This window comes from Allobosea sp. WAO, from assembly GCF_001509835.1.
Taxonomy (GTDB): Bacteria; Pseudomonadota; Alphaproteobacteria; order Rhizobiales; family Beijerinckiaceae; genus Allobosea.
Genome location: NZ_JXTJ01000002.1, coordinates 1 through 112,599, shown reverse-complemented (window position 1 = coordinate 112,599; position 112,599 = coordinate 1). Strand labels below are relative to the sequence as shown.

Genomic DNA, 112,599 nt, shown 5'->3' with positions numbered 1-112,599 from the left:
GAGGTCGGTCCGGAAGCGTAGGTCGGCAGCACGATGCCGCCGCCGATATCGACGTCTCCCGCCGATGGCGGATCGCTGTTCCACATCCAGACCAGGATCGATGCCACGGCGAGAACGCCGCAAGTCGCCGCGAGCATCACCGCCTTCACGGTCAGCAACAGGAAGAATGCGGCGGTGAACAATGCGGCGCAGAGATGCGCGTAGCCGGGGCGGCTGAGGCGCATGATGTACTGCGGCTCGGCCTCGATCGGCGAGGTCACGATCGTCTCGCGCGCGCCCGTCGCCGTGCCCGGCAGATAGTATCCGCCGGCCTCGACATCCCGGGCCAGGTTGGGCTGCTGCCAGAGCGGCTCTCGACCGCGGACGCGCGGTATGCTGCGCGTCGCGTAGGCGTGGTTCGGCAGCCATTCGAGCGTGCCCGCACGCCAGACGTCGCCAACCCCGCGCTCGCCCGTCAGGCGCATGTTGCGGATGACGTCGATCAGGAAGACGAGGATGCCGGCGGCGAGGATGAAGGCGCCGATAGTCGAGACCAGGTTCAGCCCGTCCCAACCCATTCCGGCTGGATAGGTGTAGACGCGCCGCGGCATGCCGATCAGCCCGGTCAGGTGCATCGGCAGGAAAGCGATGTTGAATCCCGCGAAGATCAGGCCGAAAGCCCAGCGGCCGAGCCGTTCGGACAGCGGCCGCGTACTGAAGGCCGGCGTCCAGTAGTAGATCGCGGCAAAGAGCGGGAAGACCATGCCGCCGAACAGGACATAGTGGAGATGGGCGACGACGAAATAGGTGTCGTGCGCCTGGCGATCGAACGGGACCATCGCGACCATGACCCCGGTCAGCCCTCCCAGGGTGAAGATCAGAAGGAAGCCGATCACGAAGAGCGACGCCACGGTCAGCCTGAGACGTCCGGCCGCGATTGTCGCTATCCAGGCGAAGACCTGGATGCCGCTCGGGATCGCGACTGCCATGCTCGCCGCCGAGAAGAAACCGAGCGAGCGGGCCGGGATGCCCGTGGTGAACATGTGGTGGACCCAGAGGCCGAAGGAGAAGAAGCCGACGGCGATCAGCGCCACCACGATCAGCCGGTAGCCGACCAGTGGCGTGCCGGCCATGGTCGGGACGATCATCGAGACCATGCCGGCCGCCGGCAGGAAAATGATGTAGACCTCCGGATGGCCGAAGAACCAGAACAGGTGTTGCCAGAGCAGGGGATCGCCGCCGCGCTCGGCGATGAAGAAGGGCCAGTCGAAGGCCCGCTCTAGTTCGAGCAGAATCGTCGCCAGGATCACCGCCGGGAAGGCGAAGACGATCATCCCGGCGAAAATCAGCATGGTCCAGGCAAAGATCGGCATGCGCGCCAGCGTCATGCCGGGGGCACGGGTACGCAGCACGCCGACGATGATCTCGATCGCGCCCGCTATGGCCGAGATTTCGATGAAGCCGATTCCAAGCAGCCACCAGTCGGCGCCTATACCGGGTGAGAAGCGGGCGCCGGTCAGCGGCGGGTACATGAACCAACCGCCCGAAGGAGCGACCCCGAAGAACAGCGTGCAGAAGAACACCGACCCGCCGACGAAATAGGCCCAGAAGGCGAAGGCGCCGAGCCGCGGAAACGGCAGATCGCGGGCGCCGAGCATTTGTGGAAGCAGCAGGATGCCGACTGCCTCGACGGCAGGCACGGCGAACAGGAACATCATCACCGTGCCGTGCATGGTGAAGATCTGGTTGTAGGTCTCCTGGGAGAGGAAGTCGTTCCCGGGCGCCGCGAGCTGGAGGCGGATGAGCAGACCGAGCACGCCGGCGAGCAGGAAGAACAGGAACGCGACGGCGATGTAGAAGTAGCCGATGATGGTGTTGTTGACTTCGCTGACGATGCGCAAGCCGCGCGGACCCTTCCAGACCGCTTCCAATCTTTCGAGCTCGCCCTCCGGCCGCGGCAAGGACGAGGGCAGCTCGGCCGCGGTTACCGGGCCCATTTGCGCGCCGGCACTCATCGCAGGCTTCCGAGATAGGCGGTCAATGCGTCCATCTCCTCGCTCGTGAAGATCGCGAACGGCGGCATCAGCGCACCCGGCTTCGCGACCTGCGGATCGGTGATGAAGCCCGCGAGGTTCTCGGCGGTGTTGCGCAGGGTCGCGGCGGCGAGGAAGCGCCGGCCGCCGACCCGGCTGAGATCGGGCCCGACCATACCTGTGGCCTGGGTGCCGCGAACCGCATGGCAGGCTCCGCAGCCGGCCGAGAGGAATAGCTTTTCTCCCGCAGCGACCTTGGGTTCGGCCGGTTCGTTTCGAGCATCCGCAGCAGCCAGCCATGCCTTGAATTCGGCCTCTGGCACGGCGACGATCTCCAGGGCCATCAGCGCATGCGGTCCGCCGCAGTATTCGGCGCATTGGCCGCGGTAGATGCCGGGCCGCTCGGCTTTCAGGCGAAGCGTGTTGATCCGGCCGGGGATCATGTCGAGCTTGCCGCCCAGGCTCGGCACCCAGAAGGAATGGATCACATCGTTGGAGCGCAGCGCGAAATCGATCTCGCGGCCGACCGGGATCCTGATCTCGTTCGCCTCGCGAACGGGCGCGGCGCCGTCGCGCTGATAGTCGACGCGCCACCACCATTGTTCGCCGGTCACCGCGATACGAAGCGCCGGCGGCGTCTGCGCCGCTATGGCCTCGCGCATCAGCCAGAGGCCGTAGCCGAGCAACAGGGTGAGCACGACCGATGGAAAGACGATGCCGCCCCATCTGATCGCGCCTTCGCTGCCGATGACACGCCGCACCGGCTCGGCACCACGGATCGCTAGCGCCAGGGCGGCGATCACGGTCAGCAGGATCGCGGTTGCCCCCCCGAACAGGATCCAGCTCAGCAAAGCGATGCGCTCGGCCTCAGCACCGGCAGGAGCCAGGGCTGACTGCGGCGCCCAGCCGGGGAGGGCGGCCAGGATGAAGATCGCGGCCAGTCTGCGTCCGGTCGCCGTCATTGGGGGGCCTCACGGGTGGGCGCGAGGCTTGCGAAATAGGCTGCCAGATCGCGCGACTGCGCCTCGCTGAGCCGGCGCGCGATCGGCGCCATGATCCGGCCCGTTGCACTGCGATCGTTGAGGCCCTTCCGCCAGACCGCAAGCTGCCCTTCGAGGTAACGCGCCGGTTGGCCGGCGAGGCGGGGGTAGTCGGGAGCAGTGCCTTGCCCATGGCAGCCGAGGCAGGACGGCACGCCATGCGAGGAGACGCCGTCGCGCGCAATCGCCTCACCGCGTGCCGCCGCGGCTTGATCGATTGTCTCGATGCTGGCTGGCGGGCGGGGCAATGAGGCGTAATAGGCCGCGAGGTGCCTGACCGTGCTGTCCGGTAGTCCGACGACTGCCGTCTGCATCACGCCGCTGTCGCGCTCGCCGTTGGCATAGGCGCGCAGAGCGCTTTCGAGCATGGCGGCGGGTTGGCCGTGCAGGATCGGCACAAGCCGGCTCGGCGGTCCCGCCTGAGCGCCGTGGCAACGGGCACAGGCGCCGGTCGCATCCGGCTCGGTCTGCCCCGTGGCGATCTCCATGCCGCGCTGCGGCTCGGGTTCCACCTCGCCGAGCGCGAGGGCGCGATAGCCAGGGCGGTCCAGGCTCGGCAAGCGGCGCAGGAAGGCGATGACGGCCCATATCTCGTCGTCGCGGTGCAGCGAAGGAAAGCCCGGCATGCCGGCATATTTCAGCCCGTGCTTGACGATCCAGAAAAGCTCTCCGTCGCTCCAGCGACCGACCCTCTCGGTGAGGACCGGCGGTGGCGGCAGCATACTCGCGGCGACCGGACTGATCGGCGTCCCCGGTGAGCCATGGCAGTAGGCGCAGCCGGCATGGAAATGACCGGCGCCCAGGCGCACAAGGCTCTCGTCGATACCGGGCGGAAGGTTTGTCGAAGGAGCGCGCGCCCGAACCGAATTCTCCATGCCGAAGCGCAGGAAGTGGTCGACGACGCGGAAATGGCCGGTGCTCGCAGCGACATTGTAGACGCCGCTCCAGGCGAACAACACGGCGCCGGCCAGTACGAGCATCAGGACTATCACGGTCGCCGCGAAAACGCGGGATGGCGCTGCAAGAAGCCACGCCGCTGTACGTCTAGCGTGCGCGAGCAGTTGCATTGTCGGATCTGGGACTGTCGTCGAGGCGACCAAGTAGCCTGGCAGCGAGCGCCACGCCCGTGACGAGATAACTCAGCGGACAGGCGGTGATCATCAGCAGGCCGGCGAGGTGTTGGTCGCCGATCGTCGAGGGGCCGGTCGCGCAGAGCGAGAGGGCAAGCCCCGGCAGTCCGTAGAGATCGCGGGGCGCGAAAACCATGAGTGCCCCCAGCAGGCAGGCAAGCTTGCCGGTCAGCAGCAAGGCGGCGAGGGCTCGCCAGTCGGCAGCCGCGATCACGGCCGACCAGAACCAGATGGCTGTGACGCCGAGCACTGCGACGAGAACAAGCTGCGCGAGCCCCGAACTCGCCGCGAGCTGCTGCATCATCGGGGCGTGCCACGCCCAAAGGGCAACCATCTGCGCAAGGCCTGCGGGAAGGATCGAGGTGCTGGCGTCGAAGCGATGGCGAAGCAGGACTGCGATGACGGGGGCGGCGATGTTCATCAACCCGAGATGCAGCATCATCTGCACGGACAGCGGACCGGGGTCGACCAGTGGCACCGTCACCCCTCCGGCGACCAGCAATGCAAACGCCCCGGCCAGGACCGGAACGGTGCTCGAGCTTGGCCGATGGATGTGATGCAAGCGCTCTCCCCCCGGTATGACAACCGGTGGAAGCGGTCTGGGTTCCCGCCAATCGCTCAAAGAGGGCGCCGGCGAACTCGACTCCCACGCGACGTTCGCGATGTCGCGAAGCCTCGGCGCGGCGATAGCCTTGGCTACCCGACCGCGTAGTGAACGATCAGCCAGGCTAGCCCGGCCAATAGCAGTCCCCCGATCAGAACCGCCAAAACGGGTCTGCCGAGGAAGCCTTGCCGGCCCTCAACTGGCGTCGCAACAGCAGGGTCCTCGCTGGAATGGTCGTCGGCGCGCATGGGTGGCACCGCTGCGCCGCCCGGCAACTCGCTCTGCCTCTCGGCGCGGGCGGCAGCCTGCTTGATGTCGCTGTCGTTTGCATTGCTCATTGCACCACACCTCGATCAGGCCGCGCGTTTAGCCGTCGCAACCGATAGGGAGACCGTTGGGCTGCACGATTGTTCCACACGATGCTCTAGGCAGCACGCAACGGGCTCGTCGATTATCGGCGTTGCTTCTGGCGGCCGTTCTGACGGCATCAAGGGGCAGGGAACATCAGACACAGCGACGCGTTCTCCGCGTGCCGACGCGTAGGAGTCACTGCCATGGACGAATCCCGCGTCCGAGCGATCGCTAGGGCTCTTTGCCGATCCGCACGGGTCGATCCAGACTCCCTACTTTCAACCGATGAGGCGTGTCAAAAGTACTGCGAAACGGGCACTGTCCAGAACGAGGTTTTGCCGGCACGATCCGCTTCCAGGTGCACGATGGCGGGATAGCAGCTGAGGTACGATCCGTTTCAGGCTGTGGCGCGCTAAGAGGCCGAGGTTGCGGTTTTCTTTTCCTCACAGTCACGCCTTCCCTGGCGCCCGTGTCATCGTTGCCGACGACGGTCTGGCCGAAGGAGAATGCCTGGTCGAGTTTGGGGATGGAGGTGTGGTCCTTGCCTCGTTTCGAAGATGCGGTGGCGCGCTCCTTCTGACGGTGCCGACCTATCGAACCGTCAGAGGCTCCGAAGTCGGAACGCGGCGATGGCTGATCGAACTCCAGAACGGCGAGAGCTGGCGGGCGAGAGAGGCATAGCCGCGCTCTAAGCGGAACAATGCCTCCCGCCTGAACGGGCTCAGACGAGTGGGAGAGCAATCAGGGTCCCCAACCCCACCACGATAGCCGCCCTAATCCAGGCGCCACGAACGTCGGATGAAATAACGCGCCGCAACATGCCACATATCTCCACCCTCCCAGGCTGGGGAGGCCGAGGCATCGAGTCAAGTTGGATCGATCTTGTCGGCAACCGCGTCCTTTTTCTCCTGTGGTAGAAGCGTCATGGCCAGGATGAACAAGGCGAGCAGGAAGCAGACACTGTTTGTGAGGATCAGGGGCCACTCTCCGAGCCCAAGTCCATACAACGTCCAGAGCAGGAAGCCTGATACGGTGAAGCCGTACATTGTTGGAGAAATCGAGCTGGTATCTCTGCTCCTGACAATGCGCCAGGCTTGTGGAACGAAGCTGATCATTGAGCACAAGGCGGCTAGCGCGCCAGCAACAGTGATCCAATTCACAGCAAGCTCCCGACGGATCGAAGGGCGTTCTGGCCTCCCGCGGAGAACGAACGACCCAATGTACGGTTCCGTCGTTAGGCAGTTCATTGCACCAAACGAGTCTCGCAAGGACATTAGGCACTCACCATTGCCGCCCATAGGCCGAGTTCGTAGCGCGGAGTGGGCCCTCATTGAGGGGGGCTGTGCGCCTCAATCTACGAACCGAACCAGCGTCCCGGGCTTGACCAGCTGCGCCAATTCCTCGGCATCCCAATTCGTCAGCCGGATGCATCCATGTGACGACGCCTTGCTGATCCGCGACGGCTCCGGGGTACCATGTATGCCGAAGGTTGGCTTTGAAAGCTCGATCCAGATCGTTCCGACCGGGTTGTTCGGTCCCTTCGGCAAAACCAGACGGCGCTTGTTCTTGCCCTGCTGGAAGTTCTTGACCGGATCGTAGTGGTAGGTGGGATTCTTCACTACGCGAACGACCTGGTGCTCGCCTTCCGGCGAGGGAGTGTCTTCGCTGCCTATGGTCGCCGGGTAGCTGGCGACGACCTTTCCAGTTGCATCGAGAGCATTCAGCATGCCGCGGGTCTTGTCAGCCTCGATCAGCGTGACCTCGTCGGTCGGTCGTGTACGGTCGGACGCGACAACATGAAGGGTTTCGCCGCGGCGCCGAAGGCGTGCGTTCGGATTCAGCGCGTCGAACAGCTTCTCGCTCATGTGAAATCGTTCGGCGAACATTTCGCCCGGATTCTTGTAAGCAAGACGCTTCATACGGGCCTGGCGGGCGTAATCATGCGGTACTCGCCTGACGTATCGGTACCGCGCATCCTCCTTGGTGATGCTGTATTCGGAAATGATGTCGGGGCTGCTTCCTCCGAGCAGGGCCTGCCACGTTGCCGCGTCGATAATGTCGCCATTGCCGAGATTCGCACGGCTGCGGAACTTTGCGACCGCTTTCCGATAGTTCTCGCCATCAATGCCGTCGATCTCGCCGGGCGAAATGCCTTGGCGCGCCAACAGCACCTGCGCCTTCACGATCGATGGTGTTGGGCGGGTCAGCTTGCTCGGTGCTGGAGCGGGAGGGCCCGCGTTGTTGATCTCATCCAAGGTAAGCGCTTCGGCGCTTCCGATCGCAATCGCCAGCAAGCACCATATCAAGGTTGCTTGGCGTTTTAGAGGAGTGAGCACGCGCATAAAAAGGTACCGTCGCTACGAAAATGTGCATCGCTAACGCAGCGTCTCAGCCCCCAGTTCCCTCCCAGCCCTCTCGAGCTATCTAGATCGCAAAAACTAACCGACAGCTGCTCCGCATAGCGGAGAGCGGATAGATGGGTTCACAAATCCACGGGAAATAGGGGCGAGGGGCGAATGACCGCTATGGGAAGGCTCCTGAAGACATAGCGGTCATCCGCAGGAACTCGTCAGGCTGCCCGACGACTGTGCTTGCCTTCCTGAATCTCCTCGATGATCTTGGCGATGAAGGCCGGCAGATCATCAGGCATGCGCGAGGTTATCACGCCCTTGTCGGTTACCACCGCTGCATTTTCCCATTGGGCACCGGCATTGATGAGATCCTGCTTGATCGTCTTATAGGACGTCACCTTTCGACCTTTTGCGATTCCCGTCTCGATCAATAGCCACGGCGCATGGCAAACGGCCGCCACGACCTTGCCCTGATCAAAAAAGGCTTTGATCAGGGCGAGAGCGCTTTCTTCGCCACGCAAAGTGTCGGGATTCATCTGGCCGCCAGGAAGGACGAGAGCATCGTATGAGGCAACATCGACCTTATCGAGGGTCTTGTCGACTTTCACGGCGCGGCCCCAGTTCTTGTTGTCCCAGCCCTTGATCTCTCCGGGCTCCAGGGAGGCAACATGCACTTCCGCGCCCGCCTCCTTCAATCTCGTCTGCGGCAGCTCAAGCTCCGACTGCTCGAAGCCGTTCGTTGCGAGAATCAGAATGGTCTTGCCGTTCAGGGCGCTCATGGTGTGCTCCTCACTGATTGGGTTCGAAGACCAACCAAGGAAGCGAAGAAGCGTTCCCACAAAGCTCGCCAACCATCAAAGTCCGTCCCACAGCTCGAGCATCGGACCATCCCGCCCATAGACCGGATCCATCAAAGGTCTCGCGAGCTTGCCGATAGCAGCTCGGATTTCTCCAGTTGGCGCATCACGCAGAATGTCGCCGCTTTGGCCTGGCGGGTAGGCGCCAACAACCAGCAAATCTGCGGTGGCCGTCAGCCGTCGATGACCTGTGCCAGCAGGGAGCAGGATCACGTCACCAACCGACACTTGGAGTTCTCGTCCCCTTTCGCCGCCAATCATCAACTCGGCCGAGCCATGGGCAATGCCGAGGACCTCATGGCCTTTGGAGTGATAATGGTGGAAATCGTAGATCCCGTTACGCCAAGCCGGCGGCCAGCCGTTTTGATCGAAGCGCTCTTCCATCAAGCTCGCGAGATCAGAGATATTGCGCCCGAATGCCTCCCGATAGACGAGTGCTGGGAAGCGCTGATTGTTGGGGATGCTGCCCCGCTCTTCGAAATGCAGCGCCAGAATGGTTGGCGTCGACATCGCTTCGCCTTTCATTCGCGCCCTGCCGGGCCGAAGCCGGGCAGGGCTTTCAATTCGCTATTCGCGGTCAGATGCCGAGCCGGACATAGGGCGTCGCGTTGGCATCGAACTGAGTCCAACCTTCGCGCTCATAGTCGGCTCGGCGCGTCGCCACGTCGATCGGTGTCGCGCGATCCATGATCGCCTCAGCTTCGGGCGCGCGCGCCTCGGAAGTGCGAAGCGAAACTACGGATCCGCCACGCCGCACGCTCTTGGCGTAGACGTGAGCCTCCCGCTCGTTGACGCCGGCACTGGTCATGGCACCGATGATTCCTCCAGCGGCCGCCCCGGCGGCTGTTGCCGCGAGCCATCCTGCCGCCACTACGGGTCCGATGCCGGGAATGGCAATCATGCCCAGGCCCGCGAGAAGCCCGGCGGCTCCGCCCACACCGGCGCCGATGCCTGCACCTTCCCCGGCATTGCTGTCCCTGTGATCTTCGCGGCGTCCGATCACGCAAAATGTCACTGTCCGAGAAGCCAGCATTTCCCAGTTGCTCGACGACGGCGGCCGCAGTGGCGTAATCCTCATACGATCGGGTGATTGTGAGGGGGCAGTTCAAATCTCCTCTCGCGAACCTTGCTCAGTGACGGGTGATGTTGCTGCGATAATCCACGCTCACGGTGACGGGCTGACCGCCATGCGTGGCCGTGCCCTTCCAGACGCCGTTGTCGTCCTTCTTGATCTCGCTAATAGCGCCATAACCATTGGCCTCCAGGCGGCTCTTGGCCTGGCCCTCGGGAAGCTATTCGCGCCCCGACCGCGGACCGTACGGTGGGGCGGTGCCGACGCACTTGATCCGCAAGTCGAGGAACAATTGGGCTCGGACTGGATTGATCACCGCCAGATCAATTGGCCCGCCCAGCGCTCCTGGGTGTAAATCGAACTTTCGAGGTTTCCCATGCGCATGACTGTCGCAACCCTTGGCCTGTCCCTGCTGACGAGCGCCGCTTTTGCGCAGTCGGCGCCGACATTGGCTCAACCGCCCATGTTCACCGAGGTCAATCAGGCCTCAGCGCTTGGGAGCAGTCTCAAGGGCCTGAACGTCAAGAATGCAGGCGACGAAACCGTAGGCGAGATCGAGGATCTCGTTGTCGTCGGCAACACGCTCGCGTCCTACATTCTTTCCGTCGGCGGTTTCCTCGGAATGGGAACCCACTATGTCGCGGTCAGCCCGAATTCCATCGCCATCACGTGGAACGAGGCGGACAAAAAGTGGAACGCCCGGATTAACGCGACGAAGGATCAGCTGAAGGCTGCGCCCCAGTTCAAATACGAAGGCCGCTTCGCCAAATAGTGCTCGGCTCATCGCCAGGTATGGCCCCGCTGACTCCGGTTGGCGGGGCTTCGTTAAGTCCATAGTTGTTGCCCCCCACCGCGGAACCTTTGACGCTCCCGCTTCGGCCTCCGTTATCGGGAGGATGGAATGGATGATGCACTGTTCGTCACGGTGGGCATGCTGGCCGTTGCAGCCATCTCGTGGTTCGCATCGAAGCGCTGGCCCATTTGATCGCAAGCCAACTGGCATGCCGGGCTACTTCTTCGACATCTTAACATTCACGGGCGATCGAAAATGCCCTACGTCAAAAGACATAGAGCGAGCGCGCGAGGTCGCCTAGGTATGAGGCTTTGGGAGCGCCTTCTAGTATGAGCGCCGAGTCCGAGCACGACCGTATCGACGCTGAAATTTCTATGGTCGACAAGTCGTCCGACCCGTTCGCATCCGCGGTCCGCGCGACCCGGATGCCGATGCTGATTACCGACCCCAACCTACCCGACAATCCGATCGTCTTCGCCAATGACGCCTTCTTGCGGCTGACGGGCTATAGCCGCCAAGAGGTGATCGGGCGCAACTGCCGTTTCCTCCAGGGGCCTGAGACCGATCTTGCCGACGTGGCCAGACTACGGGATGCTATCGCCCGGCGAGCTCAGATCGAATTGGATCTGATCAATCACCGCAAGGACGGGTCGCGATTTTACAACCGCGTGCTGATCTCTCCAGTGTTCGACGAAGACGGCCATCTTACCTATTTCTTCGCCTCTCAGTTCGACGTGACCTTGGAGAAGGATCGGCTTGTCCGTCTGCAGCAAGAGCATGCCAAGCTGGAGATGGAGGTCGAGCGCCGCACGCGCGAGCTGCGGCAATCGGAGGAGCGCCTGCGCTTCACAATGCAGGCCGCCAAAGTGGGCGCCTGGACGCTCGACTTGACGGACATGCGACTGACAACCTCTGAAAGCTGTCGACGCAATTTCGGCAGGGACGCTGGAGCCCCCTTCACCTACGACGACCTGATGGAGCAGATCGTTCCCGACGAACGCGCCAGGATGCGCCTATCCGTAACGGAAGCAATCGAGGGCCGCACCGACTACGAGCACGAGTACCGGATTACGACGCCCGCCGGCGAGTCACGCTGGATCATGGCCCGAGGCCGGCCGTACTACGATGCCAACGGGCGCCCCATCAGCATGTCCGGCGTAACCCTCGACATGACGGAGAACAAGCGCAACGAGGAGCAGCGCATTCTGCTCACCGCAGAACTGAAGCACCGGGTCAAGAACTCGATGGCAACAATCCAGGCCATCGCCACCCAGACCATGCGCAACTCGTCTTCACTTGAGGAGGCGTCCGAGGTTCTGACCGCCCGCATGCAGTCGCTGGCGAAGGCGCACGACCTACTTACCCGCGAGGACTGGCAGAGCGCCACAATCGCCGAGATTGTTGCAAGCGCGATTGGGTCGTTCGACATCCCTGGCTCAGACCGTTTCCGCGTCGGCGGGCCGAATGTCAGCTTTGGACCACGCGCAGCCATGTCGATGGTACTTGCCCTGCACGAGCTATGCACCAACGCGGTCAAGTACGGAGCGCTGTCGGTGCCGGGCGGTCACGTGGTGGTCGATTGGCACGTGACGCGACATGGCTCTGACGAGATGATCGAGTTCCATTGGAAGGAGGTCGGGGGGCCACCAGTTGCTGGCACGCCCAATCGACGAGGGTTTGGCACACGCCTGATCGAGAAGGTGCTGGCCGCCGAACTCGGCGGTCTCGGCGAGATCCAGTACCTGCCCTCAGGTGTTGTTTTCACAATCACCGCACCACTGCCCGATCAGGACAAGATCAGCGGGAAGCCGGACGACGAGGAGATGTTTCGGCGTAACATCAGCGCTTCGATCGACTAGCCCGCGACGGCCTTCAGCATGGCAGCCGGCGAGTAGGGCTTTGGAAGGAAAGGCACATTGTCCGGGAGCTCACCGGCGCCAGGCACGACTCTTCCACTCGCCACCACAATCATTACGGGTGGCCAGCGGTCGCGCACGGCCCTAGCCAACTTCATCCCGTCCATTGAGCCCGGCATCTCGATATCGGTGAAGACGACATCGATATCCATCCGGCTCTCCAACAGCGTAATGGCCTCGTCCGCGTTCGCAGCCTCCAGCACCAGATGACCTGCTTCCATCAGGGTGTCGACAGCATCGAGTCTGATAAGAGCCTCATCCTCGACGACCAGGATAACCAATTGGGACATGAGACGCTTTCAAGGGGTTCATGACACCAATTCGCGAACGGGTCCGATGTTGCGTCCGAGCGCCGTGAATTCGACACGAGATTTCATTGCCTAGAGGCCGTGTCGCCGCGCTCCGGCTGTACGGCGGTCGCACGCTCTGGAACCACGACACGCAACCAGCGTTTCGCCAGGGCTCGCCGCTGGAGAACACAATGCGCTTTCTTCCTCGCCTTCTTTTCGCAGGTGCGGTGCTCGCCTTGGCCGGCTGCAACCCTGCGGAGGTGTACCCCGTTGGTAATGCAAACGTCCCACAGCCCAAAAAATCGGTCGAACTCAACCGCTATCTCGGTAAGTGGTTTGAGCAGGCCCGGTATGAGGCGAGTTTCCAGAAGGATTGCGAGGGCGTCACCGCCGAGTACACGCTGAAGCGCGACGGTAACGTGCGGGTCGTCAACACCTGTCGGCAGGGCGCTGTGAACAGCGTGAGCCGATCAGCCGAGGCTACGGCGAAAATGGTCGAGGGCTCCAATGGCTCGAAGCTCAAAGTGACGTTCGTCTGGCCCTTTGAGGGGGACTATTGGGTTCTGGATCGTGCGGACGATTACTCGTGGTCGATTGTCGGCGAGCCGTCCGGGCGCAATCTTTGGCTACTCACCCGCTCTTCGAGGGTTAGCGACCGCCAATACGCGACGTTAGTGAAGCAAGCTGCTTCGCTCGGTTACGACGTCAGCCTACTGAGACGAACGCAGCAGTAGGGCCGCTGCGACTCGGTTGTTGCTGCCAATTAGCGAAGCTGATCTCAGCTGCCACGCTGCTCCGCTACGTAGGGAGGTTTGTGGTGGTCGTCGTCAGTACCGGTATCGGCGCGAATTGAACGGCGAGTGAAGCAGTTGGTGGCGTGCCTTGTCGTTGGCGATCCACCGCCAGCTCGCCGGGGAGCGATGAGCCGGTCACGTCATGTCGTAAGTGGCAGGCTGATTGACTCGATGCGTCGCCATTTCCGAGCTCTTGCCTATCCGAATTTTGGGGCGCATCGCCTAACTGTCTTCAGATCGCTTCAGCCAGGATGTTCTGGCGTATCAGTTGGCAGGGCTTGTCGGTCGTCAGGAATGCAAGGTCCGCGGCATCGCGCCCGTGTACGATACGGGCCAGCCCCTCGATCGGAGCGAGCCTGGTCGGATCGACGAGCCACCATCGATTATTCAGAAAGACCTCCATGACCGCGTGAAAGTCAGGTGGCTGCAGGTCGACTGCGTAGGCACTGACCGCTCGTGATGGAATGGACAGCGCCCGGCAAAGCGTAATGCCTAGGTGGGTGAAATCTCTGCATACGCCGGCGCGGACCGTGAATGTGTGCGCGGCGTCGGTCTCGGCGGTACTGACGCCGGACACATAATCTACGTGCCGATTAATCCATTCCATGATGGACATGACTCGAGCGACCCCGTCCTCCGCCTGACCGAACTCTCGCAATGCGAAGCGCTGGAACTGGTCGCTGGGGCAAAAGCGGCTTGGAAGCAGATAGGGCAGAACGTCGGCTGGAAGTTCGCTCCAGAGGTGCTGCCGGGCGGCCGAGGGTAGGAGGGCGCGCGTGCCGTTGTCGACCACGGCCTCGTACGAAATTGTCACTTCCCCGGACAGACAGGCCCGGAAGCTCCGCTCGCCGTCGGGGCCGGTATCGCGTGCGAGTTCTGTCGAGGGGATCGCCGAGAGTGCTTCGGAGAGCACTGTCTGATCAGAGGACAGGGCTGCCTCGATCTTGCCGATCACCTGGGTTGGAAAGGCAAAGCCGTAAACTAGGGTCGTAGTCGTTCGAATTTGCATTCTGTTGCCTCGGATCGTGTTGCGCCATCAACGGCGACCGACGACCAGCGTTCCATCAGTACCGGATCGAGGAAGTTGTTATGGCTGTGCGAATATCATCGTCGCCGCCAATCACAGGCTCCGACCGCTGCTTCTCTCGAAAGAAACGTTGGTCCGATCATGTCGGACGCTTCTTCCTACGGGCATGCGAGGATGTCGGCGTCGCGGCCGACTTCGACGGCCGACTGGGTGTGACGTCCTTCGCTCGTCTGGCTCGCGTCTCGATATTCAAGCGATAAAGCCCATAGGCGATCGTACCGGCAACGAGAACGGGTGTCGGCAGACGAGATGCGAGCAACGTCAAGGGCACGGCCACGCTTTCGGGGATCTCACCTTGAGCAACATCGTGCGCGATCCACGCGCCCGCTAGGCTAGAGAATGAAGCTTTGATCATCGCTTATCCTCTGCGCCGCCTGGAGTGACGGGTACCTGTTCGGCAACCGGGTCACTCGCCGGAAAGGTGTCCTTCAAAGCCTTTTCCAGCTTTTGGTCGGCCGTCATTTCGCGCTCTTCCTTGCGCTGGGCCTTCTGTTCCTGCTCGAGGCTTTTCACCGCGGGACTGTTCTTTTCGGTCACGTCGTCCTCCCTGGTTCTTCGATCCTAGAGGTGGCAACGCGAGGCACTCTTCTGCGTTCCCGCGCCGGCCGATCCATCGACTTGCTCCAGGGTGGCAGCTAGCGATTTAGACCGGGTCCCGGCTGCCGGAGCGACGAGCTTCTCGCCGTCCCGAAGCGGCCGAACAAAACGGTTCGTCACGGCAATCATTGGTCGGTAGCGTGCTCTTGTGGGTTGCGTAGCGATGAGGTGTGTCATGCCTAACGTCGACGCCGTCACGATCACGACTTATCAAGAGCGCAAGACGGCTGTGCTTCGGGCCGCGGAGCTTCTTTCGTCAGCCAAAGCCTCCGATGATGAGCGCGAGTTCGATCTGCTAACCGAAGCGATCGCGGATTTCGATATCCGGCAGGATGCTGAGGCCTTTGTTGAGATCCCAGCCGAGTTCATGCGTTTTCTTGGTCGAGCGCATTAGCTTTGGAAGTTACCAAATCGCCGGTTTGCGCTTCTCCGAGGCGTGTCGGATCCGCGCGAGCCCCGCGGATGGCCGCTCTCTTGGTTGGCAGACTATCCGGAACCTCGCCCCAGGGGCGGTCGTTATCGCTCGAAGGAGTTCGAACGATGGCCGACAAACCTGATCGAAACACAGACGCCCCAGCCGCTTATGCGACTCCGCAACGCGGTAGTCAGCCGGGCACGCAGAGTGAAAACCGCGCCGGCCCTAATCCACGGTCGCTCCACGAGACTGGCCCTCACGCGCCATACGACCCCAACGATCGCGAGGGGGTCGCTGCAGAAAAACATCATTCGGACCGAGCCGATTTGAGTGCTGACGTCCCGTCGCACGCGTCGAGCGCAACCATCAAAATAGTCGACTTGAGTAAGTTCCCCCCGAGATTGCCAAAAGTCTAGTTAGGCGCCAGGAGCGACGCTTCCAATTTAACGGCGCCACGCTCCCGGCCGGCGCGCTGGTCGTTGTTCTCGACACCTGGCCGGTCGAGCTGGCGCGCAGCTGGGCGGAGCCACTGACGCGCGCTGAGTTCGTTTCGTTGCGTGCGGGGTCACGCGGCATGCGGCCAGCGCGGGCTTCTGCCCCGACCTGGTTGATCGACCTCAGCGGTCCTCCCATACGTTCCACATGGGCTTTCCCGAGGCTCTTGTCCGCCCTACGCTTCGCCCGTTGGTTCTTCGTCCAGGCGATAAAAGCCACGCCGGTCACGAGCCCAACCTAATTCGTTGTCGATTGCCAGCACTTGCAGAGTTGCGATTTGCTGGCCCTCAGCAAATGCGGTGCCAATGGCTGATGCTCCGACGATATCTCCGACGATTCTCGGGAGCACTTCTCCAGCATCCAGAATACCCCATTCCTTGAGCATAGGTGCGTCGACCAAATCCTCGGCACTAGGTGCCCATCCGCGTTCCAGCCGGGAGAGGTCAGCTTTGAGACGGTCCATTTCCTCGGCAAGAGTCAGGCCGTTTTCAAACTCGGACAAGGCGGCTGAGCCTGGAAATTTGGAATTTACTTCATGAGAAAGCATATAAAGTTTCGCGCCGGAGCTCGTCGTTGCAAGAGGCTCACCGAACAGGTCCCAGAAGTTCATTGTCTTCTCCTTGATGTCTAGTCAGGACAAGAATCGTAAGATGAACTCATGCAAGCGACACGCGCCGATTGCGCGGATCCAAGGGGAAGGTTGAGAGAGCCGTGCGGCTCCACCTCATCGACAATACATCGCTGCCATGGGCGCCTTGGACGGCGCCTATCTCCGGCGATGGTAGCGCCCGCCTTTTGGGTCCGCGCCTTTTCCGCGCCTGAGCCCTGGTCGAGGCGTTCAACTGCGGCCCGGAGTGCTTGGCCTGATTGACGTGCGACGCCGAGCAACGGTGCGCCGGACCTCAAGCCTGAAGGAAAAAGCGAACCATCTCACGCGAGGCATCGGGCCCGGTCGCATCGACATAGCTTCCACGATGATCGCCTCCCGACCAGGCATGGCCTCCGCCATGGATCAACCAGTGTTCTGCGAGCGCGTGATCCTGCCCCCGTCCGATCAGTGAGCGGGTCACGCGCTTCCCGTTGATCACCGCATCGATCTGATACTCCGGTAGCGGGCCATGCGTAGACCGCGCCAGATCGAACATTCGCTCACCATTCGAAGGATGAACTGTGGCATCGGCCTCCCCGTGAAAGATGATCTTTCTGACGGTGGAAGCCCGCCTTGCCGACGCCTTCCCATTCCCCTTCATGGCGGAAAAAGCCGACATCACGTCTTTGGCTGCGCCGTAAGGCAATCCGGAATGGATACCGACGGCCGTAAAGACTTCCGGATAAGCCGATGACAGGACGTCCGCCATCGCGCCACCCGCCGACAGCCCGGCAGCGAAGATCCGGCTGCGACCGATCGCGAATTCTGAAGCCAGTTCCTGCGCAAGCCCGGCCAAGAGGGCCGGTTCACCTGCGCCTCGCTGCTGGTGACGTCTGTCAAACCAGTTCCAGCATCCCTGTGCGTTGGCCGATTTAGGTTGCAGCGGATACGCGACGATCAAGCCAAACTCGTCTGCCAAGGCGTTCATTCGGGTCCCGCGTGCAAAATCGTCCGGGTTTTGGGTGCATCCGTGCAGCATGATGATCAATGTGAGCTGTCGACCGGCGTAATCGTCGGGCACGTAAAGCTTATAGGCCAAGGAGCCGATCACCGATCGGAACATGCGAGAGCGAAAATTCTCGCTGTCATCGGGCTGTTCGACGACAGAGGCCTCGGCCCGGCGGTCCTTGAAGAAACTCGCCCGCTGGCGCCGAAGCTGATCCAGCACAGTCTCGAGACCGCGCGTCGACGATGGCTCGATGCCGGGTCTGTCTTGAGCACGACTCTGCGAATCCATCCCCTCTTGAACGGGTCGACCTGAGAGTGCGCGTTGGAGCGCGTTGGTTGCTCCCGCTACATCGGACGTTCTAAGGCGCGTCATGGCTTCGCCGATGGCGGCGTGAAAACGAGGGTTCATGGCTGTCCTTGGGTTCATGAGAGCCGGTCGGCCAAAGCGGCCTTGATCTCTGCGGAGGCATGAAGGGCGCCGAGAACCGTGATCGATGCGATGGCTTTGCGCGCTAGCTCCGGCGGCACGTCGGCCTCGATGACGGCGAGGCCAAGAACCCTGATTTCGAGCTGTTCCCCGGCGGCGACCACTGCCTCTAGGTCCCGGCGTGTGAAGGTCCGAAGTCCAAGCTCCAGCGCAAGCCGCGTTGTTGCTTTCGCAGCGACGTCTGCATGGGTCGAAAGCTGGTTGCGGATCGCTGTCCGAATGAAGTCCGACCGGTTGGAATAGAAGCCATCTCGCACCAGCAGGTCGATGCGGCCAAGATCGACGAACCCCAGGTTCAGTGTCAGCTTCTCGCTATCGGGAACTTTCATGGCCCATCCTCATGCCATCCAATGGGATGGTATGTGGATGCTCTCCCTCGATTATCAAGAGGCTTGCCTGTGCGGGAACCGATGTTCTGGTTTTAGGGCGCGGCGTCGTTGACCGCAGAGACCGCCGAAAGCGGCAATGTGATCGAGACAACCACGCCTTCGCGCTGCCAGTCGTACGAGAGCGTCCCACCGAACTGGCGGACGATCGTCGTATCCAGCAACCGGCTGCCGAAGCCGATGCGTTCCGGAACAGCGTCAATCGCTGCGCCTCCCCGTTCTTCCCAGCGCACCGACAAATGGTCGTCCGCGGCGCTCCAGGAGACCGCGACGGTTCCTTCGTCGGCGGCGAGCGCGCCATATTTGATCGCGTTGGTGGCTAGTTCATTTACCACCAATGCGAGGCCGCTGATCGATTCAGGCCTGATCGATACTGTTGAGCCCGTCAGACCAAAGCGCTGACCGTTCTCTGATTGATGAGCTTCGATTACCGATCGGACAATATGCTCAAGCTGGAGCGGTGTTGCCGTCGCCTCTCCAGCCAGCACAAGATGGTGTGCCTCGGCGAGCGCCTGAATTCGGCCCGACAGGCTCTTTGAGAAATCGTCCTTGTTCTTGGCGCTTTTCGCGCCGAACCGGATCATCGTGCTGACGAGGGCGAACAGGTTCTTCACCCGGTGGCTCATCTCGCCAGCCAGAGTTTTTTGCAGCTGCTCACTTTCACGCAACGCCGCGCATGCGCGTTCCAGCTCCTGCTCTCGCGCGCGCAGACCTTCTTCGGTAATAGTTCGCTCAAGCAGATCGGCTGCTTGCCGGGCTAAAATATCGAGCAAACGCAGATCTCTGTCCGACGGGGAGTGCGGTGTCCTCCAGTGGGTCGAAATCATGCCGAGCAGGTTGCCGCTGCGAGAAAGCAGCGGCGTTGTCTGGGCAGAACGGATACCCGCCTGTCGGAATGCAGTGAGGTCCGGCGTGCCGACAATGTCATCCCATTCCTCGAAATCGGGAATGATTGCCCGTTGTCCGACTTTAAGCGCCAAGGTGCAGCTGCTGTGCGCCGTGGGTTTGACCCATTGCCAGAACTCAACCGCCTCAGGAGGCAATCCACGATAGCAAAGCAGTTGCAAATGGCCTTCGCGGCCGGAGGGATCGCCTTTCGGACAGAGCAGCTGCATCGTTCCGAACTGAGAACGGGAGATCGAGACGGCTGCGTCGACAATCTTCCCATAAAGCTCCGCCCGATCGGATTCGCCGATCAACTCAATGCTGATCTTGTGAAGAAGCTCGAGGTCTGCGTTTTCGCTTTCAGGAACGGGCGAAGGATTTGGGGAAATCGCCTGGGGCCGGGTTTGGAGCAGGCTTGTCATAACCTCTCTCATTGGCCCTAGAGTCTCACGAACAGAACGCATTGCAGGAGCTTAGCAAGATTGCCCCCGGATAGCGACGCGATTTCTAGATGTCGCTCGGCACGACCCATCAGGCCGTCGCCCCATGCAGCGCCACGCCGGCGATCACGAGGCAAAAGATAGCTCTCCTAAGTTGCCTTTCTTCGCGCGCAACTCGTGCAGGCAAATGTCTTTTGATATTGAGCTGTCGCAGATCGAATGAGAAAATGCCTTCCCGCTTTGGGAGTGTGCAGAAATGGAGCAGGGTTCCGACGCCGCAGATCGCGCTGTGTACATTATCTCCACCGCGGCCCAGTACCGCGAAGCGATCGCCCGTTTACGCGTCTTAGAGGGTAAGCCTAAGAGCCCGCCGGTGGCTCGAGAGCGCGATGCCCTGGAACTGGCGGTGTCTCGTTATCTGACGCTGGGTGATCGCCCCGGTTCTCAAGACCGAAACGACCAGTAAACCTAATCGAATTTACGCGCGCTCGGCGCCAGTCTCAATTCAAGGTCGCGACGTTAAGCGTTGGACGATCCAAGGGCCGCTGCGGCGTAGGAGGGCTGGACACCTACCGGCTTTGGATCGAACCTTCAGGGCTCGGTGCGGCGCCCCGCGAGGACAAGCGCTACTCCCATCACGGGGTGATGAGGTCACCATTATTCTGTTGAGCCATAAGGGTTCCCGCTCCGGGCTTTTGCGTGAATCGGGCAAATGCTCGCCCCTTCAGGTCGTGCTCGTCGAGTGCCATCGGGACGAGGCTGGCCACGATGAACTTCAACCGCTCTCGTTCCTGCTCTTCTGTTCCTAGAAGCTCAAATGATGATGAGCGAATCTGGGCCCAGACATCATCGACAACTGCGATTGCTCGAGCCACATCAACCGGGTCGGTCAATGATCGAAACGGCATGTCCCCCTCCTCTTCGGCAGGGAAGATAGTGGAGCGGCGCTTCATTTAAAGAGGCAAGGTGAGCGATGGCTGCCGAGGAACCCAAGATGGCAGTGGGCGTTGACGACGGGATGTCGTTTCGAGCCTCAACTCATGTCTTTCGCCGCGTCACTCTGGTTGTTCCTGATCGCCCTCGTCCTTTCTACCCTGACATTTTTCTCGTTTGGCACGCGATGAGCGTTGGCCCGCTGTAGAAGGCGCACTTCAGCGCGCGTAAGTCATTCCAATCTGGAACAAATTTCTGCGTTCCCGGTTCTGATGAGCATCGGCCGCAACGGCCTGCTTCTCGGGAGGAATGTAATGAGAAAGCTCATCATCACATCTTTTGTTGCCTCGGTGATGTCGATGGGCGCGTTCGCCCAAACTTCGACGACGTCGCCCGCACCGACCCCAGCTCCGGCCGATGCCAATGCCCCGCTGCCGGGTGCCAACAGCTTCACTGAGGGGCAGGCCAAGAGCCGCCTCGAGGCCAATGGCTATAGCGCCATCAGCGAGCTCAAGAAGGACGACAATGGCGTCTGGAAGGGCACGGCCACGCATGGCGGCCAGCCGGTCACCGTGAGCGTCGATTATCGCGGCAACATCACCCGTCACTGACAGCGTTTGAAAGGAGAACTGCGATGACCCGCACAATCACCCGATCCTACGATGACTATGCTGCCGCGACCGCGGTCGTAGAGGACCTCGGAGCGGCCGGCTTTTCGGACTCCGAAATTAGCGTGATCGGCCGCCGCGGCGATGACGTCGACGACAGCAATGCCGGCGAGGGCGCTGGCATTGGTGCAGGTGTCGGCGGAGCCGCCGGGCTGCTGGCTGGCCTCGGCATGATCGCCATTCCTGGCATCGGACCCGTTGTGGCGGCCGGATGGCTTGCCGCGACTGCGGCCGGAGCCGCGGCTGGCGCGGCAGCAGGTGGGATCATCGGCGCCATGACCAGCGCCGGCGTCGATGAGAAGGACGCTCACCTTTACGCTGAAAGCGTCCGGCGCGGCGGCTCCGTAGTCTCAGTTCGCACTTCAGAGGCGCGCGCCGTCGAAGCCGAAGCGATCATGGATCGTGCCACGCCAGTCGATATTTCGATGCGCCGCGCTGACTACGAACGCGAGGGTTGGACCCAGTTCGATGCCAACGCGACGCCGTACGTGAGGCCGTCGATCTAAGCTGCGACGGGAAGACGCTGGGGCTCGACGTTACGTCGGGCCCCAGCTCTGGAGGTTTTCGATTGATAGGGACTCGTCATTCGGAGGGCAGGGCGCTAGCCTATCCGCGGTGCATCCTGCGGGGAGGTGGCTATGCCTATCGCCGACACCGTGATGATTGCCTCTCCCAACGAGCGCAGAGCCGCTGTTCTCAGAGCTGCCGAGCTGATCAACTGCGCAAAAGGCTCCGATGAGGAGCGCGAATTCGACGCGCTGACCGAAGCGATCGCCGAGTTTGACTTAAGGCGGCACGCAACTCCTGTCATCGAGATACCCGCTGCCATCATCCAAGTGTTGGGTGGTGAGCATCAGCTTCGCTGAGCGACTTAGGCCGTTGGTGATCGGCGACGCTTTGGGCGGGCAACCATGGGCTTGATGATGAAGCGACGCAGAAGGGCATTGTCGACCATCAGCAGATGCTGAAAGTCAAACGTGAGTTGGGGCGGACACCCTGGCCAGCCGACCGAGGGCCCGGGTAGATGAGCGCGAGGGCGCTTTTGATCTCGAGTCGCCGTCACCGAGACGGCCGAGCAGCGGATCTTCAGGCTCTCATATGATCTTGCTGCGGCACGGACAATTCTTGCGACAGCGGGGCTGGCAGAAGCGACCAGATCCGCCCGATTGACAAGGTCGAACTGCCCGCGACAGGCTTTGCAAACCAGATCTCTCAGCTGGCGAGTAGCCGAAGTAATCGCGCTTTTGCCGTGCCCGATGCCGTGCAAATAAGCGGGCAAATCGAGATGGTTGTCGAGGAGGCGCAGGCGCTCATTAATGCCCTGGTGGAAGATGCGCGGGCGCCGGGTTTGAGCGTGTTCGGTTCACCCGTGAGCTTCACGATGCTGGAAATTCAGATGGCAGACAGTGAGTGCCGTGACTTACCTGGGTTTCGCTAGGACCAAGGCCGTCGAGCGGCGCGCCTTGCGGGGGCTAGCCTATCTGCCAATGCATCGCGCGTGTTGCAGTGCATTTGCGCGGCAGGCAAGAACCGCCGCCATGCAGGCATCTGATCGGTGGCTGGACCCATCGATGTGCATTTCGACCGATGGACTTCGGGTCTAATCACTTCGTCAGGGTCAAACCCTGATGAACGCGCCAGTGCTCTTGCAATGTACTCTTCGCGACTACGTTCCATGTTCCAACCTAGACAGGCGCGAGAGGGCATTTCGTTCACGGCGGCGCCATTCCGCAAACGCTGTCGTCGCTCCGAACCTCGGTATCTTGTAGGGCTGCAATCTCGCGCAGGATGGCGATTGCCTGGCTCTGCGCTTCGGTGAAGGTTTGCCTATCGACGGGCGCCGCGGTCAACGCCTCGAGCGCGGTGTCGACGGTTTCCCTGAGTGCGCCGAAGCGATCGACGAGTTTCGGTATCAGCCTTGCGTCAACCTGGTTCATTCAGGCAGCTTAGCTCTCGGTACCCGAGATGCACTGTCAAATGACAAGTGTTCTCGGAGTATCCTGTCTTGCAACCTCGAGCAGGGACATTTCCATTTCGCCGAGGGCGCGCAGGGCCACAAAGTCGATTTCTCGGACCTTCCATTGGTTTTGTTCAAGGAAACACGGAGGCGCGCGTCGAAACGTGCCTATATTGGGAAGGGGCGAGCAGGCGGTGAAGCGAGCGTGATGAGATTGCCATTCGGATCGCGGACCTCGAATAATCGCCCTTGATCTCGTTGCCGAGTTCGATGCCCAGGCCTTTCAGACGAATCCGCTCGGCGGCAAGTTCATCCAAAATCGACGCTAGGGGAGGCGGTTTCAGTCCGCCTTGGTCGAGCAACTCCTAGTGCATGAGCGTAGCCGTCATCGTTCGAACCAACCGCGCAGCACCATTGCCCCTTACGACTGGTTGGACTCTCAGCGCCCTTTCGGCGTGGGAAGCAGCGTACCGAGCAACGCACGGGCAGTGCTTTTCACGATGTTGCCGCCCTCGGGATCGCCGCTTGCAACTGCACCTGCAAACCCGCGCGCTTGCTCAAAGGTTATGTGCGGGGGGAGGGGGGGCACGTTGGGGTCGGTCACCATGTCCAGGATGTAGGGGCGATCGGCCGCGAGCGCTTCGTCCCAAGCGGCGCCCACTTCCTCCGGCTCGCTGACGCGTCGGCCGCCCAATCCCATCAACTTCGCGATCTCGGCATAGGGTAGGTCAGGAAGGTCCTGGCTCGCCGGCCATTTGGGGTCGCCTGCCTGGATGCGCTCTTCCCAGGTGACATAGGCCAGTTCGCGATTGTTCAGCACCATAACGATCAATCGCGGATCGGCCCAGCGCTTCCAGTATTTTGCGATCGTGACCAACTCGGTGATGCCGTTCATCTGCATCGCGCCATCGCCGACCAAGGCAATTGCCGGGCGATCTGGATGCGCGAACTTTGCTGCGATCGCATAGGGAATGGCGCAGCCCATCGTCGCAAGCGTGCCAGAGACGGAGCCCATCATTCCCCGGCGGAATCTTAGATGCCGTGCGTACCAGACTGTTGTGGTGCCGCTGTCGGCGGTGACGATGCAGTTTTCCGGCAGTCGCTCAGACAGCTCGGAGGCAACGCGCTGGGGGTTGATCGGAGATGCCTCGATAAGGGCGCTGTCGCGGGCTTCCTGCCAGCTCTCGCTCACATTTGCCTCGATCGCTGCTCGCCACTCATCGGCAAACTTCGGCTCCAAGAGCGGCAGCAGTGCTTCAAGCGTCGCGGCAGCATCGCCAACGAGGTTTACGTCCATCGGATATCTAAGCCCGAGCATGCCGGGGTCGATGTCGATCTGAACGCCGCGCGCTTGGCCGGGCTTCGGGAGGAATTCGGTATAGGGAAAGCCCGATCCGACCATGAGCAGTGTGTCGCAATCCTGCATCAGGTCCCAACTTGCCTTTGTGCCCAGCAGGCCGATGGACCCAGTGCAGAAGGACACGTCGTCGGGCACCGCAGCCTTCCCGAGCAAGGCCTTGGCAATCCCGGCCTTCAGCTTTTCGGCGGTCGCCAACACTGCGTCAGTGGCACCAAGCGCGCCGGCGCCGACCAAAATGGCAACTTTCTCGCCGGCATTGAGCACGCCCGCAGCGCGTTGAAGGGCATCCAATGACGGCACGACCGGAGATAGTTCAATCCCCACCCCAGAATGCGTCATGCCATGCTCTCGGGATGGCTCGACCATCGGCTCGAGCTGCAGATCGTTGGGCAAGATTACGCAGGTGACGCGACGCTCCGCCTGCGCGATCCGAAAAGCACGATCAATCAGATGAGGGACCTGAGCTGGGACCGACGCGGTCTCGATATACGCGCCAGCAACGTCCTTGAAGAGTGATTGGAGGTCCAGATCCTGCTGGTAGTGCGATCCAATCGCCGATCGCGCTTGCTGGCCGACAATGGCGACCACCGGGCGGTGATCGAGCCTTGCATCATAAAGCCCGTTGAGAAGATGCACGGCGCCCGGACCCGAGGTCGCGATACAGACGCCGACCTTGCCAGTAAAGCGAGACTCGCCGGAAGCCATCAGACTCGCGGTTTCCTCATGACGAACCTGAATGAACTCAATGTCGTTCTCGCGGCGCTGCAGGGCAGCGATGAGCCGCCAATTCCGTCCCCGGGGTAGCCGTAGACGCGCGTAACGCCCCATTCGAGAAGACGGGTCCAGATGAAATCCGAGACGGTTCGGGTCATTCTGTTCTCCGGGTCAAGGTCGGGGACAAGTGCTAGGCGCTTTCGTTGGACCAGCGTTCCATGGCTTCGGCTGCGGGGATGATCAGTGAGATCGTGTCGCCCTCGATGCCCACCACGAGCCCAATGTCGAGGTAGTGGTGCATCCCACCTGAGGCAGGATCGATCTTCTTCAGCTTCAGCAGCTGACCAGAAAGGCTATCGACGGTCCCGACGTGCGCGCCGTCCGAACCCACGACTTTGAGTCCTTCTCGTATTTGATCCACGAACATCATGGCTGACTCTCCCGACAGTGATGGGCGCACACTGAGGGGAACGGCCTATCGGCGCTGTATGTTCCGTGCGGACGGCAGCAAGTTCAGTGGCTCGCGCCCCAGGGGCTGGGGATTCCGCAGCTGATGAAGCAGACCGTGATGGCAACGCGGACCACAGTGAGCAACCAGATCGCCGTCGAGGAGGACATCAGCAGCAGGCTTTATCAATTGACCACGCGAGCTAACGGCGTAGGCGGCTTTGGGTTCCACGCTCAAGCAGTTTTTAGCAGGCGTCGGTCACGCAATCACACGGGGCGTCCGATCTCGCGAGCTATGGCGACCTCTCAAGGAAAAGCGGCTCTGCGCGGCAGCTCTACCCTTCCAGCTAGTCTCCAGTGTCTCGATGGGCGGCGCCCATCGGCTTGGATTCTGGCGAACCTCGATGCCGAAGAAATATCGAAAGCAAGACCAATACGGCGGTCGACAGGAACTCTGATTGCCAGTTCTGAAATGATTCAAACCAGAGTTGAGAATCGCCGAGATAGCTCAGAATGGACTGTGCCTCCCTTCCATGCAGCGAGGCTTCGCGGTTGGCGTTAATGAGGCTGAACCAGCAATGGAGGGCAAAGGACGCAACAAACAGAAACGCAAGGGCAAGTCCGAGGGAGTGTTCATAGAGCCATCCTAGCGAGGGATAGCGCACCCGCCAGGCGACTGCGTCGTTCTCTCTCTCCGGAGCGTCAGGATCGCGAGATTCTGCCGAGCCTCGTTGGAACAGGATTGCCGTAAGCACGACGAAGACCGCCATCTGAAGAAATTCGCTCTCCCAGTTCTCAAAAAGCGCCGAAAGAAATGCGCCTCCAAGCAAATAGCTTCCGAGACTAACTGTGCTTTGAGCATGTGCGGCCAGCTGCTGGTTGTGCGCTGCGTGTCCGGTTAGTGCCATGCCGCCGAGAGACGCTATGAACATTGCCAGGAGAGCCAGGCTAAGACCGTTGTCCCGGAAGAAACGCTCCACCGCTCGAATTCCAACTGTGGACAGGCGAGCATAGCCGGGCGTCTGAGCTCGGCGCCGACCGCTATTTGCCATTGTGCGTAACCGCTTCGATCTTGTTGCCGTCGGGATCGAGCACAAACGCGCCATAGTAGTTGGGATTGTAGGTCGGCCGGAGTCCTGGAGGCCCTGCGTCGGTGCCCCCGTGCTGCAAGGCGATTCTGTAAAATTCATCGACTACAGACCGGTCGCCCGCATCGAAGGCGATGTGTACGCCGTTTCCGGCCGAGGCAGGAGCGCCATTAACGGGCGTCTCCAAGCTAAACATTACTCCTGACACACCGTAGTCCACCGACTCTTCAGAGGATTTGATTAGCCGCAGGCCGAGCACTACGAGCACAGCATCATAAAAGGCACGGCTTCGACCAACATTGTTAGTGCCCAGAGAGACGTGGTGGATCATGACCGTTCTCCTGCGCTCTCTGGTTGGGGGTTTATGCTCGCCAGAGAACTCGCGACCAGCCCCTGGATAGCGTCGATGGCTGATCTCCTTGACCGAACTTAGAACGCTACTGGGCAGGATTGGTTCGCGGCTTTGGTGACGCCCCGGCGAGCTTCGGAGCATGCCCCCGTCTGCGGGCCCTAATCTCTTTGCCAGTGATCCAGAATTTCACCTGTTGTCGCCGCCGCGACCTGTTGGCTGAAGCGTTCCCGAAACAGCGCCAGCAGAGCATCATGGCCTGCATCGGAATAACTGCAGACCGCGTCGGTCGCGATAACCACCTTGTATCCGTGATCGACGGCTCCCAACGCCGAGGAGAGCACGCAAATGTCAGTCTCCGCGCCCGACAGAATAACCGTATCGATTGACCTCTCGCGGAGATGGGCGAGCAATCTGCGGCTTGCAAAGGCCGAATAGACTGGCTTGTCGAAAACTCGCGCCGGCGGCGTGAACCGAGCAAGCTCCGGGAGCAGTTCCAGCAAGCTGGCATGAAGGCGGTCGCGTGTCGTTTCGGGCCAGCGATGATAGAAATCTCGCCAAGCTCCGACGGTCTCTTCCGCCGTCGCCGGAGTTATGAACCGTGTGAAAATGGTGGCTTGCGGTTGGCGCTCCGCCAAGGCGACACACTGCGGCAGAGCGCGAGCCATCCATGGGGTGGACCAAGGACCTTCCTGGCCAAATAGCCGCTGCATATCGATACACAGATGAAGGGCGTTGGTCCTTAGATCAGGAAGTTGTTCGCCCACGCGCTCGTTCCCCGACAATCGCTACCGGTCCGCCAGCGACCTTTCGACCCCAAGTCCCTCAATCGATGTCGACATCCTGCTCATCCACGACGGTTCGACGGCGAGCACTGACCAGGTAAATCACCAGGCCCGCGCAAGCGGCCCCTGCGCCAGCCGAGGCAATTGCTCCCAGGCGTCGGATCGAATACGGCGCGGGATAGGGTGGGGTGCTGAAAGGCGACGCCTTCTCGAGCTCGGAGGTCATGGGCCTGGGCCGGCGCCACAGATACATAGCCAGGCCCACAAGAAGACCTGCGGCAACCAGCAGCCCGCCAGCTATCGCCAGGCTCGCAATCACGGGGCCATAGCGAAATGCCAGCGCTGCGCGCCCGGCGTCCAGGGCGTATCCGGCTGCGAAGATAAGGATCAAACAGCCGACGGCCAGCAAGCCGTACACAGTGAGCGATCGTGTGATGACGGCTTTGATCCGCGCCAACAGGAGGACAGCCATGCCGGCCATGGCCTATCTCGAAACCCAGATGCCAAGCACGAAGCCAGCAGTCGCAGCCCAGCCCAATGCTCGTAGTGGCCGATCCCGGATTTCATCCATCAGCAGGCGCTGGATCTCAGCGGCGCGATCGCTTGCTTCCGAGAGGTGACTGTCCTCGTCGAAGCCTTTCTCGATTGACGAGTCGGCGGCATCCTTTTGATCGGGATCATCCTTGTCGGCATTCTGCGACATCGCTTTGAAACCGTTTTCGGTATTCATGATGACAGTCCTTCTCAAAGGAGGCTGCTCCCTTCTGGCCTAACGGGCGTGCCCGCACTGTGTTCCCAGGCTTGAGATCCAGTGTCGGGATTTGTCGCGGCGTGTTGGTGTAGAGGACGGTGCATTTGGCCGCCCGACCGCCCTCCCATATGACCAGGCGAGCTAAGGAGCGGGGATTCCGTCGCGTATCCCTGTCGTTACGGCACCCAGCCGGCTATGGTCTGTGCATGCGAACGCCGCTGGACACCGAGCTTCTTCGGACCCTTGTCACGATCGTCGAAACCGAGAGCTTCACAGCGAGCGGCGAGAAGCTGCGGCGGACGCAACCCGCTGTCAGCATGCAGATGAAGCGGCTCGAAGATGCAGTCGGAAAGCGGCTGTTCGAGCAGCGTTACGCATTCGCCAGTCGCTCGACCCTCGATAAGGCGAGGAACCTGCGGTTCGGCTCGCCGGTTTGAGACTCGAAGTGGGGACTGCCCACGAAGACGGGCGCCGGCCACTTCGACAGCGGACAGTCGGCGTCAGCAACCTGAATGGAGCTTTGCCATGCACCCCAAGCCGCCGTTTTCCGAGCAGCAGCAATCGATGCCGGGGGTGACCGGCCAGATGGACCCCAAGCCCGATCACGGCGAGTCGTCCTACAAGGGTTCGGGCCGGCTTCTGGGAAAGCGTGCCATCATCACAGGTGGCGACAGTGGAATTGGTCGCGCGGTGGCGATCGCTTTCGCCCGGGAAGGAGCAGATCTCCTCATATCGTACCTGAACGAAGATGAGGACGCGGCCGAGACAAAGCATTGGGTGAAGAAGGCGGGACGCAAAGCAATCCTTGTTCCCGGAGACATTCAGTCTGCGGAACATTGTCGCTCGATCATTGAGACCGCAAAGGCCAAGCTCGGCGGGATCGACATTCTCGTCAACAATGCCGCGCATCAAGCGACGTTTGACGACATCGGCGAGATTTCTGATGACGAGTGGGAGCTGACCTTCAAGGTCAACATCCATGCGATGTTCTATCTGACAAAGGCAGCGGTTCCTCATATGCGGCCGGGTAGCGCGATCATCAACACCGCGTCGGTCAATGCCGACATGCCGAATCCGACGCTCCTCGCCTATGCCACGACGAAAGGCGCGATCCAGAATTTCACGGCGGGACTGGCGCAGCTCCTTGCAGAGAAGGGCATCCGCGCAAACGCAGTAGCGCCGGGGCCAATCTGGACGCCGCTCATTCCCTCGACGATGGATGCCGAGAGGGTCTCGAACTTCGGCAAGCAGGTTCCGATGAAGCGTCCCGGGCAGCCGGCCGAGCTTGCTACCGCGTACGTCATGCTGGCCGACCCGCTCTCGAGCTATGTGTCAGGCGCGACAATCGCGGTGACCGGCGGCAAACCGATTATCTAACTTTCGTGCGCCTATGAGCCCTTCGTTTCGGGCGACTACCTCACCGTCACGACGTAGTTTATTCTAGTACACCCCTTTCCAGAAAGATTGGACTCGCATAGATAAACAACGAAGCTGTCTTTCCCAGTGAAACTGGCCTTTGGCTTGTAGAAGAACGTGAATTCTCCAACCTTATCTAGGAATCCACGATCTGGCTTTTTCATAATTTCGAACTGCTGTAAAACCGTCCGTGCATGTATGGGGCTATAGCCGCTCAAATCGAGCCCGAAGCTAATTCGGCACCCTTCGGAATCTGTATTTGCGACCGGCAAGCCGCCTGAGCCGCTCCGCCGCACGCAGTTGACGCAGCCATGGCCGCGACCGCCATCCAAATTCTGCTCATCGCAGCTCCCCAAAACGCCCGCGCTATCAGCAACGTCGAAACCGTTTCGGATCGAAATCGAACCCGCGCAGACGCGTGAAAGTCAGCTCGTTTGCCTCAACGCGAATGAAAAATGACACCCGCATAGGGCGGCCTTCTCCGCTGCATTGAGCGGTGAGTTCATAGCCGTCTGGCTGCTTCTTTGATCTGACGCTCTGGCAGTAGGTTTCGAATGTCGACAGGTCCAACTGCTTCGGGCTCAAACCGATTATCGTTGCCTCGCGCGCACAGTTGGGCGCTCCCCATCGACCGATCCATTCCGAAGCCAGCGTCGGGTTGCTAGCCCCGATCAACATCATAGTCGCCGCCGCGGCTCGTCGCATTGGCGTCCTCCTGATCGTTGCAGTCCGACTAAGTGTACAGGGACGACCTGGCCCGATCTGCAGCCATTAAGGTGTACTTCCCTCTACCGAGCTCCCTCCCGCGATCGGCACTCGGTCGCCGAACCTTCAAGCATCACGAGAGGTTGAGATAGATTGGAGCGAGAGACGGCCTGCATGCCCAAGTGCCGCGATTCTGACGAACCCCTGCGGATTGTCCGCAACTCAGGCGACTATCGTCGAGTCCTAGAGCGGATTATGGAAATCACTCAAGAGGTGGGCCGTCCACCTGAACTCAATGAGCTGGAAGCTAGTCGCTGGGCCGATGCTCGCGAAACGCCGGCAAGCTTTCGCGATCAGGCCGCCAGCAGTTTATCGAGGGTTATCGGCAGGCTGCGCAGCCGTTTGCCCGTGGCATGGTGGATCGCGTTTGCAATGGCGGCCGCTGTGCCGACGATGCCGATCTCGCCGAGCCCCTTGACGCCGATCGGGCTCGCCTTGTCGTCATGCTCTTCGACGAAGACCACGTCGATGTCGTAGATGTCGGCGTTCGCCGGGACATGATACTCAGCGAGCGAGTGGTTCATGATGCGACCGAGGCGGTGGTCGGTTAGCGTCTCCTCGTGCAACGCCATGCCGATGCCCCAGACGACACCGCCGATAATCTGGCTGCGCGCGGTTTTGGGGTTGAGGATGCGTCCGGCCGCGACTGCATTGACGATGCGTGTGACGCGGATCTGCCCAAGCTCCGCGTCAATCCTCACCTCGGCAAACACGGCTGAGTGTGTGTACGCCGCGTAGCGCATCGGCCCGATCAGGCCGGGGCTTGCGCTCTTCTCCGCCTCCAGCTTCTCTTCGCCCGACGCTGCAAGCGCCTCAGCCAGCAACACGGACTTGGCAGGGTTGGTCCGCAGTAGGATTCTGCCGTTGACGAAAGCTATGTCGTCATCGCTTGCGTCGGCGAATGGCGAGCCATCGATCTTGCGCGCCAGCTTGAATAGCTGCGCCTGCAGGTCCTGGCAGGCGGCCATGACGGCGCTGCCAGCAGAGGCTGCTGTCCACGATCCGCCCTGCACGGGCGACGCCGGGAGAGTAGAATCCGCCAGCTTCACCGTGACCTGTTCCATCTCGAGGCCGAGTGTCTCGGCACCGATCTGGCTCAGGATGGTGTAGGTTCCGGTTCCGATGTCGGAGGTGGCGCAGGAGAGTTCAAGGCGGCCATCGGCCGTGAAGACCCCCCGCGCCGCCGTCTTCATCATTCCGGCTTCCCAGACGCCGCTCGCCATGCCCCACCCGATCAGTTCTCGACCATCGCGCATAGAACACGGTCGGGCGTTGCGCTTGTTCCAACCAAAGCGCTCGGCACCTTCGCGATAGCAGGCTCGAAGCTCCTTCGAGGTGAAGACCTTGCCATCATTCTCGTCGTGGTCGGTGTAGTTGCGCAGGCGCAGCTCGATAGGGTCGATCTTCGCGGCTATCGCCAGTTCGTCCATCGCACTTTCGAGCGCGAACAGGCCGAGAGGCGCGCCGGGCGCCCGCATGTCGCCGGGAGAGTAGATGTCGAGCTTGGCGAGTTCGTAACGCAGATCGACGTTTGGCGCGTGGTAGAGCATGCCCGACCAGTTTACGACATTCTCCTGGTGGTCCTCGAATTGCGACGTCGCGGCGACTGCGTGGTGCTGGATCGACACGAGCTTGCCATCAGCATCAGCGCCGAGCGCCACGGCGTTGATGGTCTCGGGGCGGTGGACATGGCCGAACATCTGCTGCCGCGTCAGCTCGACACGCACCGAGCGTTCGAGCGCCAGTGACGCCATCACGGCGAGGAAGAGCTGGTGTTGCGGGCGGAGGCCGGAGCCGAAGCCGCCACCGACATAAGGCGCCACGACGCGGACATTGTCGCTCGACAGGCCGAAGACGCTGGCGACGTAGGCCTGGCTGTTCTGCACCCCTTGCGTCTTGTCATGGACGGTGATCTTGCCGTCGCCTTCCCAGATCACAGTCGTTGCATGCGGCTCCATCGGGTTGTGATGCTCGGGTGCGATGGCGTATTCCGCGCTGACGCTAACTGGCGCTTCGCTGAACGCCTTGACGGCGTCGCCGCGCGGATCGGGCGGGGGGGCGATGCCCAAGCGCTTTTTGGGGGGCTTGTAGGCGTCTTTCCGGGCGATGCTCAGATCCGTGAGATGCGGCTTCTCCGCATATTCTACGATCACGAGCGCGGCCGCATCGCGGGCGGCGTCGAAGCTCGTTGCCACGACAAGCGCGATGGGCTGGCCGCTATACTGGATTTCTTCGCTGTAAAGCGGGCGGAAGGGCGAGCCCGGAGGTCCGACCTGGTCGCGGTACTTGTAGGTGAACCACGCCGTCTGTGGCCGGTTCTCATGGGTGAAGACTTTGATCACACCCGGCGCGGCTTCAGCCGCAGCGACATTGATCGAGCGGATGAGCCCGCGAGCAATCGCGCTCTCGACAATGTAGCCATGGCCGAGATCGGTCGCGGCGAATTCGGCTGCGTAGGTTGCAGCCCCGGTGACCTTGGCCGGCCCGTCGACGCGATTGCGGGGAGAGCCGATATGCGGATCATTCTTCAGCATGGCGTTCTCCTCAAGCGATCCGCTTATCGCTCAGCGACTGCGGCGTCGCCGCAGCCGCCTGGGTCAGCGCCCGCACGATCGCACGGCGCGCGAGATCGACCTTGAAGGCGTTGTGTTCGTGAGGCTGGGCGCCGGCGAGCAAAATGTCGGCGGCGCGGGTGAAAGTCTCCTCGCCGGCGGCCATTCCGACGAGCGCATTCTCGGCGTCCGGCTTCCGCCAGGGCATATGTGAAACACCTCCGAGCGCCAGTCGCGCCGCAGCGATGCGTCCACCATCGAGTTGCAGCGCTGCCGCAACCGATACGAGAGCGAAGGCGTAGGAAAGACGGTCGCGGAGTTTCAAGTAGGTGTAGTTTTCGGCGAAGTACGATGCTTCTCCGGCCAGCGTCACCGCGACCACGATCTCACCCTGGCGCAAGGTGTTGTCGCGTTGGGGCTCGTCTCCGGGCAGGCGATGATACTCGCGGAAAGAGATACGCCGTTCGCCATCGGGCCCGGCCACCTCGACCGTGGCGTCGAGCGCGGAAAGCGCGACGCACATATCCGAGGGATGTGTCGCTATGCATTGGTCGCTGGCGCCGAGGATGGCGTGGATGCGGTTAACGCCACCGATCGCGCCACAGCCCGAGCCCGGCTCGCGCTTATTGCAGGGCGTGGCGACATCGTTGAAGTAATAGCAACGGGTGCGCTGGTTGAGGTTGCCGCCGGTCGTAGCCGCATTTCGCAGTTGCGGCGTAGCACCCGCCAGGACGGCGTGCGTCAGCAGGGGATAAAGCTTGGCGATGCGTTCGTCATAGGCGACATCGCTGTTCGGCACGAGAGCACCAATGCGCATTCCACCATCCGGCGTCTCGGAGATGCCGCGCAGTTCGTCCAGACGGGTGAGGTCGACCAACTCGCCGGGGCGTTCGACCTCGTATTTCATTAGGTCGACGAGATTGGTGCCTCCGGCGATGATAGCTGCGGCCGGATTGCTGCGGAGATGCGAAATCGCGTCGGCAAGGGTCTCGGCGCGGTGATAGGAAAAGCGGTTCATTCCGCTGCCTCCCTGATGACGCCCGAGCGCTGAACCAGCACATCCTGGATCGCGTCGACAATGTTGGGGTAGGCGCCGCAGCGACAGATGTTGCCGCTCATCAGCTCGCGAATCTCATCTCGCGTGACGGCATTCCCTTCTTCGATTAGGGCGATGCCGGAGCAAATCTGGCCGGGCGTACAATAGCCGCACTGAAACGCGTCGCGCTCGATGAAGGCTTGTTGCAAGGGGTGCAGATGGCTGCCCTGCCCGATACCCTCGATCGTGGTGATCGCCTTGCCGTCCTGCATCACTGCGAGCTGGAGACAGGAGTTGATACGACGGCCGTCGATGAGGACAGTGCAGGCGCCGCATTGGCCGTGATCGCAGCCCTTCTTCGTGCCCGTCAGCGCCAGATCGTGCCTGAGCAAATCAAGGAGCGTGGTCCAGGGCTGGAGCTCTACGCAGCGTCGTTCTCCATTGATGGTGATCTGGATCGGTATTTCGGCTGAGCCGGGGCGCGCCTGGGACATTCGGAAATCTCCGATCCGATGATGGTGACCCCCCGGCCGCTGACGTGTGTCCAACAGGAAGCTACGAAGGAAGTTCCCCTGGATTTAGAGTGGGCGCTTGGTACGATCGGTCCGCATTTGCTCAGGCGGGCAGCTCGACGTCCTCCAGCTTCCGCGGCTGGTGCATCGGACAGCCGCTGTGCTCCGAGCGGAAACGAGCCGAGCTGCGATATGCAGCCTTGCGCAACCGCATGATCGAGCCCAGCGGTCGATGTGCCGCAAGCCCGTGCCAAGGGCTGAACGATTGGCCGTCGTCGATGGCGCGCGACTTTCCCTCGTCCCAGGCAATCTGGGAGGGGGCGCTGATCGTGGCGACGGTCCGATAGGGGCTTTGCTTCTCCGGCCACTCGACGCTTGCGTCCTCGATCGGCATCGTCTCCAGATCGGTGCAGAGCTGGACGCGGAGTTCCCACCGTCCGCCTTGATGGGAGAAGAAGTCGTTGCAGGCCTCGCGCAGGCCGTCTGGATGCCCGAAGACCTTCACCGGCTGGTCGGTGAGGCCTGTCAGTTCCGGGATGACAGGAACGAGCTGGACCTTGGCCATGAAGTCGCCGAACAGGATCGGGGCAGCGCTGAAATATGTCTCGCCCAGCGGGTGCGTGGCGGGATGGCCACCAAGCTGCTTGAGGGTTGCACTTTCGCCGCCGACGCGCTCGACTGCGCTCTCGATCCCCCGAAGCGTGTAGCTAAGCGCCTTCTTCAGGAAATGCCCCTTGTCGGTCGTCGCAGCGAGCAGCTTCAGATTACCGAGGAAGGCCTTGCCGGTGCGCGCGGCGAAGACCGGTCCGTTGACAAGCACGAAATCCTGAACCGCCTCGGTCTCAGACCCGGGTAGCCTCTCTCCCTCTACGCCAATCACCTTCAAGGCGAGGCCGCGGGGGACAGAAACGTCGTCGTCGAGGACGTCGCCTGGAATGGTCGACAGGCGCATGATCACAGGATAGGTCCCCGTCCCCGCAAAAAGCCCTTGGGCGAGTTCGGGGGGCAGGTCCGGTACCACCGTCATCTCGCCTTGCAGCAATGCATGACTCTTGGCGTGGACGCTGCGCAGTGCGCGGCCCTCTTCTTTCAGCGTCGTTTCGCTGATGCTGCGGAGCGTCGCAACGAGGCCATCCTCGGTCGCGCGCTCCTGCGGTTCAGGTTGCTCGAACTCCGGCTGATAGAGCAGGGGACGAATCGCGGCCTCGGAACGAGCGGTCATGAAAGCCTCCTGAAAAGATCCTTTCCGAAACGGATTGCAGGCTCGAACTGTTCCAGATTGTCGAGGCGGAAGGCGATTAAGATGCCTGTGTCGGCAGATGAGTCTCGCCGGCTTCTCCCGCGGCGCGGGATTGTCACGCCGTGTTGCGGCCGACCTTGCTAGTCGCCATGTAAGCTGGCGCAGACTACAGAGGAGCGCGCTCCCGAACCAAGCGGGGATGGATCGACGCATGCGGTGGTTCGTCAGCTCGACTGGCGAGGCCGGTTCCCCTAACACTGTGAACTCTAATCGTCCGTCGTTTAAATTCTAAAGCCTGCTAAACGTGGCGGCGCTTGGTGAATTTGCGCGACGTTGCCGTGGCCGAAGCTTCGACGAGATCACTTATGAGACCTGCCTCGAAAATCGACTCATCGAAGTGGACTCTTGGGCTCGAGCCGGCGGTGGCCATAGGACTTGGCGGTGCCGTGGCCTTTTTCTTGGTCAGCGGAGTCGTTGCCTTTCTTAATCTGCAAATGCTCCGCGAAGGCAATGCCAGCGTCGTGCGCACGCATGAGGCAATCGTGGCTCTCGACCAGATGCTTTCGACCGTGCAGGACGCCGAAACCGGGCAGCGAGGGTTTCTTCTCACCAATGACGAGCGCTACCTTGAGCCGTATCAAGCCGCGTTGCGAGCGATACCTCCGCGACTAGAACAGATCGCAGAGCTGTCCGTGAGCAATCCTGCGCAACAGCCCCGTCTAAGATCGTTGAAACAGCATCTGGACGCAAAGCTCGACGAGATGCGGGAGACGATCGACCTCAGGCGTACAAAAGACCTCGCGGCTTCTCTTTCCGTCGTTAACTCCGAGCGTGGCAAGAGCGCGATGGACGCCATCCGCACGGTGCTGTCAGCGATGGCTGATGAAGAGACGCGAACTCGCATCAGACGGATTGACGAGATGGGGGGCGCACAGCGCACCGCCATGGCCAGCAGCTTGCTCGCAGGCGCGCTTGGCTTGCTGTTAACCGGTACGATCGCTGTCCTCATCCGCCGCGCTACATTGGCCCGTAGGCGAGAAGAGTGGCTGCAGGCTGCTCAAGTCGGTTTGGCCGCAGCCATGATGGGGGATCAGCCCATCGGTAAGCTCGGCGATAGCATACTAGAATTCTTGGCAGGCCACACCGGGGCAGTGGCCGGGGCATTGTTCGCCGGTCGCGGAGACGTCTATCGTCGTGTGTCCACATACGGTGTACCAGATGGTGCTGCAGTTCCGGACAGTGTCAGGTTGCGGGAAGGACTGCTCGGCCAGGCGGCCGCAGAAGCCCGGCCGATCGTCATAGAGAATGTGCCGGATGGGTACATCGCCTTCGGCTCTGCGTTGGGCCAAGACGTTCCGCGACACATCGCTATCCTTCCTGCCATCGATGATAGTGCGGTCAACGCAGTGATCGAACTTGGTTTCTTGCGGCCCGTCGACGAAAGCATCATCGCTCTCCTCAATGAGGCGTCGCAATCCGTCGCGGTGGGGGTGCGCTCTGCTGAGTACCGCGAAGAGTTGCAGAATCTTCTGGAAGAGACGCAGCGGCAAGCTGAGGAACTCCAAACGCAGAGCGAGGAGTTGCGAGTCTCCAACGAGGAGTTGGAAGAGCAAGGCCGTGCTCTGAAGGAGTCGCAGGGACGCCTCGAACAGCAACAGGTGGAACTCGAACAGACGAATTCGCAGCTTGAGGAACAGGCGCAACAGCTCGAGACCCAGCGTGACGACCTTGAGCGCACCAATGCCTCGGTCCAGCTCAAAGCGCGCGAGCTAGAGCAGGCGAGCCGCTACAAGTCCGACTTCCTCGCGAACATGTCCCACGAGCTCAGGACGCCTCTGAACTCGTCTCTCATCCTTGCCAAGCTGCTTGCTGACAATCCCAACGACAATCTCACCGATGAGCAGGTCAAATTCGCCAAGACCATCCAGTCATCCGGCAACGACCTGCTAAACCTGATCAACGACATTCTCGATCTGTCGAAGATCGAGGCCGGTCACGTCGAAATCAGGCCTGAACCGATCGAGCTGGAACGGCTCGCAGGCAACTTGCGGCAGCTCTTCCAACCTGTCGCGAGCGAACGAAAGCTCGCGTTTGGCATTGAGATTGCCACGGACTGCCCAAGCAAGATCGAAACGGACTGGCAGCGGCTCGAGCAGGTGCTGAAGAATCTACTGTCGAATGCCTGCAAGTTCACTGAGGCTGGCCAGGTACAGCTTGCCATTCAGAACGTCGCTGAAGGCCGGATCGCCTTTGCTGTCTCTGACACGGGAATCGGCATTAGCCCGGAGCAGCAGAAGCGCATTTTCGAGGCGTTTCATCAGGCCGATGGGACGATCAGTCGCAAATACGGGGGCACCGGCCTCGGTCTTTCAATCTCGCGTGAACTCGTCCGGCTGCTTGGCGGCTCCCTCGCGGTTAGCAGCACCGAAGGGCAGGGGAGTACATTTACGGTCACGATTCCGGCCGTCTATGACGCCGCACAGGTGGCATCGCGCGAGCCGGTTATACCTGCTGCTTCGGCGAACGCCGCAGCGTCTTACGAAGCCGCTCACCCTCTTTCGCCCGCTCCTGTTCGACGGATCGATGATGATCGGCACGCGCTCGACGGCGACAAGCGCGTCCTCCTGGTCGTCGAGGATGATGACAGTTTTGCCGCTATCCTGCGCGATCTCTCCCGTGAAATGGGCTTTAGATCACTCGTCGCCGGGACCGCGGACGAGGCTTTGAGCCTCGCTCGCGAGTTTATGCCAAGCGCCATCATTCTCGACGTCGGGCTCCCCGACCAATCTGGCCTGTCAGTGCTCGACCGGCTCAAGCGCGACACCACCACGCGGCACATTCCAATCCATGTGGTGTCTGGTACGGACCATGCCGAGACTGCCTTCTCGCTCGGCGCTGTAGGCTACGAGATCAAGCCGGTGAAACGCGAGCAATTGGTCGAGGTCCTGCGCAAGTTTGAGACAAGGCTCACGCAACGCGTCCATCGCGTGCTGATTGTCGAGGACGATCCCGTACAACGCGACGCGGTAGCCAAGTTGCTCTCCTCCGCGGAGGTCGAGACGGTGACCGCCGGCACGGCGGCCGAATGCATCGCGCTGCTAGGCGAGCAGACTTTCGACTGCATGGTGCTGGATCTCACGCTTCCGGACGCCTCCGGCTACTCCCTGCTTGAAACTCTCAGCAGAGAAGCAGCCTACGCCTTTCCTCCGGTCATCGTGTACACCGGCCGGGAACTTTCAAGCGATGATGAGCAGCGTTTGCGGCGCTACTCGAAATCGATCATCATCAAGGGCGCGAAATCCCCCGAACGTCTCCTAGATGAGGTGAGCCTGTTTCTCCATCAGGTGATTTCGGAGCTCCCCGACGAACATCAGAAGATGATCCGGAAAGCGAGGAACCGCGATGCGTTGCTCGAGGGGCGCCGGATTCTCATCGTCGAGGACGATGTCCGCAACGTCTACGCGCTGACGAATATCCTGGAACCGCGAGGAGCTTCCATTGCCATAGCCCGCAACGGCAAGGAGGCATTGGACGCGCTGGCCAATGCTTCGGGCAACCGGGTCTCGCCAGGGGCAAACTCGCCGATCGATCTTGTCCTGATGGACGTGATGATGCCTGTAATGGATGGCCTGACCGCGACGCGCGAGATCCGTAAGAATCCGGACTGGAAGAAGCTTCCCATCATCGCTCTGACCGCCAAGGCCATGCCGGACGACCAACAGCGCTGCATCGACGCCGGCGCCAACGACTACATGGCCAAGCCCCTGGATGTGGAAAAGCTCCTTTCCCTCGTGCGCGTCTGGATGCCGAAGTGAATCGGAGCGAGCCGGAAGAGAAGGTCGAGGACATCGAAATCCGGCTGCTGCTGGAGGCGCTGTTCGTGCGCTACCACTACGATTTCCGCAACTACTCCATGGCCTCACTTAAGCGGCGTCTACGACAGGCTCGGCAGCAACTGGGTTTCGCGACCTTTTCGGCGATGCAGGAAAGCTTGCTGCATGATCCGGCCATGCTGCCGAGGCTCCTGCGCTATCTGACCGTTCAGGTCAGCGAAATGTTTCGCGATCCCGATTATTTCCGCGCGATCCGCGAAAATGTCGTGCCGCATCTGCGGACCTATCCCTCGCTCAAGGTCTGGATTGCCGGCTGCAGCGAGGGCGAGGAGCTATACTCCTTCGTCATACTCTTTCGGGAAGAGGGGCTGGAGGAGCGCACGATCTTCTACGCGACAGACATCAACCAGGAAGCCCTTCAGGCAGCGGAAGCCGGCGTTTACGCCCTGGATCGCCTGCAGCTCTTCACCGAAAACCATCGTAAGTCAGGCGGCACGTCCTCTCTGTCGGACTACTATCAGGCGGCTTACGGGCGGGTCTCCTTCGATCGGACATTGCGGCGCAACGTGGTCTTTTCCGACCATAGCCTCGTTACCGATGCTGTCTTTGGCGAGATGCAGCTTATCTCGTGCCGGAACGTAATGATCTATTTCGACCGGAAGCTTCAGGACCGCGCGATCGGACTCTTTTCGGAATCGCTGGCGCGGAAGGGATTTCTCGGGCTCGGCGCGAAGGAGAGCCTGCGCTTTTCGCGACATGCGAGTGATTTTGACGATTTCGTGCGGGAAGAGAAAATCTATCAGAGGCGAGCGACATGAGTTCCCTTGAAGCTCAGGCCATCGTCATCGGGGCCTCGGCGGGGGCGCTCGAGGCCCTCTCCGCGATCCTGCCAGTGCTGCCAAAAGGGTTTGGTCTTCCGATCATGATCGTTGTGCACGTTCCCCCAGACCGCGATAGCGTGCTGTCGGAGCTGTTTCAGGCAAAGTGCGGCCTGCTGGTGAAGGAGGCTGAGGATAAAGAGCCGATCCTTGGCGGCACAGTCTATTTCGCGCCCCCAGGCTACCACCTTCTGATTGAGGCCGATAAGTGCCTTGCGCTGTCGAGCGACGAGCCCGTGCTGTTTTCACGGCCGTCGATCGACGTGCTTTTTGAAAGCGCTGCCGATGCCTACGGGTCTGGGCTGATCGGGGTCGTCCTCACAGGAGCGAACCAGGACGGGGCGAAGGGGCTACAGGCAATCGTCGAAGCTGGCGGGACCGCACTCGTTCAGTCACCAAAGGGGGCGTTCTCTTCGGTGATGCCCGAGGCGGCGATCAAGTCCGTTCCAACCGCGATCGTGATGCCGCCAGAGCAGATCGCCACTTGCCTCCAAAACATCCGAGTTCGAGCATGAGCCCTGTCCACTTTCTCCTGGTCGACGATCTTGAGGAAAACCTGCTTTCCCTGGAGGCGCTCTTGCGCCGAGACGGCCTTGTCTTGCTCAAAGCCCGCTCCGGCGACGAGGCGCTTGAGCTTCTCCTTGACCACGACGTTGCGCTCGCCCTCGTCGACGTGCAGATGCCTGGGCTCGACGGTTTCGAGCTTGCAGAACTGATGCGCGGCAATGAACGCACCCGGCGGATTCCTATCATCTTCGTGACCGCAGGCAGCGCCGACGCTCAACGCCGGTTTCGCGGCTACGGGACCGGCGCGGTTGACTTCATCCAAAAGCCGATCGAGCCGGATATCCTGCGCAGCAAGGCGGACGTCTTTTTCGAACTTCATCGTCAGCGCCAGCAGATCGCGGCACAGCGCGACGAGCTCGCAATCCAGGCAAGGGCCCTCCAGGAAGCCGGTCGTCGAAAAGACGAGTTCCTCCTGACGCTCTCCCATGATCTGACGCTCCACAAGGATGCCAGAGCGCAGCAGGACATGCTCCTACGGGAGATCAATCACCGCATCAAAAATCTCTTCACCCTGACCTCCGGCTTGATCACCCTCAGCGCCAGGACCGCCCGTTCCCCCGAGGAACTGTGCACCGATCTCAAGTCTCGTTTGCGAGCGTTATCGGATGCGCACCAACTTACGCTGCCGGATCTTGCCAGCAATCAATCCCCGGACGGGGCCCCGACTACCGCAATGGCTGTGTTGAAAGCGATCCTCGCGCCCCATGCCTTCGACGACGAAACCCGGATCGCGATAGGTGGCTCGGATACAGTAGTTTCGAACAAGGCGCTCACCTCTCTTGCCTTGCTGCTTCATGAACTGACCACTAACGCCGCCAAGTATGGGGCTCTCTCGGAGCCATGCGGTAGTTTGAACATCGAGTTTCGTCTGACCGAGCACACCCTGCGCATGGTGTGGCAAGAGATCAGCGGTACTCAGTCGGGAAAGAAATCGGATCGCGAAGGCTTCGGAACAGCGCTGGAGAAGGCAGTTCTGAGAGGGCTTGACGCGAACATTAGCAAAGACTGGCAGCCCGACGGCTTGCTGGTTACCATCGACCTGCCGCTGGCGAACCTGCATCACTAGCCGGTGTTCTCACACGCCGGTCCGACGAGTCAGATGGCGCTGCCGACTCACAACGAAATGGGGTGTGCGATTTGCGCCTGCTGTGCCCCGGTTTCGTGCTTGGAACCGAGCAAATGCGCGCGCGTTGATCTCGGGTGCTCAATTTGCTCCGCATCGAGTGGGCGGTTCCGGCCTACTTACTGCAAGGGATCATGGACGCAGCTCGGATTAGAACTGTCGCACGAGCGCTTTGCCTTGCCATGAACGCGGACCGAGGACGGCGATGTCATTGAGAGGTCCGCGGCCTGCATCTTAGCTGCCATATGCACTCGAGGCATGCTGGGGATTATCCGTGTCATGGCTGGCATTTCGCGCCGGACGGGAGAGTCCTAATTGCTCCGGCCGTTCCCGCGAGGACTATCAGCTAAATCGGAAAGGGCTGGAGTGCCGTGACAGCTAAGTGATGTGGGGATGCGCTCCCGTCGCACATCGGGAGCGCTGACAGTCAGGCAGCCTTCCGGTTGATGCCGCTGTTAGCGAGCTCCGTCAGCTTCTTGTCAGTGGCGGCCTCCTCGTCGAGATTGGCCTGAAGCAATGCCGCGCAGTCTTCGCGGCCGAGCTGCTTGGCCCACGCCACCAGCGTGCCATAGCGCGTAATCTCGTAGTGCTCGACCGCCTGCGCTGCGGCGATCAGGGCGGCGTCAAGCACCCGCTTGTCGTCGACCTCACCGGCAACGTCATTGGCTTCCTCGAGGATGCCGTCGATGGCGGGGCAAGTCACGCCCTTTTCCTCTACGCCATGCTGCCTAAAGACTTGCTTCAGGCGTTGGATGTGTTCTTCCGTTTCTCTTAGATGGGTTTGGAAACCCGCCTTCAGCTCCGGGCTCGTGGCCTTCGTGATCATATCAGGCAGCGCCTTCTTGATCTGATGCTCTGCGTAATAGATGTCGCGCAGCGTGTGAACGAAGAGATCATCCATCGTTGCAATGTCCTTGGAGAACCAACCCATGGTCGTTTCCTTTTCAGCGTGAGGTGGGCGTACCCATTCAACGAACTCCGACGGAACCCGTTCCTCAGAAAACGAGAGAGCATCATGCGCATTGCCACGTGCCGGTAGGCGCGGTCTGTGACCACGTCGCCAAGCCTGTCCCGGGCCAAATGCGGTGCGAGTCGCCGGCGGTTCACCGTCGATTTTCCATTCGCGTCGCATCGGACCCTTCCCAGCTAAAGACGCTCCGGCCTTCGTATTCAGCCGAGCGACGGCGCTCCTCGGCGACATACTCGAGGAGGGTCGGCGCGCTCACAATCCCTGGCGTCGGCCCGATCATCGCGACAGGATGGTTTCTGTCGGGGGCAGTGACCGGGGCGCTAGCGGGAGGGGTGCTGGGTGCGCTAATGGATTCCGGCGTGCCGGAAACCGACGCTGAAAGGCACGCCAGCGAGCACAAAAAAGCTCGGTCGGTGGTATCGGTTCGCGCAGAGGGCGAAGACGTTCCCCTGGTGACACGTATCCTCGATGCAGCGCTACCGCTTGAACAAGGTCAATGCTCGCCGCGATCCGAACAGGCGAAAACCATGTCGTGAAGACTCGATCTTCCCAGCCTGCGGATCACTCGTTTTCTGACGGAGAGAGCAGGCTGGCCAAGCGTTTGAACTCTGATGCTGGCACTTCGCCGTAGCAGCCGACAATGACCGTGCCGCTCACTCGGTCCTCGGTCAGCTTCTGGCCTGCTTTGATAATGGTCGGGCAAGCCTCGGCCGCCTTTTGAAGCCCCTCCGACTCCTTTGGCTTGGCCGCTTCGTAAGCGAGGAGTGCCGCGCGCATTAGCGGGCGTATGCCCTGGTTAGGGTCGTCAGGATATCTCGCCCTCAAATAGGCCAAGCGCGCGGCCTCGAGCGCATTCTCGTCGATCTGCATGCGGCTTCTCGCCAGGGCTAAACCGGAATTCTGCCCTCCGGGGTGTAGCGATCGACAGCCTCCGGAAGTTGCTTCGAGAGCCTAGCCAATATCTCCTCCCTGCTGAGACCGGTTTGAGAAGCGAGACGATCCATGATGTCAGGCCCGATAGCCTGCTCAAGGTCATTGGTCTCGATCTGCTGGTTGGGGCCGGAGCGGACCCATGAATCGGCAGCGTCGCCGCGGCCGGCCTGTTTGAAGCGCTCGATCAACTCTTGAATGCCATTGCCGAGCAGCCCGCCGATGCCACCTGAGGTAGATTGCTGATTGCTTGTCATGACGTTGTCCAGGCCAGCTGGCGCGTCCTGCGGCGGCTTGCCTTGTTGACCGCCACCGAACCACTCCGCGAGCTTGTCGCGGTTCTGGTAGCCCGCAACCGCAAGCAGGCCGAGCAGAGCCGTCATCGACGGAAATCCATTTTCGTTGCTCATGAGTTCGCCTCCCAACGTTGAGTTTAGGCGCTGCGGCGGCTCATCATCGACCACACCATCAGCACCAGCACAGCACCGATTACCGCCCCGATGAGGCCCGCTCCCTCACCAGGCCGATACCAGCCCAGAGCCTGACCCAGAAATGTCGCCACGAAGGCTCCTACGATGCCTAGGACCGTTGTGAGGATGAAACCGGACGGCTCATTCCCTCCTGGCGACAGGAATTTGGCGAGGACGCCGGCGACAAATCCGATGATAACCGTCCAAATGATGCCCATGGAGAACTCCGGCTGGTGGCCCTGCCGGAGCTCCGGCGCCAAATCTCACAACCCGACTTGGGTTCGGAAAGTTCCCGTGACCGGCCGCCAGAGCGCTCGCGTCTGGCATCGCGGCCTCTCGAGGCTAAAGACCCACTCCAAAAGGAGCGGGCCTAGAGCTGGATTATTCAGCGCGTGTTGCGCGCCTCGTCAGTCGATAATCTGGACGACACGACGGGTATTTGGGTCCACCAGGACCGTACGATTGTTCACGACGGAATATCGGTAGCCGCTGACGCCGTACTCGGCTGGCACCTCGCGGTACACAACGCCCTGCTGCGGAAGCACGGTGCCGACGGCGAGAGGCTCAGCGTAAGCGTACGATGTGGGGCGCTGCGTAACCACATACTGCTTGAAGCGCGGCGCAAGTTCGCTGCGGATGGACGGGGGGTCCGGCAAGCCATTAGGCTGGCCCTGATTTTGGGCCATGGCGGTCGCCGGCAACAGAACAAGCCCGGCGGCAAAGAGGGCATTCCTAAGCATTGGATGTTCCTTCGTGCGCGGTGAAGCCGAAGGTTTCCCCTCGCTATCCCTGTGCTCGAAGAACTGCACCCTGCTGGTAATGTTCCTTTTGGATTGGTCGGCGGGCCAGAAACTCAGCGTTCGGGACCAGTCGCAGGGCCTGGGGTTGCGGCGACATCCCCGCGCGATTTGCGCCGCGCCGCGCGAGCGGCTCGCGCTTCTGCATCGAGGCGTTCTGCCTCAATAATGCGATCGAGGGTCTGAGTGATCGGGTTGTAGGGGCGCAGCCGGTTGGAGAAGCCCATCATGAATTCGTTCCTTTGTGCGAAGTAAAAGAATCGCAGATCGGATCGAAAATGCAAATCACGAAGCGGTTGGTCGGCGTGATGGGAACCCAACCGCAAACTCCTATTTGGGTGGCTAATTCCTGATGATCTATTAACGCAGCAGATCTTCGGCCGCGAAAGCGTCCCAGCCTTCGAGTTCAACGCTGGGATCTGCGTCCTCGGAGGCACCATCATCGTATCGCTTGCCTTTGCGCTGTCGGGTGAGCCGGGCTTTCGCTGCGGCGCGCCGGCGATTGTCCGAGCTGGCATCAGCATCCTCTTCGCGCCAGATCGCAGGCAGGTCACGATCAAGAATGTCCTCGATGTGCTGTGGGTCGAAGACGTGAAAGGTGACTGCTTTTGCGCGTCCTCTGAGCTTGATGGTCCTGGTCCCGGCACTCTGCAGACGACCTGCCTTCATCCACTTGTGACGTTCGCGCGAAGAGATTCCCAGAATATCTTCGAGCTCGCTCGGCAGGACTGGCCAGGTGGCGCTCCCTTCCATGGCTTTCTCGACCTGCTGGGATGTCGACGTGAAGAGCTCCATGCCGTCAGGGGGCATGCGCAGGTGCACGACGTTGCCTTGAACGTGCACGAATTTTCTCACCGGCCATGGGAGGCGACGGCGAATTTCCCGCTCAATGCTGAACGATCTGACCGAAGATCCGAGGGTTGTGTTCGGCGGTAGCGACCACTCGGCGATGAGAGGCGAGCTCGACGTCGTCATTCGGCGCATCCTCCAGGAGGAGCAACCTTTGCCAGGTGCGCGGGTTCCCGCCCTTGGTCCGACGTGCTTGGGAGGGTGAACGTTGCAAAATGTTTCAGTCCGGAACTGCCGGGCGCCTTCTGCGTCTAGCTGTCGTTCGCAGGGCTACGACGCCTCAATCGTGCCCATGATGCGCGGCATAGCGCGCCACACATTCTGGCGGGTGCATCGAGTGCAACCAACGACGCCAGTGACGTCCTGAAGCTCTGACGCTTCAAACGCGAGCCGTGAATTTCCGGAAGTATCCGGATGCGCCTAGTCCTGGCCTCGTGTCAGAGGCCCTCCGCCCAAGGGGCGGGGGGCTACAGGACTTCTTTCGCCCGTACGTCAAAACGCCCGCACGGCTGGCGCCGTCTTGCCAGTTACCTGACGGCCCTGCGGTCCATCAGGTCACGCGCTGCATTGATGAGGCGAGCGCGAAGATCGGGGCGTGTCGCAAGCACATAGCCGGCTGCGCCGAGGAGAAGGATTCTGAGCACGATAGTCTCCCAATTTTGTCGGGTACCAACGCGGGAGCTGGGCTATTGTTCTCTAATCACCCGGCGATCGGATACAAGGCGAGCAGGCCTGAACGGCGCGCCCCCGGCGTCGAGCCAGAGTCGCGCTAATAATATGGCCGCACAACCCGATGGTCCGCGTCTATCAGTAGGTGGCGCCGGCGCGTGGCCAATGCACTCGGCGACACTGTGCTGCTCGTGTCCACTCGCCTCTCTCACGCCGTCGGAGGGAGCCTCGCTACTCCCTGCCGATCGGGCGAGCTGCGGATGTGCCGGTTACCGTGCCGCGCGGGGCTTTGGCCTCTCAGAGCTGGATGGGGATCTCTTTTCGACGCACGTCGACGCGTACGATGAGCGGATGACGGCGGCAGGTTGCAGCCTAATTATCCAGCCTGAGATCGCGGTGTGATCAGCTGGTTGCCGTACTCGCCGTGGGGGCGGACGCAACTCGATCTTCCAAAATTTCGAGGAGGAAGGCGAAGTGAGCCTGCACACCATCCTTCATCTCCGGAGGCATACAGGCCGCGCGCTCGTTGACGGCTGCCCCGATCCGCTGGGCGAGAAGCCTGAGGTCCGATAATCCGCCCGCCTCGCGCGCACGTTCTTCGATGAGCGCAAAGACAATTCCTTCCAGCATCGCGATGCGCACCACCATCTCTTCACGGCTCATATCGGCGTCGCCGGCCATTTGATCCCCCATTTGGCAGGCCGGCGAGGTCGAGTTCGAACGAAAGGCGGCTTCGCGCGTCGCATCCCGGCCGAGCATGAGCAGGATGTGCGACCTAGCGCCCGAAGTTATCCGGCTTTGCGTTGTTGCGCGCGCTTTACGTCCCACGTTTCAACGGCCGTGGCGAGCATGTCCAGCCTGACTTCGTCTGCGCAATCTTCAGGCGCACCTGACAAATGCTGGATCAGAGAGACTGCGGTCTTACGCTCTTCGGCTGTCCGAATTTCGCCGTAGCGCGGCATCTCCGCTTCTGTGGCGTACTGTCTTTTGGCGAGCTGTCGGGCCATTTGGGGGAAGCTATCCACAGAGTTGAACCTATTCCCCGACCCCGGCTGCGGGCATATCCGGGAGCTTCTCGCGGGGCTTGTCGGCCTCGCCCGTATCCTTGTCGGCATCCGGGTTGATGGAAACCTTCTTCAGCGAATCCTTGTCAGGCGCGCCTTGGATCGACGTCGTGCGCTGCTGCTCCTCTGGAGAAAGCTTGTTTCCTTGGCCATCACGCATGGGTGCCTCCATTGTTTCCCCCAAAGCCTCAACGGCCCAGCCTACGCCCGGTTCCGGCCGCGCGCCCGGCAGATACATCTTCCAGTTCGCTCTCTGGTCCTTGACTTGCGGATGTTGCGACTGCGGGGGCGGAATGGAACGCTGGATGTGTCTTATGACTTTGCCGAGAAGGGAGGTAAGCGATTAGGCTGCTGAGAGCGCGATCGGGACCACATGTCGAACGATACGAACCAAACCGCCGAGCGCAGCCTCCGGGCCCGGCAAGCAGAATTCGCTCGCATTCAACGGATCGGCCAGATTGGTGGCCTGGAGGTCGACCTACGTGGCAATAGGTTCAAGAACGTACGCTCGCCCGAATACCTAGCCGTGCACGGCCTTCCGCCCGATGCGACTCATGAATCTCATGAAGCTTGGGTGGCACGCATCCATCCGGAAGACCGCGAGCGCGTTCTGAGCCATTTTCTCACGACAGTGAACGGGCCGGCGACGGAGTATGAGGTCGAGTATCGGATCATCCGACCAAGCGACGGCCAGACGCGCTGGATTCTCGCGAAAGCTGAGATCACACGTGACGAGTTGGGGGCAGCTCTGCGTCTGATTGGAGCACATATCGATATCACCGCTCGCAGGCGCGCCGAGGAGCAACGCGAGCTGATCGCTCGCGAGCTTTCGCACCGCATCGCCAACATCTTTACCGTGGTCAACAGCCTCGTTCGAATGGCGGCTAGGTTCGAGCCCGCCAACAAGGTCTTCGCTGAGAAGCTCGAAAGCCGGCTCCAATCCTTGCATCGGGCGCATGCCTTTGTTGCCAAGAAGGAAGTTGGCGAAGGAGGGCTGAAGTCGCTGCTCTCGCGTCTGCTCGAACCCTATCAAGGAAGTCAGGGCCAACGGGTCGTTATTGAAGGCAACGACGCGATAGTGGGCCCGAACGCTGCAACCTCGTTGGCCCTGGTTTTCCACGAACTGGCGACGAACGCCGTAAAATACGGCGCACTTTCGGCCGAGAATGGAGCCGTGCGGATTTCCCTGGTTGCCGATCAGGCGTGCCTTCATCTGACATGGCAAGAGAGTGGTGGCCCCTTGGTGGTCGAACCTCCCGTCTCATCTGGTTTTGGCAGCGTGCTCGTCGAAAGAGCTGCGCGTTCTCAGCTCGGCGCAACCATGGCCTACAACTGGGGTTCCGATGGCTTGGAGGTGACGATCAAGGTCAAGCTGGTTGATCTCGAGCGATAGCAAGCCCGCGCCGGGATAACCGGCAAATGATTGTCTGCTTACGGCGCCGCTGCGTGATTGGTTGGACCGTTCCGATTCCTTATGCGACCCATGGTCGAGGCTAGACCAAGCCAATTCGTATCCCTCGCGCAGATCAAGCGAATTCTCGTATGTCGCTCCAGTTTGGGCTCCGACCACGCTCGAAAGAGCTGTCGAGATGGCTTGCCGGGGCGAAAGCTGCTCGTTGCGTGATCTGTGCCGGCGTCTGCGCAGGGAAGTCTGCCATCTCGTCCAGTTGTAGGGGCGCTTGTCATGCAGCAACTGAAGCAATTGCTGCGGAACGCGTTTGTGCGGGCCGATCAAACATAAGGGCGATCGGACGGTCGAGGATGACGCAGGCGAGGTATGGGACCTCAGGAGTTTCCCGGCCCGGCCAAGGAAAGCCAATCGGCGAGATGATAGCGGGAACGGCAGGCGTCGGGCAGCGTTGAATTGGCCAGTGGGGCGGTGCCGCTTCTGGCTCCGCCGAACGCTGCAGTTCAGGGAGATTGGCTGATGAAGGAACCCAAGCAACCGAACCCGGGAAATGGCGGCGAAACGCATCAGACCGCAGCGGGGCCTGAACAGCGGATTACGACGAACCATGGCGTGCCCGTCAGCGACAACCAGAACTCGCTCCGGGCCGGCGAACGAGGTCCGAGCCTCCTTGAGGACTTCGTGCTGCGCGAAAAGATCCAGCACTTCGATCACGAGCGCATTCCCGAGAGAATCGTGCACGCCCGGGGGTCTGCGGCCCATGGCTTTTTCGAGCTCACGGAATCGCTGGAGGAATTCACCCGCGCCAGGATCCTGACCGAAGTCGGAGCAAAAACCGAGGTCTTCACCCGCTTTTCGACCGTGGCGGGTGGCGCCGGATCGGTCGACACGCCACGGGACGTTCGGGGCTTCGCGGTCAAATTCTATACGAAGGACGGCAACTGGGATCTCGTTGGCAACAACATCCCGGTATTCTTCATCCAGGACGCGATCAAATTCCCTGACCTGATTCACGCGGTCAAAATGGAAGCCGATCGCGGCTATCCGCAGGCGGCGAGCGCCCATGACACGTTCTGGGATTTCGTCAGCCTCATGCCTGAAGCAACGCACATGATCATGTGGGCGATGTCGGACCGTGCGATCCCCCGATCTTACCGCATGATGGAAGGTTTCGGCGTCAACACGTTTCGCCTGCTGAACGACCGTGACGAAGCTACGTTTGTCAAGTTTCATTGGCGTCCCAAGCTTGGGACGCAATCGACCTGCTGGGATGAGGCAGTCAAGATTGCAGGTGCCGACCCCGACTATCACCGTCGCGACCTGTATGAAGCGATTGCCACGGGCGACTTTCCCGAATGGGAATTCGGGGTTCAGCTCCTAAGTCAGAAGGATGCTGATGCACTGCCCTTCGACATTCTGGACGCAACCAAGCTGATCCCGGAAGAACTGGTGCCAGTCCGGATGGTGGGCCGAATGGTCCTCAATCGGAACCCGGACAACTTCTTCGCCGAAACCGAGCAAGCCGCGTTTCTTCCCACCAATATGCCGCCCGGCATTGACGTTTCCGAGGACCCGCTGCTGCAGGGGAGGTTGTTTTCCTATCAGGACACGCAGCTCTCGCGTTTGGGAACGGTCAATTTCCACCAGATCCCGATCAATCGAGCGAAGGGCTGCCCTTTCCAAAACCTCCAGCGCGACGGCCAAATGCAGACGCAGGTCTTCACCGGCCGCGCCAACTACGAGCCTAACAGCTTGAATGAAGCGGGCGAGGAGGGCGGCCCCCGTGAAGACCCACGGGGTGGCTTTCGAACATTTGCTAAGGACCTGGATGGCCCGAAGGTCCGGCTCCGCGCCGAGAGCTTCGCCGACCACTATTCACATGCTCGGCTGTTTTTTAACTCGCAGACCGAGATTGAACAGGCCCACATCGCCAGCGCTCTGGTTTTCGAGTTGTCGAAGGTCGCGCTGGAGCATGTGCGGGTGCGCATGCTTGCCAATCTGCGGAATGTCGACGAAACCTTGGCCAAGCGGGTCGCCGATGGTTTGGGGATGCCGCTGCCGACCGCTTCTCAGCCCGCTGTCGCCCCAAAGGATATGGAGGCGTCGCCGGCCCTTCGTATCATCGGAAAGTACCCGCAGACCCTGGAGGGTCGGACTGTCGGCATCCTCGTTACCGACGGCGCCGATGGCGAGATGATCGACGCACTCAAGAAGGCAGTCGAAACGGACGGTGGCAAGACCAAGATCGTTGCGCCCAAGATAGGCGGCGTTTCGTTGGAGAAGGGCGGCAGGCTAAAGGCCGATGGTCAGTTGGCCGGGAGCCCTTCGGTGATTTTCGACGCAGTCGCGCTCATCGTGTCCGAGGAAGGCTGTAAAGAACTGCTTGATGATGCCGCCGCGCTTGACTTCACCAAAGACGCCTTTGGCCATCTCAAGGCGATAGGCTGTAGCTCCCAAGCCAGGCCGCTGCTGGAAAAAGCCAGCGTCTTTGTCGATGAAGGTATCGTTGCGTTGAGCGACGACCCAGCAGCCTTTGTGGAAGCTGCTCGCACACGGCAGTGGGACCGAGAAGCCCGGATACGCTCACTCGCCTGAAGAAGTGAGCCGACGACTTCGATGACCTTGCTCGCGGCCAGCGCCTCTAGGCTTACTCTTCGGGGCGCTGGTTTTTTCTGAGCACCCTTGCCCAGAAGGGACCTCGCGTTTCCCGCTCCGCTCGCGAGATTCAAGCGCGGCTAGCCGCGCATGCCACGCGCCTCGGCGAGAAGCTGCGCCACCACCGCCTCGCGGCGGACCACGTCACCATCTTCTATCATACCTCGCCACACGACGGCGGACAGGCCAGATCGGTCTCGACCACGGTCGACTTCCCCGAGGCAACCGACGACACGCTCGTACTGGTCCGCGCCGCCAAGTGGGGCGCCCGCCGAATCTGGAAGCCGGGATACCGCTACGCCAAGGCTGGGCTGATGACGGTCGACCTCGTGCCGCTCGATGGCTCGCAGCGCGCCCTGATCGGGGCGTTCGATCGCGAGAGGAGCGATCGACTGATGGAAGCCCTAGATGCCTGCAACAGGCGGCACGGTCGCGGCGTTGTCTTTCCGGCGGCGGCAGGCGTCGCGCAACGGCGTTCGAAATGGATCACGAAGTTCGAGATGCGGTCTCCGCGGTACACGACGCGGCTCGACGAACTTCCGGTCGTAGGGGCGGCATGAGCGGGCGCTCGCATCCGACCACTCTGGTCGCCGGCAGGCTGTGGCGCTCAACCGACCCGTCCATTCCCGAGGACCGCCGTCACCGCTTCGTCTCCGCACTCATGGATGCTCGTCGAGCGGTCAAGGACGCCAAGCGCGGCGATGGCGACATGGCGGCGGCCCGAGCGGCCGTCGATGCCGCGAAGGTGGCGCTCGGCGAACGCGGCCCGGTTTGGTGGGACGATGGCGCCCCCGACTGGAATAGACGCATGGCCAAGAACACGCCCTACGCGAACTGGGCGGGAGGAGCGGTGAGAACCGCCTCGCGAGCGCGAGTCGAAAGGAAGCCGCATGATGACGGTCACCGACAATTTCATCGACGGCCGGATCGTGGAGCCGCAGGCCGGTCGTTATCTCGATCACGCCGATCCACGTACCGGACGCCTCTCGCGTCGCGCTGCAGACAGCGGCGGGGCGGATGTCGATGCCGCCATGACGGCCGCTCAGCGCCCCTTTCCGGCCTGGCGCGACATGCGTCCCTCCGAACGGGGCCGCATCCTCGTCGAGATCGGGCGTCGGGTGCGGGCGAGCGAGGAGCGGCTTGGCGCGGTCAAATCCGCCGAGACCGGCAAGCCGAAGCGCGAGATGGCCGCGTGATGGACCTGACCGCCCAGTATTTCGAGTTCTACGGCGGCATAGTCAACGTCATGGATGGCGAGCCGAATGGCGGATTGCCCTCTATGCGAGGGGCAACTCGTCAAGTTCAGAGCATGACGCCAGGTAGTCGAGCCACCAGCCCTCACTATCAAGTTTCTCTCGCTCAAATAGCCAGCGAAGACGAAGCTGGTCGTTCGAGGGCAATGCTGATCCTGCTAGCCATTGGGGCCGCCGCTTCACGAGCTCGTCGGCTGACAGGATCGCGAGCTCGCGAGAGTCAGCTGCTGCCTGCGCGCTGAACTCGCCGTTCAAATCGAGTTCCTGAATGATCCTTTGCGCTACCGCGACGATGTCGTTCTCGCCACCAAGAGCATGTTTTTCCAGGGAATGGGGCACGTTCACGCCATCGACACGCCCGCCCAGCACCCGAGTGATGAACTCGTGCGCTCTGCGTCTGCTTGTGACGGCGAATTCATATTCTGCCTTCCTCGGAGAAGGGCCGCGATCAAGCTCGATCTTCCACACACCGGTGGGCTGCTCCAAGATGCGCCACACCGGTTCTGGCACCTGCATCAGAATGCCATCGCCGACATGCAGCAGCGCGCTTGCGTAAAACGTCGACGCTTCAGCCTCGCGTGCCTGCTGATCGTCATCAATCCGCTTTCTGATCGTAAGCGCATCAATCCGATGTACGCCGTCGAAATTGTTCCAGGAAAGCGGGCTTCCTCGCGGCTTCGGAAATTCCCGTTCATTCCAATCAGCCGGGCGCTGACGACAGGGTATCCGATCCACCAGCCGCTGAAAATCCTCCGCTTTGACCGACGTGTATCCCTGGCGGTAGGTCGCTCTGACGAAAAGCTTGCCGCCGTAAGACAGATACAACTGCATCATTCCATCGAGATCATGTTCGAGACCGACGGCGGTGATAGCCTCACCAGGGGCGCTAGCGATTTTTACGGCAACTTGCGACCGAACGATCTGAATTCGTTCTCCGGCCTTTCGGCGTTCAAGACAGCGTAAGCTGTACGCATAAGGCAGTGTCAGGATCATCGGCACCTCAAGGAGGAGCTAGATGATCCTTGCTAAGAACGGCTTAATCCTTGGTCACCGGCGATCTGCTAGGCGCTCTGATGAGCATACTCCGGGTAGCAGGTAACAGGTGTCGAGGCATGCTGCCGGTTACAAATCGCTTTGGGCGCCGTGCTGTCCTCGACGCGCGGTCGCTACGGGCGAACTGGCTCAGTCACAAAATCGAAACGCCCGATTGAAGCGGCGCCAGAGGTACTCCGCCGCCTGCTCGGGAGAGAGCGCCTGCATGTTTGCAGTACGCTCGAAATCTGACATGCCGATTGCCATCGATGCCGATAGCGCCAACTGATCGCCGTCCATCGAGGGTGCTAAAATCTCGCTGCAGCCATCCCCAAACGCCCCTCGGCAAAGCATATGTTGTTAGGCCCCATCATGCCGCCGAGCCAAGTCCGGCATGTCCCCTTGCTGACGCCGTCCAGAAAACGGTTTCGCTCGGAAATCGGTCGCCGTCGCATCGGTGATGTCGGAATCCAGCCTGACATTCTCAGCTACCGCCTCATCCAAGTTCTCACCAAAGATGCGCCGGATCGCGACGAAAGCCGCTTTGGAAAACCTTCGGCGGTCGGGACCGTGAGAGGCGTCCTGACTTTCGGCAGAACGGTCTTATTGCGCCGCTCAGGCGGTCGCCCGGCGCCTGGAAATTGCCTGCGATCCGGAACTGGCGGGTGTCCAGGGAACGGAGGTGGCCCAGAAGGTTTTGCGCGCGCCCGGCTTGCGCTCGCCAGCACGGCGTCACGGGCTGCATCTTCGTCCATGGCATCTATCCGAACCTGAACGATCGATGCGAGCAGGCCGTCTGGCTCACAACGCCTGACCATAACCGGAAGCAGCTTGCGCTCCAGTCCCTCGGGATCACGGTTGAACGCGCGTGCCCATTCCGAAGATGCCATTCCGGAGCGCAGATAGTCGGGGGAGAGCACCAGAACTGTCCGGTCAGCCTGGGACGTTGCGCGCTGCATTTCCAGCACGAAGTTGCTGCCAGGTATGAAGTACCAAGCCTGAATTATTGTCTTGAAGCTTCTCTCCTCGAGGACGTAGGCAATCCACTCCGCCCACTGGCTGTCCGCGCTCGTGTAGTTGATGAAGAAATCGGTCATTGCGGCAATCCAGCTTCGAGGCGCTCGATGACATGGGGCGGCTCAGTCTGATGCGAAGGCTTCGGGCCTCGCAACCTGCGATGAATGGGGGCCGAAAAGAGCGTGGCAGCCTTAAGCTTGAGGGTAACGATAAGCCTAAGCAGATTTCATTATTATTTGAACTTATACTCTATTATTCAAAGAGAATCGCCATTTTATGGCATTGTCAGCGTATTGATTTTCGCGATTTTATGTCTATATCGGCGCGGTATTCTAAAATATACGATAGGCCGATAACTGCGGGGATCCGGCGCAGGCCTGCGATAGTCGGTTTTTCCGGTCGCGCTAGTCAGTTTCGCGGTTCGCCAATCGCGTGTTCTGGGCCAAAAAAATAGCTAGAATTTTAAGTATCGGAAAATCGAAAGCAAAAACAATTGTTTAGACATGGTGGGAAAATTGCGATTCCGGTGCTGACCCTTGAGGGGCAGCATCGGAATCGCAAAAAACGCAGCAGGCGGATATCCCCGGGTTTATCAAAAAAATACTTGAAGGGGGCAATCGGATACTATAGGTGTATATCCACAAGAGGGGGCGCGAAAATACGACGGCCCCATTGAAGTGGAGTTTCCGATGCGTGGTTTTGGGTATCGGGTCGGATATGAGCGTGGCGGTGCCAGCGTCTCGTGCTTGACCGGTGTGGATGCCCGGCGGTCGGCTCAGTGGGCCAGCGCGGGGGCTGTGCGGGCCTGCAGCGTCTCGGGCGGCCAGTGCGAGACGGCGGATACAGAAAGGTCGCGGGCAGGGAGCCCGCGGCCTGGAGAGGGGCCGATGGATTTCACTGGATTAATCCAGCGGAGGGGCGTCCGTCAGGTTGGTGGGGCGCAGGGCCCATTCACCCGTTACCGGATCGAACACGCCCGCAGGCAGCGGAATGTCGCGGCGCAGGTGGACGTAGTAGCGGTTCGAGCTGACGATCGGCAGGCCGTAGTGGCTGGCAACGGTCGCGAGCAGCAGCCGGTTGTGACGCAACGGATTTTGCTTCAGGCGACGGTAAACCGCAATTTCGCTGAAGCGCATTCGCTTGAGGCTGGCCAGGAACCGCGTCGGGGTAATGACGTGGTAGAGGTTGCCGGCGAAGGCGGTGCGGCGGTCCTGAAGATCCATAGCGAAGCTGGGATCATTGTCCGTGACGTTCTGGATGCCCGCATAATCTTCTTCGAGGATTTCGGCGAGGGTCGTGAGGGCGGTCACGCCTTCAGGGAGCGGCGCTGGGCAGTTCACGGGCATGCGAGTGACGAGCCCGATGTAGTCGAGATCGGCGAGAGCCACGGTCGTTGTGGCCTTGGAAAGGCGAGCGTTCGGTGCGTCGTCGTGGCAGTCGGCGAGGATGGCCGCAAGGGCCGGCGAGAAGGTCGACATCTGTCGTCTCCATGGGTTGCAGATGACGATCAAGAAACTCTGTTTTATGGATTTGAGCAATAACGTATTTTGCTCGTCCACCGACTCAATGATCCAGTACGGAGTACAAATCATGACCGAACTCGATAAAGAGCAGGCCATCGCCTTCGCCGAAAAGGAGCTGCGCGATGTCGAGATGCAGCTTCTGGGGTTGGCCCGAAAGAAGGCTGGAATCGTCCATTATCTGGAGATTCTGCGAGATAATGGCGCAACCGGCGCGCCTGATAACGAAGATGCGAGCGATCCGGCAGACGCGACGGCGCGCCAGCGCAACAATCGTTGGATCAAGGAGGCGGTGAATATCATTCTCCGCGAAGGTCAGCCGATGGCAGCCCCGGAAATCCACAAGGTTCATCCGAATCGCGGAACCGTCTCGAACGCGCTTCTGTACCGCCTGATGTACAACCGGGCAGCCTCGGGCAAGCTGCTCAACCTGGACAGCTTTTTCTGGCCGGCCGACGTGGCTATCCCCGATGGCTGGAAGATGCCGGACTTGAACGACCCGAACCGGGTGCGGCCTGGTCGCAAGCCCGGCGCAAACAAAAAGGGCAAGGCCATCTAGGCCTCGCCCTTGTTCAATCGAGCGCACTCCATGCGCCTTTACTCTTTGCGGTTGTAATCATAAAAGGCGCGAATGTCGCGATGCATTTTCCAGGCGAGCTCGGGAAACTGCTTGTCGAGCACCTCGCAGATCCTCACCCAAACACCTCCCTTCAGACACGCTTTAATGGCCATCCCGCGGCCGCGACGTGGATATTCCCGGCATCTGCCTGGATCAAGGTATCCGTAAGGCATGTTGGTGCGCCCCATGATGAACAGCTGATTGACCGCAAGCCTGGGGTTCGATCCGTACCTCTTTAATTGCTTGAGTACGCTTTCCGGCATGAACGGGAGGACGGCCTCGAACTGCTCGTCCGTGGCGTCATACAGACCGGTAGCAACCGCCTCCTTCAAGCGACCGGGGATCACGCCCTTGAAATACGGTATCACGCCCTCGATCAGATCGCTGAACACACGTTGGGCGACCGGGCTTTCTCCGTAGCTGGTGCGATGGAAGATCGCGTTCACCTTCAAAGTGGTCTCGACTTCGAAGGCACGGCTTGCGAAGACGCTCTTGATCCGGACCGTTCCGATCATCCGCCGAACCGCCGCATAGGCATGGATGTAAAGCTCCACCTGGGCAGGATCGTCTGCCAAGTCGGGCCGGTGGCGGCGTTCGACGATCATGTCGTACGCTTTGACCAGGGTGTTTCGGGCGTCGTCTTCGATTGCCGGAGGCGCGACCGGCAGTGCCGCCAGAGCGCGCTTGATGACCTCGCGTTCCTCGGTCGCCTTGCTGCGCTGTTCGGCAACCTGCTCAGCTGGAAAGCCTTGCACGACGACCTGGTCGAACAGTCTGTCGAGCAATGCAGTCAACTCGATCAGGCGTTTCGCCAAAGCCGTTCGCTTGGCCTCCACTTCCGCCGTGATGACAAGGCGCTGCTTTTCGAAGGCCTCTCGATAGATTCCTTCGAGTTCCGGATCGGCAAGGACCTTCCGAGCAGCCTTCAGAACGCAAGCTTCAACGTCGCGAGCGAAGGGCGCGAATGCGATGCAGCGTTTTGGGCAAAACACATGCCACTGGTCATCGTAATTGTGGTACCGCCACTTCATCGCGGTGTCGCAATGTCCGCACGTCACCTCGACGCCATTCAGCGCGCTGAGTGGCCGCTTGGTCGGCCTGCTATAGTGTTTGCTCACTGTCTTGTAGACCGCATTCCACATTTCTGGGGTGACGATCTGCCAGTGCGCGGTATGCCTTGGATCGACATGGACCCAGTCGCTCGGTCCGGTCTGCTCCGAGACGCTGTATCCGAGTTCCGGATTGAGACGTCGGTTGGTTCGGCCCCAGACGTGCAGCCCGCGATATTTCGGATTGGTCAGAAACCGACGGACCCTGACGACATTCCAGCTCCGGGTTGCAGTGAGCGGATGACTCGCCAACTTCGTGGCGATCTCATGCAGAAGGAGGCCGTCGAGCCGGTCCTGAAACGCCTGGACAATTAGCGGACGGAGTTCCTCGTCGACGATCCAGACACCGCGGTTCCCCGGAACCTTCTTGTAGCCGATCGGCATCTGCGCAACGCCGAGCCCCTTCTCGATGGCGGTTCGCGTCCCGTGAGCTACGTTTTTAGCCAGGGCTTCAAGCTGCTCAGCCGAATACCAGCTGCGGAACGCAATGTCGGCATTGTTAACGGGGCCGCGGGCATGCCAGCTCATCAGCGTCACGCCGTAGAGCTTGAAGAGGTACTTGATCTGGCTCGTAATGCGGACATCGCGCGCGAGCCGGTCGATATCCTCGATGATGACGACGTCGAACTCGCCGTTCTTTGCGTCCTCGAGGAGCCGCTTCAAGGCGGGGCGCTCCCAGGTCCGTCCGCTGAAGTGCTCGTCGACATACATTTCGTCGACGACACGCCCGCATTGGGCCATGGCCACGTCATTGATCAGCCGCTCCTGGCGATCGATTGAGTCGTTGTACTCCTTGGCGCTCGAACGACGCGCATAGCCGACGACGCGGTTCTTCCGCTTCGGCTCCGCCGTGTCCACATTGGTGCTGTGGCGCTCATAGAAGGTCTCGGGCAAGCCGGGAGCCGCAACTGGGGGCTGAGCCATGACATGCGGCGGAGCGGCTGCGCTCGTCGGCGCATGGCGGGCCACCGCATCCGCTACGTCGAGCGGGGCGGGTTTGGCCGGTGCGGCGCTCGCACCGGCTTCATTGAAGGTGTCGAACAGCTTTTCGACAGGATGAAGGCTACGCATAATACAGGTCCTCTGGGACCGCGAAGCTCACAGACTTCCAGCGGTCGAAACTGACATCGGTTGATTGGGGGAATGCCCCTGGGGGCGGGGCTTCAGATCAGCGGGATCGGGCCTGGCCGTGCCGCTCGCAGATCCCGGCACAGGTCGGGCCGAACGCTGCCAGGGCGCTCCTGGTCCTGATCTTGTGTGTCTCCGGGATCGGCATTGGCTGAGGCTCCTCGCAGGGCAGGGGCGGAGCTATGCGAAGCGGTTCTGCCAGCCGACCATCAGCGTGACACCGTGGAGCTTCAACAGATCTTCGAGCTCGTTGATGACGCTGAGGCTTCGCGCGAGGCGGTCCTGATGCTCGACGATGACGATGTCGATCTCACCGTTCCTGGCGTCCTCAAGCAATCGCTGCAGAGCGGGGCGCTCCATGGTGCGTCCGCCGCCTTTCTCATCGACGTACATGTGATCGACGATGCGACCGCGTCGGGCGACAGCCACATCGTTGATCAACTTCTCCTGTCGTTCGACCGAGTCGTTGAACTCCTTCGCGCTCGACCGCCGAGCGTAGCCGACAACGCGCAGCTTCGGCGCCCATGTCGGCGTTGTCTCGGCCATCGCATTCGGTGGGATGGCGCGCGCCGCTCCTTCCTTGAGCCGGGGCAGAGTTTCGGGTTTGGCCGCGGCGATGCTCGCGTTCGTCTTGTTGAGGATGGCGATCAGCTTCGCGACGAGATGATGGATGCGCATGGTACAGGTCCTCTGGGACCGCGAAGCGCACAGGCTTCCAGCGGTCAAGAATGCATTCTGATGATGGTCGGGATGCCCCTGGCGGGGCTTCAGATCAGCCGGATCGAGCCTGGCTATGCCGCTCGCCGATCCCGGCACAGGTCGGGCCGAGCGCTGCAAGCGCGCTCCTCATCCTGACCTGATATGCTCGCGGGAGAGCCATCTCGTGCGGTTCCTCGTTGGGTACCGTCAGAAATTACTCGAAACTGATTTTCGATTCAAATCCATAAAACTGTTTTCGGTGGACGGGGATTATCGCTTCCGCCGAGGTTCCTGAGGCAGGCCCGATTTCTCAGCTTTCCGGGTTGGTTTTACCGAGAATTCTGCATCTTCTGGCGAAGAAACACTCCAGAATGGATTATGCGGGCGGTGCTGCGTTTTTAGCGACTCGTAGATTTCAAGCCGCGCGATGGCCTTGATCAGGGACTCAATCGGAGTGGTAAGCATCGCTTTGTGGACTCCAGTCTCGCTGGTTCGTGGATTGCTCACCAGGGTTCGGCGGTGAGGTAGGCATGGAGGCGCACGAGGTCGCTCAGCCGGCCGCTGGCGAGCATTCTCAATGGTGCCTGGCCGAAGGCATCATTGCGCCGGCGCATCCAGGCGTATCCGCGTCTCCGATCCACGAAGAGAGCGCGGAGCTGGACATGGATGTGGAGCAACAGGATGCACCGCAGCTTGAGGTCGCCGTCGAACACAGAGAGCTCGCCGCGGCGCCAGGCGTCATAGGCCTGCGGGTCGAGGGCGAGGATGCGAGCGCCAGTTGCGTCGTCGACCTGCCAGCGATCGAGGAGCCGGACGATCGCGCGGTTGAGGGCGGCGAGTTCCTCGGGGGGCATGCGAAGAGTTTACGGAGTTCGTCGCCGCTCAAGGTGCGCCTCTGCTCCAGCGCGTCGGCGATGTCCATGAGTTGGCGCCGATGGTCGGACAACAGCTTCATGCAGCGTTCGTCGAGGATGTGGAGCTCGGCTTCGATCTGCTCGCGGAACCTGGGATCTGCGAGAGCTCGCGCCGCGTCGTTGGCGGGCGCGCGCTGAAGAAGGGCGGCGCCGAGACCGAAAGATCCATGGATGGCGCAGGCATAGGTCGTCGCAAGCGCAAGGTCGACATGGCAGCCGGAGGAGCCTTCGCCGAGCATCAGGATTTCGGCGGCCCTGCCGGCGAGCATGATGACGACCTGGTCATCAAGGCGCTGTCTGGTGCCGATGCCGCCAACCCCGTCTGTCAGGATCCCGCCGGCTCGCACGCCTGTTGAGACCGTCGAGGCGTGGTCGACATGGCGGCCGAGCGCGAGTGCAGCGACTGCGTGCCCGGCTTCGTGGATCGCGATGCGGCGAAGGTCCGCTCCATCCACATCGTCCTTCAGGAATTGGGCTGCAACGTCCTGGAAGGTAAGTGGACGATCGGCGCGGCGCGCATCGGAGATGGCGACCTTGGAGCGGAAGGCGATATCCGCTCCAGTCGAACCCTGGGCGAGCTGAGCGAGCGCAATGAGTTCCGGCTCGGAGAGGCGGCTGGCAAGATGGAAGCGAAAGACGCCTATGAGTTCGTTGGCCGTGGGCGGCTTGATCTCGAAATGGAGTTCGAGGCGCCCGGCCCGGGTCAGGGCGGTATCGAGGTGACTGATCATGTTGGTCGCCGCAACGACGATAACGCCATGGCGGGCCTCGTCGAGCAGCTTGAGCAAATGCGTGACCAAGCTTGACCAGTATTGACGGTGGCGGCTGTCGAGGCTCGCCCGGTTCGGAATTGCGTCGATCTCGTCGATGAAGAGAACGCTCGGGGCCTGCTCTCGCGCGCTTTTGAAGATCTGGTCCAGGGCCTTGATCAGCGAGCTCAGGTAGCCGTCGGTGCTGGCGAAGAGCTGCCCAAGCGACGTGGTGATGAAGGGGATGCTGCACGACCGCGCGAGAGCACCGGCAAACAGAGTTTTTCCAGTGCCGGGTGCACCATGAAGGAGAGCGGCGGTGCTGAGCTCTGCCCAGGCAATCTCGCCGCGGCGATAGGCCTGGAGGTCTCGGGCAAGCGCCAGGCCCCAATCCTTGGCCGCGCCGTAGCCGGTTAGTTCTGAAAGAGAGGGCCTGCTGGCATCGCTGGAGTTCGACGCGAGGCCGAGCCGGATGCGCCGATCCAGCTCGGTGAGGCGAGCGACAGCGCGGCCCGCGTTTTCACCGGGGCGCATTGCCGAGAAGATAACGCTGGCGTGGAGTTTGGTCCCGATGTCGGGCGGTAGCTTGCCGATGCGCTTGTTGCCGTAGAAGGCCCGAAGTGTGGCTTTCAGCTGGGCGTTCGTGGGGCAGGGGATGCGGACCCGATAATCGGCTGCCGCGATGAGTTCGGGAGACAGCTGCGTTTCGGCGTCGGTCACCATGGCAACAAGGGAGTGGCCGACCTCGATCGACGTCCGCAGTGCGTGGTTCTGTGTTAGCGCGGCGTTCTTGTTGAGCTTCTCCTCCCTGGTGATGAGCTCGGCCGGCCGGAAGTCGAAACGGACGCTGGTCTGAAGGAGTTCGAACCAGCCTTTGGAGGGAGCTTCGAGGATGATGACGATGCTCCGCTTCCGCGTGAGATCGCGCTGCATGGCCGGTGGAATCGCGTCGGCGAGCATCAGTTCAGCCAGATAAATCGACGGGCGAATGCGGGGCTGATCGTCATCTTCGGGCGGGAAATCGTCTTCGAGCAGAACGTTGACGTTCATGGCGTGTGCCTGTGGATGTGAGGGTGGATAGGTGCCTAGGGAGAGCAGGGAGGGGCGCAGGCATGGCCACGAAGGCCCGCGCTGAAGCCGGTTCGATGTCGATGGAAAGCTGAGATGTCTGTTGCCCAGACACGTAGGCGGGGCGGAGTCGTGGACTCATGAGGTAGCAGGTAGCAGATGACGATACCTGCTACCTGCTACCCATGAGATGAGCTTGCAGGCTGCATCCAGGGGATGGATGACACAGGTGCGTAGGGGTGAAGACGCACCTGGCTATTTAGGGAGAGTGGTTTGGAGGCGTCGAAATGAAGGACGCCGGCGGAAACGAGCTTGAGAGCGGCATCGCAGCTGTCTTGGCTGGCCTCGCATCGCCTCACGCATTCCATGAGAGGCGCGTGGCCAACATCGAGGAGGAAGTCGACGACGCGGGCCTCGTCGAGAGGATGGACTTCCGCGCGTGCGCACCGGGCGATCTGCTGCGCGTTGGACCAGGCAGGCTCGGACTGGAGCGCTTCGCTGGTCGTGGAGAACAGCCAGATGTTGCGGCTCGCGAGGATACGATCGGCTTCGAGCCAGCTCTGGCGGAGATGGCTGCTGCTGGCGAAGTCGTGGGCTTTGACGGCGATGACGAAGACGCCGACTTCGTGGCGCAGGAGATATGCTGAAAGGCCGTGGAAGGCATCGGCTCTGTGGGGCGGCAGGATGGAGTTGAAGTCGAAGCTGGCGAAGGAATGAGCGCGGGGGTCTGCCTCCATATGGATGATGAGTTGGCGGCCGCCGTCGCAATTGACTTCGAATGACCCGGCCGCCTTGGAGGGGTGCAGTTTCACGGCACGGTCCTCCGCCGGGGAAGCGCTTCCGGCAATGGCCCGCCTTCCAGCCGATAGAAACGGGAGAAGGTGCGAGCCCACTTGCCGTGCGGGTCGACGCAGAAGAGCTGGGATGTGGTGACCAGCTTGGTGCCGAGGCGGGGATGGCCTTCGGCCAGACCGATAAGGCACGGGACCTGGTGCTGGCCGATCATGAAGCTGCGCATGACGACCGCTTCCTCGAGGTCCTGCGGGGTGGGCCGCGTTCCGGCGATTATGTCGGTCAGATCGTCAGTGAGCATCTGGAGGAGGCGAATCCTCTCCAATGCTCCCGCGCGCATTTGCGGGTTGTCGAACGGCATTCTCGATCTCCAGTTGGTGGACGGGCAGCGTGAATCTTCGCGGCGGGAGCGAGGCTCGACCGGGAGCGGTTAGCAAGGATTGAGCTACACCAATTTGGTGCAATCCATGACTCGATCATGAATCGACACCCGTCGAGCACGGATTGATCTCAACGTCTCATTAACTCTGTGGCTTGCACCCTCGGGAAAGAGTGGTGATCGTGCAGGCACAAGACTGGCCGGCTGATTCACACCACTGCTCGACGCAACAGGAAGCAGATGGACGGAGCTGCCTTCAAAGAGGCACTGGCCTCGCTGGGCCACACGCAGTCCAGCTTCGCCCGTGAATACAGACTACCCATTCGCACGGTACAAAACTGGGCGAAGGACGGGCCTCCTGATCACATGGACCTAATCCTGAGTGTCCTGGTGCGTCAGAAGATTGAATCCCCGTCATCACTCCAATGGAGTTCAAGCGAGGCCGCCATGTTGGACGCCGCTCGTGCCCTCGATGTCACCCTTCGGGCGGTGCTGCTTCGTGCCACCAAGGCGGGTTGGCCCAAGGACGTCGCCGTTGCGGGGTTCCTAGCGTGGTCCACGATGCAGATCGCCAACAAGGGCTGATCGAACCTGCGCCCACCATAACTGGAAGAAAGTTTCCAAAGCGTTAACTCGTTCCTCTAGCATGCAAGATGCTGTCTAGTCCCCCTTTGCCGGGCGAGGACGGACCCCCCTCGTGGCTCCACGGGCCACTGCGGGATTGGCCCGAATACACCCTTGGTCGCGATGGCGTTGGACGCGACCGCCTGTAACAAGTAGGCGACGTAGCGTCAGGGGGTGAGAGCGGTGACGGGTGGCCTCATCCGCGGAGTAGCAGCGCTGCTCCTCTTGTGCAGCATCGGCGGATGCGCGAACGAGTTCGCAGCGCGGGAGGCGATAACGGCCGATCAGATCCAGCGTGTCGTCGACGATCTGAAGCGGCAGGTCAGCATCTATGTCGCCTACCAGAACTCCCGAGAAGGTCGCCAACGACTAGTCGAGCAGTCCTCAACGAACCCGTGCGGCAACGGCCTGATCGACTTCGATATCAAAAGCGTCAAGATCACCCTGCTCATGACCACGGAGAAAAGCGGTTCTCTGGGGCTCGACGTAGCCCCGATCCCTGTCGGCGGGGCCACTTTGGGCGGAGGCTTCTCGTTCTCATCCTCGCGGGCCGATACGCAGGAGCTCACGTTTTCGGCGTCGCCTCTCAAAAATTCGAATTTTCGATATGTTGGCCAGGAGAATGTGGAGACCGCGCCAATCGCCGGCGCCCTCATCAATCTGCGAGACAGCCTCATCAAGAGCAGCAAGGTCGAAAACCGCATCTGCTTCCAAACCAGCAACGCTGACAACACCTTCAAACTTGGCGTCACCTTGAGCTCAAAATTCGGCGCTGATGGCACCTTGGGTGTAGCGCCGCTTGCCGTCACCGCATCGGGCGAAACCAAGGGCTCGACCGGAAATACTCTCGTCGTGACGTTCGTACCGTCGAAGCCGAGGACGATATGGCTCACCGGCGGAGGGAAAGGCGGTTACAGCGGCAATGACAATCAGGTCTGGGGCGGGAACAACCCGCTTCCGGCGAAAGTCGAACTGCCCACTCCTGAGGCCACACCCGGGACAGTTCGTGGAACCGGCCAAAACTGTCCGCCCGGTTCCAATCGGCCCGATTGCCGCGGAACATTCGGATCCCCGGGACCAAAAATGTAGTCCGAGCGCTGAGCCCCAAAGGTTCGATATCGCTATTGTTCGTTTCACTGGCTTTGACGCGCTGTTCATTCCTTCTCGGTTAGCTCGGGACAACCGAGGGAGCGGGTATGCCCACCAAGTCCGAAGTCTGGTTAGCCGCGGACGCCTTGCGGGCCAAGAACGAGTTGGTCTCGATCCGGACCGTGCGGCCGACGCTCCGTAACGGAGGGTCATATCGGGATATCGGACCTCACCTGGCGACTTGGAAAAAAGCGCGGACCTACCAGCCGGGAATTGAACTCGCTGGCTTGCCCGATTTTCTCCAAACCAAGGTTGTTCAAGCGGCATCGGAAATGTGGGAGGCCGCCATGCAGGCTGCCACAAAGCACCTCGAAACCGCTCGGGAGCAGGCGGCTGCTGGAGTTGCGATCGAACGGGAGCTTCGCGACGAAGCCCTGGCTGCCACCGACAAGCTGGAGTTCGAAATCTCAATTCTGCGGCGGGATGTCGAGAGGCTCACAGCCGAGCTCGACGAGGCAAAATCCAAGGCGGACAGCTTCCAAGCTGAGCTGATGCGGATTCGATCGGACCCGCCAGATCCCACGCGGGCTCGAAAGGAGGCTCGTGAGAAGTCGCGGAAGGCGTGGGACAAACTGATACGCGAGCTTGGAGAAATCCTACGCCGGTTGCCTGCCGACAGTGCTGGCCTGACCCTCGACGAATTGCTCGAAGCGATAACGCCAGAAATGCGGCAGTTCGCCCACAGCAAGGGCCAAGAGATTGACCGCAGGACCCTGCAGAAGAAAATCGCGACGCGGGTCTTACACGGCAAGTACGTCACGAGGGTCGGCGACTATTACCAGGGGATCGTTGAAGACGAGCCCGTTTAGAGGTGCGGGCTGGGCCTTTGGGGACCCCTACAGCTTCAGCGCTTAACGGAAAGGGAGCCTGACCGGCCCAAGCGCCGCTTGTTCAGCTGCAAAGACCTCCTCAGCTTCCTCGCGTTCGCGCGCATACCTCTCGTTCTCTTTTGCTGAGCGCATGATCACATGGTGCGTGGGCGGGTGCTTGCGAAACCCGCGTTGCACCTCGATTCGGTAGATAACCGCCACCTCGTGCCCCCAGAAGCGGATGCGCTCAATGCTCCATTTTAAGGTCTGGCTGATCTTCGTTCGGAGGTCAGCCGCGGTCTCGGGGGCAGCATCCTTCAGCCGACCGCGCAACTCGGCAATGATCGCCTCATGCTTATCCGGGGTCGGCACACTGTTTTGCTTGGCGAGTTCCGCCTCGAGGGCGGCGATCTCCTCGACCAGGGCTCGTTTCCTCTGCTCGTCCGAAGCCAGCGCAGCAATCGCTGACGGCAGCTTGAGTTTGACCGCCTCTAAAAGACCTTCGAAACCAGCCTCGATCTTTCCGATCTCGGCCCGTTTCATTTCTAAAACGACAGCGGCGGAGGAACCGGCCGACGCGTCAAAGTCGGACCAATCGACCTTATAGCCACGATCCAAAACAGCGTCTTCGATGGCATCGGCTCGCCAGCGGGCGGAGTTCTCGCAGCCTGCTCTCCGCTCGAACGACGAGCACATGTAATAGCGCGCCCCCTTTGGGGGCGTGCCCTTGTTGATATGAGACATGCGATGGCCGCATGAGGCGCAATAGACCATTCCTTGAAGCAGGTTGATCATTCGACGGCCGCGCCGACCAGCGGTGCCGCGCCGCGAGAAAGTCGCCGCCGCCGCGAGGGTGAAATCCGAGTCCGAGATCACCCTGGGGAAATAGTCGGGGATCGGATCCCCCTGCGGGGTTCGGTTACCGTCACGATCGGTTGCATGGGACTGAAACTCTCCAAGCACGGCGCGAGAGGTGAGTACCCGAATCAAGTTCGACCGCCCCCATTTGCGACTCCGAAAAGGCGGGATCTTATTGTCATTGAGATGCTGGACGATGCGACGTTGACCGTATCCATCGATCGCCATCCGAAAGATCATTTGAACGACTGCAACGCGTTCAGGCACGGGTTCGATCGTCCGGTTCTTGCCTATCCCTGTGGCCTTCAGCCATCCAGGCAGCCTGGCCGTCAGGATGACACCGTCGTGAGCCTTGTCCCGCTTGGCCATCCAGGCCTCGCGCACGCGGCGTGATTTTTCAGCGGATTCCTGGTTGGCGCGGATGGCGGTTCCCAGCCACAAAAAAAGGGCGCCGGGATTCTTTTCGAGGATCTCCTCGGAATACTCGATGTCATCGTTCAGCGCGACAATGCGGATACCGGCACTGATGATCTGGAACATCAGATTGAACGCCTTGTAGGCGGCATCGCGGCTCAAGCGATCGAGGGATTCCACGAGAAGATATGTGCCCCTCGGGATTCTCCCGCTGCTCACCAGGTTCAGAAAAACCGACAGCTTGCCTTCGAGCGCGTTCTTGCCCCGGAAGGCTGAAACGCCGGCATCCCGGATCGTCTTGTTGATCGGGATGTTGTTCCTTCTCGACCAATCATCGGCCATCTGGAGTTGGCGGCGAACGGTATCACCCTTGACCTGTTCCGGCGTCGAGAAGCGCAGGTACGACACTGCGAACACGCCGTTGGGCGCCGGCTGCTGGGCCTTTTTCGGGTCTGCTTTTGGCATCATGGTCTCGCCGGTTCAATCCTTGGCGTATCGTGCCAAGCCTTGAGAAATCGATAATCAAACCAAGTGCTTGGCCAGATGACGAAGGATTGTAAATTTATAGGTTTTTAGAGTCTGATGAACGGGCCTCCCGGTGCCGGCAAGTCGATGCTGGCCAGCCGGCTGCCCTCGATCCTGCCGCCGCTCGCACCGCGCGAGCTGCTCGAGCTTTCGATGGTGCTCTCCATTGCCGGCTATCTTGCCGATGGGGCGCTGACCGACCGGCGGCCGTTCCGGGCGCCGCATCATTCGGCCTCGATGGCGGCGCTGGTCGGCGGCGGCATCAAAGCGACGCCGGGCGAGGTCTCGCTCGCCCATCATGGCGTGCTCTTCCTCGACGAGTTGCCGGAGTTCCAACCGCAGGCGCTCGACGCGCTGCGCCAGCCCATGGAGACCGGCGAAGTGCTGATCTCACGGGCCAACCACCGTGCCGTCTATCCGGCGCGCTTTCAGCTGGTCGCGGCGATGAACCCTTGCCGCTGCGGCAAGGCGACCGAGCCGGGCTTTGCCTGCCACCGCCAGCCGAATGAGCGCTGCATGGCGCAGTACCAGGCCGGCATCTCCGGGCCGATGCTCGACAGGATTGATATCACCATCGACGTGCCGGCCGTGACGGCCTCGGACCTGATCCTGCCTGCCGCTGCCGAAGGCTCGGCCGAGGTCGCGGCGCGGGTGGCGCAGGCTCGGGCACGTCAGGTCGCGCGCTTCGAGCGGCTCGGGCTCGAAGGTGTCACCAGTAATGCCGGCTGCCCGTCATCGGCGCTCGACGAGGTCGCGCGGCCTGACGCGGCCGGGCTCGCCCTGTTGCGCAACGCGGCCGAGGCGATGCGGCTGACAGCACGCGGCTATCACCGCGTGCTCAAGGTTGCCCGCACGCTCGCCGATCTCGACGGCGAGGAAAAGGTCGGGCGAATCCACCTCGCCGAGGCCCTATCCTATCGCTCGCGGATCGATCAGGCGGCGCAGGCGGCCTGATCGCCGTTCCATGCCAAAAGGTTAACGAAACCATTCGAACCCGCCGCAATCCGGGGCTTTGGCGCGAACCTTTCTTCAACATGGCCCTGCTATACCGGGGCCATGGAGTCCTGGCCTGCCTTGCCTGTCGTCGTCGCCGTCGTAACGTCGCTGCTCGCCGTGCTCTCCGGCTTCGCGGCCCTATGGCTGCTGCGCGAGCGCGGGCGCATCGTGCGCCAGGCCGCGGCAATCGCCGGCGATGTCGAGCGCCTGAACGACCGGCTCTGGGAACTGGCCGACAGCGAGGAGCGCTATCGCAGCCTGATCGAGGCGCAGGGCGACCTGATCGTCCGCCGCAGCGAGGGCCGGATCGTCTATGCCAACGCCGCCTATGCGGCGCTGCTCGGCCTTGACGAGAGTGCGGCCGCCGGCAGCTCGCACCGGCCGCAGGTCCGCATCACCCGGCCGGCGCAAGCCTTGGCCGACGGCGCCCGCATTTTCGACGAGTGCATCGAGACCGAGGCGGGCGACCGCTGGATCTCCTGGGTTGAGACCGTCGTTCCTGTCGCGGCGGGGCAGGCTGTGCTCCAGCGCGTCGGCCGCGACATCAGCGCCCGTATCGCCGGTGAGCGCGCGCTCGAGGAGGCGCGCAGCCGGGCGGAAGAGGCGAGCGCCGCCAAGTCACGCTTCCTCGCCACCGTCAGCCACGAGTTCCGTACCCCGCTCAACGGCATTCTCGGCATGGCCGATCTGTTGGGGGATACAAGGCTCGAGCCGGAGCAGGCGACCTATGTCCGGGCGCTGCGCACCTCGGGCGAGGCGCTGCTCGGCCTGGTCGACGGCATCCTCGATTTCGCCAAGGTCGAGGCCGGCAAACTCGAACTGGCAGACGAACCCTTCGACCTCGCTCTGCTGATCGAGGACGTGACCGAACTGATGGCGCCGCGCGCTCAGGCCAAGGGCATCGAGGTCTCGGCCCTGCTCGCCGCCGACCTGCCGCAGTTCATCCGCGGCGACGCCGAGCGCCTGCGCCAGATCCTGCTCAATCTCGTCGGTAATGCGGTGAAGTTCACCGAACGCGGCGGCGTCGGCATCCAGGCTGAGCGCGATGGCGAGGCGATCCTCGTCGCGGTCGCCGATACCGGCCCCGGCATTCCCGCCGAGCGTCTCGAGAGCATCTTCGAGGAGTTCGAGCAGGTCGAATCCGCGGGCATGCCGACGGCGGGCGGGACCGGGCTCGGGCTCGCGATCGCGCGCCGGCTGGCAGCGGCGATGGGCGGGACGATCCTGGTGGAAAGCACGGTGGGGCAGGGGGCGACCTTCCTGCTGCGCCTGCCGCTTCGTGCGGTCGCCGGGGCAGAAGCTGCCGGCAAAGAGCCGGACTGGCGTGGCAAGCGTCTGCTGATCGCCAGCGGGGCGCCGTTCAGCGCCGGCCATCTCGCGGAGCAGGCCCGCCGTCACGGCGCCACCGTCATCCTCGCCGCCGACCGGCAGGCCGCGCTCGCCCGTCTGAAAGCGGACGCCGCGCCGACGGCGCTGCTGGTCGACCGGGCGTTGCCCGGTGGCGATGTCGAGGGGCTGGCCGAGGCGGCAAGGCAGGCAGGCGTCGCCGAGATCGTCATCATGCTCTCACCGGCCGAGCGCCGTGGCTACGGCTCGCCTTTCACTGCAGGCTTTACCGGTTTCCTGGTCAAGCCGGTGCGCGCCCGGTCTCTGCTGGAGCGGCTCGGCGGCACGCAGCGCCCGCCGGAAACGGCGGCTGCGGCGACCTCTGCCGCGACGCCGGCGCTCGCGAGCGGCCTCCAGGTGCTGGTCGCCGAGGACAACGAGATCAATGCCCTGCTGGTCACGCGGACGCTGGAGCATTTCGGCTGCGTGCCGACCTGGGCGCGCGATGGCGGCGAGGCGGTTCGCCTGGTCGAGGCCGCTCTTGCCGGACAGAGGCCGCCCTTCGCTCTCGCCTTGCTCGACATCCGCATGCCGGTCCTCGACGGTCTCGCCGTGGCCCGTCGCATCCGCGCGGCGGAGCGTGTGCGGGGGGGCGCCCGTCTGCCGATCCTGGCGGTGACCGCCAACACCTCCGAAGAGGATCGGCGCGCTGCGCTGGCGGGCGGCATGGATGATTGTCTGGCTAAGCCGCTTTCGCGCGACGCTCTGCGCGCCTGGGTGGAAAAGCTTGCCGGGGCGGCAAAGACGTCTGCGCGTTCCGCCTGAGGCCATCGACCGCGCCGGGCGATGCCGCAAGGGGGGTCGCCATCGCGTTGCCGATCGGCTATCTCTTGGTCATATCTCTGTCGTAGTTCTGTCGCGATCCCGTTAGACGTTCGGCGCAGTGGTGTCATGCGCCTAGCCGAGGCCTCACAGGGATAAGACCGCAAATGGCGTTCGACGTTCTCCTAGGTCTCCGCCAGCCGGCAAAGCAGAAGCCGGGAGCCTTGCCGCAGCGTGGCAGATTCTCGCCTTTCGGGCTGATGGCCGGTGCCAGGCAGCGCAGTGTCTTCTCCTATCCAGGCCCCGATGCGCTGTCGGGGACGCTCGGCCGTTCGGGCTCGCTCGAGGTCCGTCTGGCGCGCGGCCCGCGCGAGATCTGGCGGGCGCAGCGCCTGCGCTACCGCGTCTTCTACCAGGAGATGTCGGCGAAGCCCGATGTCGTCTCGCGCATGTTCCGGCGCGATGCCGACCGGTTCGATGCCTCCTGCGACCATCTCCTGGTCATAGATCACGCCGCGCGGGGCCGCTTCGGCGGCATAAAGCCCAAGGTCGTCGGCACCTACCGGCTGATGCGCGAGCAGGCGGCCTGGCGGCTCGGCGGCTTCTACAGCCAGTCGGAATTCGACATCGAGCCGATGATCGCGCGCCATCCCGAGTTGCGCTTCCTTGAGCTCGGCCGTTCCTGCGTGCTCAAGCCCTACCGCACCAAGAAGACGGTGGAGCTGCTCTGGCACGGCATCTGGGCCTATGTCCGCCATCACCGCATCGACGCCATGTTCGGCTGCGCCAGCTTCGACGGCGTCGACCCCGATACGCTGGCGCTGCCGCTCTCCTTCCTGCACCATCACGCCACCGCCCAGGGCGAATGGCGCGTCGTGGCCAAGCCGGAGCGCTATGTGGCGATGGACCGTCTGCCTGCCGGCATGGTCGACGCCAAGGCTGCGCTGAAGAGCCTGCCGCCGCTGGTGAAGGGCTATCTGCGCCTCGGCGCCCGCTTCGGCGCCGGCGCCGTGATCGACCGCCAGTTCGGCACGACCGATGTGCTGGTGATCGTGCCGGTGGCCTCGATCGACCAGCGCTATCTCGATTATCTCGACGGCGAGGCCGGGCGCTACGCCGCCTGAGGCGTCTCTATTCGCCGTTCGCCGCGAGGTCGCGCAGCGCCTGGCGGTACTCCGGATAACGGAAGCTGTAGCCAAGTTCGCGCTTCAGCAACGCGTTCGAGACCCGCTTGTTCTCGCCATAGAAGCTCGCCGCCATCGGCGAGAGCTTGGCGGGATCGAAGGGCGTTTCCGGCGGCGGCGCCAGCCCGGCGAGTTCGGCGGCGAAGCTGATCACGTCCTGCGGCGGCGCCGGCTCATCGTCGGTGACGTTGTAGATCGCCCCGGCCTGCGGCTTGCCGAGCGAGGCCAGCAGCACCCCGGCGATGTCGTCGACATGGATGCGGTTGAAGACCTGGCCGGGCTTGATCAGCCGGTTCGCGGTGCCGGCGCGCAATTTGGTGATGGCGTTGCGGCCCGGCCCATAGATGCCGGAGAGCCGGAAGATCTGCACCGGCTTGCCGCTGCGTTCGCCCAGGGCGAGCCAGCCCTGCTCGATGTCGAGGCGCTGGCGCGAGCGCCGGCTGGTCGGTCGCGCTTCGGCAGTCTCGTCGATCCAGGCGCCACCATGGTCACCATAGACGCCGATCGTCGAGAGATAGCCGATCCAGCGCAGATTGGCGGCGGTCGCGAGCTTATCGGCCAGCGTCCGCAGTACGGGATCGCCCTCCTCGTCGGGCTGGACGGAGACGAGCACGGCATCGGCTTCCGCCAGCGCGGCGGCCAGCGGCGAGGAAACCGCGAAGCCGCCGAAGACGAGCGTGCGAAGGCCGTCGCGGCTGAGGCTCGCGGCCTTTTCGGCCGAGCGCACCGTGCCAGTGACCTCCCAGCCTTGCGCCAGCGCGGCGCGCGCGAAGAAGCCGGCGGAATAGCCGAGGCCGAGGATGACGAGCTTCATGCAGGTTCCAGCTTTCTGAGATCGGGCCTAGCCCATTCGGTCCGGACATCGGCATCAGGCTCGCAAGCGAGCCTCGCCGGCGCGAGTGCCGCTGCCCGCTCCGGGGCGAGGCGCAGCAGCGCCCAGGTCGCCATCGCCCGCACCAGCGGCGAGGGATCGTCGATGAGCGCCTCGGCGCTCGCCGCCAGCGCCGGCTCGCCGCTGTTACCGATCGCGATCAGCACGTTGCGGATGAAGCGGTCGCGGCCGGTCCGCTTCACCGGCGTGCCGGCGAAGAGCTTGCGGAAGGCGGCGTCGTCGAGCGCCGCGAGCTTGGCGAGCGGCAACGCGTCGAGCTCGTCCCTGAGCGCGAGGCGGGTTTCCTGCGCCGCCTGAGCGAACTTGTTCCATGGGCAGACTGCAAGGCAATCGTCGCAGCCGAAGATGCGGTTGCCGATGCCTTCGCGGAATTCGGTGGCGATGTGGCCCTGATGCTCGATGGTGAGATAGGCGATGCAGCGCCGCGCATCGAGCTGGTAGGGGGCGGGGAAGGCCGCGGTCGGGCAGATGTCGAGGCAGCGCGTGCAGGAGCCGCAATGGTCGCTCTCGGGCGCGTCGGGCGGCAGTTCGGCGGTGGTGTAGATCGCTCCCAGGAAGAGCCAGGAGCCGTGCGTGCGCGAGACCAGGACGGTGTGCTTGCCTTGCCAGCCGAGTCCCGCGGCTTCCGCCAACGGCTTCTCCATCACCGGCGCGGTGTCGACGAAGACCTTGACGTCGACCTCGCCGCGCGCCGCGAGCACGCCGGCGACGCTCTTCAGCTTGCCCTTGATGACGTCGTGATAATCACGCCGACGGGCATAGAGCGAGATCGCACCGCGGTCGCGCTGTCCGAGCACTGCCAGCGGATCGCCTTCACCGGCATAGCTCATGCCGAGCATCACGACGGAACGGGCCTCGGGCCAGAGCACGCCCGGCGCGGCGCGCTCGGCGGTACGTTCGGTCATCCAGGCCATGTCGCCATGGTTGCCGGCGTCGAGCCAACCGGCGAGGCGCGCCGGCGCCTGCGGTATCGAATCGACGGAGGCGACGCGCACCGCCGAGAAGCCTTCGCTTTTCGCCCGCGCGAACACGGCGGCCTTGAGCTTCTCGCCGCTCAGAAGTCCAGGTCGTCGTAATGGGCTGCCGGCGCCATGCCCGGAATCCGGTCGCTGAGCAGCGGCCGGAAGCTCGGTCTGGACTTGATCATGGCGTACCATGCGCGGGCGGCCTCATCCTCATCCCAGGGCACGTCGCCGAGATAGTCGACGCAGGAGAGATGCGCCGCGGCGGCGAGATCGGCATAGCTCAGAACCGAGCCTGCGAGCCAGTTCCGCTTTGCCGTCAGCCAGGCGATATAGCGCAGATGATAGCGGACATTGCCGCGGGCGGCACGGATCGCGCTCATTTCCGGCGGGCCGCCGCCCTCATCGCGGCTCATGAAGCGCTTCATCACCTTCTCCAGCACGAGCGGGGCGGTGATTTCCTCGTTGAACTTGATGTTGAACCAGTCGAGCAGCCGGCGCACTTCGATGCGCTCACCCGGTCCCTCCGGCAGCAGGCGGCGCTCGCCGAGGGCAAGTCCGCGTGTCTCGTCGAGATATTCGGCGATCGGCCCGGCGCCGGGGATCACGAGCCCACTGTCTTCGCGCAGGACGGGCGTCGTCCCGGCCGGGTTGAGCTCGAGGAACTCGCGACGGCGCTCCCATATCCGCTCCTCGACCATCGCGGCGTCGAGGCCGAACTCGCCCAGCACCAGCCGGACGAAGCGCGAATGCGGACAAAGCGGATAATGATGAAGCGTGGCCATCGGTTGCTTGAAACGGAGAATTGGGCTGGAAATGCGACCTGAAGCGCGGTCGCGGGCCTTGCGGAGGCAAAATCCGTATAGGCTCGGCTGCGGTGGCTAACAACCCGGCTATCGGCTATGCGGCGGAATCGGCGCTTTTCCTTCGCCAATTGGTAACCAATTCGCAAAGAGCCTGCGCCATAGCTTTAACGCCCGCGGCGCCGCTTGGTTGCGCCGCGCCTGCCGGCTGAGAAGGACCTTCCGATGAGTGACCTGTTGGTGGCCGCCATCCTCGGCGTCGTCGAGGGGCTGACCGAATTTCTGCCGGTCTCCTCGACCGGACACCTGCTCCTGCTCGGCCATTTTCTCGGCTTCGAATCCAAGGGCAAATCGTTCGAGATCCTGGTCCAGCTCGGCGCGATCCTGGCGATCCTCCTGGTCTATTTCCGCCGCTTGCTCGACATCGCCCTGCGCCTGCGCACCGACCCGGCGGCGCGCCGCTTCGTCATCGGCGTGCTCCTCGCCTTCCTGCCGGCGGCGGCGATCGGCGCGCTCGCCCATGGCTTCATCAAGGGCGTGCTGTTCAACCCGTTCCTGGTCTGCACCACGCTGATCGCCGGCGGGCTGGTCCTGCTTGTCGTCGACGAGCTGGAACTCGAGGTGAAGCACCATGACGCCACCGCCTTCCCGCTGGCGATGTATTTCAAGATCGGCCTGATCCAGTGCCTTGCCATGATCCCGGGCGTCTCGCGCTCGGGCTCGACCATCGTCGGCGCCATGCTGCTCGGCGCCGACAAGCGCGCGGCGGCGGAGTTCTCCTTCTTCCTGGCGATGCCGACCATGGCCGGCGCCTTCGCCTACGATCTGATGAAGAACTACAAGGATCTCACCGCCAGCGACACGCTGCTGATCGGCATCGGCTTCGTCACCGCCTTCATCTCGGCGCTGATCGTCGTCCGCTCCTTCCTCGATTTCGTCTCGAAGCGCGGCTTCACGCCCTTCGCCTGGTGGCGGATCGTCGTCGGCTCGGCCGGGCTCGCTGGGCTCTGGGTTTTCGGCTGAGGCAGGTCACGCAGGACCCGGGACAGGGCCGCGCCAGGTCCCGAGCAGCATTTCGAGGAAGCGCTCGGCGGCCGGCGCCAACCTGACGCCACGCCGCCTGACCACGCCGATCGTGCGCGAGATCTCGGGATCGCGGATCGCCCGCGTCGCGATGGTCGGGTGATCCCGGCCCGGCGTCGCCAGCCGTGGCAGCACCGAGATGCCGAGCCCGGCCTCGACCAGGCCGAGCGAGGTCGAGAGGTGGGTGACCTCGAATGACCAGTCGAGCCTGACCCCGACCTTGACCAAGGCCGAATCCAGGATGGCGCGATTGCCGCTCGCCCGACTGACCGTGACCAGCGGATGGCCTTCGAGATCGGTCCAGGCTACTGCGGGCCGGTCGGCGAGCACATGGTCGCGCCGGCAGGCCAGCACGAACGGGTCCTCCAGCAGCGGCTCGAAGGTGAGTTCGGCATCGGAGCCGCCGAGCAGATTGATGCCGAATTCGACCTCGCCGCGCGCCACCGCCTCGAGCCCGTCATTCGCCGAGAGATCGAGGATCCGGAAGCGGATGTTGGGGTATTGCTCGCTGAAGCGCGCGATCACCGAGGGCAGGAAATAGAAGGCCGCGGTGGGGATGCAGGCTAGCGCGATCTGTCCGGCGCGTCGGCCGCCGAGATCGCGCATCGCGAAGATCGAGGTGTCGAATTCGTCGAGCATGCGGCGGACCAGGGGCAGCATCTCGCGCCCGACCATGGTCAGCGCGACGCGCCGCGTCGTCCGCTCGAGCAGGGCGGCGCCGACCGCCGCTTCGAGCCGCTGGATCCGCCTGCTCAGCGCCGGCTGCGACATGTTCAGGGCTTCGGCTGCCCGGTGGAAGCCGCCGAGCTCGACCACGGCGACGAAGGCGCGCAGATCCAGTGCTTCAAAATTGATGCTCATCACGTATCAATAGCGCCGATCTCTGCATTTCACAGCAGTTGTCGGATTTGGAATGACAGAGGCATCGCAATTGCCGGGGCTCGCCCTTGTCCGCTCCCTTCCAGCTTCAGCATGCCAAGGCCCTGCGCATTCCCTGCGTGCTGATGCGCGGCGGCACCTCGCGCGGCCCGTTCTTCCTCGCAGCCGATCTACCGAAGGAGCCGGCGGCGCGTGCCGGCGTGCTGCTCGCCGTGATGGGTTCGCCGCATATGCTGCAGCTCGACGGGCTCGGCGGCGGCAATTCGCTGACCAGCAAGGTCGCGATCGTCAGTCGCTCGGCCCGGGCCGACGCTGATGTCGACTATCTCTTCGCGCAGGTCGCGGTCGACCGTGCGCTGGTCGATCTCGGTCCGAACTGCGGCAACATGCTCGCCGCCGTCGGGCCTTTCGCCATCGAGGCCGGGCTGGTCCCCGCCCGGGAAGGCGAGACGCCGGTGCGCATCTACAACTGCAATACCGGTGCGCTGGTCGAGGCTCTGGTCAGCACCCCCGGTGGTATCGTCGAATATGACGGCACGACCGCCATTGACGGCGTCGCCGGCACGGCGGCCGCGGTCAAGCTCAACTTCCTGCGCGCCGTCGGTTCCAAGACCGGCGCGCTGCTGCCGAGCGGTAAGGTCCGTGAGACGATCGACGGCGTCCCGATCACCCTGGTCGATTACGCTACGCCGATGCTGCTGCTGCGGGCCGTCGACTTCGGAATCGCGGGCGACGAGACGCCGGCCGAGCTCGATGCCGATGACTATCTGCTGGATCGTCTCGAAGCGATCCGCCGCGAGGCCGGCCGGCGCATGGGCCTCGGCGATGTCGCCGGCCATGTCCTGCCCAAGATCGGGCTGCTTTCGCCCGCCCGCGGCAGCGGCAGCCTGACATCGCGCTATTTCACGCCGGACCGCTGCCATCGCAGCCATGCTGTGACCGGAGCGCTCTGCATCGCCGCGGCGAGTAGGCTCGCCGGCAGCGTCGCCCAGGAGGTGCTTTCGCCGCATCTGGGCTCGCTCGTCACGATCGAGCATCCGAGCGGCACCATCCAGGTCGATCTGGCGCTGGACGAAGCCGGCGAGGTCGTGCGCGCCAGTCTGGTCCGCACCGCGCGCCGCATCTTCGAAGGAAATGTAATCGTCCCCGCAAACGCGATGTTCGCGCTTGCAGAGAGGGCGGAAACGGGAGGAAATCGCAGCCATGACCACGACGCGCCGTCAATTCTGTACCTTAATGGCGAGCCTCGCGGCCGGCACCTGCCTGTCTGAAGCCGCGGCCGCGCAGGCGGTCTTCCCCGAGCGGCCGATGCGGCTGCTCGTGCCCTATGCCGCCGGTGGCGGCACCGATGCGATCGCACGGCTCGTCGCCCAGGGTGTCGGCGAGCGGCTCGGCCAGTCGCTGGTCGTCGAGAACAACGGCTCGGCTGGTGGCAATCTCGCGACGGCGCAGGCGGCTTCGTCCCCGGCCGATGGCTACACCGTGCTGATGGCCAATCAGGGGCCGATGGTGGTCAACCCGCATCTGTTCAAGAACGTCCGGGTCGATCCCTTGTCAGCCTTCGACCCGCTGACGCTGATCTCGGCCGCGCCGTTGGTCGTGGTGGTTGCGGCGGCGTCTCCGCACAAATCGCTCGCCGAACTCGTCGGCCAGGCGCAGAAGAACCCGGGCAAGCTGACCTATGGCTCTGCCGGCAACGGATCCGCCAGCCATCTCGCCACCGTGTTGCTCGCCCAGACGACGCAATTCAACGCGGTGCATGTGCCCTATCGTGGCGCAGGTCCTGCCCTGACCGATCTGCTCGCCGGCAATTCCGACTTCATGGTCACGACGGTGCCTTCGGTGCTCGGCCTGATTGAGGGCGGCAAGGTCAGGGCGCTGGCGGTGACCGGCAAGGCCCGCGCCAAGCTCTTCCCCGAAGTGCCTTCGGTGGCCGAGAGCGGGTGGCCGAATTACGAGGCGACCGCCTGGTACGGTTTCGTCGTACCAAAGGGGACGCCGAAGGAGGTCGCCGCCAGGCTGCGGAACGCAACCGTCGAGACGATCAACAGCGCGCTGATCCGCGAGCGCCTGCAGAACGAGGGTGCCGAGCCGATCGGCAATGCGCCCGAGGAGTTCGCGGCGATGATGGAGGCGGAATCGCGCCGCTGGGCCTCGATCATCCGCGAGGCCCGCCTCGCCATCAACTGAGGCTTCAGGCGATCCGCTTGTCGGCGGAGTCGCAGAGATCGGCGACGATGCAGCTCTCGCAGGCGGGGCGCAGGGCCTTGCAGGTATAGCGCCCGTGCAGGATCAGCCAGTGATGGGCATGCCGGCCGAACTCGGCCGGGATCGCCTTCTCCAGCCCGAGCTCGACCTGCAGCACGTTCTTGCCCGGCGCGATGCGCAGCCGGTTGGCGACGCGGAAGACATGGGTGTCGACCGCATGGGTGATCTCGCCGAAGGCGATGTTGAGCACGACATTGGCGGTCTTGCGGCCGACGCCGGGCAGGCTCTCCAGCGCCTCGCGCGTGGTCGGCACGGCGCTGCCGAATTCGGCGATCAGTTTCTCGCAGAGCGCGATGACGTTCTTCGCCTTGGTGCGGTAGAGCCCGATTGTCTTGACCAGCTCGCGCACCTGATCCTCGCCGAGCGCCAGCATCTTCTCCGGCGTGTCGGCGAGTTCGAACAGCCGCTTCGTCGCCTTGTTGACCCCGGCATCGGTCGCCTGCGCCGAGAGCAGGACCGCGACCAGCAACGTGAAGGCGTTGACATAGTCGAGCTCACCTTTCGGCTCCGGCCTTGCGGTGCGGAAGCGCGTGAAGATTTCGCGGATTTCGGCGGCGTTGCGGGGCTTCGGATTCGTGATCCGCTTGCGCGCCGGCGTGCGCTGCTGGCCCCTGTTCGCTTCGCTCATGGCGGCGTTATAATCGCAGGATGAGCTTGAGCAAGCCCGATCCCGAGAGCGCGGCCACGGCCTTCGCCGCCGTGGCGGAGCGGCCTGTCTTCGACGCGACGATCACGCCGCATCGCTCGCTCGGCCCAGCCGGGTTTCGCCTCGTGATGACGCTGGTCTGCATCACCAGTGTCGTCGCGTCCGTGCCTTTCGTCCTGCTCGGCGCCTGGCCCGTCGCCGGCTTCTTCGGCCTAGACATCCTGGCGCTGTTCATCGCCTTCAAGGTCAATTTCAACGCCGCGCGTGCCTTCGAACGGATCGTCGTTACCCCGCTCGAAATCGTGCTGCGCCAGGTCTCCCATCGCGGCAAGGAAGCGGTCTGGCGCTCCAATCCGGCCTGGACGAAGCTGGAGCGCGAGCATGACGAGGATTACGGGCTGATGCGCCTGGCGCTCGTCTCGCGCGGCCGCAAGGTCGCGGTCGCCGCTGCGCTGTCGCCGCAGGAGCGCGAGGGATTCGCGTCGGCGCTCTCCACCGCCCTGACGAAAGCCCGGCGCGGGCCCGATTTCGAACCTGTCTGACCCGCATGGCGGCGACGATCATCCCGTTGATCGCGCTCGGGTTGATCGTCTTCGTGCTGGTGGCAGCTATCCGCGCCAATCGCGGCCCGCGCGGAAACCTGCCGCCGCAGGATGGCGGGGAGGCCTCGCGCCGTGCCTATGCGCTCAAATTGCGCGATCGGCTCGATCATTCCCTGTTCGGGCCGGTGCTGGCCGGGGAGGTCTGGGACAGGGTGATGCAGCATCCGGTCGAACGCGGCCTGATCCACGAGTTCCATCGCGATTACTGCGGCCATGGCCTGATCCGCACGCAGGCCGGGATCAAGCTCTGCGATATCCTAGACGGCCATCATGCGGGGAATGCGATCGCCGAATGGAGTTCGAGGGAGGAATTCGTCGCCTTCTTCGCCGAGCAGTCGGATTATAGCTGCAGCGGCTGGGACGAGACCTCGCCGGTCTTCGCCACCAGCGATGAATGGCAGCGCAACAACCAGCGCCTGACCCGCGAGAAGCTGCGGCGCTTCCTCTCGGGGCCGATCCTGGCCGAATAGGTCTAGCGTGCTCTACGCGCCCGGAAACGGAGATCACAGGCGGCCATGCCGCAGAGGCCCAGCCATGAGCCCTGCTCTCCGTCGGGCGCGAAGCCGCGATTCGCGCCCGTGACAGGGCCGGATCTTGTCCAGATTGCCGCCTAGCCTTTCGAGGCGCTCAGCGCCCGTCGCGGGCCCAGTCGAGCGCTTCCTCGAGGCGGTCGTCGCCCCAGAACAATTCGCCATCGCCGGTGACGAAGGTCGGCGCGCCGAAGATGCCGAGCGATTTGGCTAGCTCGGTCTCGGCCTTGAGCCGGCCCTTGACCTCCTCGCTGCGCGAAAGCGGGAAGGCAGCCGAGGCATCGGCGCCGGCCTCGCGCAAGGCCGCGGTCAGCACCGCCTCCTCGGCGATATTGCGACCTTCGCAGAACTGGGCCCGGAACAGCGCCTTGGTGAAGCCCGGCATCCAGCCGGCCTCGCGGCCGGCGAGCGCGAGGCGCGCGGCAATCAGCGAATTCTGCGGGAAGATTTCGGGACGCACGATGGTCAGGCCGGAGCGACCGGCGCGGCGCGCCACGTCGCGCCACATGTAGCGTCCCTTGTTGGGGTAGAGATTGAAGGGCGAGCTGGTCCAGCCCTGGGCGGCGAAGATCGGGGCGAGAAGAAAGGGGCGCCAGCGCAGGTCGACTCCGGCCGCCTCGCCGGCAGCCTCGATTCGCAGGGCAGTCAGGCAGGAATAGGTCGAGGCGAACTCATACCAGAAATCCAGAACAGGACGTTTCGTCATCAGCCCCCCCGGCGGAACGAAATCCGGTCCCGCCACATTCATCACATGATCCACCGGCCTGGCCCCCAGGCCGGCTGTACGCTCCCCGGTTCAGGCGCCCTTGCGACGATCCATCACCGGAAGACGCCGCATCGATCAGAAGGTTCCGATTGCGTCGCCCGTAGCCCTGCGATAGTGCGCCCTTACGTCCGAAATACGGCCGTCGACGCCGTATCCTTCTCCCAGGCATGAGCCATCTCATGCAGCCGCAGCAGGAAGATCAGCCTATGGCCGACAAGCGCGTGAACAAGGTCGTGCTCGCCTATTCCGGGGGCCTCGACACCTCGATCATCCTGAAATGGCTGCAGACCACCTATAACTGCGAGGTCGTCACCTTCACCGCCGATCTCGGCCAGGGCGAGGAGCTCGGCCCGGCGCGCGACAAGGCGCTGCTGCTCGGCATCAAGCCCGAGAACATCTTCATCGAAGACCTGCGCGAGGAATTCGTGCGCGACTACGTCTTCCCGATGTTCCGCGCCAACGCCGCCTATGAGGGCGTCTATCTGCTGGGCACCTCGATCGCCCGGCCGCTGATCGGCAAGAAGCTGATCGAGATCGCCGAGAAGGTCGGCGCCGACGCCGTCTCGCATGGCGCCACCGGCAAGGGCAACGACCAGGTCCGCTTCGAGCTCACCGCCTACGCCCTGAAGCCCGACGTCCATGTGATCGCGCCCTGGCGCGAATGGGACCTGCGTTCGCGCGAGCAGCTGATCGCCTTCGCCGAGCAGCACCAGATCCCGATCGCCAAGGACAAGCGCGGCGAGGCGCCGTTCTCGGTCGACGCCAACCTGCTGCACGCCTCCTCGGAGGGTAAGGTGCTCGAGGACCCGGCCGTCGAGGTGCCGGACTATGTCTATTCGCGCACGATCTCGCCGGAGGACGCGCCGGACAAGCCGACCGTGATCACCATCGACTTCGAGCAGGGCGATGCGGTCGCGATCGACGGCCAGAAGCTCTCGCCGGCAACACTGCTGGCCAAGCTCAACGAGCTCGGCCGCGACAACGGCATTGGCCGGCTCGACCTGGTCGAGAACCGCTTCGTCGGCATGAAGAGCCGCGGCATGTACGAGACGCCCGGCGGCACGATCCTGCTCTCGGCGCACCGCGCCATCGAGTCGATCACGCTCGACCGTGGCGCCGCCCATCTCAAGGACCAGCTCATGCCGCAATATGCCGAGCTGATCTATAACGGCTTCTGGTTCTCGCCGGAGCGCGAGATGCTGCAGGCGCTGATCGACAAGAGCCAGGAATTCGTCACCGGCCAGGTGCGCCTCAAGCTCTACAAGGGTGGTGTCCATGTCATCGGCCGCTCGAGCCCCTATTCGCTCTACGACCAAGACCTCGTTACCTTCGAGGAAGGAGCCGTCGCCTACGACCACCGCGACGCCGCGGGCTTCATCAAGCTGAACGCGCTGCGCCTGCGCACGCTCGGCCAGCGCAAGAAGAAGCTCGGCCTCTGAGAGATCGGTTCTTCGGTATCACCTCGTCGTTCCGGCATTCAGGCCGGAGCGGCGAGATGGCCCGCGCCAGCCGGCGCTGACCGCCGGCTGTTCCGTGGAGATCAGATCTCGATCTCGACCCCGACCTCGACGACCTGCTTGGCCGGGATATGGAAATGCGCAGCGGAACGCTCGGCGTTGCGTTGCATAAAGGCGAAGAGCGCCTCGCGCCACATCGCCATGCCGGCGATCTCCTCGCGCGGAATGACCGTCTCGCGGCCGATATAATACGACATCCCAGCGAGATCGACGTCAGGCAGCAGGCCGTGCTCGACGCCGCAGCGCAAGCCGTCCGGGATGCGTGGCGTCTCCATGAAACCGAAATGGATGATCACGCGCGTGACGCTGGGCGCGAGCTCGACCAGCTCGATCCGGTTTTCATCGGAGACGCGCGGAATCTCCTCGAGCTTGCCGGTCACCAGCAGAATGCGCTCGTGCAAAGCGTGGTTGTGGCGGACGAAATGCGTCAGCGAGATCGGCAGCCCACGCGCGGCCGACGCCAGGAAGGCGGCCGTCCCTGGCAGGCGCAGCGGCGGATTCGTCGCCAGCATGTCCAGGAACCCCTTCTCCGGCTCGCGCTGGCGCGCCCGCGCCGCCTCCACCAAAGCGAGGCCACGCCGCCAGGTCAGCATGATCGTCGTCAGCACCAGGGCCAACAGCAGCGGGTACCAGCCGCCCTCGTGCAGCTTCGGCAGGTTCGCCGAGAAGAAGGCGAGGTCGATCAGCAGGAAGAAGCCGTTGACCGCCACGACGAGGATCGGGTTGTAGCCCCATTTCAGCGCGATCAACGCCGCCAGCCCGGTGGTGATCGCCATCAGCAGGGAGACGGCGATGCCATAGGCGCCGGCCAGCGCATCGGAGGAGCGAAACATGAAGACCGAGGTCAGGGTCGCCAGGCAGATCATCCAGTTGACGATCGGGATGTAGATCTGCCCCTTCTGGTCGTCTGCCGTATGCTGGATGTGGATGGCGGGGAAGAGGCCGAGCTGCACGGCCTGCCGGGTCAGCGAGAAGGCGCCGGTGATCACCGCTTGCGAGGCGATGACGGCGGCCGCCGTCGCGAAGAACACCATGGGATAGTGCGCCCAGTCCGGGGCAAGCTGATAGAACGGGTTGGCGATCGCCTCGGGATGGCTCAGCAGCAGGCCGCCCTGACCGAAATAATTGAGCATCAGCGCCGGGAGCACGACGACAAACCAGGCGATGCGGATCGGCATCGGGCCGAAATGGCCCATATCCGCATACATCGCCTCGCCGCCGGTGACCGCCAGGAAAGTTGCGCCCAGCACGGCGAAGCCGACGATCGGCGCGGTGTGGGTGATGAAGTAGAGCGCGTTGAACGGGTTGATCGCGGCCAGGATATCCGGCGCCATCAGGATGCCCCGGATGCCGAGCAGCGCGAGGGCGATGAACCAGAGCAGCATGATCGGCCCGAACAGCTTGCCGATGAAGCCGGTGCCCTTGCTCTGCACGAGGAAGACGCCGATCAGGATCGTCGCGGTCAACGGAACGATGGCCGGCGCCAGGAACGGCGCATCGACCTTGAGACCTTCGATCGCGCTCAGCACCGAGATCGCCGGCGTGATGGCGCCGTCGCCATAGAGCAGCGCGGCGCCGACGAGACCGACCACCAGCACATAGGCCCGTGCCGAGCCCGGCTTGGCATGGCGCGCCTTGAGCAGGGCCAGCATCGCCATGATGCCGCCTTCGCCGCGATTGTCGGCGCGCATGATCAGCAGCGAATATTTGAGCGAGATGACCAGGATCAGCGCCCACAGGATCATCGAGACGCAACCGACGACGGCGCCCGGCTGCAAGGCCCCGCCGGCGCTCGCAGCGCGGGCGGCCTCCTTGAGCGCATAGAGCGGGCTGGTGCCGATATCTCCGTAGACGACGCCGAGTGCGCCGAGCGTCAAGGCTGGGACGGAGCCATGTTGCTCGCCATGAGACGGCGAGCTGCTCTGTGACAGAACCCCCTGGGTCATGCGCCACTCTCCCGCTTTTGTGGGAGTAGCGCATGCGCCGGCCGCGACAGCAAGATGCCTGTCGGCCAACGCTCCTTCCGGCAAGGCGCGTCGTCATTCCGGCCGCCGCGGACACGCGCAGCGCCGGAATGACTGGGTCGTTCGACGCAGTCGGGGACGACGCCCCGCGGGGCTTACTTCGTAAGCTTGCCGAAGGCGAAGAACTGCGTCTCGCCTGAGGAATCGTCGACGCCGTCATTGTCGGTGACGACGAAGAGGCTACCGTCCTTGTCGAGCGCCATGCCCTCGACCTTGTCGAGCCCGTAGCCGCCGAGCTTCATCAGCTCCGGCGTCAGATCGCGCAGCAGCTTCTTCTCGACCGTCGGAATATCGGCGGCACCCAGCGGAGCGGGCTTCAGGCCCTTCACCGAGAAGGTCGCCAACGTCTTCACAGCCTTGGCACCAAACTGGTTGTCGCGCTCGATCACGGCAAAGGTTTCGTCGCCGAGATAGGTCAGCTCCGAGAGGCCCATCCAGGTGCCGGCCGCCGGCGCGCTCAGCGGATAGTGCAGCACGCCCCAGCTCTTGTCGGCGGGCTTGTAGCTCAGGATCTTGGCCTTGCCCTTGGGATCGTCCTTCCATTCGCGCTGGACCGCGAGCCAGACCGTTTCGTCCGCGCCCGTGCCGGTGACGGCGACGCCCTCGAAGCCGAAGCGCGAGGCCTGCTTCTCCAGTTCCTCCGGCAGAACGATCTCCTCCTCGACCTCGCCCTTGGCGGAGGCGCGCAAGAGGATGTTCTTCGTCGGCTTCTCCTTGTGCTCGGGATTGCCCTCCGAGGCGAGCCAGAAGCCTCCACCAGGACGCGCTGCTATGCCTTCGAGGTCGTAGGCGGCGGGCTTGCCGTCCTTGCTGAGCGTCAGCGCGCCGGTGATCGTCGCCGGCTTCGCCGTCGCGTCGATCTCGAGAATGCGCGAGGGTGAATAGGCGCTGTCGGTGACGGCGACGAGTCGGCCTGCCAGCTCCGGATGGGCGGCGAGACCTGACAGCGCGCCCCAGCCGAGCGGGATGCCATCGACATCAGCGGACCAGATGGTCGGATAGGCGGCCGGCGCCTCGCCGCGCTGATAGATTGTCACGGCCGAGCGTGGCCCGCCCTTCTCGCCGAGATCGACCTCGGAAGCCGAGACGAAAAGATTGCGCTGCGGGATGGCGAGCAGGCCCTCGGGCGCGATCCCGCCCGGCAGCGCCTGGAGATAGCGCGGGGCACGGCCCGGCCCCTCATCCTTGAAGACGAGCACGAGCGAGGCCCGCTCCAGTCCGACGAAGATCAGCCGGTCATTGCCATAGGTTCCGACCTCGATGCCTTCGGGCTCGCTGCCCTTGGCGGCCGAGCGACGCTCGGGATAGTGCCCGAGCCTGATCGCGATATGATCGACCAAGGAGCCGGAATCGAACTCGACCGTGCCATCCTTACGGAAGATCGTGAAGCCGCGCGAGCCGCCCTTCCAGTCGCCCTCATTGGCGGTGACGAAGCGGTCATTGTCGAGCCAGCGCACCGCGTCGGGCTCGCGCGCAACGCCCTTCAATTCCTCGACCGGAGCGATCTGGCCGTCGCGGGTCTTGTCGATGTTCTTGAGATCGACCGCACCTGCCGGGAAATGCGCGACCAGCTTGCCGGTCCTGGTGTCGACGATGGCGAGATGGTTGTTCTCCTGCAGCGTCACCACAGCGAGCCCGTCCTGGTTGACGTCGACGAATTCCGGCTCGGGGTCGGTCGGCTCGACGGCGGCGATGCCGGTCAGGTCGACGATCTGGCGCGAGGCGCAGTCGGCCTCGCCATCCTTGATACCGATCAGCGTGAGGTTGCCGGCTGGGAGCTGCGGCAGCGCGCCCTTGTTCAGCTTCTCGTCTCGCTCGTTCTCGATGGCGATGACGAGCTTGCCCTTGTCCTTGCTCAGCGTGATCGAGTCGGGCTGACCGCCGAGCTCGCAAGTCGCCGTGACCTGCTTCGTCTTCAGGTCGATGGTGGCGAGATGGCCGGCCGGCTGCTTGAAGTTATCGCCGGAGGTGACGACGGCGGCGAAGGCCCGCTCGCCGAGTATGACGACCGAGGTCGGTTCTCCCTCGACCGGCACGAAGACCGTAGGCTTCGGCGCGCTGGCCATGGCGATGTCGATCAGGCCGATGCCCTTCTGCTCCGCATCGGTATAGGCGAGCAGCGTGCCGGCCTCGTTGGCGGCGATGATCTCGGCGACGCTCTTCTTTTTGAGATCGCGGCCGGCCGGGAGGTTGTCGGGCACGGAGAAGGTCGCGATGCGGTTGAACATCGGCTCGGCCAGGGCCGTGCCGCCGAGCAGGAGCGTGGCGAGGGCCGCAAGAGCGAGATGGTTGCGCATGGCACGGGTCCTGTTCCGCGTGAGCCGGGAAAGCGGCGGACCTTCCGGCTAGTCAGCGCAGGCGACAGTTTCGTGACAGCGGAAACGACAACGCCCCGCCGCGGCATCAAGCCGACGGCGGGGCGCTTCCAGCGCGGGCATCAGAGCCGGGCGGCGCTGGGCTGGACCTCTTCGGCCACCGACTTCTTCAGCCCGATCACCTCGAGCTCGGTGACAACAGCGACGATCGCGGCCTGGGCCAGGACGAAGGCGACGCCAAGCGTGGTCGGCTGGAACCAGTCGGCGACGAGGACCAGGATGCTGTCGGCAACCCAGAGGATGTTGATGCCGATCACCGCATAGACGGCGAGGCGCGGCAGGCGCGCCCGGCTGGCGAGGAAGGCGAGCGCCGCGGCACAGGGCAGCAGGACCAGGCCGGCGCCGCGCAGGAATTCGGCGGGTAAGCCGAGCAGGCCGGCAAGCGCGCCGGCTCCAAGGCTGAGCAGCAGGCCGGTCGCGGCGCAGGCGGCGGCGTCGAGGGCAAGGACGTTGCGCAGGAAGCTGGAGGACTGGATGAAGGCCATGGCTGTTCTCCGGTTTGGCCGCCGTTCCGAACGGGGCCGTTGCTGATGGAGGCCATGCTGACGGATGCTGGGAGGTCGGTCGATTAAGCCGGAGGTAATTGGAAGCCGGCCGGTCCGGCGCTAGCTTGCCCCACATGAACAAGCACCAGCAGCCCACGGTCGGGCATCTCATCCGCGACTGGCGCCAGCTCCGCAGGCTCAGCCAGCTCGATCTCGCCCTCGAGGCCGAGATCTCCCAGAAGCATCTCAGCTTCATCGAAAGCGGCCGCTCGGCGCCAAGCCGGGACATGGTCCTGCACCTCGCCGAGAACCTCGGCGTGCCCCTGCGCGAGCGCAATGCGCTCCTGCTCGCCGCCGGCTATGCGCCGGTCTATCTCGAACGCTCCCTCGAAGATCCTAGCCTGCAAGCGGCCCGCGGCGCGATCGACCTGCTGCTGAAGGGGCATGAGCCCTATCCGGCACTGGCGGTCGACCGGCACTGGACGCTGCTCGCCGCCAATGCCGCCGTGGCGCCGCTGCTCGCCGGCGTCAGCGAGGCGGAGCTGCTGCGCCCGCCGGTCAACGTGCTCAGGCTCAGCCTGCATCCCGGCGGCCTCGCGCCGGCGATCGTCAACTTCGCCGAATGGCGCGGCCACCTGATCGCCCGGCTGCGCCAACAGATTCGCGCCACGGCCGACCCGGTGCTCGCCGAGCTGCTGACGGAACTGCTGAGCTATCCGACGCCCGATATGCCCCAGCGCAAGGGCAAGGCCAGCGAGGAGAGCGAGCCTCCGGTGGTCGTGCCGCTGCAAATGCGCTTCGGCGGCAGCATCCTCTCGCTGATCTCGGCGACGACGGTGTTCGGCACGCCGGTCGACGTCACCTTGTCGGAACTGGCGCTGGAGACCTTCTTCCCGGCCGATCAGGCGACGGCGGAAGCGCTGAGGGCGATAGCCGGCTCATAGCACGCACCTTGCCGGGAACCTTCCTCGCGCCCGGCCGTTCATTGGGTATCGCCGCTGCGGCGGCACGTGTTCAAGTGAGGAAACGACCCATGGGCAGCACCGCCGACAAGATCAAGGGCATGGCCAACGAGGCCGCCGGCAACGTCAAGCAGGCCGCGGGCAAGGCGCTGAACAAGCCAGGGCTGGAGGCCGAAGGCATTGCGCAGGAGCGCAAGGGCGAAGCCCAACAGGCCGTCGGCAAGGCCAAGGATGCGGTCAAGAAAGTGATCGACAAGGCCTGATCGACGCATCAGGTCCCGATCGACAGGGCGGGCACCGAAGGGTGACCCGCCCTTTTCCGTTCCGGAACCGGATAGGTCGGAAAGTCAGGCGGCGCCGCCGAGCCCGCCGAGGAAGTCCTTGACCCTGCCGAAGAATCCGGCGCTTTCCGGATGGGTCGCGCCGGAACTCTCGCGCTCGAACTCGAGCAGGAGTTCGCGCTGGCGGGCGGTAAGCTTCTGCGGCGTCTCGACCAGGACCTGGATGTAGAGGTCGCCGGAATCGCGCGAGCGCAGCACGCTCATACCCTTGCCCTTCAGGCGGAACTGCTTGCCGGTCTGCGTCCCCTCGGGGATCTTCACCCTGGCCTTCTCGCCGTTCAGCGTCGGCACCTCGATCTCGCCGCCGAGTGCGGCCGAGGTCAGGCCGATCGGCACGCGGCAGAACAGGTCGGCGCCGTCGCGCTGGAAGATCGCGTGCGGCTTGATCGAGAGGAAGATGTAGAGATCGCCTGCCGGGCCGCCGCGCAGACCGGCCTCGCCCTCTCCGGCGAGGCGGATGCGCGTGCCGTCCTCGACACCGGCCGGGATGTTGACCGAGAGCGTGCGCTCGCGGGTGGCACGGCCGGAGCCATGGCAGCCATTGCAGGGATCGTCGATGACCTCGCCACGGCCGTTGCAGGTCGGGCAGGTGCGCTCGACCGAGAAGAAGCCCTGATTGGCGCGCACGCGCCCATGGCCGCCGCAGGTCGGGCATTGCCGCGACTTCGAGCCGGTCTTGGCGCCGGTACCGGAGCAGACCTCGCAGACCACCGAGGTCGGCACGCGAATGGTCGCGTTCTTGCCGGCATAGGCCTCTTCCAGGCCGATCTCGAGATTGTAGCGCAGGTCGGCGCCGCGCTCGCGGGCATTGGCGCCGCGCGGGCCGCCGCGGCCACGCCCTTCGCCGAAGAAGGATTCGAAGATGTCCGACATGAAATCGGACATGTCGGCCGGGCCGCCACCGCCGCCCTGTTCGAAGGCCTGATGGCCATAGCGGTCATAGGCGCCGCGCTTCTGCCCGTCGGAGAGGACCTGATAGGCCTCGTTCAATTCCTTGAACTTGGTCTCGGCCGCCTTGTCGCCGGGGTGCCGGTCGGGATGGCACTGCATGGCGAGCTTGCGGAAGGCGCTTTTCAGCTCCGCATCGCTCGCGGTCTTCTGCACGCCGAGAATTTCGTAGTAGTCGCGCTTGGACATCAAACAGCCGCCCTTGCGCCCTCCTGAGCGTCACCACGCAGGAGGGCGAGCTTTTCCTTCAGGGGCCATTCCGCGAATGCAATGGCCGGGTCAAGCCCGGCCATCACATTCCACAGGATGGCGAACGCGCTCAGGCGCTCTTCTTCTTGTCGCCCTTGTCGTCGCTGACATCCTTGAAGTCGGCGTCGATGACGTCGTCCTTCTTGGCGTCGGCGTCGTCGGCAGCGCCTTCGGCGGCACCGGCCTCGGCCTGGCTGGCGGCATACATCGCTTCGCCAAGCTTCATCGAAGCCTGCATCAGGTCGGTGGTGCGCGAGGCAATCGCCTCGGAGTCCTCACCGGCCAGCGCCGTCTTCAGCGCGTCGAGCGCAGTCTCGATGGCGGTCTTGTCGGCGGCCGAAACCTTGTCGCCATAGTCCTTCAGCGACTTCTCGGTCGAGTGCACGAGGCTCTCGCCCTGGTTCTTGGCCTCGACCAGCTCGCGACGCTTCTTGTCCTCGGCGGCGTTGGATTCGGCGTCCTTCACCATCTTCTGGATCTCGGCCTCGGAGAGACCGCCGGAAGCCTGGATGCGGATCTGCTGTTCCTTGGCGGTCGCCTTGTCCTTGGCGGTGACCGAGACGATGCCGTTGGCGTCGATGTCGAAGGTCACCTCGATCTGCGGCATGCCGCGCGGGGACGGCGGAATGCCCATCAGGTCGAACTGGCCGAGCATCTTGTTGTCGGCCGCCATTTCACGCTCACCCTGGAAGACCCGGATCGTCACCGCCTGCTGGTTGTCCTCGGCGGTGGAGAAGACCTGGCTCTTCTTGGTCGGGATCGTGGTGTTGCGGTCGATCAGGCGCGTGAACACGCCGCCCAGCGTCTCGATGCCGAGCGAGAGCGGGGTCACGTCGAGCAGCAGCACGTCCTTGACGTCGCCCTGCAGCACGCCGGCCTGGACTGCGGCGCCGATGGCGACGACCTCGTCCGGGTTGACGCCCTTATGGGGCTCCTTGCCGAAGAACTGCTTCACGACTTCCTGGACCTTCGGCATGCGCGTCATGCCACCGACCAGGACGACCTCGTCGATGTCACCGGCGGTGAGGCCGGCATCCTTGAGGGCCTTGCGGCAGGGCTCGATGGTGCGCTGCACGAGATCGTCGACCAGGCTCTCGAACTTGGCGCGCGAGAGCTTGATGGCGAGGTGCTTCGGACCCGAGGCATCGGCCGTGATGTAGGGCAGGTTGATCTCGGTCTGGGCCGTGGTCGAGAGCTCGATCTTGGCCTTCTCCGCAGCCTCCTTCAGGCGCTGCAGAGCGAGCTTGTCCTTCTTCAGGTCGATGCCCTGCTCGCGCTTGAACTCGTCCGCCAGGTACTCGACCAGGCGCATGTCGAAGTCCTCGCCGCCGAGGAAGGTGTCGCCATTGGTCGACTTCACCTCGAAGACGCCGTCGCCGATCTCGAGGATCGAAACGTCGAAGGTGCCACCGCCGAGGTCATAGACCGCGATCGTGCCGGTCGACTTCTTGTCGAGGCCATAGGCGAGCGCGGCCGCGGTCGGCTCGTTGATGATGCGCAGCACTTCGAGGCCGGCGATGCGGCCGGCATCCTTGGTCGCCTGACGCTGGGCGTCGTTGAAGTAGGCGGGAACGGTGATGACCGCCTGCGTGACCGGCTGGCCGAGATAGGCCTCCGCGGTCTCCTTCATCTTCGTGAGCGTGAAAGCGGAGATCTGCGAGGGCGAGTAATCCTTGCCGTCAGCCTCGACCCAGGCGTCGCCCGAGGGGGCCTTCTTGATCTTGTAGGGGACGAGATCGATGTCCTTCTTGGTCATCGGGTCGTCGAAGGTGCGCCCGATCAGGCGCTTGATGGCGAAGAAGGTGCGCTCCGGATTGGTGACGGCCTGGCGCTTGGCCGGCTGGCCGACAAGACGCTCGCCGTCATCCGTGATGGCGACGATGGAAGGCGTGGTGCGCGCGCCCTCCGAATTCTCGATGACCTTGGGCGTCGAGCCTTCCATCACTGCAACGCAGGAATTGGTCGTGCCGAGGTCGATACCGATAACTTTACCCATGGAAGGGATCCCTTTCGATTTAGCAGATCGCCGGAACGCCGCGCCGTGACGCGGCCCTCCGGCCCATGGTCCCGCCCCGTCCCCACCTTCTGCGGCGAACGAATGCGGGATATCCACGTCTGGCAGGCGTTTCCGGATCCGAGGGCGGATGCCCCGGCCCGGCCACCGTCCGCCGGTTCAACAAAGCGAACCGGGAATCCGCCAAGAGCTTGGGAGCCATGGCATTCCGGTTCCGGCAGTGGCGAAAACCACCGCTTCGCGGCGTATATAGGGAGGGTGCCGCCCCCCTTGCAAGGCGCGAAGCCGGATTAAGAAGCAAGTCCCAGCGTAGCCCGCACAGTATTCGGGGCTCCGCATGATTAACGGATGGTGTTGCTCTCGTGCCCTTGCGCGCAGAGCCTCACCATTCCATGCAGAAAGACCACCTATCGCCGGAGAAGGAACAGCCGTGACGCCGACCTGCCGCTCCGCTGCAAGCCGCCTCGTCGCCACCGGCGCCGCGCTGGCCTGGTTCGGCTGCACGGCAATGGCGCAGCCGCTGCAACTGCCCGGCGCGCAACCCTTCAATGCGCCCGGCACGCAACAATCGGCGCCGGCCTCCGCCGCTCCCTCAGCCCCTCGGCCACGCACCATGCCGGCGATCCGGATTCCCGGCGAGGACTCCCTGCTCGGCAAGACGGTGCGGCGCAATGGCGGGGCCGGCGAGGCGACGCTGGAGAAGACCGCGGCCGGCTTCGGGCTGAAGCTACGTGCGGAAGGCTTCCAGGCCCAGAACCTGGTCGAGCCCTGCGCCATCTCCTTCGGCGAGGCCCCGGTGCCTTTGACCTCGCTCGGCAAGCCCGCCGGCCTGCCGCGCTACAAGCTCGAAGCCTCTGCCTGCCCGATCGTGTTCGACGTGCTGGAAGGTGGCTTTTTGGTGGTCGAGCCGGCGGAGCCCTGCGTGATCGAGGCGGCTCAGTGCCGGATCGATCCACGTGGCGTCTGGGGCCCCGATGCGCGCACGCTCGTGGCGCGCGCCAAGGAGATCGAGGCCGAGCGCGGCAAGGCCGAGAACGCCGTGCGCGAAGGCTATCGGGCCCTGTCGGCCAAGGCCGAGCTGCCTGAGCAGCGCAGCATCGCCCGCGAGCAGGCGGCCTTCTCCTCCGAGCGCGCCCAGATCTGCCGCGATTTCCAGAGCGAAGGCAGCCACAGCTTCTGCAGCGCCCGCATCACCGAGGCTCGCGCCGCCTCGATCCGCGCCCGGCTCGGCCTGCCCGAGCCCAAGCCGGAAGCGGCGAAGCCGGCCCGCCCGGCGACGGCGAGGCGTGCGCCAGCCGCTGCGCCGCCCGCCCCGGTTTCACAGTAAGCGGCTCCTCCCCTCAGGCGGCCTGACCGCCCGAGACCTGCCCCGCCTCCCAGCCGAGGATGGCGCGCTTGCGCGTCAGCCCCCAATGGTAGCCGGTGAGCGCGCCGGACTTGCCGATCACGCGATGGCAGGGCACGACGAAGGAGATCGGGTTCTTGCCGACCGCAGCGCCGACGGCGCGGGCCGCCGAGGGCTTGCCGATATGGTCGGCGACGTCGCCATAGGTGGTGGCGCAGCCGACCGGAATCCTCAGCAGCGTCTCCCAGACGCGCACCTCGAAATCGGTGCCGATCAGCACGACGCGCAGCGGCGTCTGCGGCGACCAGCGCTCCGGCTCGAAGATCCGGCCGGCATAGGGCTTCGTCGCCTGCGGATCGAAGCGGTAATCGGCATGTGGCCAGCGGCGCATCATGTCGGCCAGCGCTTCGGCCCGGCCGCCGACGACCTTGCCGCCATCCTGGCCGTTCGAGACCCACCCGAGTCCGGCAAGGCCGCGCTCGGTGACCACGATCAGCGCCTCGCCGAAGGGCGAGGCATGGAAGCCGTAGGAAAGCCGCAGGCCCTCGCCCCCGGTCTTCCATTCGCCGGGCGACATCGCCTCGTGGCTGACGAAGAGATCGTGCAGCCGGCCGGGACCGGAAAGGCCGACCTCGTAGCTGGTGTCGAGGATGCTGGCGGAGGACGCCAGCAGCCCCTTGGCGTTGTCGAGCGTGATCGCCTGCAGGAAGGCCTTCGGCGTTAGCCCGCACCAGCGCCGGAACAGGTGATGGACGTCGGTCGGGGTCGCGCCGGCAGCTTCCGCGATCGCCTCGATCGTCGGCTGCTGGCGCCAGTTATTGGTGATGTAGGCGAGGATGCGGCGCACTGTGTCGTAGTCGGAGCCGGGCGCGGCCGCCGGGAAATCGGCCTCCGAGGGAATCGCCTCGGTTGCGCGGGCGAGCACGGCATTGGAAAGGCTGATCGGTTTCATCGCAGTTCGGAAGCCGGGGTGAGCGTTCATCGTTCTGTCCTCGCGATCTGATCTCATGCTCGCGAAGCTAGTGCTGTCAGCATGCGTATCCCACCCGAAAGCTGGCAAGCTCGTCTTTCCTGCTGCGGGCGTCTAGATCCCGGTGATGACCAATTCTGCCGACGCCATCGTCTCGCTCTATGAGCGCCATGCCGCCGCCTACGACGCGCAGCGGGGCCGAACGCTGATGGAGGCGTCCTGGCTCGAGCGCTTCCTTTCGCTGCTACCGGCGGCGCCGTCGGTCCTCGATATCGGCTGCGGCATGGGCGAGCCGATCGCCCGGCACCTGATCGAACGCGGCTGCGCGGTGACCGGCATCGATTCCTCGGCGCCGCTGATCGAACTCTGCCGCGAACGCTTCCCGCAGCACTCCTGGCGGGTCGCCGACATGCGCGAACTGGCGCTCGGCAGGCGCTTCGACGGGCTGATCGCCTGGGACAGCTTCTTCCACCTTCGCCAGGCCGACCAGCGCCTGATGTTCCCGCTCTTCCGGGAGCATGCCGCCGAAGGCGCCGCCCTGCTCTTCACCAGCGGTCCCGGCCATGGCGAGGCGATCGGCAGCTTCGAGGGCGAACCGCTCTATCACGCCAGCCTGGCGCCGGAGGAGTACCGGCGCCTGCTCGGCGACAACGGCTTTGCCGTCGTCGACCATATCGTCGAGGATGCGACCTGCGGCGGCCACACGGTCTGGCTGTCCCGGTACTCCGCGGCCAGAGCTCCGGCTTTTAAGTAACGGCGTTCAAGGCCGGGCTGCGGAGCCGGATTTGCCATCGCGCTGCACGGCCGCCCGCAAGGCGATCTAACCGCCTGCCGGCGGGGTCGGCCGCGACCAGGGACCATGCGCGGCCGAGGTCTCGGCGATCTCGGGCAGAGGTTGGCGCTCGGCGACCTTGGGCGGGCCGATCGGCGCTTCGAGCGGCATGCGCCCGCCTGCCGTCTGCACCAGCGCCTGCACCCGCTTGGTCACCGAAGGATGGGTCGAGAACAGATCGGCGAAATCGTCGGGGTCGTTCTCGAAGCACATGTCCATCACGCCCGAGGGCACGCCCTCGATATCGGCGCGGCCGGAGATCTTGAGCAGGGCCGAGATCATCGCGTCGGGGTTCTTGGTGAGCTCGACCGCGCCGGCATCGGCGAGATACTCGCGAGCCCGGGACAGCGAGAGCCGAACCACGATCGCCAGGAACCAGGAGATCGCGATCACGGCGATGCCGATCAGGATCGCGATGCCGTTGCCCTTCTTGTCGTCGGAGGACGAGGAATAGCGGATGCTGCGCCGCGTGAGGCCGCGGAACATCACCTCGCCGACGAAGGAGATCACGCCGGCGATGACGATCGCGATCACCATCAGCCGGACGTCGCCATTGCGGATATGGGTGAGCTCATGCGCGATCACCGCTTCGAGCTCGGCATCGTTGAGCTGCTCGATCAGCCCGGTGGTCAGCGTCACCGTGAACTGCTTGTCGTTGACGCCGCTGGCGAAGGCGTTGAGGGCGTCGCTCTGGATGATCGCGAGCTTCGGCGTCACCATGCCACGCGAGATGCAGAGGTTTTCCAGCATCCGGTAGAGCTTGGGATTCTCCTCGCGGCTGATCCCCTTGGCGCCGGACACCGCGCCGATCAATGCGACATTCACCCTGAAGCCGATGAAGATCCAGGCGAGCGTGGCGAGCGTGATCACCGGCAGCCAGGACAGGAAGGTGCGCCCGGCCTCGCTGAACGCGCTGCGGCCGCGCGGCACGCCGCCATAGCCGTAGGCGACCAGCAGCAGGCCCCAGACGGTCAGGTAGACCAGCAGGAACAGCCCGACGAGCAGGAAATTCGACCTGATCCGGTTGTTGCGCTGGTGGGTGTATAGCCCGAAGGCTTCCCCAGGCATCGCCGCGGCTCCGCTGTTCGCCGGCGCCTTTAGAACTTCACGGTCGGCGCCACTTCGATCTGCGCCCGCTTCTCTTCGCCGACATCGAAGAACTCGCGCGGGGTGAAGCCCATCTGGGGCGCGAAGAACACCGCCGGGAAGGCCTGGATCGCGGCATTGAACTCGCCGACCGCATTGTTGAAGAAGCGCCGCGCCGCCGCCAGCTTGTCCTCGACATTGCCGAGGTCCTGCTGGAGCTGCTGGAAGTTCGCGCTCGCCTTGAGATCGGGATAGGCTTCGCCGAGCGCGAGCAGCCGGCCGACGGCGCCGGTGAGCTGCTGTTCGGCGACTGCCTGGTCGTGCGGGCCGGTCGCGACTTGCGCCTGGTTGCGGGCCTTGATCACCGCGTCGAAGGTTTCCTTCTCGTGGCTGGCATAGCCCTTCACCGTCTCGACCAGATTGGGGATCAGGTCGTGGCGCTGCTTCAGCTGCACGTCGATGTCGGCGAAAGCCTGATTGACGCGCTGCCGCATCGCCACGAGGCCGTTATAGGTCATGATCAGATAGATCACGACGACGACGATCAGTCCCAGGACGGCCCAACCCATGGCGTTCTCCTCTGGCGCAGGCACAGTTGCCGCAACCTCGCATGAAGGCCGACGCAGGGGAAGCTGTCGCCCGGCTCTGCGGGCGAGCTATTGATCGTATCAGAGGCCAATTCGCCGTGCCGGCGCCGTGTTCCGGGCGGCTAGGCCGGAACGGCTGCCAGCCCGAGCTGCGGCTGGATTTCGGCGAGCATCTCGTAGGAGCGCTTGCGGGCCGCGTGGTCGTAGATCGCCGAAGCGACGATCAGCTCGTCGGCCTTGGTCTTTTCGATGAAAGCCTGCAGCTGCGCCCGCACGTTGTCGCGCGAGCCGACAAAGGAGCAGGCGAGCATGCGCTGGGCCTGCGCCTTTTCCGGGCCGGACCAGTAGCTCTCGATGTCGTCGATCGGCTTCGCCAAGAGGCCGCGCTTGCCGCGCAGCATGTCGGCGAAGCGTTGCTGCACCGAGGTGAACAGGTGCTGCGCCTCGGCATCCGTCTCGGCCACGACGACGTTGCAGCCGACCATGGCATGGGGCCTGTCGAGCTTGGTCGAGGGCTGGAAGCGCTCGCGATAGACGGCGAGCGCATCCATCAGCGCGTCCGGCGAGAAATGCGAGGCGAAGGCGTAGGGCAGGCCGAGCACGGCGGCGAGCTGCGAGCCGAACAGGCTGGAGCCTAGGATCCAGAGCGGGATATTGCTGTTGGTGCCGGGCACCGCCTGGATCACCTGGTCCGGCTGGAGCGGGCCGAGCAGGGCCTGGAGTTCGAGCACGTCTTGCGGGAAGCGCTCGGCCGAGTCGGCTTCGCGCCGCAGCGCCCGCCAGGTGCGCTGGTCGGTGCCGGGCGCCCGGCCGAGGCCGAGGTCGATACGGCCGGGGTAGAGCGCCTCCAGCGTCCCGAACTGCTCGGCGATCACCAGCGGCGAATGGTTCGGCAGCATGATGCCGCCGGCGCCGACGCGGATGGTCGAAGTGCCCTCAGCCACATAGCCGATCGCGACCGAGGTCGCGGCGCTGGCGATGCCGGTCATGTTGTGGTGCTCGGCCAGCCAGAAGCGGGTGTAGCCGAGCTTTTCGGCATGGCGGGCGAGGTCGCGGCTGTTGTGCAGCGCGTCGGCCGCCGTCGCGCCTTCGGTGATGAAGGCGAGATCGAGAATGGAGAGGGGAAGCATGCGGCTGATCCCTTGGGAGCGCGCCGGCCCGGCCGGCATTCGCCCTCCAGATTGGCTCCGTGACGGCTCTGGACAAGTCCGGCGCGGCGCATGCTCGCCCGGCGCCGGGCGAGGGGCGGGCGCTCAGTTCGGTCTTTCCGGACGACTGGTCAGGGCGCCACGACCGTGACGTAAGGACCCTTTGGCGTCTCGGCCGGGCCCGAGAGTGCAGGGGGCGCGTGGTTGATCGGCGGCAGGCTCTTGAAGTAGCTCGCCAGCGCCAGGGCGTCGGCATCGTTCAGCTTGCCATAGCTGTTATAAGGCATGGCCGGGGCCAGCACGCGTCCATCGGGTCTGACGCCGGTCCGCACCGCCTTGATGATGTCCTGCTCGCTCCAGGCGCCGAGCCCGGTCTCGCGGTCGGGCGTCAGGTTCGGCGGAAAGAAGGTTCCGAGCCCGGGGATCTTGAAGCCGACCTCCGAGCCGGCGAATTTCCGCGCCATGTCCGGCTTGCCGAGGAAGACGCCCGGCGTATGGCAGCCGCCGCAGTCCATGATCGCGGCGAGATATTCGCCGCGCTGGATGCGCTCCCGTGGCGCGCGCGTCTGGGCGTCGGCGAGGGAGGCGGCGAGCAGGACGGCGGTCGCGAAGGCGAGGAAGCGCAGCGGGCTTTGCATCGCGGATGGCTCCTTTTCCGGCGCCGGACAGGCACAGCAGATCTCAAGGCGTGGCTGTCCCAGGGCGGGCTTCGCGGCAGTGGGAGGCAGGGCAGGGGCGCGGGGGTGGCAGGGGCAGGCCACGGCGTCGCGGCTTTTCTGGCATGGTGCTGACCTTGCGGCAATCTGGCCTGCTGGTCCGGAAGAGGTACCTCTTCTGCCGCAAGGCGCCGTCGGCGGCCGGTTTCCTGCCGTGGAGCGGGCGGAACTGCCCTTTTTCCCTTGTCGCAGGGGCGGGGATCGATTACATCCGCCTCGTCCGAAGGGCCGTGATCGATCACAGCCGGGGGCGGCCACCGGCCGGCTCCCGTTTTGTGTTTGGCGCGCGTCTCTCGGATGCGGATCGGCCCCTGTGGCCTGGCGCCGCTGTCCTGCGGGACGGCAAGCTTCGGAAACGGAGCGCCATTCGGCCCGGTCCGGCGTGCAGCACTAACCCAAACGGCGCCCAGCCGGACATCCGCGGGATACGCGGCCGGCGTTCAGGAGCATACATGTCAGCTGTCGAAAGCTATCACGCGGGTCGCGAGGATTTTGCCGCCCTGCTCGAGGAATCGTTCACCCGGAACGAGGCCCTCGAAGGTACCGTCATCAAGGGCAAGGTAGTTGCCATTGAGAAGGACATGGCGATCATCGACGTCGGTCTGAAGACCGAAGGTCGCGTCGCCTTGAAGGAATTCACCGGCCCTGGTCGCGACCAGGAGCTGAAGGTCGGCGACGAGGTCGAGGTCTATCTCGATCGGATCGAGAACGCGCTTGGCGAAGCCGTCATCTCGCGCGACAAGGCCCGCCGTGAAGAGAGCTGGGTCAAGCTCGAGAAGGCGTTCGAGGCCCGTGAGAAGGTCATGGGCAACATCTTCAACACGGTTAAGGGTGGCTACACCGTCGATCTCGACGGCGCCGTCGCCTTCCTGCCGCGTTCGCAGGTCGACATCCGCCCGATCCGCGACGTCGGCCCGCTGATGGGTCAGCCGCAGCCCTTCGAGATCCTCAAGATGGATCGCCGCCGCGGCAACATCGTCGTCTCGCGCCGCACCGTTCTCGAAGAGACCCGCGCCGAGGCTCGCTCCGAGCTCGTCGCCTCGCTCGAAGAGGGCCAGGTCATCGACGGCGTCGTCAAGAACATCACCGAATACGGTGCGTTCGTCGATCTCGGCGGCATTGACGGCCTGCTCCATGTCACCGACATGGCCTGGCGCCGCGTCAACCACCCGTCCGAGGTTGTGACCATCGGCCAGTCGGTCAAGGTCAAGATCATCAAGATCAACCAGGAGACGCACCGCATCTCGCTCGGCATCAAGCAGCTGCTTGCCGATCCGTGGGATGGCATCGCGGCGCGTTACCCGGTCGGTGCGCGCCTCAAGGGCCGCGTCACCAACATCACGGACTACGGCGCGTTCGTCGAAGTGGAGCCGGGCATCGAAGGCCTCATCCACGTCTCCGAGATGTCCTGGACCAAGAAGAACGTCCACCCCGGCAAGATCGTCTCGACCTCCCAGGAAGTCGACGTTGCGATCCTCGAGGTCGACCAGGTCAAGCGCCGCATCTCGCTCGGCCTCAAGCAGACCCTCCGCAACCCGTGGGAGGTCTTCGCCGAGCAGCATCCGTCCGGTTCGGTGGTCGAGGGCGAGGTCAAGAACAAGACCGAGTTCGGCCTGTTCCTCGGCCTGGAAGGCGACATCGACGGCATGATCCATCTGTCGGACCTGGACTGGAACCGTCCGGGCGAGCAGGTGATCGAGGAGTACAAGAAGGGCGACATGCTCCAGGCGGTCGTTCTCGATGTCGACGTCGAGAAGGAGCGCATCTCGCTCGGCCTGAAGCAGCTCGGCGGCGATCCCTTCGTGGATGCCGGCGAGTTCAAGAAGGGCCAAGTCGTGACCTGCGAGATCATCGACGTCAAGGAAGGCGGTCTCGACGTCAAGATCGCCGGCACGGACATGACCACCTTCATCAAGCGCGCCGAAATCGCGCGTGATCGTGCCGAGCAGCGCCCCGAGCGCTTCGCGGCCGGCGAGAAGGTCGACGCCCGCGTCATCCTCTTCGACAAGAAGGCCCGCAAGATCCAGGTCTCGATCAAGGCCCTGGAAATGGCCGAGGAGAAGGAGGCGATGGCCCAGTACGGCTCCGCCGATTCCGGCGCCTCGCTCGGCGACATCCTCGGCGCGGCCCTCAAGAAGGCCAGCACCGACAAGAAGTGATCTTCAGGCCGCGCCTCGCGGCCTGACCAGACCACCGGCCCGCGCGGAGAAATCCGCGCGGGTTTTTGTTTCGGCCGCTCGCGTCTTTCCGGGGCGCGGCGCAGCCACGGGCCTGGAACCCATGAACACGGCGGCTGCCGGGTTTGCTGTGACGACGAGCCCTGTCGACAGGGCGGGTGTTCATGGGTTCCGGGCTCTTTGCTTACGCAAAGCCCCGGAAAGACAGCGGTGGCACCGCGCAGAAGGAATGCAGGAATGGACCACGCGGCGATCGGCATCGATTTCGGCACCACCAACAGCGTGGTCGCCCTCGCGCGCGCCGATGGCAGCGTCTCGACCCGCAGCTTCGCGACGAAGCAGGGCGCGGTCGACGCCTATCGCTCGGCCCTGATGTTCTGGCGCGAGGGGCGCCCGCCCAAGACCCATGTCGCCCATGTCAGCGGCCCCGACGCCCTAGACATGGCGCTCGGCATGACGACCGAGCATCGCTTCCTGCAGTCGCTGAAGACCCATCTCTCCAGCCGCGCCTTCCAGGAGACCAGGCTCTTCGGCAAGCTCTTCCAGCTCGAGGACCTGATCGCGGTGTTCCTGAGCGATCTCTCGGCCGGGCTCGATGGGCTGGCCGAGCGCCCTCTGATCTCCGGCCGCCCGGTGGTCTTCGCCGGCGAGCGCCCGGACGAGGAGCTGGCGCTCGGCCGGCTCTCGGCCGCCTATGCCAAGGCCGGCATGCCGCGCGTCGACTTCGCCTATGAGCCGCTCGGCGCCGCCTACTGGTATGCCCGCGAGCTGAAGCAGGCGCAGACCATGCTGGTCGCCGACTTCGGCGGCGGCACCAGCGACTTCTCGGTGATGCGCTTCGAGCCCGGTGGCACCGGGCGCCTCGAGGCGATACCGCTCTCCCATTCCGGTGTTGGCGTCGCCGGCGACACCTTCGATTACCGCATCATCGAGCATGCCGTCTCGCCGCGGCTCGGCAAGGGCACGGACTATCTTTCCTTCGGCAAGCGTCTGCCGATTCCCGCGCACTACCACGCCGCCTTCGCGCAATGGCACCGGCTCTCGCTGATGAAGAGCCGGGAGACCATGGCAGAGCTCAAGGCCCTGATCCGGGACGCGGTCGAGCCGGGCCGCCTCGAGGACCTGATGACCGTGATCGAATACGATCTCGGCTACGAACTCTACCGGGCCGTCTCCGCCACCAAGATCGCCCTGTCGAGCCAGGACGAGACCAGGTTGAGTTTCAACCAGATGGGCGTCGAGATCGACCGCACCGTCACCCGCGCGGACTTCGATGGCTGGATCGCCGAGGATGTCGCGGCGATCGAGGCCGCGCTCGATGAGGCGCTCGCGAAGGCCGGCGTCGAGGCCGGGAGCGTCGAGGCGGTGTTCATGACCGGCGGCACCTCGCATGTGCCGGCGGTTAGGGCGCTGTTTGACCGGCGCTTCGGTGCGCAGCGGATCCATATCGGCGATGCGTTCCGTTCGGTCGCGAGCGGGCTCGCTTTGCTGGCGCTCGACCGGCAGCGCGCCGAGATCGCCGCCTGAATCGACCCTCCCCGCGGCTCGTGCGGCATTTGCTGCCTTGCCCGCCTGCCATGGCGCGGCTACACCACTGGCCTTGCCTACCGGAGCCGCCGACATGTCGACCGATGCCGATCTGCTCGCCGACCGCCGCAGCCTGAGGCGCAAGCTTTCGCTCTGGCGTCTGTTGGCGCTGGCGGGAGTCGTCATCATGCTCGTCGGCGCCGCACTCGCCTGGAGCGGACGTCTGCCCGGCAGCACGGGCCAGGCCCATATCGCTCGCGTCACCATTTCCGGCTTCATTTCCGGGGATCGGCGTACCCTCGACCTGATCAAGTCGCTTGAGGACAGCCGCGCCAGCGCGGTGATGCTCCGGATCGACAGCCCCGGCGGCACCACAACCGGCTCGGAAGCCGTGCACGAGGCGGTGCGCAAGCTCGCCGCCAAGAAGCCGGTCGTCGCCGTGGTCGACGGGCTCGCCGCCTCGGGCGGCTACATCGTTGCGCTCGGCAGCGACCGCATCGTCGCCCGCCAGACTTCGCTCGTCGGCTCGATCGGCGTGCTCTTCCAATTTCCGAACCTCGCCAAGCTGATGGACACGATCGGCGTCAAGGTCGAGGAGGTTAAGTCGAGCCCGCTCAAGGCGGCGCCGAACGCCTTTGAGCCGGCCTCGCCCGAGGCGATCGCCGCGCTCCGCCGCGTGGTCGAGGACAATTACGACTGGTTCAAGCGCTTGGTGCGCGACCGCCGCCACCTGAACGATCCCGAGCTCGCCGCGGTCGCTGACGGCCGCGTCCATTCCGGCCGCCAGGCGGTCGGGCTGAAGCTGATCGACGAGATCGGCGGCGAAAGCGAGGCCATCGCCTGGCTCGAGCGCGAGAAGGGGGTGGGCAAGTCCCTGCCGGTGCGCGACTGGCGCCGCCGCAGCGAAAGTTCCTCCTTCGGAATCTGGAGTGCGGGCGAGGCGTTGGCGCGCGCGGCAGGGCTTGAGAGTCTGGCCGTGCTGATTGCCCGTGCCGCCGACCAGCCTGTCGGCCTGCGGCTTGACGCGCCTTTGGCGCTCTGGCAGCCTGCCGGCGAAAAGTGACGATCTTACAATTGGTTATATTGGCGCCATGATAAAATCTGAACTCGTCCAGCGCATTGCCGAGCGCAACACCCATTTGTATCAGCGCGACATCGAGAATATCGTCGGTTCGATCCTCGACGAGATCGTCAAGGCTCTGGCGCGCGGCGACCGGGTCGAGCTGCGCGGCTTCGGCGCCTTCTCGACCAAGCAGCGCGAGGCCAGGGTCGGCCGTAACCCGCGCACCGGCGATTCCGTCGAGGTCGACGAGAAGCTCGTGCCGGTGTTCAAGACCGGCAAGGAACTGCGCCTGCGGCTGAACGGCAAGGCCTGAGCGGCGCAAGCGGAGGTTACCGAATGAAGGCTTTCTTCAAGGCGCTCGTGCTTGTTCCGGTGGCGCTGCTGATCGTCCTGTTCTCGGTCGCGAACCGTGCTCCGGTGCGTGTTTCCTTCGATCCGATCAGCCGCGACGCACCCGTCCTCGCTTTCGACCTGCCGCTCTTCGCCGTCATCCTGGCTGCTATCGCTCTCGGCGTGCTGATCGGCGGCTGCGCTTCCTGGCTCGCACAGGGCAAGCATCGCAAGGCTGCCCGCATCAACCGGCGCGAGGCCGAGAAGCTGCGCGGCGAGGCGCAGTCCCTGCGCGCTGCCGTCCCCGATTCCGCGCTGCCTGCGCTGACCAGCCGAGTCTGAAGTCCCTCATGCGTTTCTTTTCCGCCGCCGAAATCGACGGCCTGCTCACCTTTCCTGCGCTCGTCGATGGCCTGGCTGCCGCATTTCGCGGCGATGTCGTAACCCCGACCCGCCACCACCACGAGATCGCGCGTCCCGATGCCGACGGGACCTTGCTATTGATGCCGGCCTGGACCGGGCCGGAGGTCGTTCCGGCCTATGTCGGCACCAAGGTCGCGACGGTCTATCCGGGCAATGCGGCCAAGGGCGTGCCCAGCGTGATGGGCACCTATCTCCTGATGGACGGTGCGACCGGGCAGCCGCTGGCGGCGCTCGACGGCACGCGCTTGACCTTGTGGCGCACGGCGGCGGCCTCGGCGCTCGCTTCGCGCATGCTGGAGCGGCCGGACAGCAAGCGCATGCTGATGGTCGGAGCCGGCGCACTGTCGCCTTTCCTGATCAAGGCGCACCGCAGCGTCCGGCATTTCGAGGACATCGCGATCTGGGCCCGCCGTCCGGAAGCGGCTGCCGAAGTCGTCGCCGAGCTGGCGGCGGACGGTATCGAGGCGCGAGTCGCCGAGGATCTAGAGGCTGAAGCGCGCCAGGCCGACCTGATCTCCTGCGCCACGCTCTCGCGTGAGCCGATCGTCCAGGGACGCTGGCTGAAGCGCACCGCCCATCTCGATCTGGTCGGCGCCTTCAACATGTCCATGCGCGAGGCCGATGACGAGGCGCTGCAGCGCGCCCATGTCTTCGTCGACACCGAAGCGGCCCTGCACGAGGGTGGCGATGTCGCGGTGGCGATCAAGGCCGGAACCTATGAGGCGAGCAAGGTGACCGGCACGCTGGCCGGGCTCTGCCGTGGCGAGCACGATACCGACGCCGAGCGCGACGACGTCACCCTGTTCAAGTCGGTCGGGACGGCGCTCGAGGATCTCGCTGCTGCCATTCTGGTCTGGCAGCTCGCCGACTGAAGTCCCTGTGCATCTAGCCTGCTGCTGCCGGCTAGATGTCGGCGGATGTGAAGATGTTCCCGCGCATGATCGTGCAGCGCTGGGATATCTGCCGATAATCCATAACCGGAATGATTTTCCCGTCAGGAATGCCGTAGAAGAAGAATTGCCTGTCTTCGCGGGACGATTTTAGATTCGTCGAGGCCGTGCAGCTGCCGCGGTCGCGACTGATCGTGATGTTGATGAACTGGCGGCCCCAGGGATAGATTCTCTCTCTGATGAGGGTTGCTCCGGAAGTCGTCCATTTCTGGCCGATCGGGCCGTGCGACCAGACCTGTCCCCATTCGACGACCTGGGCTCCGCCGGCGCCGCGACGCGTATTGCCGGTTCGCGCATCAGTGCCTGATGCGCCGGAGAAATCGAAGAGCCGCCCCTTTTCGCTGATATAGACCTTGATGGTTCGGGCATTGATGCTCTCGCCGGAGCCGAAGACGTGCCGCGCCTTGATCTCGACATCGAGCGAGTATCCGCGCAGCGTTTCGGCCAGCTGTGCATGGGCCGGCTGGACAATGGCCAGGAGCAGAAGCGTGACTATCGCGTAGTTCGCCAGCATCGTCCGCCCCTGTCGCCAGGATACTGGGACGCAGCCTAGCAGCAAGGCGTAGGGGCGTCCAACCAGCCGGAAAATCGTGAGACTAGACCCGCACCGGCGCGCCGCCGAGCGCTCCGAGCAGCCAGAGCACGAGGACGATAGCCAGAACCAGACCGACGGCGCCGCCGAGCCCGGCGCCACCATAGCTGCGATGGCCGTAATACCCGCCGCCGCCGAGCAGGATGATCAGCAGTACGATGATCAGGACGGTGGACATGATGCGCCTCCTTCGGGTCAGCGCGGCACCGTCGCCGATCGACGGGAGCGCCTCCGAAGAACGTCAGGCAGGCGGCGGAAGTTCCGTACCGGTCGCGAGAGCGGGGCGCTACGCCGTTTGCGCCTTGGCCGCGACTGCGCGCCAGCGGCGCGCTTGACCTTTCCGTGTGGAGCTTGCGAGTCTGCGCCGATGTCACGCTCCTGTCGTCTCGCCCTTCTGATTCTGCTGCCGCTCGCCCTGATGGCGGGAGCCGCCCGCGCCCAGTCCACCGCTGAAGACGAGGCGAAGCGCCGCGCCGCCAACATCGCCGCTTTTCCGGACGCTGCCCGCGCCCATTTCGGCCAGAAGACCACGCCTGCGGCGGCGCTGAAGGCGCGTGCCATCGGCTCCTATGCGCGCGGCTGCCTCGCCGGCGGCACGGCCTTGGCGCCCGACGGCGAGAGCTGGCAGGTGATGCGCCGAGCCCGCAATCGCAACTGGGGCCATCCCGAGCTGATCGACTATCTCGAAAAGTTCGCGCGCGACGTGCCGAAGATCACCGGCTGGGCCGGCATTCTGGTCGGCGACATTTCCCAGGCGCGCGGCGGGCCGATGCTGACGGGCCATGCTTCGCACCAGATCGGCCTCGATGCCGATATCTGGCTGACGCCGATGCCGAGGAAGCGCCTCGATGCCGACGATCGCGAGAACATGCCGGCGGTCAACATGGCCCGGGCGGACTGGCGCGACGTCGATCCGAAGAACTGGACGCCGGCGCATACCCGCCTGATCAAGGCCGCCGCCAGCGAGCCGCGGGTCGAGCGCATCTTCGTCAACCCGGCACTCAAGGTCGCGCTCTGCCGCGACGCCGGCTCGGATCGGAGCTGGCTCAACAAGGTCAGGCCGATCTGGGGGCACAATTACCACTTCCACATCAGGATGAGCTGCCCGCCGGGTGTCGAAGGCTGCTCCGGCCAGGAGCCGCCTAATTTCGGCGATGGCTGCGGCGAGGAGCTCTCCGGCTGGATCGAGCGCCAGCATCAGGCGATCTTCAACCCGCCCAAGCCGAAGCCCGGCCCGAAGCCGAAACCCAAGCCGCCCATGTCACTCGACGCGCTGCCGCAGGAATGCCGGCAGGTGCTGGTCTCGCGTTGAAGACGGCGAAGGCTCCACTTTCAAGCTGGTACGTAGAGCCGGCGGGGGGCGGGGCCGCCATCGCTCGCCTCTCTCCGTCCCATGGCCAGCGGCCGCATTTGCGCCTAGCCTGAGCTGTCAGCCAGCGAGAAGGAGAGTGCCATGAGCGTCAAGCCGACGATCGTCCTCGTCCATGGTTTCTGGGGCGGGGCAGCGCATTGGGGCAAGGTGATCCTGGAGTTGTCTCGCAAGGGATATGCGGATCTGCGGGCGGTCGAGATGCCGCTGACCTCGCTCGGCGAGGATGCCGAGCGGACCCGCAAGATGGTGAAGCAGCAGGCCGGGCCGGTGCTGCTGGTCGGCCACTCCTATGGCGGGGCGGTCATCACCGAGGCGGGCGACCTGCCCAATGTCGTCGGCCTCGTCTACATCGCCGCCTTCGCGCCCGATGCCGGCGAGAGCCCCGGCGGGATCAGCCAGGCGCTGCCGCCCGCAGCCTTCCCCAATCTCGCGCCGGACAGCGACGGCTATCTCTGGATCAAGTTCGACAAGTACCATGAGAGCTTCTGTCCGGACCTCTCGGCCGACGAGGCCCTGGTCATGGCAGTCGGCCAGAAGGCGCCGCTGGCCAGCACCTTCGGCGATGCCGTCACCGCGCCGGCCTGGAAGAAGAAGCCCTGCTGGTACCAGCTCTCCAGCCAGGACCGGATGATCCATCCCGACAATCAGAAGCGCATGGCCGAGCGGATGAAGCCGCGCCGGATACTGACTCTTGACGCCAGCCACGCCTCGCTCGCCTCACGGCCGGTCGAGGTCGCGGCGCTGATCGACGAGGCGGCGACGGAGCTCGCGCGCGGCTGAAGCTCAGCATGTCCGGGCTCGTGGCCGCTAGCGCCTGATCGAGCCGGTCTGCTGGCCGGGGCGATAGGCGAACGGGTCGTTCTGCGGTGTGATCCCCACCTCGCCTTCGCCCTGCTGCATCTCGTCGAGGATGCCATTGCCCTCATCGTCGCCGAGGATCAGCTCTTCGGTCGGCGGCACTGCGCCCGGCAGCATCAGCGGTCCGCGCTGCTCGCTCGGCGTCGGCTCCGGGCGGTAGCTCTGCGGCTGCGGCGTGTTGTAGCGGGGAGCGCTGAGCCCCGGCCCGGCCATCGCATAGGTGCCGTGGCCGATGCCGCCCGGCGGGCGCAATCCGCCTGGCGCGGGAGCCGGCCGGGTCGCCAGCTGTGCCGGCAGGCCCTCATAGCGCGGCTGCGGGGCGGCCGGCGCCAGCGCGACGCTGCGCGCCGGATCGGGCGGCGGGAGATTGTAGTTCGGCTCGTATTTGATCGCCGGCTTGCAGATCTGCCGGCCCTTGGAGTGCCGTGCCAGGTCGATATGGAAATGGTCGTAGTGGAAGGCATCGGCGCCGGGGCCGAGCACGGTCGAGTACATCTGGCAGGCGCCGACGAAGACCTCGCGCAGGAAGGCCTGCTCCTCGGGCGAGCCGCGCCAGCCATCCTTGACCGTGATGTTGCGGCCGTCGTTAAGCCGGAAGGAGAATACGTCGACGGCATTGCCGAAGGCATGTTCGGAGGTACGCCGCGTGCCGGTGCCGTTGTTCATCGAACGGCAGGAATAGGAACCGGCCCGAAGCTCGATCACCTGTGCGCCGAGCACGTTCTGGGCCGCCGGCTGCACAACCTCGGCCAGCCAGCGGTCGGTGGTGGCGACGATCGGGCAGGCGAGCGTCGCATTGCTGGTCAGGCCGATGCCGCCATTGCTGAAGGCCGAGACCTTGAGCGGCCTTTCCATGCCGCAGGTGCCGGGGCCGTCGATCGGTTTCTCGCGCAGGCTGACATAGGAGGAGAACTGCACCTGGCGGGAGGCCAGGCACTGGGCTTCCGCCTGGTCGCGCCAGGCGGCGCGCTGAGGCTTCTGGAACTTGCCGCAGCCGGCGAGTCCGACACCGATGACGCCAAGCGCGAGGAGGGCGAGATGAACGCGACGCATAACGATCAAATGCGAGGCGTTGGATGAACGGTTTATTGACCGGCTGCGGCCCGGAAGCCACGGGCGGATTAAGTTTGGCGCTGGCGTTAAGCGCCGGTTAATCGGCGGTTTGCGGCCTTTACCAAGCCTGGGTGCTTCGCTTCGGCGTGGCGCTGTCGTTCATGCCGGAAGCCGCTGGCGTTTCTACACGGCGATGATGGTTGCGCCGCTGTTGCGGCCAAACCAAGCTGGGGGCAGCGCCGCGACTCGTCTCCGCGGCGTCCTGCCAGAGCGCGGCCGCATGCCGGCCGCCTGCCATCCGAGGTTCCCGCTGATGTCCGATCTCTCCGCCTTTCCGATCGTGCTGCGCTGGCCGGCGCAGCACCCCGACAGGTTGCAGTTCTACTCCCTGCCGACGCCGAACGGCGTCAAGGTCTCGATTATGCTCGAGGAAATCGGCCTGCCCTATGAGCCGCATACGATCAATATCGGCCAAAACGAGACCTGGACGCCGGAATTCCTCTCGCTCAATCCCAATGGCAAGATCCCGGCGATCCTCGACCCAGACGGGCCGGGCGGCAAGCCGCTGGCGCTCTTCGAATCCGGGGCGATCCTGGTCTACCTCGCCGAGAAGACCGGGAAGTTGCTGCCGAAGGACCTGGCCGAGCGCTACGAGACGCTGCAATGGGTCTTCTTCCAGATGGCCGCGATCGGCCCGATCTTCGGCCAGCTCGGCTTCTTCCATAAGTTCGCCGGGCGCGAATACGAGGATAAGCGTCCGCGCGACCGCTACGCCAATGAGAGCAAGCGCCTGCTCGGCGTGCTCGAAACCAGGCTCGCCGGTCGCGACTGGCTGATGGGCAGCGAGTACACCATCGCCGATATCGCGACGCTGGGTTGGGTCCGCAATCTCGTCGGCTTCTACGGGGCGGGCGAGCTCGTCGAATACGACAAGCTCAAGCGCGTTCCGGCCTGGCTCGAGCGCGGCCTGGCGCGGCCGGCCGTCCAGCGCGGTCTGGAAATCCCCAAGCGGCCCTGATCGCCACCGAAGCCGGGCCGGCGCGGAAGCGCGGGCCCGGTCTTGAAGGATTCAGTTGCCGAGCTGGCTGATCCGCTCGAGCGCCGGGCCGAAGCCGTTCAGCACGATGTTGAAGCTGATGATCTCGCCGCTGGAGAGGTTGAGCGCCGCGGCGGTCAGCGTCTTGCCGGCCTTCATTGCGTCGGTAGCGACCGTCGGGAAGGAGATCGGCAGGAGGCAGCCGGAAGGCACGCAGGTCGAGAAGCGCAGGCCCTGACCGAGATCCTTGTCGTCGAGCTTGAGTACGGCGCCGTTCTCGAGCTTGACGCCGAACGGCATCAGGATCGTGCCTTCGGCCTTGCCGTCCTTGGGTGCGCGCAGCTCGATCGCGAAGACGCGCTGATTGGTCCGGCTGTCGCCCTGGTTCTGGGTCAGCACGCAGAGCTTCTGCCCGTCGGTGATCCGGCAATCGACCGTCCAGTCGCCATAGACCTCGTTGATCGCCGAAGCGCCGTTCGGCAGCGTCGCCGCGGCGGGCTTGGGCTGGCTCACCGCGGGGGCGGCCTGAGCGGTAGCTGGCCGCGCTGCCGGAGCCCGCGTCGGTTCGCGCTGCTGGGCAAGCGCCGGGCCGCTCAGCAAGGCGAAGGCAGCGGCAAGAATGGCGGTCGAGCAGGTCGTTCTGGCGTTGCGCATGATGTCGGACTTGTTTTCGGGGATCGGCAAGGAAGGTCGCGTGAAGCGGTCGCGCTCTTCTAACGCAATGGCCATGCTTGTCTACCGCGAACACTGTCGCGGTAGTTCGTTGTCACTCAAACTAATCTCTCTTTACTATAGTAATTCTAATGTGACCCCCCCC

General features: G+C 63.5%; 108 protein-coding genes and 5 pseudogenes (1 of these 113 only partly in view). 44 read left to right on the top strand and 69 right to left on the bottom strand.

What is annotated here, in order from left to right:
• The 10 genes and pseudogenes from ctaD to DK26_RS01390 form a co-directional block, all read right to left on the bottom strand.
• Window positions 1–1,994: the 5' portion of a cytochrome c oxidase subunit I gene (gene ctaD / locus DK26_RS01435; RefSeq protein WP_083532897.1), read on the bottom strand. 559 nt of this gene lie to the left of the window's left edge; 1,994 of the gene's 2,553 nt are visible here — the first part of the coding sequence; it begins with the start codon at window positions 1,992–1,994; the stop codon falls past the left edge of the window.
• Window positions 1,991–2,974: a cytochrome c oxidase subunit II gene (gene coxB / locus DK26_RS01430; RefSeq protein WP_066467597.1), complete on the bottom strand. Its 984-nt coding sequence runs from the start codon at window positions 2,972–2,974 to the stop codon at window positions 1,991–1,993. The genes ctaD and coxB overlap by 4 nt, the downstream gene beginning before the upstream one ends.
• Entirely contained in the window at window positions 2,971–4,032 is a 1,062-nt protein-coding gene (locus DK26_RS01425) for a c-type cytochrome (protein WP_066467594.1), read from the bottom strand. Before DK26_RS01425 ends, coxB begins: the two co-directional genes overlap by 4 nt.
• A 64-nt stretch (window positions 4,033–4,096) precedes the next feature.
• Entirely contained in the window at window positions 4,097–4,660 is a 564-nt protein-coding gene (locus DK26_RS01420) for a cytochrome c oxidase assembly protein (protein WP_157089455.1), read from the bottom strand.
• 218 nt (window positions 4,661–4,878) lie between these two features.
• The gene (locus DK26_RS01415; RefSeq protein WP_066467589.1) at window positions 4,879–5,124 is read right to left on the bottom strand and encodes a hypothetical protein; all 246 of its coding nucleotides are present in this window, start codon (window positions 5,122–5,124) and stop codon (window positions 4,879–4,881) included.
• Between the two features lie 879 nt (window positions 5,125–6,003).
• Complete coding sequence (locus DK26_RS01410) at window positions 6,004–6,297, bottom strand: SemiSWEET transporter (RefSeq protein WP_083532906.1); 294 nt, start codon at window positions 6,295–6,297, stop codon at window positions 6,004–6,006.
• A gap of 189 nt (window positions 6,298–6,486) precedes the next feature.
• Complete coding sequence (locus tag DK26_RS01405) at window positions 6,487–7,431, bottom strand: L,D-transpeptidase (protein WP_066467586.1); 945 nt, start codon at window positions 7,429–7,431, stop codon at window positions 6,487–6,489.
• 275 nt (window positions 7,432–7,706) lie between these two features.
• On the bottom strand, window positions 7,707–8,267 hold the full coding sequence (locus DK26_RS01400) for a type 1 glutamine amidotransferase domain-containing protein (protein WP_066467584.1): 561 nt from the start codon (window positions 8,265–8,267) through the stop codon (window positions 7,707–7,709).
• 75 nt (window positions 8,268–8,342) lie between these two features.
• Window positions 8,343–8,870, bottom strand: a complete 528-nt coding sequence (locus DK26_RS01395) for a cupin (RefSeq protein WP_248309840.1) — start codon at window positions 8,868–8,870, stop codon at window positions 8,343–8,345.
• Window positions 8,871–8,922: 52 nt separating this feature from the next.
• Window positions 8,923–9,454: pseudogene (locus DK26_RS01390) on the bottom strand (hypothetical protein).
• Between the two features lie 339 nt (window positions 9,455–9,793).
• Between DK26_RS01390 and DK26_RS01380 the strand changes: the two are divergent.
• The gene (locus tag DK26_RS01380) at window positions 9,794–10,189 is read left to right on the top strand and encodes a PRC-barrel domain-containing protein (RefSeq protein WP_066467580.1); all 396 of its coding nucleotides are present in this window, start codon (window positions 9,794–9,796) and stop codon (window positions 10,187–10,189) included.
• Window positions 10,190–10,539: 350 nt separating this feature from the next.
• Window positions 10,540–12,069, top strand: a complete 1,530-nt coding sequence (locus DK26_RS01375) for a PAS domain-containing protein (protein ID WP_083532893.1) — start codon at window positions 10,540–10,542, stop codon at window positions 12,067–12,069.
• Here the strand turns inward: DK26_RS01375 and DK26_RS01370 are convergent.
• The gene (locus tag DK26_RS01370) at window positions 12,066–12,416 is read right to left on the bottom strand and encodes a response regulator (protein WP_066467578.1); all 351 of its coding nucleotides are present in this window, start codon (window positions 12,414–12,416) and stop codon (window positions 12,066–12,068) included. The two genes, DK26_RS01375 and DK26_RS01370, sit on opposite strands and share 4 nt — an antisense overlap.
• A 191-nt stretch (window positions 12,417–12,607) precedes the next feature.
• Here DK26_RS01370 and DK26_RS01365 point away from each other — a divergent pair, with 191 nt between their 5' ends.
• On the top strand, window positions 12,608–13,150 hold the full coding sequence (locus DK26_RS01365) for a lipocalin family protein (RefSeq protein WP_066467576.1): 543 nt from the start codon (window positions 12,608–12,610) through the stop codon (window positions 13,148–13,150).
• Between the two features lie 292 nt (window positions 13,151–13,442).
• Here DK26_RS01365 and DK26_RS01360 read toward each other — a convergent pair whose 3' ends face one another.
• Together DK26_RS01360 and DK26_RS01355 are read right to left on the bottom strand one after the other, a co-directional pair.
• Window positions 13,443–14,219: a transglutaminase family protein gene (locus tag DK26_RS01360; protein ID WP_066467575.1), complete on the bottom strand. Its 777-nt coding sequence runs from the start codon at window positions 14,217–14,219 to the stop codon at window positions 13,443–13,445.
• Between the two features lie 429 nt (window positions 14,220–14,648).
• Complete coding sequence (locus DK26_RS01355) at window positions 14,649–14,834, bottom strand: hypothetical protein (RefSeq protein WP_066467574.1); 186 nt, start codon at window positions 14,832–14,834, stop codon at window positions 14,649–14,651.
• A gap of 235 nt (window positions 14,835–15,069) precedes the next feature.
• Here DK26_RS01355 and DK26_RS01350 point away from each other — a divergent pair, with 235 nt between their 5' ends.
• A complete protein-coding gene (locus tag DK26_RS01350) occupies window positions 15,070–15,288 on the top strand; it encodes a hypothetical protein (protein ID WP_066467573.1) in 219 nt (72 codons plus the stop codon).
• 691 nt (window positions 15,289–15,979) lie between these two features.
• Here DK26_RS01350 and DK26_RS01345 read toward each other — a convergent pair.
• The 5 genes from DK26_RS01345 to DK26_RS28835 all read right to left on the bottom strand — a co-directional run bounded on the left by DK26_RS01345 (window position 15,980) and on the right by DK26_RS28835 (window position 20,552).
• A complete protein-coding gene (locus DK26_RS01345; RefSeq protein ID WP_066467571.1) occupies window positions 15,980–16,414 on the bottom strand; it encodes a hypothetical protein in 435 nt (144 codons plus the stop codon).
• A 292-nt stretch (window positions 16,415–16,706) separates the two neighbouring features.
• A complete protein-coding gene (locus DK26_RS01340) occupies window positions 16,707–17,810 on the bottom strand; it encodes a PHB depolymerase family esterase (protein ID WP_083532892.1) in 1,104 nt (367 codons plus the stop codon).
• Between the two features lie 14 nt (window positions 17,811–17,824).
• Entirely contained in the window at window positions 17,825–18,217 is a 393-nt protein-coding gene (locus DK26_RS01335; RefSeq protein ID WP_066467570.1) for a CopG family transcriptional regulator, read from the bottom strand.
• Window positions 18,218–18,309: 92 nt separating this feature from the next.
• Window positions 18,310–19,581 carry an HWE histidine kinase domain-containing protein gene (locus DK26_RS01330; RefSeq protein WP_066467569.1) on the bottom strand — a complete coding sequence of 424 codons (1,272 nt, stop codon included), beginning with the start codon at window positions 19,579–19,581 and terminating at the stop codon, window positions 18,310–18,312.
• A gap of 653 nt (window positions 19,582–20,234) precedes the next feature.
• Window positions 20,235–20,552 (bottom strand): hypothetical protein, encoded by a 318-nt coding sequence (locus DK26_RS28835; protein ID WP_157089453.1) that lies wholly within the window; start codon window positions 20,550–20,552, stop codon window positions 20,235–20,237.
• A 294-nt stretch (window positions 20,553–20,846) separates the two neighbouring features.
• Here DK26_RS28835 and DK26_RS01320 point away from each other — a divergent pair, with 294 nt between their 5' ends.
• From DK26_RS01320 to DK26_RS01305, 4 genes are all read left to right on the top strand, one after another.
• Window positions 20,847–21,143, top strand: coding sequence for a PepSY domain-containing protein (locus tag DK26_RS01320; protein WP_083532904.1), 297 nt, complete (start codon window positions 20,847–20,849; stop codon window positions 21,141–21,143).
• 23 nt (window positions 21,144–21,166) lie between these two features.
• Window positions 21,167–21,706, top strand: a complete 540-nt coding sequence (locus tag DK26_RS01315; RefSeq protein WP_066467563.1) for a general stress protein — start codon at window positions 21,167–21,169, stop codon at window positions 21,704–21,706.
• 132 nt (window positions 21,707–21,838) lie between these two features.
• Window positions 21,839–22,066, top strand: a complete 228-nt coding sequence (locus DK26_RS01310) for a hypothetical protein (protein WP_066467561.1) — start codon at window positions 21,839–21,841, stop codon at window positions 22,064–22,066.
• A 383-nt stretch (window positions 22,067–22,449) separates the two neighbouring features.
• Entirely contained in the window at window positions 22,450–22,638 is a 189-nt protein-coding gene (locus tag DK26_RS01305; protein ID WP_066467559.1) for a hypothetical protein, read from the top strand.
• 274 nt (window positions 22,639–22,912) lie between these two features.
• Here the strand turns inward: DK26_RS01305 and DK26_RS01300 are convergent, their stop codons facing one another.
• The 8 genes and pseudogenes from DK26_RS01300 to DK26_RS01265 form a co-directional block, all read right to left on the bottom strand.
• Window positions 22,913–23,137, bottom strand: coding sequence for a hypothetical protein (locus tag DK26_RS01300; RefSeq protein ID WP_066467557.1), 225 nt, complete (start codon window positions 23,135–23,137; stop codon window positions 22,913–22,915).
• Between the two features lie 459 nt (window positions 23,138–23,596).
• A pseudogene (locus DK26_RS01295) lies at window positions 23,597–25,389 on the bottom strand (thiamine pyrophosphate-requiring protein).
• A gap of 32 nt (window positions 25,390–25,421) precedes the next feature.
• Window positions 25,422–25,661, bottom strand: coding sequence for a DUF2171 domain-containing protein (locus DK26_RS01290; protein WP_066467555.1), 240 nt, complete (start codon window positions 25,659–25,661; stop codon window positions 25,422–25,424).
• A gap of 364 nt (window positions 25,662–26,025) precedes the next feature.
• Complete coding sequence (locus tag DK26_RS01285) at window positions 26,026–26,658, bottom strand: DUF6766 family protein (RefSeq protein WP_157089452.1); 633 nt, start codon at window positions 26,656–26,658, stop codon at window positions 26,026–26,028.
• Between the two features lie 61 nt (window positions 26,659–26,719).
• Window positions 26,720–27,097 carry a VOC family protein gene (locus DK26_RS01280; RefSeq protein ID WP_066467553.1) on the bottom strand — a complete coding sequence of 126 codons (378 nt, stop codon included), beginning with the start codon at window positions 27,095–27,097 and terminating at the stop codon, window positions 26,720–26,722.
• A 179-nt stretch (window positions 27,098–27,276) separates the two neighbouring features.
• On the bottom strand, window positions 27,277–27,882 hold the full coding sequence (locus DK26_RS01275) for a cysteine hydrolase (RefSeq protein ID WP_248309839.1): 606 nt from the start codon (window positions 27,880–27,882) through the stop codon (window positions 27,277–27,279).
• 58 nt (window positions 27,883–27,940) lie between these two features.
• Window positions 27,941–28,381, bottom strand: coding sequence for a hypothetical protein (locus DK26_RS01270; protein WP_066467551.1), 441 nt, complete (start codon window positions 28,379–28,381; stop codon window positions 27,941–27,943).
• Window positions 28,382–28,384: 3 nt separating this feature from the next.
• Window positions 28,385–28,630, bottom strand: a complete 246-nt coding sequence (locus tag DK26_RS01265) for a hypothetical protein (protein WP_066467549.1) — start codon at window positions 28,628–28,630, stop codon at window positions 28,385–28,387.
• 546 nt (window positions 28,631–29,176) lie between these two features.
• Between DK26_RS01265 and DK26_RS01255 the strand changes: the two genes are divergently transcribed.
• The gene (locus DK26_RS01255) at window positions 29,177–30,028 is read left to right on the top strand and encodes an SDR family oxidoreductase (protein ID WP_066467545.1); all 852 of its coding nucleotides are present in this window, start codon (window positions 29,177–29,179) and stop codon (window positions 30,026–30,028) included.
• A 1,097-nt stretch (window positions 30,029–31,125) separates the two neighbouring features.
• Here DK26_RS01255 and DK26_RS01250 read toward each other — a convergent pair.
• From DK26_RS01250 to DK26_RS01235, 4 genes are all read right to left on the bottom strand, one after another.
• On the bottom strand, window positions 31,126–33,366 hold the full coding sequence (locus tag DK26_RS01250) for a xanthine dehydrogenase family protein molybdopterin-binding subunit (RefSeq protein ID WP_066467544.1): 2,241 nt from the start codon (window positions 33,364–33,366) through the stop codon (window positions 31,126–31,128).
• 10 nt (window positions 33,367–33,376) lie between these two features.
• Window positions 33,377–34,402 carry a xanthine dehydrogenase family protein subunit M gene (locus tag DK26_RS01245; protein ID WP_066467542.1) on the bottom strand — a complete coding sequence of 342 codons (1,026 nt, stop codon included), beginning with the start codon at window positions 34,400–34,402 and terminating at the stop codon, window positions 33,377–33,379.
• On the bottom strand, window positions 34,399–34,914 hold the full coding sequence (locus DK26_RS01240; RefSeq protein ID WP_066467540.1) for a 2Fe-2S iron-sulfur cluster-binding protein: 516 nt from the start codon (window positions 34,912–34,914) through the stop codon (window positions 34,399–34,401). The genes DK26_RS01245 and DK26_RS01240 overlap by 4 nt, the downstream gene beginning before the upstream one ends.
• A 121-nt stretch (window positions 34,915–35,035) precedes the next feature.
• Window positions 35,036–36,154 (bottom strand): catalase family protein, encoded by a 1,119-nt coding sequence (locus tag DK26_RS01235; RefSeq protein WP_066467538.1) that lies wholly within the window; start codon window positions 36,152–36,154, stop codon window positions 35,036–35,038.
• Window positions 36,155–36,537: 383 nt separating this feature from the next.
• Here DK26_RS01235 and DK26_RS01230 point away from each other — a divergent pair, with 383 nt between their 5' ends.
• The 4 genes from DK26_RS01230 to DK26_RS01215 are packed head-to-tail and all read left to right on the top strand — an operon-like array spanning window position 36,538 to window position 42,516.
• The gene (locus tag DK26_RS01230; RefSeq protein ID WP_066467536.1) at window positions 36,538–39,987 is read left to right on the top strand and encodes a response regulator; all 3,450 of its coding nucleotides are present in this window, start codon (window positions 36,538–36,540) and stop codon (window positions 39,985–39,987) included.
• Window positions 39,984–40,823 carry a CheR family methyltransferase gene (locus DK26_RS01225; protein WP_157089450.1) on the top strand — a complete coding sequence of 280 codons (840 nt, stop codon included), beginning with the start codon at window positions 39,984–39,986 and terminating at the stop codon, window positions 40,821–40,823. Before DK26_RS01230 ends, DK26_RS01225 begins: the two co-directional genes overlap by 4 nt.
• Window positions 40,820–41,398 (top strand): chemotaxis protein CheB, encoded by a 579-nt coding sequence (locus DK26_RS01220; protein ID WP_066467532.1) that lies wholly within the window; start codon window positions 40,820–40,822, stop codon window positions 41,396–41,398. Before DK26_RS01225 ends, DK26_RS01220 begins: the two co-directional genes overlap by 4 nt.
• A complete protein-coding gene (locus DK26_RS01215; RefSeq protein WP_066467531.1) occupies window positions 41,395–42,516 on the top strand; it encodes a response regulator in 1,122 nt (373 codons plus the stop codon). The genes DK26_RS01220 and DK26_RS01215 overlap by 4 nt, the downstream gene beginning before the upstream one ends.
• Before the next feature lie 484 nt (window positions 42,517–43,000).
• On the opposite strand, the gene DK26_RS01210 is transcribed toward DK26_RS01215, so the two are convergent.
• From DK26_RS01210 to DK26_RS01170, 9 genes are all read right to left on the bottom strand, one after another.
• The gene (locus DK26_RS01210) at window positions 43,001–43,504 is read right to left on the bottom strand and encodes a ferritin-like domain-containing protein (RefSeq protein WP_066467530.1); all 504 of its coding nucleotides are present in this window, start codon (window positions 43,502–43,504) and stop codon (window positions 43,001–43,003) included.
• Window positions 43,505–44,104: 600 nt separating this feature from the next.
• Entirely contained in the window at window positions 44,105–44,413 is a 309-nt protein-coding gene (locus DK26_RS01205; RefSeq protein WP_066467529.1) for a hypothetical protein, read from the bottom strand.
• A 17-nt stretch (window positions 44,414–44,430) separates the two neighbouring features.
• Window positions 44,431–44,883, bottom strand: a complete 453-nt coding sequence (locus DK26_RS01200) for a YidB family protein (RefSeq protein ID WP_066467528.1) — start codon at window positions 44,881–44,883, stop codon at window positions 44,431–44,433.
• Window positions 44,884–44,906: 23 nt separating this feature from the next.
• Window positions 44,907–45,161 (bottom strand): GlsB/YeaQ/YmgE family stress response membrane protein, encoded by a 255-nt coding sequence (locus DK26_RS01195; protein WP_066467690.1) that lies wholly within the window; start codon window positions 45,159–45,161, stop codon window positions 44,907–44,909.
• A gap of 189 nt (window positions 45,162–45,350) precedes the next feature.
• On the bottom strand, window positions 45,351–45,752 hold the full coding sequence (locus tag DK26_RS01190; RefSeq protein WP_248309838.1) for a DUF1236 domain-containing protein: 402 nt from the start codon (window positions 45,750–45,752) through the stop codon (window positions 45,351–45,353).
• A gap of 44 nt (window positions 45,753–45,796) precedes the next feature.
• A complete protein-coding gene (locus tag DK26_RS28830; protein ID WP_157089449.1) occupies window positions 45,797–46,060 on the bottom strand; it encodes a hypothetical protein in 264 nt (87 codons plus the stop codon).
• 40 nt (window positions 46,061–46,100) lie between these two features.
• Window positions 46,101–46,715 (bottom strand): hypothetical protein, encoded by a 615-nt coding sequence (locus tag DK26_RS01185; RefSeq protein WP_248309837.1) that lies wholly within the window; start codon window positions 46,713–46,715, stop codon window positions 46,101–46,103.
• A 945-nt stretch (window positions 46,716–47,660) separates the two neighbouring features.
• Window positions 47,661–48,017 (bottom strand): hypothetical protein, encoded by a 357-nt coding sequence (locus DK26_RS01180; RefSeq protein WP_066467518.1) that lies wholly within the window; start codon window positions 48,015–48,017, stop codon window positions 47,661–47,663.
• Between the two features lie 276 nt (window positions 48,018–48,293).
• The gene (locus tag DK26_RS01170; RefSeq protein WP_066467514.1) at window positions 48,294–48,482 is read right to left on the bottom strand and encodes a hypothetical protein; all 189 of its coding nucleotides are present in this window, start codon (window positions 48,480–48,482) and stop codon (window positions 48,294–48,296) included.
• Window positions 48,483–48,695: 213 nt separating this feature from the next.
• Between DK26_RS01170 and DK26_RS01165 the strand changes: the two genes are divergently transcribed.
• From DK26_RS01165 to DK26_RS29250, 5 genes and pseudogenes are all read left to right on the top strand, one after another.
• Entirely contained in the window at window positions 48,696–49,715 is a 1,020-nt protein-coding gene (locus DK26_RS01165; RefSeq protein ID WP_066467513.1) for an HWE histidine kinase domain-containing protein, read from the top strand.
• A gap of 534 nt (window positions 49,716–50,249) precedes the next feature.
• Window positions 50,250–52,325, top strand: coding sequence for a catalase (locus DK26_RS01160; protein ID WP_066467512.1), 2,076 nt, complete (start codon window positions 50,250–50,252; stop codon window positions 52,323–52,325).
• 125 nt (window positions 52,326–52,450) lie between these two features.
• Window positions 52,451–52,945 (top strand): annotated as a pseudogene (locus DK26_RS01155) (DUF4113 domain-containing protein); the annotation flags it as partial.
• Window positions 52,942–53,223: pseudogene (locus tag DK26_RS29555) on the top strand (hypothetical protein); the annotation flags it as partial. The pseudogenes DK26_RS01155 and DK26_RS29555, both read left to right, overlap by 4 nt.
• A 52-nt stretch (window positions 53,224–53,275) precedes the next feature.
• Window positions 53,276–53,581, top strand: a complete 306-nt coding sequence (locus tag DK26_RS29250; RefSeq protein ID WP_066467509.1) for an aldehyde dehydrogenase family protein — start codon at window positions 53,276–53,278, stop codon at window positions 53,579–53,581.
• Window positions 53,582–53,662: 81 nt separating this feature from the next.
• Here the strand turns inward: DK26_RS29250 and DK26_RS29245 are convergent, their stop codons facing one another.
• The 4 genes from DK26_RS29245 to DK26_RS01140 form a co-directional block, all read right to left on the bottom strand.
• Window positions 53,663–54,631, bottom strand: coding sequence for a hypothetical protein (locus tag DK26_RS29245; protein WP_198162257.1), 969 nt, complete (start codon window positions 54,629–54,631; stop codon window positions 53,663–53,665).
• 189 nt (window positions 54,632–54,820) lie between these two features.
• On the bottom strand, window positions 54,821–54,970 hold the full coding sequence (locus DK26_RS28825; RefSeq protein WP_157089447.1) for a hypothetical protein: 150 nt from the start codon (window positions 54,968–54,970) through the stop codon (window positions 54,821–54,823).
• Window positions 54,971–55,158: 188 nt separating this feature from the next.
• Window positions 55,159–55,767, bottom strand: a complete 609-nt coding sequence (locus DK26_RS28360; protein ID WP_083532887.1) for a toll/interleukin-1 receptor domain-containing protein — start codon at window positions 55,765–55,767, stop codon at window positions 55,159–55,161.
• 822 nt (window positions 55,768–56,589) lie between these two features.
• The gene (locus DK26_RS01140; RefSeq protein WP_066467506.1) at window positions 56,590–57,165 is read right to left on the bottom strand and encodes a hypothetical protein; all 576 of its coding nucleotides are present in this window, start codon (window positions 57,163–57,165) and stop codon (window positions 56,590–56,592) included.
• Between the two features lie 112 nt (window positions 57,166–57,277).
• Here DK26_RS01140 and DK26_RS01135 point away from each other — a divergent pair, with 112 nt between their 5' ends.
• Window positions 57,278–57,766 carry a hypothetical protein gene (locus DK26_RS01135; protein WP_066467505.1) on the top strand — a complete coding sequence of 163 codons (489 nt, stop codon included), beginning with the start codon at window positions 57,278–57,280 and terminating at the stop codon, window positions 57,764–57,766.
• Between the two features lie 38 nt (window positions 57,767–57,804).
• Here DK26_RS01135 and DK26_RS01130 read toward each other — a convergent pair whose 3' ends face one another.
• The 5 genes from DK26_RS01130 to DK26_RS01110 all read right to left on the bottom strand — a co-directional run bounded on the left by DK26_RS01130 (window position 57,805) and on the right by DK26_RS01110 (window position 64,646).
• Window positions 57,805–60,006 (bottom strand): recombinase family protein, encoded by a 2,202-nt coding sequence (locus DK26_RS01130; RefSeq protein WP_066467504.1) that lies wholly within the window; start codon window positions 60,004–60,006, stop codon window positions 57,805–57,807.
• Window positions 60,007–60,243: 237 nt separating this feature from the next.
• Window positions 60,244–60,741, bottom strand: a complete 498-nt coding sequence (locus tag DK26_RS01125; protein ID WP_066467502.1) for a recombinase family protein — start codon at window positions 60,739–60,741, stop codon at window positions 60,244–60,246.
• Between the two features lie 595 nt (window positions 60,742–61,336).
• Window positions 61,337–63,475: an AAA family ATPase gene (locus tag DK26_RS01120; protein ID WP_066467500.1), complete on the bottom strand. Its 2,139-nt coding sequence runs from the start codon at window positions 63,473–63,475 to the stop codon at window positions 61,337–61,339.
• Between the two features lie 197 nt (window positions 63,476–63,672).
• Window positions 63,673–64,305 carry a hypothetical protein gene (locus tag DK26_RS01115; RefSeq protein WP_066467498.1) on the bottom strand — a complete coding sequence of 211 codons (633 nt, stop codon included), beginning with the start codon at window positions 64,303–64,305 and terminating at the stop codon, window positions 63,673–63,675.
• Entirely contained in the window at window positions 64,302–64,646 is a 345-nt protein-coding gene (locus DK26_RS01110; RefSeq protein WP_066467496.1) for a DUF6634 family protein, read from the bottom strand. Before DK26_RS01110 ends, DK26_RS01115 begins: the two co-directional genes overlap by 4 nt.
• 258 nt (window positions 64,647–64,904) lie before the next feature.
• Here DK26_RS01110 and DK26_RS01105 point away from each other — a divergent pair, with 258 nt between their 5' ends.
• From DK26_RS01105 to DK26_RS01095, 3 genes are all read left to right on the top strand, one after another.
• The gene (locus DK26_RS01105; protein WP_066467494.1) at window positions 64,905–65,249 is read left to right on the top strand and encodes a hypothetical protein; all 345 of its coding nucleotides are present in this window, start codon (window positions 64,905–64,907) and stop codon (window positions 65,247–65,249) included.
• A gap of 222 nt (window positions 65,250–65,471) precedes the next feature.
• Window positions 65,472–66,377, top strand: a complete 906-nt coding sequence (locus tag DK26_RS01100; RefSeq protein ID WP_157089446.1) for a hypothetical protein — start codon at window positions 65,472–65,474, stop codon at window positions 66,375–66,377.
• A 107-nt stretch (window positions 66,378–66,484) separates the two neighbouring features.
• A complete protein-coding gene (locus DK26_RS01095; RefSeq protein WP_066467490.1) occupies window positions 66,485–67,246 on the top strand; it encodes a DNA-binding protein in 762 nt (253 codons plus the stop codon).
• 42 nt (window positions 67,247–67,288) lie between these two features.
• On the opposite strand, the gene DK26_RS01090 is transcribed toward DK26_RS01095, so the two are convergent.
• Window positions 67,289–68,983: a recombinase family protein gene (locus DK26_RS01090; protein WP_184231761.1), complete on the bottom strand. Its 1,695-nt coding sequence runs from the start codon at window positions 68,981–68,983 to the stop codon at window positions 67,289–67,291.
• 114 nt (window positions 68,984–69,097) lie between these two features.
• Here DK26_RS01090 and DK26_RS01085 point away from each other — a divergent pair.
• The 3 genes and pseudogenes from DK26_RS01085 to DK26_RS01075 form a co-directional block, all read left to right on the top strand.
• Window positions 69,098–69,997: pseudogene (locus DK26_RS01085) on the top strand (ATP-binding protein); the annotation flags it as partial.
• A 120-nt stretch (window positions 69,998–70,117) separates the two neighbouring features.
• A complete protein-coding gene (locus tag DK26_RS01080; protein ID WP_248309836.1) occupies window positions 70,118–72,190 on the top strand; it encodes an ATP-binding protein in 2,073 nt (690 codons plus the stop codon).
• A gap of 164 nt (window positions 72,191–72,354) precedes the next feature.
• Complete coding sequence (locus DK26_RS01075; RefSeq protein WP_066467484.1) at window positions 72,355–73,311, top strand: GNAT family N-acyltransferase; 957 nt, start codon at window positions 72,355–72,357, stop codon at window positions 73,309–73,311.
• 7 nt (window positions 73,312–73,318) lie between these two features.
• On the opposite strand, the gene DK26_RS01070 is transcribed toward DK26_RS01075, so the two are convergent.
• Genes DK26_RS01070 through DK26_RS01060 form a run of 3 tightly spaced genes read right to left on the bottom strand, consistent with a single transcriptional unit; the run spans window position 73,319 to window position 76,010 of the window.
• Window positions 73,319–74,185 (bottom strand): SDR family oxidoreductase, encoded by an 867-nt coding sequence (locus DK26_RS01070; protein ID WP_066467482.1) that lies wholly within the window; start codon window positions 74,183–74,185, stop codon window positions 73,319–73,321.
• The gene (queG, locus tag DK26_RS01065; protein ID WP_066467476.1) at window positions 74,182–75,294 is read right to left on the bottom strand and encodes a tRNA epoxyqueuosine(34) reductase QueG; all 1,113 of its coding nucleotides are present in this window, start codon (window positions 75,292–75,294) and stop codon (window positions 74,182–74,184) included. The genes DK26_RS01070 and queG overlap by 4 nt, the downstream gene beginning before the upstream one ends.
• Before the next feature lie 23 nt (window positions 75,295–75,317).
• Window positions 75,318–76,010 (bottom strand): glutathione S-transferase family protein, encoded by a 693-nt coding sequence (locus tag DK26_RS01060; RefSeq protein WP_066467472.1) that lies wholly within the window; start codon window positions 76,008–76,010, stop codon window positions 75,318–75,320.
• Window positions 76,011–76,253: 243 nt separating this feature from the next.
• Between DK26_RS01060 and DK26_RS01055 the strand changes: the two genes are divergently transcribed.
• Window positions 76,254–77,051: an undecaprenyl-diphosphate phosphatase gene (locus tag DK26_RS01055; RefSeq protein WP_066467471.1), complete on the top strand. Its 798-nt coding sequence runs from the start codon at window positions 76,254–76,256 to the stop codon at window positions 77,049–77,051.
• A 6-nt stretch (window positions 77,052–77,057) separates the two neighbouring features.
• Here the strand turns inward: DK26_RS01055 and DK26_RS01050 are convergent, their stop codons facing one another.
• The gene (locus tag DK26_RS01050) at window positions 77,058–77,972 is read right to left on the bottom strand and encodes a LysR family transcriptional regulator (protein WP_066467470.1); all 915 of its coding nucleotides are present in this window, start codon (window positions 77,970–77,972) and stop codon (window positions 77,058–77,060) included.
• An 86-nt stretch (window positions 77,973–78,058) separates the two neighbouring features.
• Here DK26_RS01050 and DK26_RS01045 point away from each other — a divergent pair, with 86 nt between their 5' ends.
• Both DK26_RS01045 and DK26_RS01040 read left to right on the top strand, forming a co-directional pair.
• Window positions 78,059–79,261, top strand: a complete 1,203-nt coding sequence (locus DK26_RS01045) for a 4-oxalomesaconate tautomerase (RefSeq protein WP_282568018.1) — start codon at window positions 78,059–78,061, stop codon at window positions 79,259–79,261.
• Window positions 79,194–80,180, top strand: a complete 987-nt coding sequence (locus DK26_RS01040; RefSeq protein ID WP_248309835.1) for a tripartite tricarboxylate transporter substrate binding protein — start codon at window positions 79,194–79,196, stop codon at window positions 80,178–80,180. Before DK26_RS01045 ends, DK26_RS01040 begins: the two co-directional genes overlap by 68 nt.
• 4 nt (window positions 80,181–80,184) lie before the next feature.
• Here DK26_RS01040 and nth read toward each other — a convergent pair whose 3' ends face one another.
• Window positions 80,185–80,886, bottom strand: coding sequence for an endonuclease III (gene nth / locus DK26_RS01035; protein WP_066467468.1), 702 nt, complete (start codon window positions 80,884–80,886; stop codon window positions 80,185–80,187).
• A 26-nt stretch (window positions 80,887–80,912) separates the two neighbouring features.
• Here nth and DK26_RS01030 point away from each other — a divergent pair, with 26 nt between their 5' ends.
• Both DK26_RS01030 and DK26_RS01025 read left to right on the top strand, forming a co-directional pair.
• Window positions 80,913–81,446 carry a DUF2244 domain-containing protein gene (locus DK26_RS01030; RefSeq protein WP_248309834.1) on the top strand — a complete coding sequence of 178 codons (534 nt, stop codon included), beginning with the start codon at window positions 80,913–80,915 and terminating at the stop codon, window positions 81,444–81,446.
• Window positions 81,447–81,451: 5 nt separating this feature from the next.
• On the top strand, window positions 81,452–81,976 hold the full coding sequence (locus tag DK26_RS01025) for a hypothetical protein (protein ID WP_066467465.1): 525 nt from the start codon (window positions 81,452–81,454) through the stop codon (window positions 81,974–81,976).
• 157 nt (window positions 81,977–82,133) lie between these two features.
• Here the strand turns inward: DK26_RS01025 and DK26_RS01020 are convergent, their stop codons facing one another.
• Entirely contained in the window at window positions 82,134–82,742 is a 609-nt protein-coding gene (locus tag DK26_RS01020) for a 2-hydroxychromene-2-carboxylate isomerase (protein WP_066467687.1), read from the bottom strand.
• 266 nt (window positions 82,743–83,008) lie between these two features.
• Here DK26_RS01020 and DK26_RS01015 point away from each other — a divergent pair, with 266 nt between their 5' ends.
• Entirely contained in the window at window positions 83,009–84,241 is a 1,233-nt protein-coding gene (locus tag DK26_RS01015) for an argininosuccinate synthase (protein ID WP_066467686.1), read from the top strand.
• Between the two features lie 101 nt (window positions 84,242–84,342).
• Here DK26_RS01015 and DK26_RS01010 read toward each other — a convergent pair whose 3' ends face one another.
• From DK26_RS01010 to DK26_RS01000, 3 genes are all read right to left on the bottom strand, one after another.
• The gene (locus tag DK26_RS01010) at window positions 84,343–86,196 is read right to left on the bottom strand and encodes a potassium transporter Kup (protein ID WP_248309842.1); all 1,854 of its coding nucleotides are present in this window, start codon (window positions 86,194–86,196) and stop codon (window positions 84,343–84,345) included.
• Between the two features lie 242 nt (window positions 86,197–86,438).
• Window positions 86,439–88,640 (bottom strand): esterase-like activity of phytase family protein, encoded by a 2,202-nt coding sequence (locus tag DK26_RS01005; protein WP_066467463.1) that lies wholly within the window; start codon window positions 88,638–88,640, stop codon window positions 86,439–86,441.
• A 140-nt stretch (window positions 88,641–88,780) separates the two neighbouring features.
• Entirely contained in the window at window positions 88,781–89,203 is a 423-nt protein-coding gene (locus DK26_RS01000) for a hypothetical protein (protein ID WP_066467462.1), read from the bottom strand.
• Between the two features lie 134 nt (window positions 89,204–89,337).
• Between DK26_RS01000 and DK26_RS00995 the strand changes: the two genes are divergently transcribed.
• Together DK26_RS00995 and DK26_RS00990 are read left to right on the top strand one after the other, a co-directional pair.
• Window positions 89,338–90,147 (top strand): helix-turn-helix transcriptional regulator, encoded by an 810-nt coding sequence (locus DK26_RS00995; RefSeq protein ID WP_066467457.1) that lies wholly within the window; start codon window positions 89,338–89,340, stop codon window positions 90,145–90,147.
• An 89-nt stretch (window positions 90,148–90,236) separates the two neighbouring features.
• A complete protein-coding gene (locus DK26_RS00990) occupies window positions 90,237–90,428 on the top strand; it encodes a CsbD family protein (RefSeq protein WP_066467456.1) in 192 nt (63 codons plus the stop codon).
• 84 nt (window positions 90,429–90,512) lie between these two features.
• On the opposite strand, the gene dnaJ is transcribed toward DK26_RS00990, so the two are convergent.
• Together dnaJ and dnaK are read right to left on the bottom strand one after the other, a co-directional pair.
• Window positions 90,513–91,643, bottom strand: a complete 1,131-nt coding sequence (gene dnaJ, locus DK26_RS00985; RefSeq protein ID WP_066467455.1) for a molecular chaperone DnaJ — start codon at window positions 91,641–91,643, stop codon at window positions 90,513–90,515.
• A gap of 130 nt (window positions 91,644–91,773) precedes the next feature.
• Window positions 91,774–93,699, bottom strand: a complete 1,926-nt coding sequence (gene dnaK / locus DK26_RS00980; RefSeq protein WP_066467454.1) for a molecular chaperone DnaK — start codon at window positions 93,697–93,699, stop codon at window positions 91,774–91,776.
• 448 nt (window positions 93,700–94,147) lie between these two features.
• Between dnaK and DK26_RS00975 the strand changes: the two genes are divergently transcribed.
• Window positions 94,148–95,044, top strand: coding sequence for a hypothetical protein (locus DK26_RS00975; RefSeq protein WP_066467453.1), 897 nt, complete (start codon window positions 94,148–94,150; stop codon window positions 95,042–95,044).
• A 13-nt stretch (window positions 95,045–95,057) separates the two neighbouring features.
• Here DK26_RS00975 and DK26_RS00970 read toward each other — a convergent pair whose 3' ends face one another.
• Window positions 95,058–96,044, bottom strand: coding sequence for a methylated-DNA--[protein]-cysteine S-methyltransferase (locus tag DK26_RS00970; protein ID WP_066467451.1), 987 nt, complete (start codon window positions 96,042–96,044; stop codon window positions 95,058–95,060).
• A 115-nt stretch (window positions 96,045–96,159) separates the two neighbouring features.
• Between DK26_RS00970 and DK26_RS00965 the strand changes: the two genes are divergently transcribed.
• Window positions 96,160–96,786, top strand: a complete 627-nt coding sequence (locus DK26_RS00965; RefSeq protein ID WP_066467446.1) for a class I SAM-dependent methyltransferase — start codon at window positions 96,160–96,162, stop codon at window positions 96,784–96,786.
• A gap of 66 nt (window positions 96,787–96,852) precedes the next feature.
• Here DK26_RS00965 and DK26_RS00960 read toward each other — a convergent pair whose 3' ends face one another.
• The 4 genes from DK26_RS00960 to DK26_RS00945 form a co-directional block, all read right to left on the bottom strand.
• Window positions 96,853–97,932, bottom strand: a complete 1,080-nt coding sequence (locus DK26_RS00960) for a M48 family metallopeptidase (RefSeq protein ID WP_066467444.1) — start codon at window positions 97,930–97,932, stop codon at window positions 96,853–96,855.
• Between the two features lie 29 nt (window positions 97,933–97,961).
• Complete coding sequence (locus DK26_RS00955) at window positions 97,962–98,519, bottom strand: LemA family protein (RefSeq protein ID WP_066467442.1); 558 nt, start codon at window positions 98,517–98,519, stop codon at window positions 97,962–97,964.
• Between the two features lie 140 nt (window positions 98,520–98,659).
• A complete protein-coding gene (locus tag DK26_RS00950) occupies window positions 98,660–99,667 on the bottom strand; it encodes an LLM class flavin-dependent oxidoreductase (protein ID WP_066467682.1) in 1,008 nt (335 codons plus the stop codon).
• Window positions 99,668–99,816: 149 nt separating this feature from the next.
• Complete coding sequence (locus DK26_RS00945) at window positions 99,817–100,323, bottom strand: cytochrome c (protein WP_066467439.1); 507 nt, start codon at window positions 100,321–100,323, stop codon at window positions 99,817–99,819.
• A gap of 530 nt (window positions 100,324–100,853) precedes the next feature.
• Here DK26_RS00945 and rpsA point away from each other — a divergent pair.
• From rpsA to DK26_RS00915, 6 genes are all read left to right on the top strand, one after another.
• Complete coding sequence (rpsA, locus tag DK26_RS00940) at window positions 100,854–102,560, top strand: 30S ribosomal protein S1 (protein WP_066467438.1); 1,707 nt, start codon at window positions 100,854–100,856, stop codon at window positions 102,558–102,560.
• A 255-nt stretch (window positions 102,561–102,815) separates the two neighbouring features.
• Window positions 102,816–104,105: an Hsp70 family protein gene (locus DK26_RS00935; RefSeq protein WP_066467437.1), complete on the top strand. Its 1,290-nt coding sequence runs from the start codon at window positions 102,816–102,818 to the stop codon at window positions 104,103–104,105.
• 94 nt (window positions 104,106–104,199) lie between these two features.
• On the top strand, window positions 104,200–105,168 hold the full coding sequence (gene sppA / locus DK26_RS00930; protein ID WP_066467436.1) for a signal peptide peptidase SppA: 969 nt from the start codon (window positions 104,200–104,202) through the stop codon (window positions 105,166–105,168).
• Window positions 105,169–105,196: 28 nt separating this feature from the next.
• A complete protein-coding gene (ihfB, locus tag DK26_RS00925) occupies window positions 105,197–105,481 on the top strand; it encodes an integration host factor subunit beta (RefSeq protein WP_066467435.1) in 285 nt (94 codons plus the stop codon).
• A 23-nt stretch (window positions 105,482–105,504) separates the two neighbouring features.
• Window positions 105,505–105,840, top strand: a complete 336-nt coding sequence (locus tag DK26_RS00920; RefSeq protein WP_066467433.1) for a LapA family protein — start codon at window positions 105,505–105,507, stop codon at window positions 105,838–105,840.
• Window positions 105,841–105,848: 8 nt separating this feature from the next.
• Window positions 105,849–106,793, top strand: a complete 945-nt coding sequence (locus DK26_RS00915) for an ornithine cyclodeaminase family protein (protein WP_066467431.1) — start codon at window positions 105,849–105,851, stop codon at window positions 106,791–106,793.
• Window positions 106,794–106,824: 31 nt separating this feature from the next.
• Here DK26_RS00915 and DK26_RS00910 read toward each other — a convergent pair whose 3' ends face one another.
• Entirely contained in the window at window positions 106,825–107,385 is a 561-nt protein-coding gene (locus tag DK26_RS00910; protein WP_066467429.1) for a hypothetical protein, read from the bottom strand.
• 82 nt (window positions 107,386–107,467) lie between these two features.
• Window positions 107,468–107,641, bottom strand: coding sequence for a DUF3309 family protein (locus DK26_RS28355; protein WP_083532883.1), 174 nt, complete (start codon window positions 107,639–107,641; stop codon window positions 107,468–107,470).
• Window positions 107,642–107,830: 189 nt separating this feature from the next.
• Here DK26_RS28355 and mepA point away from each other — a divergent pair, with 189 nt between their 5' ends.
• Entirely contained in the window at window positions 107,831–108,775 is a 945-nt protein-coding gene (mepA, locus tag DK26_RS00905) for a penicillin-insensitive murein endopeptidase (protein WP_066467428.1), read from the top strand.
• 141 nt (window positions 108,776–108,916) lie between these two features.
• Window positions 108,917–109,615: an alpha/beta hydrolase gene (locus DK26_RS00900; protein WP_066467426.1), complete on the top strand. Its 699-nt coding sequence runs from the start codon at window positions 108,917–108,919 to the stop codon at window positions 109,613–109,615.
• A 27-nt stretch (window positions 109,616–109,642) separates the two neighbouring features.
• On the opposite strand, the gene DK26_RS00895 is transcribed toward DK26_RS00900, so the two are convergent.
• The gene (locus DK26_RS00895) at window positions 109,643–110,746 is read right to left on the bottom strand and encodes an extensin family protein (protein ID WP_066467424.1); all 1,104 of its coding nucleotides are present in this window, start codon (window positions 110,744–110,746) and stop codon (window positions 109,643–109,645) included.
• 313 nt (window positions 110,747–111,059) lie between these two features.
• Between DK26_RS00895 and DK26_RS00890 the strand changes: the two genes are divergently transcribed.
• Entirely contained in the window at window positions 111,060–111,764 is a 705-nt protein-coding gene (locus tag DK26_RS00890) for a glutathione S-transferase N-terminal domain-containing protein (protein ID WP_066467681.1), read from the top strand.
• Window positions 111,765–111,815: 51 nt separating this feature from the next.
• Here DK26_RS00890 and DK26_RS00885 read toward each other — a convergent pair whose 3' ends face one another.
• Complete coding sequence (locus DK26_RS00885) at window positions 111,816–112,466, bottom strand: invasion associated locus B family protein (protein WP_248309833.1); 651 nt, start codon at window positions 112,464–112,466, stop codon at window positions 111,816–111,818.
• Window positions 112,467–112,599 lie beyond the last annotated feature (133 nt).

Excerpts from the sequence above, each read along its gene's own strand:
- DK26_RS01125 (WP_066467502.1), bottom strand. The coding sequence starts at position 60,741 with ATGCGCATCCATCATCTCGTCGCGAAGCTGATCGCCATCCTCAACAAG.
- DK26_RS01095 (WP_066467490.1), top strand. The coding sequence starts at position 66,485 with ATGCCCACCAAGTCCGAAGTCTGGTTAGCCGCGGACGCCTTGCGGGCC.
- DK26_RS01195 (WP_066467690.1), bottom strand. The coding sequence starts at position 45,161 with ATGGGCATCATTTGGACGGTTATCATCGGATTTGTCGCCGGCGTCCTC.
- mepA (WP_066467428.1), top strand. The coding sequence starts at position 107,831 with ATGTCACGCTCCTGTCGTCTCGCCCTTCTGATTCTGCTGCCGCTCGCC.
- DK26_RS29245 (WP_198162257.1), bottom strand. The coding sequence starts at position 54,631 with ATGATCCTGACACTGCCTTATGCGTACAGCTTACGCTGTCTTGAACGC.
- DK26_RS01290 (WP_066467555.1), bottom strand. The coding sequence starts at position 25,661 with ATGATGTTCGTGGATCAAATACGAGAAGGACTCAAAGTCGTGGGTTCG.
- DK26_RS01330 (WP_066467569.1), bottom strand. The coding sequence starts at position 19,581 with ATGACAAGCCTGCTCCAAACCCGGCCCCAGGCGATTTCCCCAAATCCT.
- DK26_RS01160 (WP_066467512.1), top strand. The coding sequence starts at position 50,250 with ATGAAGGAACCCAAGCAACCGAACCCGGGAAATGGCGGCGAAACGCAT.
- coxB (WP_066467597.1), bottom strand. The coding sequence starts at position 2,974 with ATGACGGCGACCGGACGCAGACTGGCCGCGATCTTCATCCTGGCCGCC.
- DK26_RS01165 (WP_066467513.1), top strand. The coding sequence starts at position 48,696 with ATGTCGAACGATACGAACCAAACCGCCGAGCGCAGCCTCCGGGCCCGG.
- DK26_RS01210 (WP_066467530.1), bottom strand. The coding sequence starts at position 43,504 with ATGGGTTGGTTCTCCAAGGACATTGCAACGATGGATGATCTCTTCGTT.
- DK26_RS28835 (WP_157089453.1), bottom strand. The coding sequence starts at position 20,552 with ATGAAGCGCCGCTCCACTATCTTCCCTGCCGAAGAGGAGGGGGACATG.
- DK26_RS01025 (WP_066467465.1), top strand. The coding sequence starts at position 81,452 with ATGGCGGCGACGATCATCCCGTTGATCGCGCTCGGGTTGATCGTCTTC.
- DK26_RS01340 (WP_083532892.1), bottom strand. The coding sequence starts at position 17,810 with ATGAACCCTCGTTTTCACGCCGCCATCGGCGAAGCCATGACGCGCCTT.
- DK26_RS01265 (WP_066467549.1), bottom strand. The coding sequence starts at position 28,630 with ATGAATACCGAAAACGGTTTCAAAGCGATGTCGCAGAATGCCGACAAG.
- DK26_RS01370 (WP_066467578.1), bottom strand. The coding sequence starts at position 12,416 with ATGTCCCAATTGGTTATCCTGGTCGTCGAGGATGAGGCTCTTATCAGA.
- nth (WP_066467468.1), bottom strand. The coding sequence starts at position 80,886 with ATGAGCGAAGCGAACAGGGGCCAGCAGCGCACGCCGGCGCGCAAGCGG.
- DK26_RS01395 (WP_248309840.1), bottom strand. The coding sequence starts at position 8,870 with ATGAAAGGCGAAGCGATGTCGACGCCAACCATTCTGGCGCTGCATTTC.
- DK26_RS00990 (WP_066467456.1), top strand. The coding sequence starts at position 90,237 with ATGGGCAGCACCGCCGACAAGATCAAGGGCATGGCCAACGAGGCCGCC.
- DK26_RS01020 (WP_066467687.1), bottom strand. The coding sequence starts at position 82,742 with ATGACGAAACGTCCTGTTCTGGATTTCTGGTATGAGTTCGCCTCGACC.
- DK26_RS28360 (WP_083532887.1), bottom strand. The coding sequence starts at position 55,767 with ATGACCGATTTCTTCATCAACTACACGAGCGCGGACAGCCAGTGGGCG.
- DK26_RS01400 (WP_066467584.1), bottom strand. The coding sequence starts at position 8,267 with ATGAGCGCCCTGAACGGCAAGACCATTCTGATTCTCGCAACGAACGGC.
- DK26_RS00890 (WP_066467681.1), top strand. The coding sequence starts at position 111,060 with ATGTCCGATCTCTCCGCCTTTCCGATCGTGCTGCGCTGGCCGGCGCAG.
- DK26_RS01180 (WP_066467518.1), bottom strand. The coding sequence starts at position 48,017 with ATGCTCGGCCGGGATGCGACGCGCGAAGCCGCCTTTCGTTCGAACTCG.
- DK26_RS01135 (WP_066467505.1), top strand. The coding sequence starts at position 57,278 with ATGACCGAACTCGATAAAGAGCAGGCCATCGCCTTCGCCGAAAAGGAG.
- DK26_RS00965 (WP_066467446.1), top strand. The coding sequence starts at position 96,160 with ATGACCAATTCTGCCGACGCCATCGTCTCGCTCTATGAGCGCCATGCC.
- DK26_RS01060 (WP_066467472.1), bottom strand. The coding sequence starts at position 76,010 with ATGGCCACGCTTCATCATTATCCGCTTTGTCCGCATTCGCGCTTCGTC.
- dnaJ (WP_066467455.1), bottom strand. The coding sequence starts at position 91,643 with ATGTCCAAGCGCGACTACTACGAAATTCTCGGCGTGCAGAAGACCGCG.
- DK26_RS28355 (WP_083532883.1), bottom strand. The coding sequence starts at position 107,641 with ATGTCCACCGTCCTGATCATCGTACTGCTGATCATCCTGCTCGGCGGC.
- DK26_RS01110 (WP_066467496.1), bottom strand. The coding sequence starts at position 64,646 with ATGCCGTTCGACAACCCGCAAATGCGCGCGGGAGCATTGGAGAGGATT.
- DK26_RS01070 (WP_066467482.1), bottom strand. The coding sequence starts at position 74,185 with ATGAAGCTCGTCATCCTCGGCCTCGGCTATTCCGCCGGCTTCTTCGCG.
- DK26_RS00920 (WP_066467433.1), top strand. The coding sequence starts at position 105,505 with ATGAAGGCTTTCTTCAAGGCGCTCGTGCTTGTTCCGGTGGCGCTGCTG.
- DK26_RS01240 (WP_066467540.1), bottom strand. The coding sequence starts at position 34,914 with ATGTCCCAGGCGCGCCCCGGCTCAGCCGAAATACCGATCCAGATCACC.
- DK26_RS01255 (WP_066467545.1), top strand. The coding sequence starts at position 29,177 with ATGCACCCCAAGCCGCCGTTTTCCGAGCAGCAGCAATCGATGCCGGGG.
- DK26_RS01320 (WP_083532904.1), top strand. The coding sequence starts at position 20,847 with ATGAGAAAGCTCATCATCACATCTTTTGTTGCCTCGGTGATGTCGATG.
- DK26_RS01005 (WP_066467463.1), bottom strand. The coding sequence starts at position 88,640 with ATGCGCAACCATCTCGCTCTTGCGGCCCTCGCCACGCTCCTGCTCGGC.
- DK26_RS01050 (WP_066467470.1), bottom strand. The coding sequence starts at position 77,972 with ATGAGCATCAATTTTGAAGCACTGGATCTGCGCGCCTTCGTCGCCGTG.
- DK26_RS01365 (WP_066467576.1), top strand. The coding sequence starts at position 12,608 with ATGCGCTTTCTTCCTCGCCTTCTTTTCGCAGGTGCGGTGCTCGCCTTG.
- DK26_RS01200 (WP_066467528.1), bottom strand. The coding sequence starts at position 44,883 with ATGAGCAACGAAAATGGATTTCCGTCGATGACGGCTCTGCTCGGCCTG.
- DK26_RS01335 (WP_066467570.1), bottom strand. The coding sequence starts at position 18,217 with ATGAAAGTTCCCGATAGCGAGAAGCTGACACTGAACCTGGGGTTCGTC.
- DK26_RS00945 (WP_066467439.1), bottom strand. The coding sequence starts at position 100,323 with ATGCAAAGCCCGCTGCGCTTCCTCGCCTTCGCGACCGCCGTCCTGCTC.
- DK26_RS00935 (WP_066467437.1), top strand. The coding sequence starts at position 102,816 with ATGGACCACGCGGCGATCGGCATCGATTTCGGCACCACCAACAGCGTG.
- ihfB (WP_066467435.1), top strand. The coding sequence starts at position 105,197 with ATGATAAAATCTGAACTCGTCCAGCGCATTGCCGAGCGCAACACCCAT.
- DK26_RS01360 (WP_066467575.1), bottom strand. The coding sequence starts at position 14,219 with ATGCAAATTCGAACGACTACGACCCTAGTTTACGGCTTTGCCTTTCCA.
- DK26_RS01170 (WP_066467514.1), bottom strand. The coding sequence starts at position 48,482 with ATGCGTGATGGCCAAGGAAACAAGCTTTCTCCAGAGGAGCAGCAGCGC.
- DK26_RS01215 (WP_066467531.1), top strand. The coding sequence starts at position 41,395 with ATGAGCCCTGTCCACTTTCTCCTGGTCGACGATCTTGAGGAAAACCTG.
- DK26_RS01205 (WP_066467529.1), bottom strand. The coding sequence starts at position 44,413 with ATGCAGATCGACGAGAATGCGCTCGAGGCCGCGCGCTTGGCCTATTTG.
- DK26_RS01185 (WP_248309837.1), bottom strand. The coding sequence starts at position 46,715 with ATGACGACGTCGAGCTCGCCTCTCATCGCCGAGTGGTCGCTACCGCCG.
- DK26_RS01315 (WP_066467563.1), top strand. The coding sequence starts at position 21,167 with ATGACCCGCACAATCACCCGATCCTACGATGACTATGCTGCCGCGACC.
- DK26_RS01130 (WP_066467504.1), bottom strand. The coding sequence starts at position 60,006 with ATGCGTAGCCTTCATCCTGTCGAAAAGCTGTTCGACACCTTCAATGAA.
- DK26_RS01270 (WP_066467551.1), bottom strand. The coding sequence starts at position 28,381 with ATGGCCGGCATGGCTGTCCTCCTGTTGGCGCGGATCAAAGCCGTCATC.
- DK26_RS01310 (WP_066467561.1), top strand. The coding sequence starts at position 21,839 with ATGCCTATCGCCGACACCGTGATGATTGCCTCTCCCAACGAGCGCAGA.
- DK26_RS01345 (WP_066467571.1), bottom strand. The coding sequence starts at position 16,414 with ATGAACTTCTGGGACCTGTTCGGTGAGCCTCTTGCAACGACGAGCTCC.
- DK26_RS01230 (WP_066467536.1), top strand. The coding sequence starts at position 36,538 with ATGAGACCTGCCTCGAAAATCGACTCATCGAAGTGGACTCTTGGGCTC.
- DK26_RS01055 (WP_066467471.1), top strand. The coding sequence starts at position 76,254 with ATGAGTGACCTGTTGGTGGCCGCCATCCTCGGCGTCGTCGAGGGGCTG.
- DK26_RS01415 (WP_066467589.1), bottom strand. The coding sequence starts at position 5,124 with ATGAGCAATGCAAACGACAGCGACATCAAGCAGGCTGCCGCCCGCGCC.
- DK26_RS00950 (WP_066467682.1), bottom strand. The coding sequence starts at position 99,667 with ATGCTTCCCCTCTCCATTCTCGATCTCGCCTTCATCACCGAAGGCGCG.
- DK26_RS28825 (WP_157089447.1), bottom strand. The coding sequence starts at position 54,970 with ATGGACGGCGATCAGTTGGCGCTATCGGCATCGATGGCAATCGGCATG.
- DK26_RS00910 (WP_066467429.1), bottom strand. The coding sequence starts at position 107,385 with ATGCTGGCGAACTACGCGATAGTCACGCTTCTGCTCCTGGCCATTGTC.
- DK26_RS00955 (WP_066467442.1), bottom strand. The coding sequence starts at position 98,519 with ATGGGTTGGGCCGTCCTGGGACTGATCGTCGTCGTCGTGATCTATCTG.
- DK26_RS00960 (WP_066467444.1), bottom strand. The coding sequence starts at position 97,932 with ATGCCTGGGGAAGCCTTCGGGCTATACACCCACCAGCGCAACAACCGG.
- DK26_RS00895 (WP_066467424.1), bottom strand. The coding sequence starts at position 110,746 with ATGCGTCGCGTTCATCTCGCCCTCCTCGCGCTTGGCGTCATCGGTGTC.
- sppA (WP_066467436.1), top strand. The coding sequence starts at position 104,200 with ATGTCGACCGATGCCGATCTGCTCGCCGACCGCCGCAGCCTGAGGCGC.
- rpsA (WP_066467438.1), top strand. The coding sequence starts at position 100,854 with ATGTCAGCTGTCGAAAGCTATCACGCGGGTCGCGAGGATTTTGCCGCC.
- DK26_RS01235 (WP_066467538.1), bottom strand. The coding sequence starts at position 36,154 with ATGACCGCTCGTTCCGAGGCCGCGATTCGTCCCCTGCTCTATCAGCCG.
- DK26_RS01280 (WP_066467553.1), bottom strand. The coding sequence starts at position 27,097 with ATGATCCACCACGTCTCTCTGGGCACTAACAATGTTGGTCGAAGCCGT.
- DK26_RS01040 (WP_248309835.1), top strand. The coding sequence starts at position 79,194 with ATGACCACGACGCGCCGTCAATTCTGTACCTTAATGGCGAGCCTCGCG.
- DK26_RS01000 (WP_066467462.1), bottom strand. The coding sequence starts at position 89,203 with ATGGCCTTCATCCAGTCCTCCAGCTTCCTGCGCAACGTCCTTGCCCTC.
- DK26_RS00995 (WP_066467457.1), top strand. The coding sequence starts at position 89,338 with ATGAACAAGCACCAGCAGCCCACGGTCGGGCATCTCATCCGCGACTGG.
- DK26_RS29250 (WP_066467509.1), top strand. The coding sequence starts at position 53,276 with ATGATGACGGTCACCGACAATTTCATCGACGGCCGGATCGTGGAGCCG.
- DK26_RS01090 (WP_184231761.1), bottom strand. The coding sequence starts at position 68,983 with ATGCCAAAAGCAGACCCGAAAAAGGCCCAGCAGCCGGCGCCCAACGGC.
- DK26_RS00900 (WP_066467426.1), top strand. The coding sequence starts at position 108,917 with ATGAGCGTCAAGCCGACGATCGTCCTCGTCCATGGTTTCTGGGGCGGG.
- DK26_RS01105 (WP_066467494.1), top strand. The coding sequence starts at position 64,905 with ATGGACGGAGCTGCCTTCAAAGAGGCACTGGCCTCGCTGGGCCACACG.
- DK26_RS01015 (WP_066467686.1), top strand. The coding sequence starts at position 83,009 with ATGGCCGACAAGCGCGTGAACAAGGTCGTGCTCGCCTATTCCGGGGGC.
- DK26_RS01425 (WP_066467594.1), bottom strand. The coding sequence starts at position 4,032 with ATGCTCGTACTGGCCGGCGCCGTGTTGTTCGCCTGGAGCGGCGTCTAC.
- dnaK (WP_066467454.1), bottom strand. The coding sequence starts at position 93,699 with ATGGGTAAAGTTATCGGTATCGACCTCGGCACGACCAATTCCTGCGTT.
- DK26_RS01140 (WP_066467506.1), bottom strand. The coding sequence starts at position 57,165 with ATGTCGACCTTCTCGCCGGCCCTTGCGGCCATCCTCGCCGACTGCCAC.
- DK26_RS01220 (WP_066467532.1), top strand. The coding sequence starts at position 40,820 with ATGAGTTCCCTTGAAGCTCAGGCCATCGTCATCGGGGCCTCGGCGGGG.
- DK26_RS00915 (WP_066467431.1), top strand. The coding sequence starts at position 105,849 with ATGCGTTTCTTTTCCGCCGCCGAAATCGACGGCCTGCTCACCTTTCCT.
- DK26_RS01350 (WP_066467573.1), top strand. The coding sequence starts at position 15,070 with ATGCCTAACGTCGACGCCGTCACGATCACGACTTATCAAGAGCGCAAG.
- DK26_RS01380 (WP_066467580.1), top strand. The coding sequence starts at position 9,794 with ATGCGCATGACTGTCGCAACCCTTGGCCTGTCCCTGCTGACGAGCGCC.
- DK26_RS01075 (WP_066467484.1), top strand. The coding sequence starts at position 72,355 with ATGGCGTTCGACGTTCTCCTAGGTCTCCGCCAGCCGGCAAAGCAGAAG.
- DK26_RS01120 (WP_066467500.1), bottom strand. The coding sequence starts at position 63,475 with ATGAACGTCAACGTTCTGCTCGAAGACGATTTCCCGCCCGAAGATGAC.
- DK26_RS01245 (WP_066467542.1), bottom strand. The coding sequence starts at position 34,402 with ATGAACCGCTTTTCCTATCACCGCGCCGAGACCCTTGCCGACGCGATT.
- DK26_RS01250 (WP_066467544.1), bottom strand. The coding sequence starts at position 33,366 with ATGCTGAAGAATGATCCGCATATCGGCTCTCCCCGCAATCGCGTCGAC.
- DK26_RS01300 (WP_066467557.1), bottom strand. The coding sequence starts at position 23,137 with ATGAACCAGGTTGACGCAAGGCTGATACCGAAACTCGTCGATCGCTTC.
- DK26_RS01375 (WP_083532893.1), top strand. The coding sequence starts at position 10,540 with ATGAGCGCCGAGTCCGAGCACGACCGTATCGACGCTGAAATTTCTATG.
- DK26_RS00970 (WP_066467451.1), bottom strand. The coding sequence starts at position 96,044 with ATGAACGCTCACCCCGGCTTCCGAACTGCGATGAAACCGATCAGCCTT.